The sequence below is a fragment of the Serratia sp. MMO-28 genome, from assembly GCF_037199905.1.
Taxonomy (GTDB): Bacteria; Pseudomonadota; Gammaproteobacteria; order Enterobacterales; family Enterobacteriaceae; genus Chania; species Chania oryzae.
This window is the reverse complement of the sequence record NZ_JBBCVB010000011.1, coordinates 57,672-155,842: the sequence shown is the minus strand read 5'-3', so window position 1 is coordinate 155,842 and position 98,171 is coordinate 57,672. Positions and strand designations below refer to the sequence as shown.

Sequence of the window (98,171 nt, the reverse complement as noted above, 5' to 3'; positions counted from 1 at the left end):
CTGACATTACGTTTCTCCGGGCGTAAAAAAACCCGCATTAAGCGGGCCTGATTGAGGGGGATTAGGTTACTGCTGATCTTCGGCGTAGATCCCTGCGGAAATAATCGCCCCACCAATCCGGCGCTTACCGTAAAGAATTGGCACTGGGTTGCCCTGGGCGATAGTATTCACCGGGCCGCCGAAGGCATAAGACGGTTTATTGTCTGGGCTTTCTCGCATTGCCAGCCCGCCCTGCATGGGTGACAGCATCTGTACAACACCACCCAACATCATTGACGCGCCGGACATATATAGATATGGCGATGCTGCTGCAAACGGTGTAAAACTAGCCACAAACCCAGCCACTACAAGCACTGCACCGAGAATTGTTTGAAATACCCCACCCTGTTTGCTGCCGATGATAACCGGTGCGATCCTGATATCGTCACTACCGGAGAACTCCAGTTCATCACGACCAATATTGCGTTTGCCATTAAAAACAGCAAAGGTTAAGCCGCGATCTTTGGCAGTTTGCAGGAATCGTTCAAAGCCGGGAATAGTGACTGACAGAGCCTTAATAGCTTCCTGTGGTGTAGAAACAACCAGCTTATGAACCCGGCCAAATGTCGCGCCGAGTACGCCGTAGAGTCTGACCATTCTATATTCGTGTATTGTGGCTGTCATATCTTCTCCAATAAAAAACCCGCTCAAAAGGCGGGTGTGATTATTTATAAATTCTCAATTACAAGCTTGACGGCTTTATATCCAGCTCAGCATCAGCACCGGTATAAATCCGAAACACCTTTTGCTGTCCTTTTTTTATCACTACCTCTCTCTCCTGTCTGGATTTGCCACTATTGCATAATCCAGCTCCCTCAAATGCTGCACCTAGCATCAGCTCTCCTGGAGATACGTAAAATGCTGCTTTTTCTTTTGATTCAAGATTAGCGACGCGTTGACCATTGATATAAGCCGTTATCAAACAAGCTGAACCAACAACTCCACCATCCCTAATTATGGTAATTTCAGCACTGTCAGTTTTTGGTGATTGAAATAAAAATACTCTATCTGCTGGTGCTGTTTTGGCGTCACTTAAGGGCACTGGCGATGATGCGCACCCAGATAAAATAGCTGTAGCCACAAGGGCAAAAAGTAACTTCCGCATTCTGTTATCCCTCTTATTGTCGAATCAAGATGATAGCAGATCGGCATTATAGCGTAGCGTGATAATCGTTCGATCCTGCCAATATCCACCATATGGCACACGCTGACTGAGTTGGCCGTACATATGGTGAATCATCACCCCATCGCCAACATAAACCCCGGCGTGGTTTGGTTCGTCTGCCCTCACCTGCATAATGATTACGTCACCGATCTGCAGGTCACCGGCCGCTGGCACAAAACCAGCTTCAGCATAGTGCTGCATGTAGAGGTTTTCGCCCCGGTTCCACCACCCATCTGATCGCTCGAAGTTCGGCAGCGTTACGCCCCGCTCGAGCTGGTACCAGTCGCGGATGATCGCGTAGCAATCCCAGAAGCCGTGAACGAACGGCCTGCCAAGCAATGGCTTAATGCCTTCAGTTGGGGTGATCGTCCTGACATCCCCCTCCGGCCAACTCACGATTACCCACGGCAGTTGTGACGCATCACACTGAGCAAGATCAAGCTGGCTCGGCTGGGTGGTTGCGTCCGGGTGGCTGTGAACGATCGCAACGATTGTGCCTATGTCCTCGGCTGCGGCGTAGTCCTCTGGGTGCATGCTGAATTGCTCAGTCGGCGCTGGCGCGGTATTGCGGCAGCGGTGGTACTGCTGGCGTTTGCCGACTTGCACTACCAGACCGCAACACTCTGCCGGATAAGACTCGGCGGCATGCGCCAGCGCGGCGGTAATGATGTGTTTTCGCATAGCTACCTCTTCAACAGTGACGAACCAACAAAACCGCCGTGCGGCAGCGGGTTTCCTTTGCCGAACCGGGGCTCGCAACCGGTGGACACCAGGCCCGAACAGGCATCCTTTGAAGGGTCGTCAACCGGGTTGCCGTCGATATCGAAATACCTGGTGCCGGTGTAGCCACACGATGCACTGCGATACTGTCCGCGGATGCACCATGTGCATAAACCATGAATCTGCCGGGTCGGGATCATGATGCCCTGCAGATCAGCCGGTGAGGACAGCGCAAACTGGATCACGGTGTTGGTACCGGTCAATTTGCGATCGATATACCAGACGTCGATTTTTTCCTGAGTCGGATCAGCGCTGGGATTGCCCTCGGGAAAGTTTCGAGCGTCAAGATAGTGCGCATAGGTATCGCGGATCGTGACCTTGAATAGCGCCAAATTCTGGTATGCCAAACACATAGAGCCGACAGTACCGTCGATGTTGCCGACCGATAGCGTCGGGCTCGGTGCGGTACCGTCGCTGGTTACCTCGAGCCCTTCAATCTGTACCGGCCACGGCTTGTATTCTCGACCGCCCCACCAGATCGATTTCGCTGGTAGCTTTGCCGGAACATCACCGGCCTTTTCCAATTCTTCGGGTGTGTACGGGATAGCATGGCTGTGAAAATACAGCTCAGGCCCGCCGAACTGGCTCCCGTCCACTTCGAACAGGCGCACTTTACTCCCAGGCTCTAAAACCTGGTGATCAGTTTTGATAGACATGATTATTTCCTACGGATGGAATGCGGTTTCGAATGTGGCCGCAAGCTGGAACATGAGTTTACCGCGTGAATTTTTCCCTAATGCGGTGATCTGGTACGTTTTGCAGGTGTACAGCCCTGGCTCAAGGCTTGGACTGGTCCACTTGAAAGCCTTATACCCGGCGTGCCGCTTGAAGAAATCCCTGATCTCGATGGTGATCTGCTCGTTGTTGGTAAATGTTAACTGCCAGCTTTGAGACTCATTATTAAGTCCGTCGCCAACACGTTGCTTATACCCGTCACCGAATTGCACTTCACGAACGCGGAAAGTGTAATCGCCAACAGGGTTAACGCGGGCGCAGTAATTGAATGTTTCCAGTACCAAAATCTCGCCTCCCGGTTAGAATAAAAAACCCACCTAAATGGTGGGCTTGGGTTGGAGCTAAGTTATAAATGACCTTATTCAATAACTTTTCTTAATTTCTCTTTTGCAGTATTAATCATTAATCCTTCGATTTCTCGCAATGGCAAATCCTTATCACAATCGATCTTTACAAAAACCCTAGCATCAATACCAGGTTCATCCTCATCAAGCGTGAAATTGACTGTGCCCAATACACCCTTCCCATTCATATTATCGAACGCTGTTATATCTTCTACTTCTATTCTCATATACTCTCCAATGAATATTAACCTTAACGCCTTCCCTTTATTGCCGTACTTAACATCCTACCCTGACCAGTTTCTTTCTGCAGCAAAGCTTTAAACCGCTGATCAACAAACTGCGCAAGTTCGTTACCAAACTGCTCCATACCTGGCGGGGTAGATACCGTGCTCTGCCCATCGTTGTTGATGGTAATGTTGAATACCGGCGTGGCACTGCCGGTACCCTCACGCATTGCTGGGGGCGGGCTTGCTGATGTTGATCTGATATCCAGAGATCGCTCAAGGGCGCTGGTTGGTGCTGAATAAGCCGTTGCCACATCCCAGATCGTTGAATCTGGCCTACTGTCAGGAATGGATGCACTGAGCCAATTTGCGACAGTAGATAGCGTCTGCATAATGCCGTTAGCTGTCGTTGCCATTGCTGCTAATTGCTCCTGGCCTTGCGGGGTGCCTTGCACTGAGTGATCAACTTGACCAACAGCCCGGACACCCAACGAACCATCAGCGGCGCGGGTCAGTGGCATGATGGCCTCCGGCCCGGCCTCACCCATAATCCCCGCACCTTTAGCAAAGGCAAACATAGTGGGACTACTGACGATCTGGCCGCTGTACTGACTCAAGTCCGGCGATGAATAAACGCCACCCTTCGCGTTAAGTACATACGATGACCAACTGGTGCTTATACCCATCGCACCAGTACTGGCTGAACCGGCAGCACCAGCGACCCCAGATGCAGCACCACCAATCCCTCCCATCAATCCACCAGCAACACCGGTGATGGTCTGCATAACCGTACTGGTAATCAGCGCCTGCGCAGCCATATCGAGCAGATTATTGATGACTGACTGAGTGAGCGATGAGAACAGATTGGACATGGATTCCTTCCAGTCCTGCGTGCCCGTCAACAAGCCGGTGAGCATGTTCTTTGCCCGTTCCGTTGTTGCCTGGAACAGATCAACACTCATCTTCTGCATGTCGCCTTGGCTGGCATACAGTTGCAGTGACGCCTGATAACGCTGCTCCATCGATTCGCGATCAGATGCAGCCAGAAGCTGGTTAGCGCGTTCCTGCGAAACCACGCCAGCGGCGGCATAGCTCTCGATCAGCGCATGCCGCTTCGCCAGTTGGTTCTCAAGGTTTTGGATGGGATCGACATTACCGGCCAGCTCAGCGGCACCGGAGACAGCGTAACGCTGAGCGGCCTCGGCCTTGGCTTGTAAATAGGCGGTGTCAATATCCTGTTTACGGCGGGCGATATCCTCCGCGCCCTTGATCTCGCCGTCAGCAATCTGGCGCTGTAGCTGCTCGTTGGCTTTTCGCTGAGTTTCGGCAGCGGCGCGGTAGGGGTCATTGGCGATCGCTGCGTTGTGATCTTCCCATCGCTGTTTGGCCTCGGCCAGCGCCTTATTCATCTGGATGAGTTCGGCACGTTGAGCGGCAGTCCATTTTGTTCCAGCCTCAAGGGAGGCGGAGAACAATGCCGCCGCTGCGTCGCCATCTTTCAGGCGAACAGCTTCAACCTGAATTTCCTTATTCAGATTGGCTATTTTCTGGTGAAATTCATTAGCGACGGTGCCAGACTTCTTGGTGCCTTCGGTAAATTTCTTGGCGGCTTCTGTATTGTCCTGAATTTGTGATTGAAGCTGCACCCACTCTTTAACCCCTTGCAAGCCTGGGGCAACATCAATCTTCCCGCCTGATGCCACGATTTTTTGTATCTGCGGTGCAAGTTCCTCTGCCCTGTCTCCAACCGCAGCGTAAGCCCCACGTAACAGTTCGGCTTCTTTTGTTGCCCCCTTGGCTGCCAGTTTTGAAACATCGAGCGCAAGCTTGGCGCTAGTTAACTGCTTGGAAAAATCGATATTAAGTGAAGCAGCAAGCCCATTATTTGCAGCGGTGGCCTCATTCGTAACACCAATAATTTCTCGCAGCTTCTCGGTTAACCCCTCAACCTTCACTTTTCCATCAACATAAGCACTGGCGAGTGCCTGAAGCCCCTGCCGCTGCTCCTCTGACATGTTGGTTGCTTTGGCAAACTCATCAAAATTAGCCTGCATGTACCCCTGCAGGTTTTTAATGCCGCCAGCACTCCCCTCGACCTCACGCAGGGAAGCAATAAACCGATCGAGTGATTGCTGATTTTCTGGGGCGATCACTAGCTCCATGCTGCCGAACGCGTTTGGCATTAGCGTTTTTGGAAGTGCGCCAGTGGCATATATTTTAATGGCATCAATGGATTTGCGGATCTCTGCGTCAGCGTTCGCAATATCGTTTTTAAGACTGTCGGTAAATGCCCTGCGCTGCACATCCCCCAGAGCACGAAACTTTTTAGTCAACTCATCGACCGGCAGCCCCATATCAATCAAGCCCTGAGATGCCTCCTTTGAGTTATCGCGCAAGAGCAGGAATCCAGCCGCTGCAGATACGGCCATCATCGCAAGCCCTGGCAGACCGCCGACAGCAGAAAGCAATCCGGCACCCACGCGGCCAGCAATATTTGTGACGGCATTTAATCGGGTTTGGGCAATGGTGACGCCATTGATTGCCGCCTCTTCAGCTTTCCTTGCCTGTACAAGCGCCAGCGCCGCAGTCCTTTGCTTGTCTGTGCCAGTTGCAGCGTCTAGCGCCGCCTGCGCCGCACGGCGTTCAATCGTTGCCTTATATTGTGCTGCCTGGGCTGACTGATATTGCGCGTCAGCAAAGCCTATTTGCTCCCTTTGCGCCTTCAGTAAATCTTGTGCGGCACCGGTCGCACTAACACCAATAGATGCAAGATACTTCGCTGCGCCACCTGCAGCTAACGCTGCACCACCGGCCGCCAGCACATCCATATGATCAGCAGCAAATGAGATCGCCCCCGATAGAGCCTGCGTGGCCCCGCTGGATGCGTTCGTGTCACTGATGTAGGTTTTAAAGTGGTTGTTCAGTTTTGTAATGGCGTCGCCGACAGTCGTCGGCATGGCCTCTGCCAGCTCAGCGTTACGCTGCCGGGCGGCGATCGTCGCTTTGGCGAACGTATCCATAGACAGCTTGCCGTTGGCGGCCATGCTTTTTACTGCGGTTTCCGTAGTACCGAGATAGCGGGCAATGTCGCCGATAACCGTCGGCATAACTTCCATGACCGTGTTCCATTCCTGGCCGGATACTTTGCCGGTAACCATCGATTTAGACAGCGCATCGATCGCGCTCTTACCCTTCTCGGCGCTGGCGGCGTTAATGGTCAACGAGCTGGAAATGGAGTCGATAAAGTCGATGGTACCCTTAGTGCTGTAGCCCAGCTCCTTCATTGCGGTTGAACTGCGAATATACAGCTCGGCCTGCTCATCGATATTTTTATAGGTGCGGTCGCTGATCTCAAGTAGCCGAGACTGAACAGAACGAAATTCCTCCACCGAGCCGGTAGCCATCTTGATGCGGGATTGGTATTGGCCCCACTGGTCAGCGGCATTAATAATATTGCCAACGGCAAACAGACCGACAAATACACTGGCCATGCTGGCGGCAGCGGTTTTAACAGAGGTCAGTTGGCCGTTGAGATCGGCCAGTGCGCGTTGGCTTTGGCGGGTAGCAGCCTCAGCCTTGCGGTTGCCCTGCTCCATCGTTTTATAATACTCGCCCCCCATGCGTGAGGCACGGGCTATCTCAGTCTGATAAGAGCTTGAGTTAGCCGATATTTTAATGATTAGCTCACGCAGCGAAGCCATAATTCACCTATAAAAAAACCCGCGCAGTGGCGGGCTGTTGATTAACACTTGCTTTCTTGCCAGAGTAAATGAGTTCATTTATGGCAAAATTAATCTTAGGAAATTACCACAATGAATATAAAGCATTCACTCACGTCGTTGCTCTGACTTTCTAGTTAAATAATCATCAAGAATTGCAGACATTATTTTCAACTGCTTTTCTTGACTTTCGTTAATGCTCTTTAACTCCATGATTATTTGCTTAGCCATAACTGCATATCTAATTACGAAAAAGGTAATAAACGATAAAATTAAAAAATACAAAATTGCAATCACAAACCCACTTGAATCTCCGTAATACATATAATTCCCTTTCTTTAATTAAGTGTGAGAGTATCGTAGCAGAGAATAACTGCTTGGCAAAACTCTACCAACTTAATGCTTACTCGTAGCGCATTAAATTAATCAGCCAGAGCCCCCAGGAATCCCTCAAGCTCAGAGGTGTCCTCTGTATCTTCTTCCTCTGGCCCACTCCAGCGCAGCAACATGTCGGGAATGCTTATCGGGTCTTTGGTGCGCTGAGAATTGAACGCGGCAGCCGAGATCTGCGCGGCGTGATAGTCGCTGCGCTCATCGCCGATCGGGCTGATCTTGTTGAATTCCATCCAGAGGCGAAGCTCACTGACGCTCATGGTCTGGCGCAACTCGCCCAGGGTTTTACCCAGGCGAAGCGCCAGCTTCATCATGAACTGGGTTTCTGGCTCTCTGACTTTTTTTCAGCATCTTCCTGCGTGGTGCTCAGTGCGATCGCCTGCTTGAGCAGTCGGGCATGCACCGGCCCGTAGAACGCCACTACCTGATCCAGATCACCAGGTTTGAAAACAGGCTGATGATCTTCATCAAGCAGAACATCAATAAAGATTGCCGCATCGGCACGGATGCTGCGTTGCGTCTCTTCGGTGATCGACAGCTTCAGGGGTTCCTTGCCTTCCTCCGGTTCCGGTGGCGTCAGTATTTCACGCCAGCGCCCCCAGCTTTCTTGAGAGGGCTCGCGCAAAATCACTGTAGCCCCCTCCCATTCCTCTACCGTTACCGTTTTGGTACGAAAGCCTGCAAGCGGTGCTGAGACCAACGCCTTAAGGTTCAGTTTTTTTCCTGCCATGGGTTATGTTCCTTACACTGTGACAGTCACGACGCACGTCGCAGTTTTCGCGCCGTCCGTGGTCTTAACGGTGATCGTTGAGGTACCAACGGCCAGCCCGGTGATAACGCCCGCTGCGGTAACCATGGCGTTTGCCGGAGTTGACGATGTCCAGGTCACAGCCTTGTTTGTTGCTGTTGCCGGTGCGATCGTCGGGGTTAGGGTAAGGCTTTCACCCAGTCTCAATGTTGCCGTTGTCTTATCCAGCAGCACGCCGGTTACCGGGATAGTCACCGCAAAGATTCTGATGGGTTTGCCGATGATGCGCAGCGTGAAAGAGGCGGCTACCACGCCAGATGTAGCAACGTTCCAACTGTTCTGGCGTACCTCTGCAAGATAAGCGAACCCATTACCAGACGGGAAAATCACACGAACGGCGCGGCGGGTGTCCGTTTCGTAAGCTGCCATCAACGAATCTTGAGCATCATCGTAGGCGCTCCAGTTTTTGTTGATGGTCATTTCAGCAGGTGCAGCGAGCCCGTTGGTCATCTCCTTTTCAGTGGAGCACAGGGTGGTCACTTCGATATCGTCCTTCTGGCCGCCGGTGTAACTGAGCTCTTTGGCTGAGCACGATGTAGAGAGCCAGGTAATGCCTGCCGGGTTGGCCTCGCTGGCTTCGGTAGCGGAAATGCTCACCACCGTGCCTTGTGTTTTTTCGAACTTGCTTGTCATGAGTATTCTCCAGACATTAAAAAACCCGCACGCGGCGGGTTAGGATCAAGATGGGTTAAAGGTTATTGCCACACTTTGAATTCAAGCGAGGCGCGGAAAAGGCCGGTATCGGGTTCATGGCCACTGAACAGGTGGATTTCTGCCGGAGACAGAACAGCGATCGCCTGCTCAGCTTTGGCTCGGAGTTCTTTGGCCTGGTCAATGCTGCTGGCGTACACGTCGATCTGCGCCAGGTAGGCGGTTTCTGCGGTACCGCAAAACACATCGGCACGGTTTTCATCGGGCACCGTGTAGACGATCCACGGTGGTTTTACCGCTGGCATTCCCTCCGGGGTCAGCTTGACAACATAAGGGTAAGCCTGCCCGCCGACCAACGGTTTTAGCAGCGGGTTGAGATCAGCCTCGGTCATTTTGATAGCACCTTGTCGATCGCTTCGTTGGCTTTCGCGAACGCCGCTGCCGCTGCATCATCCTGCCGAGCGTCGAACGCCGGGCGAATGAATGGGACGGCGGGCATCTGCGATGTACCCAGCTCAACAAAGCGCCAGTAGAAGGAGTTGTTGCGATTTTCTGCCTTGCCCGCACTGCGAACATGGACGCCTGCGACCGCGCCGCCATCACTGGCGCGTTGGTTAATCACAACGATGTTGCGCTTCAGCTTGCCTGTATCCTCTGGCGCAAGCTCCCGAGCCTCGTCGCGAAATACCGTGGCCGCCGCCCGAGTTGCCTGCCGTAGTACATTGCGGCTTTCGGCCTTACTCAATACCTCCAGATCCTTGGAGATGTCGAGTAACCCGGAAAAATCCAGCTTGGTATTGATCATAGTTTTACCCCGCTTTTACAGAGCAGCTCCAGGCGCGTCAGGCGCACATCCGGTAACGCTGCCACAATGTCATAGACCAACCCGCGAAAGAGCATACGTGAAGAGCTGGAAACGTCATCACGAAAGCGCAACCAGACACGCACAGTTGCCTCTGAATGTTCCGCGCCTGACGCCATTAACTCCCGGCCACTGATAGCCTTCACCTCGGCGGGGATCGGCTTTATCGATGCATCCACCCACACCGCCATTTCACCGCCCGAGGGAAGCTCTACCGTTTCGAAGTTCTGGATCATGATGCGATGCCTAAAGCGCCCTGGCTCCATTACGATCCCTCCCCTGTTTCGCTTTCTTCCACCTTCGCGCCGCGCCAATTGCGGCACAACCACATCAGGTTTTCGGCGGCGGAATTGGTGTATAACTGCACTTCGCTTTGCCCGGTGCGATGCTCAAACAGATCAGCAAAAACCAGCAGCATTGCAGAAACTACAGGAGAAGGAATATCACCCGCCTTTACCCAGCGCGGGTCATCACACCAGCGCAAACAGTAATCCAATGCAGCCTGGGCATAACGGGTGATCACCGCGTCGCGATCGTCGCTGTCAAACTCGATGTGTTGGCGTAACTCTTCGACCGGTACAACATCAGTGACTTTAATCGCCATAACATCAGGGCGGGATTACCCGCCCCCTCCGCGTTACTTGGTTGGTGCCGGGAAGGTGCCTTTGATCAGCGCTTGCGGGCGATAGTGCGCCAACGCCAGACGCTCTTCACACAGGATGGTCAGCATGTTTTTCACGAAGTTGTCGCGGTCTTCGCGACTCACTTCGATCGTGGCATCCATGCGATCCCACACCTGAGAGGCCAGATCAAAACCACCCACAGTGAAAGTACTTTGAGCCTGTGCTCTGGTTGGTACTACCGGCAAGCCCCACATGATGTTACTTGTGAAGGCCTGCGGGCCACCGAAGATATACCGGCCTTCGTTATCCTTCAGCAAGGCGATGTTATGCCAGTCACGCGGGTTCAGAATGATGCCAGATGCACTAAATTCTGATTCAGTTACCTGGAAGATGGCATGAGCAATCATGTCTGCCCGCGTATCCCCGGTGGCATTCAGCGTGGTGTCATACGCCGTTGCAACGGCGTTGATGCCAGTAAGGTTGTCGCCAGTACCGTCACCGTTCAGCAGTTGGTTTTCCTCCACCAGCGCCAGACCATAAAGCAGGCGAGTATTGACGTAAGATTGCAACATTGGTGCATCATCCATCACCTGGCGGGATGCCTGGATCCAATGGGCAATGGTTTTCACGTTGGTTGTTTCTTTCGAGAATGTCAGATCAGATTCTGGTTTTTGGGCCTTTTCCTTTACTGGAGCGGCATTATTGGTGAAGACTTTTTCACGCACATATTCAAGCGAATTGGTAGAGATGCGCCCCTGCGCCAACAGGTCACGAATCACAAGCCGACGTAAACCAGGGGCCAGAATACCCGGCAGGCGCATCGGCTCAATCAACGTACCGGCTGAAGCCGCATCACTTCCGAGCGATTTGTTGAAGGTTTTGGCCTCAAACGTCCCCTTGCTACCGTTCCATGACTTGGTAAGTTCTTCGGCTGCACGTTCTGAAAAATCTTTTTTGATGGAGGGATCATCCGCACCATCAGCCCCTTTCTGCTCAAGGTCAAATAAGCGCTGGCCGGATTTTTTCAGCTCTTCCTGAACCTTGACCAGATCGTCCTGTAATGATTTGGAAACGCGGCCCGTTTCTTCGATCTCTTTTTTCTGAGCGTCGAAAAGCTGGGTCATGTTCTTCTGTGATTCTTCGATGGCTTTCTGAATTTGTGCTAATTCGGACATATTATTTACCTAAAGTTTGAGGGAAAGAACTGATGCGCTCGATGAGAGCAGATATTTCTGTTTTGTTCTCGTCACTGTCGGACTCACTCCGAATAGCTGATTTGAACCGGGCAATAAGCCCCACGGCCTGTGACTTGCTTAAACCCACTGAATCCCTCAGCCAGTTCTCAACGTCACGAATCGTTTCGATACCATCGATGCTTTTCATCGCTGATACTCCGGCCAGCTCGTTAGCCGGGAAGGTGCACACGCTGATTTCGCGCAGTGCGGAGATATTCTTGAAAATGCGCCCGCCATTGGTCGCCAGTGAGTAATCGTCTTTGGTTACTGAAAACCCGACCGACATTCCCTCTACCGTGCCGTGCTGCATGGCGGCCTTCAGGTCACTGGCTCCGCTATGTCCGGGTGTCAGTTGTCCACGGACAAACAGCCCTTTGGTGTCCTCCTGCAAGGCGTCCCATTTGCCCACGGGTAATTCCCACGCTCGATGGTTGAAGAACATGGCAACCCTGCGGGTCTGTTTCTCCAGGGTGTTCTTGAACGCACCCGACAGGATCACGTCACCGTCTGAATCGACATTGCCAAAAACAGATGCATAGCCCTCAAAAATCCCTTGCGTACCGTCGCCGGTAAATTTGATTTCTGTCTCTTCGAAAGAGAGGGTTTTCTTAATTTCAGTCATGGATCCCCCATAAAAACTAAACCCCGCTTTCGCGGGGCTGCTTGCCTAACTCAGTGAGAGGAACGTTTTGTGATTGCCGCGTGGCAACATCGCCCCCAGGTAATGGCGGGTAGTTGTCCAACCGGCGCATTTCGTTGATGGTGCGCAGGCCAGAATCCCCCATGGCTTTCATGAAGGCAGCGCGAGAGGTCGAATCACCACGCAGCAAGCCATCCAGGTTGTGTTCGGCATGGTAGATGCCCAGGTCAGCCGGTTTGACTATCCAGCGTTGAATGCATTGCTCCCAGCGGGTGATATACGGCTGTAGGGTGTACTGCAGGAACCCCATATTCTGCTGTTCAATACCCGTTCCCCATGATGTCGATTTCTCAACATCCCCCACCAGGTGAGGGGGTACCCCAAAGAATCGCGCCAACTCACTGACCTGAAACTTGCGTGAGGCCATGGTTTCGGCATCCTGGGGGCTTACGCCGATATCATGCGCTTCGAAATTCGCCTCAAGTATCCACAGGCGCTTTTTAACCGGCCCGCCCGCTATCTCCTTGAAGTTTTCCTCCACCTGGTCGCGCTGCTCTTTTGTCATCACGCGATCGCCAACCGAAAGGATTTTCGGAGACTTGGCACCATTGGCGTAGAAATCACGCTGCTGGTCTTCCATCGCTACGGCAACCCCGCCTGATTTGGCAGCGTGAGCGATCGGCGACAGGCCTACCAGCCCATTAAAGCCGAAGCCTTTCAGGTGGAATATTTCGCTTTTCTTGAATTTGGCATATTCGCTATCGCGCCTGTACTTGTAGATGATCTGCTTACCTTCCAGCCGAACATCCATATTGGCTGACAGTAACGGGATCAAGCTGATCACGTCCCCGCTGCTATTCCGTTCAATCAATGCATACGCATTCCCGTAGAAACACAGCTGCATCGTCATAGCCTCGCGGAATTCCTGCGCGGTCATGTACTGATTGGGGGAAAAGCGCAGCAACCGAGCAAGGGGATTGTCCAGGCCGACCTTCGTCCGGTTGTCACTTTTGTCTGTCTCGAATACGTCCAGCGGCAGGCATGAGGTCAGCGTAGAAATCAGGCTGACACAACGCCAGACAGTAGAGATCTGCAAAATGCGCTCGTCAGTGATAACGGAATCACCTAGCGTACCTCCCGCTGACACCGGGCCTGTTTGCGAACCCTGATCCGGAGTAACCAGGCGTCCACCGACGAACCACGACGCAGCCAGCGCCCACCAACCGTTATTCGTTCGCAGGTCGATACTGTAATTAGTTTTATCTGCCATCACATGCTCAACGGTTTTGATAAGAAATCATCGAAGTCGCCACCAGGTTCTACGGCTTCGCCATTTGCTGCGCCCATTGCCATGGTGAGTGCCACCATTCCATCGATTCGCCCGGTCGCTTTCGACTTATCGAGTTTTCTGTTTGAGGCTGCATCCTTGATTACGACCGCATTACCGGCGCACATAGTCAACACCGGGTGCATACCATGCCTGACACGCCCGTTTAGCATTGCTGCTTCCAGCGTATCCAGAGCCGGGGCCATATCTTTGAAACCCTGCCCGAACGGCACCCACGGCAGCGCCAATCCAATCAGATCAGCCTCTTTTTTCAGTAGGTCAATGCGCCAGCGGTCAAAGGCAATAGCGGCAATATCGAAATCACTGATGATTTCCGCAATGTCACGGATCACCACGGCATAATCGACAAACGATCCCGGTGTGGTTTTCAGAACGCCCTGCTTTGCCCACACGTCATAAGGCACACGGTCGGTTTTCGCCCTGTCACGCATGGTTTTCTCTGGCGTCCAGAAATAGGGGTAAATATTCCACCAGCCATCTGCTGACTGACCCGCAATAACGAATGCGGTTAAATCTTTGCTTGCCGACAAATCTAGCCCGGCATAGCACTGACCGGTAATGGCCTGCGGAGCTTCGCGGCATGACTCCCACACGTTGCGAGACATAAACGGCGATACGGTAGAAACACGCTGGTTCAGGTTCAAATTTCGGAAGGTGTTCTCAAAGCTGGGCATTCGCCCGGCCATTTCCGCCATCCTCTCCATATCGCGAAGAGATCGGAAGGTGCCCAACGCCGGATTTGCAGCGGCCCATGCTTCCCGATCATCTAGTTCGGCATCTTTCGGTGCCTCGTAAACGTGGGAAACAATGTGCGGATCCTTTGAATTCTCCGCGTCATCCAGCCAGATGCTGAACAAGTCAGCATCGTTCGCAGCCTGCGTGCTGATTGCGATAAGGAGCGGAGTTTCATGCGCACCCTGTGCCGTGACAATCGCATCAACAAAAGCCGATTGCGGCCCGACGATTTGCCCTACCTCATCAAGAATGGCAAGCAAAGGAGAAAGGCCGTGTGTCGTCTTTCCCTCTGCGGCCAAAGCTTTGTATTTAACGTTACACGGCAGGCCCAACAGCTTTTTGCCGCTTGGGATGATATGAACAATGTCCTGCAATTCGGGGTTAAGTCCTATCATCTTTACGGCCAGATCGAACACAACCGCCGCCTGTTCCTGGCTCATTGCACCGCTGACGATCTGCGAGTTTTGCACCGCCTCCGGGCCTACCAGGTGCGCTAAAAGGATTCCCGCAATCAATCCGGTTTTACCGTTCTTTCGCGCTATGCTGAGATAGGCTTTATCCGTTCCGTGGGGGTTGTCATAGATGGCCAGCAGAAATATCTTCTGAAATTCGTCAAGCAACATCGGCTGCCCGATCAGTTTGCCCTCTGGCACGATGCAATAGCGCTCAATGAACGCTATCACGCGCTCACCTCGCGTCATGCTTTACTCCTAGCCGTGTTTTGGAAATGCGATCAGATTGCCATCATCTGCCTGGTGCTTACCGGCTGTCCGGCGAGCATCTGCGTCGTTTTTATTACGGTTTTTCTGGTCACGGCTTTCACCGTTGGTGGCGTGGGAATGGATTTGCAGATCACGGCGCTGCGCCAGAATGGTGCGCTGCAACTCGACAATCTGCTTTCGGTAATCTTTGATCAGCGATTCGTTACGTTCCTCACCGCGCTGCCGCTCTTCCTTCTTTAGCGCCTTACGGAGGTCGATCGCGTAAAGCTGATTATTTGCCAGTTCGGCGGCGGCCAGCAGGTCAGCCGGTGTCCAACTGTCGAGGGCTTTCGATCTGATATTGTCATGCCAGAAAGGTTCAGCTTTTTTATCCAGGCCAGCATGTACCGGTGGTGGAATGGTGTCCTCACTGGCATTTTTCATGGCCTGAACCGCCGCCGTCGAGCTGTCGGAGCGAGTTCGTTTTTGCACCATTGGGTTTACCTAAAACTGAAAAAATCGGGTTAGCGTTAAAATAAGGGGATGCGAGCGGTCATTTAGGGAAAAACATTTAAAGTTTTACCCCTCCCCCTCACCTTTATTTATTTCGATTAGCGGGTTTTCTTCGACAAATGCGGTACGTTTACTGTTTCCAATAAAGGTAATATCCAATATGGGAAATTTGCCGCTGCTTTCATCATGCAAAGTAAATGCCCTGATGCTGCCAGGTGATATTTTTTCACCATCTATTACCAATGATTCAAACCGACCATTGCGGTATTTAATATCTAAGTCTTTCATGTTTTATTCCAATGTGAGTTAGGATCGAGCGGCAGCCCGTTAGCATCGCAACCTATCACCGTGCCGCTCTTCTCCATTCGTTGCTTGGTTGCACTGTGATGGGATGTGCATAACACCTGCCAGTTCTTTGGATCCCAGAACAGCTTTTGTGCTTTTGCTATCGCTATACGGTTACCTGACTTCAGCGCTTCTTTGAGGCGGTGCGGGATGATGTGATCAACTACGTTACCGGCAACCGTTCGTCCCTGCTCAGTGCACATCTTGCAGAGGGGATGCTGTTGCAAGAAGACGCGCCGTGCCTTGTCCCATTTGCTGCCATATATGCGTGGCTCTTTCATTGCACGACCTTGGCGCCTCATGGACACTCTATCATTAGCAATAAAAAAACCCGCCGTAGCGGGTTCCATCAGTTTTTACTGCGAGAATCGGGCGGGTTTCCCGATCTTTTCCTCATCTTATACTCAGTTTCAGATAGAAACTCACTGGGAGCATTATTGAAACCACAGTCCTCGCAGATGTAATCACCTGTCCAGCCACCTCTTTGCTTATCCTTGACCACAGAAGAAGAACCACATTCAGGGCAATGCTTCATAAATCCTCCTCATTAATACATGTTAGAGGATTATACAATAGCCTGAGCGGTCGGTGGTGGTGTGGCGGCAACCGCGCTTACGGCATGCGAGTAGGCATAGCCTTAACACTTCATGAAGAGTTGGCCGTTTTCAATTTTGAATGGCTGACTCAGTTCGGCAATGCGTTTTAGCTGGGCCTCGATCTTATCGAGATCAGTACTATCGACGCTGACTGACATACTGATGGCGTAATGCTTTGCTGACTTAACATCAGCAGCAACTGTGCCAGCAAACAACCCGCTTTCTTTTTTGGCTTCAGGCTTTCGCATACCTTCAACTGAAATGCTGGCAGGGAAATATTCAGGGATACCATTCACCATGATGCGGCGGCCGCATGCATCATATCGAGCCGAGCCTGCTGGGTTGCTCACCTCATAACCATCAGCATTGATAGTTACCGATAGGTTTTGCATAACGTCTTTAAGTGATAGATGTTTCACTGGAGTTCTCCAAATGGAAAAGCCCCGGACAATGCCGAGGCTCTTGGTTGTATACATAAAAACGTTACTTAAGAAAAATCGTACTATCCTTTATGTCACAGGAAATTCATCACACGCAATAAAGGTGTAGTTTATGGACTTTCTTTTGTTAGCCGCATGTCCTATTTTGCTAATACTCTCCATATTTTCATTCTTTATGCACTGGAAACAGTGCGCCAGAAGGAAACTGACTTGCACACATAGATAAGAGTGGCGACGCCAAGGGCATTATCGATGGCGCTCATTGAGTGCCATCTGTAATGCCTTCAGTCCAGTTGTAGAACTCCATGATCTTCTGAACCCGAGTAAGCGATCAGGCCGCTATAGCCCGGCACAATCTCCCCGTCATCCGCTTGAAATTCAGGAATATCGCCGTGGCAAATGGTGTATGACGGCTGCCCCTCGTCATTAGCAAAATCAGCCAACTGCTTGATCTGTTCTTTAGTCAGTACAATATTTTTCATTGGTTTCTCTCTTTGGTTAATTTCCACTTAATTAGCCCATCAATACGTGAGGCGCATACATCAAGCTCGTTCTGACTTACCTGTAGCGCCATCACCGCATCACCGAAGGTTTCCCCGGTGAACGGTGTCTGCTCACAATGCTGGAGTAACGCTGCTGGCGGGTACACGTAAATCAGTTGCGGGGCTGGCTGCGGTTTCGGTTTCTCTGCGCAAGATACGGCGAACATCATCAGGCAACCGCTGATTGCTGCAGCCGTTATTCTCCAACGCACGGCGCAACGTTTTGTTTTCAGCATCGGCCTTTACCCTCTTCTGCTGTTCAATTTTGAGCTGTTCCTCAGTGGCGCGGCGGTCAGCACTGGCGGCATCTTTCAATGCACTGATGGTCCCGTCACGGCTTTCTACTGCGGCAGCCAGCGTTTTGTTTTCCTGCCAGGCATTATCCAAATCGTCTGACAGCGAAGACGCATACCAACCGAGACAGATGGCTACCAACAGCAGGCTGATTAATCCGTATTTACTCATGCTGGCATTTCCACGTGAGGCGCATCTAAAAACTTGGCTGGGGTGTCACGCGGGTTATCCGTCCAGGTAATACCGAATCGCAGTGGAACACCCAGCTCTTTGCCAGCCTGGTGCATGGCATCAAGCACCGGTAGCCAGCATTTATAGTCGTTCCAATTCCCACCAACGGGAAAGAGATCCACCGCGTGCCCGGTAAGATGGCGACTGGCCATCGTCTTGCTTGCGCCTGCGGCTACCAACTGCTTTTGCCGTTCCACCGTGCGCTTACCTTCGATCACTGAAAAATCGACGGTCGAGAGCTCAAGCGCCCGGCGTACCACTTTGACCAGGGCGGGGTTTACGCCAACGAGATTGCCCTCGCTGCGCTGGCTGAATCTGAAATTAGGCATCGCTACCTCTCCTTACTTTGAACAACTGCACGACATTGCCCTTAGCCCGCAGCACCATGACGCAGAGCACCGCATTGATGAACAACTCCGCCGGATCGGTGGTGCCTTCGTATGCACCCATGGCGATACGGATCGTCACAGAACCAGTGGCCAGAATTAAGCAGTAGGCTAACCAGGCCGCCCATTGAACATGCGCCCCACCATCGCGGCGGAACGTCAGAAGGCGGATGGCAATCACCGCGCAGACGACAGCGTTGATTAACGTTTCGGGATCATGAGTTACCATCGCTGCCCCCTTTCTTTTTGAGGAATCCGCCACCGCTGTTGATCATCATCAGCAGGCGAATGACACAACCGGCGGCCAGTAATGCGCCAGCGGCATCAGCACCCCGGTCGTAACCGGCTGGAAGGAAATCGACAATCCATGCCGCTGCTGGCTTGTACATCGTCAACCCGGCCGTAAAGCTGCCGATCGCCAGAATCACCCTAGAACGGATGCCGTACTCCGAGGCGGAAACAACAAACAGGATCGCGCCAGCAAAAGCGCCTAACACAACATCTGCAGGCAACCCGGCAAAGAACGTCATGATCGCAACCCCTGTTACTGCTCCGCCTGCTACGGTTGTTGTTGTGGTAACAGGCTCTGCCATTTTTGCTCCTTTGTTCGCCGTCCAGCGAACGCCGGGCGTTAGATATGAAAAAAGCCACGCAATGGCGCAGCCCGGTTTAGCATCTATATAATTTTTTTGTTTTTAGCGTGTGATTTTTTATTCCCTGTCTAAAATAAGAGAGTAACCATATGCTGATACATAGTTATCCATGCTTTTCCCCGGGCCTGACCGGGGATTTTTTTGCGTTTCATTGGGGTTGTGTGGGCAATGTGGAATTGTCCATCAGGGCAAGTCTCCAGCAAGGTTTGTTAGAATCGCCCCCCTTATAACCATGCACGCAGGACGGTGCGGACCAACTTTGTAGCAGCCTTGGTATGGTTTACATGTTTATTTTGGAACAAATATAGAATTGATATATTCCCGGACAGGAATCAAACCAAAAGGAAGAGTGTCGTAATATGTCGGAAAAAGCTCTTAATGAATTACGTAATAACTTGTCTAGACAAGAAGAGGTAATTGAACACCTACTGGTTCGCTCTGAAATTTCACTTCAAGTTCTCTCAGCAGTTTTACACAAGCGTGATATACATCTTGATGCGTTGAAACTGCAAATTGAACAATTTAAATGCAACTCATCACATGTCAGGCCTGATATTCTTGAGATAGAAAAACGAAGATTAATCAAAGTATTATAGAATTGATTCTAATGCGTGATATATCTTCTTCACCCCGCCCCCCCATCAACATGGGGGTTAATGGTAATACTTGCATCTCATGCTGTGAAGTTACTATCTATTTCGTATCTTCTTACTACTTCCTAAGCAACTAACTGCGGCTTAACGATAAGACGTGCCACCGTTTCATGCGTAGCGAACGTGCAACTGCAATTAACGTTGCGGCACTGGTGATAGCGCTCTTTGGTTTCCTTGCTCAGATAGCGACTTGAGCGAGTGTGCGCCGTGTGGCCGCATAGAGGGCAATGCATCATTTTTCATCTCCCTATAAACGCAAAAAGCCCCACCATTGCTGGCAGAGCTTCAATGTTTTATTTATCGTGGTGTGTTTTGGATGCTTCCTTCCACAATCTTAAGGCTACACGCCAGTTACGGACAAATCAAGCTTTAATTCAAACTATCGGGTAACCCTGCTGAATTCCACCACTGCAGCCCCCTCCTCTACTTCACACTTCGAAACCAGCGACTCATAGAACGGCTTCCAGTTACGCCGCCATGTTCTTTCATTGAGATCGGGAATAAGTGCCGCAATTGCCCTATACGCTACCGAGGAAGGCATGCGGCTGAATCCCTTCCCGTTGCACCGTTCGCAATCTTTAATTACCGGTGCGCCGCTGCTTTTGGTTGCCTCACGATCTAGCGCCTTTCCCGTCCCCTTGCAGTTGCGGCAGCGCTTGGCGATTACCCCCTTCCCGTTGCAGTGCTGGCAGTATTCCCGCACCAGTTCCTTTTCGATGCGCGGGGCGATCTTCTTTTCACCATCTGCGCCAACGTATCCAGGGTATTTCACGACATCACGGTAAACCGACAGCAGGCCTTTGCCGTTGCAATGCTGACACTCACGGCCACCAGCAGCAGAATGTGAGTATTCCTCATAGGCCATCGTGGCCAGTATCACCATGCACCGCGCCATCTTTCGCCCCGCTACCTTGCCTACGTGCTTTGGTGCTTTCTGTTTGGCGTATTGCGTCAGCGCATGAATGGCTTGCTCCCGATCGCCGTCACTGATACCGGTTTTACCCAAGAACGCCGCCATGCCGAAACGGGCCTTTGATTGCACAACGCCAAGCGCCGCCATGACATCGGTACCCGTAAGCCGATCGGCGCTTGTGCCGTTTGGTGTATCAGTGATAGTCAACCCTTGGGGGCTGAAATGCTTTAAAGATGCTTCGAGCTTCATCAGCCGCACTCCCCGACCAGGTTGAGAAGGATGGAATTAGTGAAATCACCACGATCCATAAACCGGTCTTCTTCCAGAATCCACTTGCACACCTCAACCGCTTCCTGCCTTGTCGCTGGCTTAATTTTCGAAAGCAGGGTTTCCAGGTAATCTTCACGATCTGTAATGTGGCTCCGTTCACCACCTGCATACTCATAGCCCAGCTCTTTTTCAGCGCTATTTCGCATGGTGTAAAGCCAATTCCAATATTGGAATTCACGAACAACATCAGAAAGCGTTGCTGGTTCGGGGAGCTGTTTTGCAAAGCCTTGAGAAATCGCCTTTTGCTGCTCATGAATTTCATTACAACGTTCACCCCACACGAATTGTTCTGCTATTTCTTTTTCCGTCCACCCCCAGCATGCAGCGTAAACGTCGCCAAGCTCTCCAGTAAGCATCAGGTTTTCAGGGGGCATGTTATCCAGCGCTGATTCATAACTGCCAAATGTTGCCCGTACCTGGCTGGCCTTTTCAATATTCCGCTTTGCGCCATTGATATACCCTTGCGGGTTATCCATCGACATTGTGCCAAAGGCGATCTGGAATGGTTGGGCGCCCGATTTCATCAGGTAAGCGCTGTAGCGTTCCTGCGCCTGCTTCGGGGTGATCTTTAGCTTTTTCAACGCATCTTCCGCCGCCTGCAGGTGTGCCGGCTCATTCAGTTGAATAACCTCCAACACCCATAAATACGCATCCGTCTGCTTATGGCCGGTAATAACGCGCTGTGGCGGGAGTGGTTTGGTTGTCGCCAGTGCGGTGCTGTATTTTGCTGTAGGGATCGTGAATAACGTTTTATGCTCTGGATTGTCTTTGCGCATTATGCGGCCACCTTTTTGTAATAAACCAACTCGCGAACCTGATCACCATTCATCAGGAGATCGTTAAAATCACCAGCGTCACACCATCGAACGCTTACAGATATCAAATCGTTTTTTGCTAATAGGTTGGCATGAGCACACTCAAAGGCCGCTGCCTGGCCGGTTGCTGAATGGAGATCCATATCAGCAAAAATAATCAGGTGTTTTACGCCAGCCGGTACCCTGAATTTTTTCATGAATGTGCTGTTGATAGTCGCCCAGGTGTTCACGCCGTATACCTGATAGCAGGAAAGCGCGGTTTCAATGCCCTCTGCGATGCCCAGAGTTGAGGCTACGGGGAACATGCGTATCGCTACTGAACGGGCGTGATCCAGGTAGTTTTGTTCCTGCAGTGATTTGAGGCGTTTGGCGCTTTCGCCTATATCGGCTTTTCTTTCACCATCCAGTAGCGTCTGGTGCAGGTAACACAGTTCCCCCTTATCATCGGTGGCCAGTGAATACAGCGCCTGATAAACCCGCCCGGCGTGCCGTTGGCGGTCATTAAAACGGATGGCCTCAGCAGGCAATCGGCTAATACCGCGCTGGCGTAAATAGCTGGCCGCTGTCGTACCACGCAACCCCACCAGCTTGGAAAACTTGCTGATCACGCGCTGCCGCTGTTTTGCCGCCGAGCTGTTGACGGGTAAACTCATGTGTCGATAGTTGTTGCCAAGGAGTTGATCTACCTCGGTACATAACTCAGCAAACGATTTGCCTTGAGTGAGGTTAAGCAGCTTCATCCCGTCGCCGCTGTCACAAATGCAAATCCATGATCCCGTTCCTTGGTGATCATCAATGCGGAATTTCCCGCGGGCACCGCATAAAGGGCATTCACCTTTAAAGTGATTTTTTCCGGTGATAGGCGGCAGCCCAAAATGTTCAAAAATTTCAGCCCACCGGCCCTTTGCCGCTTCGGATGTCTTCATACTGCCTTCCTCAGACTTTTGCGCATTTCTTCAAGATGTTTTTTGGCGTTAATCACTTTCATAGTGGTGTTGGCGCTTCCGGCATGAGATTGTTGAACTGCCGCCGCAGCCTTCTCACGCCCTTTCGCAAAGGCGATCCGTTTGTGTTTTATGTAGCTGTTGACCTCAGGGGTGATCTCCATCGGAAAATCACTCAGGTTATTCGGCCACTCGCCGAACTTGTCGTGAAAGGTGTGAGAGCACCAACCGTCACTGACGGGTTTCCCCATCGAGGCACGCTGACGCTGATAAAACTTGATCTGGCTCCACCAGGCTTGTTTCTCGGAATCGGTGGGAACGCGCTTTCCTTTGCCAAGCCTTTTCAGTCCACGCTGGGTATCTGTTTCCACGTCTTGCCCGGCGAGGGGTTTAAATCCACACTTCGGGCAGACATACACACCAGCGGGTTTCATGAAGTGGCACTCGCTGCACTCTTTGGGTAATTTCTCCTGGCGCTCTTCGGCTGCACGGGCGGCAGCCTCCTTCATGCCGTCACTTTTGGATGGCAGAGCGTCATATTCGATGGCGTCAGGAAAACCCAAGCGGTGCACGGTACCTGAGTGGTCGAAGATGAGGCATGACTCTTTACCCGGAGCTGTGCGCAATCCCCTTCCCAAAGCCTGTAACCAGCGGATCTCGCTTTTGGTAGGACGGGCATAGATCACGCACCGAACATCACTGTCGAAGCCAGCTACCAGCACACCGACGCTGACAATGATTTTCGTTGCGCCCGTTTCAAAGCGATGAATGATAAGTTGACGTTCTTCATGGGGCGTTTCGGCCACCATCACTTCGGCATTGATTCCGGCCTTGTTGAACTGAAGCGTAACGAAGTTGGCGTGAGCAACGTTCACGCAGAATGCCACCGTGGGCAGATCCCTACCGTTCTGCAGCCAGTTATCAACAATGTCACCAACAAGATCGGAGCCGCACATAATCTCGGCCAATTGCGCTTCGTTGTAGTCTCGTCCGTACTCATCGGATTTAGTCGTTTTTACCCCTTTGAGATCAGGCTTGGACGGGGCATAAAACTCGTAATTACTCAGGTCGCCGCGCTGGATCAGTTCGCTGATGGTGGTTGGCTTTACCAGCCGCTGATAGTAACGCCCTAAAAATGGCGAAAATGGCGTACCAGACAGGCCAATGACCTTCACACCCGCTTCACGCGTAAGGCGCTCAATCTCAATCAGGATTTGCTTTCTGCGCAGGTGGGCCTCATCAATGATCAGCAGGTCGATGTTGTCTGGAAAATCACGGCGGATCAGCGTGTCGGCACTGGCGATCTGAATTTTTAGCGCTGGATCGTGGCTTGGATGGTCGCGCCAGATGAAGCTGATTTCATCCTCTGGTAGCCCGTATTCAACAAAGCGGCGGGAAGTCTGGTTAACCAGCACAGTGAACGGGGCAACGAAAAGCACACGCATACCACGGCTAACGAAGCCGGCTGTGATAAATGCTGCCAGCCCGGTCTTACCGCTTCCTGTGGGTGCATAGACCATGAAAGAGTTAAAGGACTTCCAATCACGGCGCAGCATGTTCAATGCGCGTTCCTGTGCGAAGTTAGGTGTAATACTCAGCATTGTGATGCCTCCTGTGAATTCAGAGGCAGGCGTTTGAAGTAGAATCCTTTGTGTGTTTTGGCTCTCCCATTAATTACTGAGTAAACTGCGCCATGATCAAAACCTGATTCAATTAGCGCTTTTTTCCCGCAAAAAATTCTACGCACACCAGTGAATGTATTCGTGGACTCGATCAGTCCTTTGAACTGCTTATTATTGGCACCTTGAGATTTATTCAACCCGGTACGAACTGCGTGCTGAATATTTTGTTGGTGTGTAACCCACTCAAGATTTGAGGCGCAATTATTCAGCTTGTTACCGTCTTTGTGGTTAACCTGTGGTAAGTGATTAGGATTAGCGATGAATGCGAGTGCAATAAGGCGATGCGCAAGAAATTTACATTTCTCTTCATCATTAGAAAAACTCACCTCCAGATAACCATAACGATCTTGCCGTCCTGCCAATATCTTGGATTTCAGAAAGCGCCGCTGCTGCCCACGAGCATATCTTGCCAAACTCCTGACCCGACCAAAGCTGCTGACCTGATAATCACTTTCAAATCCAACTATGGTAACCGGACGCCATTCTTCACCAGTGGAGTTAACAACTGTTTCTGTATTTGCTTTCATCGAATACCTCACCAATTAACTTTTCCAAGGAAAACCTTAGGTGGATCTGTGTATCACACTGCTAGTACGTCGCATTTTTAAGGGCTAACCCCCTAGATCGAGATCTACCTAACCTATGGAGTTGTCTGTTGGAAAAGTCCTGTTCCAGTGCTTCGCACTAAAACCCAACTCCCCCCTTACCCCCCTCATTTTTTGAGTTGAGCATCTACACACCCAGACATTTAGCCATCTAGAAATCTAAAAGTCTTTACGTGTAGATCTGGTGACCTACCAACACCCAGCACCTTCAAGCCGGAATGCAACCAAGCGCCTTTAAGCTTGGTTATCCTCAGGAACGATTAACTTTTCCTACCAGGGGTGGTTCGGCTGTGTACCCCTGTAATGCCTTGCCGTGGTTTTCTACAAACTTTCGCAGTCGGGTGTTGGCCTCATGCCTTGCCCTGTTCTCCTGCTTGAATGACACTGGTTCTTCATCCCAGGCAGCCTGATAAACATCCGCATACAGCGCCACGATTTTGTGCCTGGCTGATACCGTAAATTTCTGCAGTTGCTCCTGAATCCACGCTGCATCAGCCTGGCAATACACCCGAGGCATGATGGTTGTGAGATAGTCAGGCTGATTCACAGCAGATCACCTTTACGCTGCTTTCTGGCTGTCTTGCGCTCGACCTTACCGGTCTGCCCCTGCGCCCATACTCTGGCCCTGTACAGGCAATCATCAAACGCTGCGCCTTTCCTGCTTGCCTGTGACATGCGTCGGTAGTGGTCAAGGCCATGGTCAGCCCCCCCCCCTAGCAACACTTTCAGGAAAGCCCTCTGACGCCAGCGTCGCGGTGATGTGCTTGTGAATGAATTCGGCTGGAGTCATGGCTATTCCTTGATTTCCGTGAAATCAGTCAGCCTTACCGTTTCAGGTAATCCATCAAAAACGCCGGGATAGAGATCTGGGCGGATTTGATGAGGTGTCACCTTCCAGCCAACAGCCTCACTTAGCAGAAGAACCTTTCCATTAGGGACTTTGCGGTTTAACCACAGACTTACCGTTTGCTGCTTGCACCCTAAAGATCTAGCGAGATTGCTTTGGCTTGAAATCTTCATGATGAGATACTTAACATCTCTGCTCATGCTCCTCCCCCTCGTTGTATCTACAATTTTATTACAATAATATATTGTATTGGGATTTTCAATGGATGGGATACAATTAAGAAATGAAAAATACACACGAAGCAGTTTTCTCATTACGCCTTAACGAAGCGCTTGCAGAGCTTGGGTTGAGCCAATCCGAGTTAGCTCGGCGCATAGCTGTTACCCCTCAAGCAGTCCAGCGGTGGTGCAATGGAGACAGTACGCCGAGAGCAAAAGCCCTGTCAGCCCTTGCTGAAGCAACAGGAAAGCCAGAGCATTGGTTTTATCTTCCATACGAATCTGAGGCGCCTGCCTTAGCAACTCATTCGTCTACCGGACAATTTTCAGGTGAAAGAACCACATCATTCTTACTGCCGGATGAAGAGGAGTTATTAAGTATTTACAGGGACTTACCTGGCCCTGAGAGGAAAAACATGCTTGCAGTATTTGGAGCTAGACGGGATGAGATAAACAAATTTCTCGCGGAAATATCAAAAAAATAAGCAATAAAATCATTAAATTAAAAATCCAGAGCATCATCTCTGGATTTTTTTTCACTTTAACATTGCAATCTACAATATTTGATTGTAGATTTAATTGTAAACCAGCATTCAATGACAGAACAAACAAGATGACTGTGCCATTAGAGGTACAACCATCAAGCATTCATTATGGGGATAAATAAGAATATTTTTTAGATATGGGTTGAAAAACAATATAAGAATTAGTTGAGGTAAAAATGATGCCTAACCAGTTATCCAGAGTTACAGAGCGTTGCGTTTATTTATGCAATCGGGTTGTAACCTTAAATAAGGCAGCTATTAAAGCGGAAAGCGATGAAGAAGAGGCGACTCTTCAGGTGATTTCACATGAAGTTTCTAATGAGCTATTAGTCGTGATTAATGAATTAAATAAAATAGTGACATCTCGAAGAATTTAACTGCATAAATTAATAAGGTGGCTCTGGAGCCGCGCCAACGAAACCAGAGCCTAATCAACGTCAATGCCTGCGAGGGTACTAACATGATCGAGCAAAAGCATAACACAAAGATTTATTTGTTTGCAGCGGTTTTACGCAGTGACCCAAACGCACTTCCGGTAAAGTGTCGCATCACAGCCACCAGCGAGAAGGAAGCTCGCCGTCAGTTAGTGCGTGACTATGTATTAGTATGCGCTGGGTGTGTTCCGGTGAATGACCGTGAGGTGAGCCATGCTTGATATTTACCATGCTATTAGCAATCACAATTTTGAAAAGGTATCTAATGAAGCGTTAGAGGAATATGAATATTTATATTCAGATGCAAGCACCTCGGCAATTTCTGCGATGTGTGTTATTGGAAATCTTTTATCAGCAACAGAAGAAGATGAAGAATATACAGACCAAGACGCTAAGCGTGATCTGCATCTTATTGGTTCCGTATTAAGGCATCTTCCACGAATGTCACAGGCGCTAGAGCAGAATAGCCGCAATGTTACCTTTGAGCTAAAAAAGCGCAAAGAGGCAGGTGCGTTATGAATAACTCCACCGGAAACTCATTCCAGGCGGTAATGCCAAAGGTAACTATAGAAATACCGACACCACTTGACTTCACAGGCAGGATAATAGTCAACCTAGAAAATGGAAAGCTCAAATGCTGGCATCAACCTCGGCCAGATGAATTCACCGGCACTCTTGAAGTATTCATGGAATTAGCAAAGCAAGCCGGTTGGAGTATAACGCCACACAAGGAGAATGATGATGAATCCTGGAAAAATTGATTATGCCCGCATGGGTGAGGATTACATGGCGGATGCTGGTGGCATTGAAGATGCAATGCGCAAAATTGATATGCCGGTTTACGTTATATACCGCCACGGTATTTATAAACGTTTTTTAAGTCGTAGCGCCGCCATCGACAATTTGGCACGCATTATGGCGACAGAGGTATATAAGCGCTTAGGCTTGCAAATAAGATTTGATGATGCTTATGACACAAAAAATGAAGTCTGGGTTCGTGGTGGGTTAACGTTTAAATACTTATCTTGCCGTGACCGCGCCAAGCGCCGTATTCTCCGCTTACTTGCAAAACGTCGAGAAATCGAAAACTGGAAAAAAGAATATGATTTATGGGCTAGTAAGCACGATGAATTAATGAAACGCCGGCCGTATTAATTAAACAACTCAGAAATAAATTTAATAACAGCCATCAGGCTGACGGATTCGCTCGGCCTAAATTCAGGAAAAGGTAATTAGCTATGTCAGAGAGAATTAACCTAATCGAAAGAAATAGACGCCGGATTATCACCGCCTATTTAGGTTTCTGCCAAGGCCATTATGGCGGTGGGTGGGCTGATATCGTTCTGCCGAAAAACAATGTGGTGCGTGTTTACGTAACGCAGGAAAGCCTTGAGCAATGCATGGTCAGCCTGATTGAGCATCCAGGCTATGAAGAATTTGGCCGACAAGCTGGAAACACCCACATAACCACCCTTTATCACGGAATGCTGACTTGCAAGCACAAATTAACCGCCCTCGGCACCACGGTCATGGAAGAAATGATGAAAGCCGCTGTATCGGATGCATTGGAAAACCCAGGGAAATCGACCCTGCAGGTGGTGCACTGATGAGTAATGAAATCACCCTGGAACAAGCTGCTAAAAAAGCGACGCAAGCAGAAACGGTGCTGACGCTGCTCGAATCCTATCCACACCAACTTGATGATTCAGAAGTTTCGGCAGTAGCAACATTATTGCGTTCACTCATCGGCGTTTCCTGCTGCTGGATGAATGAAGAGCAATCACGACGGAGAAATCAATCATGCAACTAGTTGACGTTTATTGCCGGGTCGAACAAGCGCAAGCAGTTATCAGCCTCTGGCTGGAAGCGGGAACCTCTAGCGATGAGGAGATGAAACTAGTTGGTGCGCTCAGTTCCCTCCTTGATGAGGTGCCTGAATCAATCAGAGATTACATCAATAGCAAGACGGTGGAGGAGACGAAATGAACTTAAGCCCCTACATGCTCAACGCGATCCAAGCGGCCAAATTCGAGAAGGCCGGACAGTTAGACCTTGCGGCCACGTTCTGGTGCCAGGCCAGCGCAGTCGCCGTAAAGCTCGTTAATCGTGAATGGGCCGACCGCAGAGCTGACCGCTGTGATAAGCGCCTCACATTATCTACACGCTATGAGGCATGGCGTCAGAAGGCTGCAGCCGAAAAAGAAGCGAAGAAGGTGGCCGAGGCACTCGGCAACCACATCAACAAGACCACCAGCGGGGAGCGGTGATATGGCAAAGGTCTACAACAGCAAGACGCCCAAGAGCCCGAGTAGCGCATTCCAGCAGTTGCACGTCAAGGCTGGAGCTTTGGCAGAACGCAGCCTTTATCGTCGGGCGGCCGAAGTGTGGCGTGGAGGGCACACCTCAGCAGGACTCACGGAGCAAGAGCGTGATCTGTGTGTTCATAACGCCGATTTGTGTGCAGGGCAGGCGAAATACACTGGCAAACCGGAGAGTTAACCATGCCAAAGAGACGCAACAGCAAAACGCGCCAAGGTTTGTGCGGTGTGACCTTGGCGCAGGGTCACCGGCTGACCAGGGAGCCGGTTCATGAATACGCCAACGTTCAGCAGTCGGTGGCGGAGTACCGCACCAATGACGGCAATGTGCAGATGCCGCTGAATCGCAGCATGCGCCGCTATGCCAAGCACATTGGCATAAAGTTAAACCCGGTGGAGCCAAAGCAATGAAAATCGATTATCAGGATCATGGCGTTACCGCCAGCCTCACGATCACCAGCACGGTGTTTGAATTCCGTAAGCATAACCGGGTGGTCGATACCGCCCTGTTTCTGACCAGCGTTACGGCGGCGCACTCCGGTTTCTTCCTCATGAAAACCGTAATCAGTGGCAAAACGCCGGTAGTGATGCGCGCTTACCGCGTTGTGCGGCAGGAGATGAAACGATGAATAAGCTGGAGGCAGGGTTATCTCGTGGAGGTGTCGGATGTCTCGCACAATAAAGCTCACTGATTGGGCAAAGGAAGAGTTTGACGAGCCGGTGCCCAGTTACCCCACACTGATTAAGTTCGCTAAAAATGGCATGATATCGCCCCAGCCAGTCAAGGCTGGCAGGTGCTGGCGAGTAGATAGAACGGCGCGATTTGTCGGTATGTCTGCCCGTCCAGTGGTTAAAAAAGATGATGATCCACGCTTGAGAAGGATACTTGAAGATGGCGCGGCCACGTAAGTATAACGTCACCATCCCCGGCCTATCGTGCTACACCGACGCCAGAACCAAGAAGGTTTACTGGCGTTACAAGCACCCCGTAACAGGGAAGTTTCATGGTCTGGGTACCGATGAAGAGGCAGCGAGAACGATCGCCGCAGAGGCCAATTCTAGGCTGTCCGAACAGAAGATGAACCAATTACTTTTGGCTCGAGACAAGATCAGTCGAAGCTTGGGCGAAAGTATTTCGGTCAGCGGTTGGCTTGATCGTTACTGGAAAATTCAGGAAGAACGCCTGCAGCTTGGCGAAATCAAACCTTCAACCGTGAACCAGAAAAAGAACCCGGTAAAGGTGATGCGTTCAGAAATTGGTAACAAGCAGCTCGCCGAAGTTAGCGTGCGTGATATCGCTGACATTCTTGAACCATACAAGGAACGCGGGCAGGCTATCATGGCTCAGGTTGTACGCAGGGTGATTATCGATGTGTACAAGGAAGCGCAACACGCTGGGGAGGTTCCTCCAGGTTACAACCCTGCTCAGGCAACAAAGAACCCTAAGGCCAAGGTTCAACGTCAGCGTCTAGATCTGGATGAATGGCAATCCATTCTCGAAACAGCGGCATCATTCCAACCTTATCTGCGTAGGTCTATGCTGCTGGCCATTGTTACCGGTCAACGTCTTTCGGATATCGCCAACATGAAATTCGCTGACGTTTGGGACGATCATTTGCATGTAGAGCAGGAGAAAACAGGGGCACGCCTGGCTATCCCATTAAGCTTGCGGTGCAATGCAATAAACGTGAGCCTACGTGAAGTCATAGCGGAATGCCGGGATCGGATTGTAAGCCCGTACTTACTTCACCACCACCATTCTATATCGACCGCAAAGAGGGGCGGCCAAATTGGCTATCAGAGCATTACGACAGCATTTAGCAAGGCAAGAGATCGGTCAGGCTTGAAATGGAGTAAGGGAACCCCGCCAACATTCCACGAACAGCGGTCACTCTCCGAACGCCTGTACCGCGATCAGGGTATCGATACGATGTCTTTACTGGGACATAAAAACCAGCAAATGACCGATAAATACAATGATGATAGGGGTAAAAATTGGACAGTTATCGCGGTGTGATAACGGTTACTTTTCGTACCGTTTTGCAGAAGAGTTTTGCAGGGGTTTTGCAGAAGAGTTTGTGTGAGTGGCGGAAACAGCGGTTTTCAGTCATATCACTGAAAGAAAACCGCCTTTAAATTTAATTAGTTATAAACAATCTCACCCTTAGGTTCAAACGCCGCCGCATCCAGCGGTGAATGCTTCTCGATATACTGCTTCAGCACTTCTGCATCGATAAAGCCGGTATTCACATAGCTCGGCAGGGTAGAGATCTTCGGATAACCATCACCGCCCAACGCATTGAAACTCAGCGTTGCCAAGCGATAGGTTTTATCCGCCTGCAGCGGTTCACCCTTGATCTTAACCGCGCTGACGCCTTTGCCATCCGCCACCAGGCTGACGTTAGCAAATTGTGCATAAGCCCCGGAATCCACCTTCATATTTGCCACCACCGCCAGATATTGCTCTATTTCACTGCCTTTCATATCGGCATACACCAGCGTATTACCAAACGGCTGTACTTTGAGCACGTTTTTATAGGTGATATCGCCCGCCTCAATAGAATCGCGCACGCCGCCACCGCTCATCACGGCGAAATCGGCGTTAGCCCTTTCGATCTGAGCCGCCAGCAGCACACGGGCCAAGTTGGTCTGCACAAAGCGCACCTTGCTGCGATCCCCTTCCAGTTTGCCGTTCACGCTGCCGATCTTCACCGCCAGCTGCGCCTGGCCCTTCTCCTGGAACGGCGTCAACAGCTTCATCATGCCCGGGTCTTCGGCAATCGCCTGGGTGTAATAAACGCGTTCGCTGCTGCCGTCGGCCTTCTCGACTTTCTTCTTCAGGTTGACCGGGATCAGTTGGTAATGCATCAGCTTCAGCTCACCATTGCGGAACTGGAAATCGGCCCTGCCCACGTATTTGCCCCACTCATGCGCCTGCACGATCCAGGTGCCGTTCTGGCGATCTGGCGCGCACGGCGTTCCCGGCTCGTAATCCACCTGCTTGTGGTTCTCACTGGCCATACAGACCGGATCCTGCGAATGGCCGCCAACGATCATGTCGAGGTAACCCGCAGGCAGGCTGCGCGCCATCTCCACATCCCCCGGGGCGTTAGAGCCATGATTGCCGTCATCGTAGTGGCCCATATGGGTAGCGGCGATAATCACGTCGGGCTTTTCGTCTTTGCGTAGCTGCTCAACTACCTGCCTGGCTTCCTGCGCTGGCACGCGGAATTCGATGTCGGTGAAATACTCCGGGTTACCGATCTTGGCGGTGTCGTCGGTGGTCAGGCCGATCACCGCAATTTTAACCCCTTGTTTGTCGAACAAGGCGTAAGGCTTGAATAAACGCTGTTGGGTGCTTTTCTGATAAATATTGGCCGACAGCAGCGGGAAAGAGGCCCACTTTTCCTGCTGACGCAGCACGCTGAGCGGGTTGTCAAACTCGTGGTTGCCGATCGCCATGGCGTCATAGCCAATCAGTGTCATGCCACGGAAATCAGGCTCGGCATCCTGCAAATCAGACTCCGGCACGCCGGTATTGATATCGCCACCGGACAGCAGCAGCACGCTGCCGCCTTTGGCCGCCACTTCCTGACGGATGCTATCCACCAGCGTTTTCTGTGCACCTAAACCATACTCACCGTGATCGTTTTGCCAGAAATGACCGTGATGATCGTTGGTGTGCAGGACAGTGATATCGTAGGTTTTATCCTTTTCCCAGGCACTGGCCGCTCCTGAAAGCAAAGTCAGGGACACGGCCAACGCACATGCGGTGGTTTTTAGCGAAAAACGCATGGCGGATCTCCATTGCTGATAACGGTTATTGTCGATGTGTGTGGAAGTGTAACGCGAATTGACAACAACCCATTTCAAATTTTTGTGACATGAGTTGGATTATGCCGGATAGGACAAAGACTGTTCAGTGGTGGGATCTCGCCGCTGCGGCATAACATCGCCGCAACAACATTGTCGCATGAAAGGTGAACGGTATAAGATGGCGATTCTGTCATCCACTTACCAGGCTAATAATTATATGACTGACCGTAGCGAAGCCGCCCTGCCACCCGCCAGAGGCAATGCGGTTAAGGGCACCGTCTTTTCGATCCTTGGTGCCATCAGCGTTTCTCACCTGCTCAACGATATGATCCAATCGCTGATCCTGGCGATTTACCCTATCCTGCGCGCCGATTTCAACCTCAGCTTTGTGCAAATCGGCATGATCACCCTCACCTATCAGCTCACGGCATCGCTGCTGCAACCGCTGATTGGTTACTACACTGACAAGCACCCGCAGCCCTATTCGCTGCCCGTCGGCATGGGGTTCACCTTGTCTGGCTTACTGCTGCTTTCGGTTGCCAACACCTTCCCATTAGTGCTGCTGGCGGCAGCGCTGGTGGGCACCGGCTCTTCGTTTTTCCACCCGGAATCCTCGCGAGTGGCGCGGATGGCCTCCGGCGGGCGACACGGCCTGGCGCAATCGCTGTTCCAGGTGGGCGGCAACTTTGGCAGCTCACTCGGCCCGCTGCTGGCAGCTCTGGTGATCGCGCCTTACGGTAAAGGCAATGTGGCCTGGTTCTCGCTCGCTGCACTGCTGGCGATTGTGGTCTTGCTCCAGGTCAGCAAATGGTATCAGCAACAACACCGGGTAGCACAAAGCAAGCCCAAAGCCCCGGCACCGGGGTTACCGCTGCCAAAACGTACCGTAGTGTTCTCGCTCGGTATTCTGCTGATCCTGATTTTCTCCAAATACTTCTATCTCACCAGCATCAGCAGCTATTACACCTTTTATCTGATGCAAAAGTTCGGCGTTTCGATACAGAATGCCCAGCTTCATCTGTTTGCTTTCCTGTTTGCCGTCGCAGCAGGAACCCTGATAGGCGGGCCTTTGGGGGATAAGTTCGGGCGCAAGTATGTGATTTGGGGCTCGATCCTCGGTGTCGCACCCTTTACGCTGGTTTTACCCTATGCATCTCTCTATTGGACCGGGATTTTAACGGTGATCATCGGGCTTATTCTGGCCTCGGCGTTTTCCGCCATTCTGGTATACGCACAGGACCTTATTCCGGGCAAAGTGGGCATGGTTTCCGGCTTATTCTTCGGTTTTGCTTTCGGTATGGGCGGTTTAGGTGCGGCAGTTCTTGGTTATGTGGCCGACTTGACCAGTATCGAGCTGGTTTATCAAATCTGTGCTTTCCTACCGTTAATCGGGATCATCACCGCTTTACTGCCAAATGTGAATCATCAAGCGCATTAACCCTGGTATTATAACGGATGAAAATCATTTTTCATCCGTTATAACCCTGCAGTAAAACCGCATTACTTACCTTATCTGGCATCAAATAAGCCATTTGGTACAAAAAATGTGAAATTCCCTGCCTTTTTGCATAAATGGCAAAATTAACCCAACACGGCTCAAGCAAATGCAATAAACTCTCTGTCTGTTTTATCGAATAACTGTAATGCGCAACTAGAAGGAGTCTGGATGCATAATTCAACACCCCTGATCACCACGATTGTCGGAGGATTAGTCCTCGCCTTCCTCTTTGGCATGCTGGCAAACCGCCTGCGTATCTCCCCTCTGGTGGGGTATCTGGCTGCAGGCGTGCTTGCCGGCCCGTTTACCCCCGGTTTTGTTGCCGATACCTCTCTGGCACCTGAACTGGCAGAAATCGGTGTGATTCTTCTGATGTTCGGTGTTGGCCTCCATTTCTCTCTTAAAGATCTTCTCGCAGTAAAGTCTATCGCCATTCCCGGTGCCATCGCGCAGATTGCCGTCGCCACCTTATTGGGCATGGGGCTCTCGAAGTTAATGGGTTGGGACCTGGTCTCCGGCCTGGTATTCGGCCTGTGTTTGTCCACCGCCAGTACCGTGGTGTTGCTGCGGGCGTTGGAAGAGCGGCAACTGATTGACAGCCAGCGCGGGCAAATCGCCATCGGTTGGCTGATCGTCGAAGATTTGGCCATGGTGCTGACGCTGGTGCTGCTGCCCGCTTTCGCCAATATGATCGGCAGCGACAATACCAGCACCACCCATCTGCTGACCGAACTGGCGATCACCATCGGTAAAGTGATCGCCTTTATCGCACTGATGATCGTGGTTGGCCGCCGTCTGGTGCCGTGGATCCTGGCCAAAACCGCCAGTACCGGCTCGCGTGAGCTGTTTACGCTGGCGGTGCTGGCGCTGGCATTGGGGATTGCTTACGGTGCCGTCGGCCTGTTTGATGTCTCATTTGCGCTGGGGGCCTTCTTTGCAGGCATGGTGCTGAACGAATCGGAACTGAGCCACCGGGCAGCGCACGATACGCTGCCACTGCGCGATGCCTTTGCGGTGCTGTTCTTTGTCTCCGTCGGGATGCTGTTTGATCCGATGATTCTGCTGCACGAACCGTTGGCGGTGCTGGCCACGCTGGCGATTATCGTGTTTGGCAAATCACTGGCGGCATTCCTGCTGGTAAAAATGTTCGGCCACTCCAAGCGTACCGCGCTGACGATTTCCGCCAGCCTGGCGCAGATCGGTGAATTTGCCTTTATTCTCGCCGGGCTGGGGATCACCCTCGGCATGCTGGATCAGCACAGCCGTAATCTGGTGCTGGCCGGGGCGATTCTGTCGATTATGCTCAATCCGCTGCTGTTTACCTTGCTGGAACGCTATCTGGCGAAAACCGAAACCATGGAAGATCAAACCCTGGAAGAGGCGGTAGAAGAAGAGAAACAGATCCCGGTGGATATGTGTAACCATGCGCTGATCGTCGGTTCTGGTAACGTTGGCAGCCTGCTGGGCACCAAACTCGCCAGGGCCGGTATTCCGCTGGTGGTGGTTGAAAACTCACGCCCACGGGTTGAGGCGCTGCGTGAACAGGGCGTTAAAGTGGTGCTGGGCAATGCGGCCAATGCAGAAGTCATGGATCTGGCGCGCCTTGAGTGTGCACGCTGGCTGCTGCTGACCATTCCAAACAGTTACGAAGCCGGTGAGATCGTGGCCTCTGCGCGCGCCAAACGGCCGGATCTCGAGATCATTGTCCGCGCCCACTATGATGAGGAAATCCCATACCTCTCTGAGCAGGGTGCCGATCAGGTAGTGATGGGCGAGCGCGAAATTGCCAACAGCATGCTGAATGGCATCAGGCTGGAAACGCTGTCGGAAGAAGAAAAAATGGGCGCGTGCCCGATCTAACCCTGCCACTGCCCATGTCGCATCTGTAGATACTCCCCTGCAAAGTGCAGGGGATAAGTTGTCTTACGCGCAAGCCGCACTCAAACGCGAACTATTTACTGATAGGTAAAGTTCACCAAAACGATACTGGCGACATTGCCAGCCTGAGTGTTGCCAAGTGGTGTATAAAGCCGCGCAGCGAGCGGAAAGGTGGCATTCCGAGCACCGTCTACATCCACGGTCATCATACTGTTGTTGGAAAGCACGGCGCTGCGATCGCTGTCTTTCGCTATTTGTACCGCAACATTGGCAGCGGCTGAGGCGAGCGGTTCGGTGTTGGCAAACAGTTCGGCGTTATGGCTGTCTGGCGTTCCGCTAAAGGTGACGGTGCTTTTATTGGTTCCAGGTGGGCAATTGGTCAGCTTTAAGGAGAAGCTGCGCCAATCGCCAGCAGTTCCAGGCGCCTGGAGTTTGGTGCGCCCGAAGACGCCCAGATCAACAGTTTGGCCATTAATCAACCCGCTCTCAACGGTACAGGCTGCTGCGACAACCTTGCCGCTAACGGTGATGGTGGTATCGGCGGCTTGAACGCTTGATGTAACCGTTACCAACATCAGGAAAGCCAGCAGACTTTTATTTTTAAATACGGTCATCTTTTATCCTTAATTAACATTATCGAGTCCGCTTCGGGTTAAATATCAAGGGCTGTGTTCAGCAATACGGCTGATTCAATTGTAAACAATAGAGGCATAAGCCATCGCACTAACGGCGCCTGCGGGCACACCCGGTGTTAAGGCGTAATACCGTGCTGTCAGCGGGACATTAAGAGAGCCGTTAACTGACCCTATATTGACGTAACTGTCCGTGGCCGTGGGCACCGGCGTACCATCCTTAAGGATTTGTATGCCAACATTGGCAGCATTAGCGCTATGGGTGTTTTTAAAAACGCCCTTGCTGCTGTCGGCCATATCCCCGCGGAAGGAAAGAGAAAGGCTGGTGGCCGCAGTGCAACGCAGCGGAATAGTAAAAGAGGTCGCCCCCGACGTACTGCCCGCCGTGTTGAGTGCAGACTGATTGGTATCTGGCAGTGGCACAGTGATAGAAGAACTGGTCACTGTGCAGGCCGGCGTTGTCGGCTTCACCGTCATGGCGGACGACAGGTAGTAAATAACATAGTCACCAGCAACGTTAGCGTTAGACACATACAGTGACCCAAGCTTTCCTGGCCCGAAAGTTCCGCCCTCAGAGGAAATCGGCCCGGTTTTGATAAATTCAATCGTCAGATTTCCTGCCACAAAGTTACCTGTGCCACCATACTGAGCGTCATGTGGCGCCGTCGGCCAGTAAGTCTTTAGTACGGCGGGCCAAAGGGCAACGTCTGCTTTTGCCCGATAACCGATACCCGAAATTGTGGTGGGATAGATGTTTCCATTGGGCGTTCCTACCCCGATGACACGGCCAGTCCCATATATGGTGCACGATGCCGGGGTGGCTGGCCACGATACCCCGGTGGTGCCTATCACGCTGCCAACCGAGACGGATGGGCTGATATTCAGTGACGATGGCGGCATAATATTCACTCTCGCCTGCATGGGAGAGGTACACGTCGGAATAGCTGCCGCAGGTGGTATCTGACAGAGAGATGCGAGGGTAACCAACGCCCACATGAGGCCCCAATGCTTTTTACTTATCGGCAATGGGTTTTTACCCCACGGTTTATTGATTATCATCTTGAGTACTCCATAACTTCCGCTAGCCATATCTTATTTACATATCCCATTGATATTCATCACACCTTTGCTATTGCCAGGTATGCTATAGGTTGCCGTACACTGCTCATCAGCCCCATTGCCCCACTTGGCGCTCAAGCGACCGCTCTGAGCCAGGCCGGTGAGATACACTTGCCCGCTATCACCAACAATTGCGCCCTGGGTTTCTTTGGCCTGCGCATCCGTTACCGTGGCCCCGAAGGGGACCGGTTGCCCGTTCGCTTTGGTCAGCACCATCAGGACGCGGTTCCCGATGCTGGCCTGATAGCGGGCTTTGACCACCGCACCACGGGTTGGAATAACCGTCTGGGTAGCCAAGTTAAGCTCGGTGTCATCGCCCAGCGTTTCCGTGTTGAGAGTAATGTCGTTTTTGCGGTAAGGGCTGGCATAAGGCACCACCGTATAGCCGCGGAAATCGGTTTTGACGCCGGTCTGCCCACTGACGCTAACCCCACTGGCTCCAGGAGCGGCCACCAGAATCAGCGTTTCGCCCAGTGACTGGGAAAGGGTGATCCCATCTTCATGCGCCACGATCCCCCCCTGCAGACCATAGTTAAGCCGTTGACCAAAACCGTCATAGCTGTAACCGCCATTGATTTCGCCGTAAGTCGCGCGCCAGTCGGCATTGAAGCTGCCGCTGTTGCCTTGCCCTTTGGTACCGTAACCTTGCTGAACGCTCCAGTTCAGGTTGCTGTTTTCCAACGCAGAACCGCCGATACTGACGCCGTGGTTGGTATTGCCGTTTTTACTGCTGTTCATGACATAGTTGGCATAGGTTGGGTGGCCAAACAGCGTATTGATCGGAATACTCAGGTTAAATGAAAACAGTTGATCTTCGTTGTAAACCCGTCCGCCGCTGCCATTGCCGTACATAGCGGCAGCCGTGGAGTTACGGTTGTAGGTGTAACTCAGCCCATAGCTGATACCGTTAAAGGAGTTGCTGTAACTTGCGCCGTAAGACGCCATACGGCGGTCACTGTTCCAGTAGTCTTCGCTGACGGCAGTCAATGCCACACTTCCTGCCTCCTTCCACAGAGCCTGTGTCATGGTCAGTTCGGCCCGTTTGCGACGGCGTTCCTGCTGGGAGCCACTGCGATCGTCGCGGTAGGTTTCCAGCACTTCCTGCATATTCCAGTAGCCATCGGTGGCGTAACGGTAACCTGCGATAGCAAAGTTGGTGCCGGTAGCGACAAAGTTCTTGCTATAACGCAAGCGCCAGGACTGGCCCTCTTCCCGCGCCAGGTCTTTCTGACGAGACCAAGCCTGGGTGACGTCAACAGAAAGAGCGCCAAAGCTCCCCAGATTCTTGCCCACGCCAAGCGCCAGCGATTGATAGTTACTGGAGAACTGCCCACCGCCGTAGCCGGTATAGCCGTTGGACAGCCCGTACACGATCGTCCCCTGCGCCAGCGGATTTTTTTCCACGCTGCTGTCATAGGCACGATATACCCCGGAGGTCAGGGTATATTTCAACTGACCTTCACGCTGCAGCACGGGTAAAGAGGCATAGGGAACAACCAACTGTTGTTCGCTGCCATCCGACTCCTTAATGGTGACATTCAGGTCACCGGAACCACCGGTGGGATACATATCAGTAATTTCAAAACTGCCCGGAGATACATGGGTCTGATAAATCACGTAACCGTTCTGACGGACAGTGACCTGGGCATCGGTACGCGCGATCCCACGCACTACCGGGGCATAGCCGTGCAGGCTTTCAGGCAACATCTCGTCATCGGTGGCCATCTGTGCGCCCCGAAAGGGGATGCTGTCAAAGACATGAGATGCACTGGTACTGTCACCGAGCGTCAACTGGCTTTTGAGCGTTTTGATATCACGCTGGGCATAGGTGTAAATGGTGTTCCACTGGCTACTCGCCGGCACCCCGTCACTGCTGCTACGTGACCAGGTCGTGTAATTACGCAAACGCCACGGACCGACATTCAACCCAGGACGCAGATTGGCATACTGGCTATTGCTGTCACGGCCTTGGCCGGCCTTGGCCTGATTGTTGGCACCGCTGAAGCTGTAATTGAGCAGCGCGGCAGAAATACCATCATCCCACTGCTTAGGATCTACCCAGCCTCGCGCAGCGCTGCTGACCGCAGACTGTGGGAAACTCATCAGCAGTTGCAGATTCTCCAAACGAAAATCGGCATTAGCCTGGGGGATCGCCGCAATGTTTGCACAGTGGCTGTTGGCGTCGCCTAACAGCGGGTACTTTTGAGTCAACACGCCCCAAGCCGCCAGATCGTCAACCGATAGGCAGGGCAAAAGGGTCTGCTTGCCCGTAGCATCTTCCATCATCCGGAACTCAACGTCGCGCGTGTCCATTTTTTCGTTATTGAGGTAGACATCAACGCGGTAAGTTCCAGGTATCAACCCTCCCTCTTCGCTAAAAGCAGACAGATCGACAGGAGCCTGCCCCGGAGTGCCCAGCTCCAGCGATGCGGGATTAAAATAGTCGCGGGCGTTCGCATCCATGACCATGCCTACCGGCAGAGCAAGCTGGGCGGCAACAAAGCAGGCCAGCTTACCCAGGCGCAACTTTGCGCAGCGGTATATGTTCTTGTCCATCCTTTCGTGCTCCATAATCTGCGGAAAAACAGGATGACTGGCCATTTTCCCGAGTTCCTGATGTTGCAAAGTCATACGTATTAACGGGTTGAGGAGTGTTCAGCGCCAACGCCGCCGTAATCAGAAATAATTTTCCAGGTAACCTGACCAACAGCCCCCGCAGGGACAGCAAAGGAGGCAGAGCTCATCGGGGCCACGAAGGTCGCCTCTTTCAGCTCACGTCCACCGACCTTCACCTGATTGAAATTCATGTAAAAAGGCGTGGGATTGTTGACGGTGAGGCGGTTACCGTTCTGGGACCAGGTCAGTTTTGCGGCTACCTCTTCTGGAACCCCTTTCACCCCCTGCGGGCGATAAATCAGTTTGATGCTGGTTTTCACGGCAATCTGCAGCGTATTGGCCAGATCATGCTTAGCACCTGCCGGGATCGACTTGATGTTGAGCCAATACAGAGATTCCCTGTCATCCGGGAGATTGCCGCCAGTGCGCACGATACGCAGCAGGTTCTGCTTGTTTCCTTCCAACCGGAACAGCGGGGGCGTAATGATAAAGGGGGCTTTCTCAGCACCATCACCGAGGGTCGAAACCCAAGATTGGATAAGGTAAGGATTGGTATCCGAGTTGGTGATACTCAGAGAAGCCTCCTTCTTGCCACCCTGGTAAACCAGGCGAGTCCCCCCGACGGTAACCCCCCCTGGAGCGGCAGCCTGAGCGAAGGTACTGGTCAGCAGAAAAGCGCAGGTCAGGGTTTTAAACCATGTTTTCATCATGTAGACATACTCCATAAAAACACGGGCCAGCCGGAACGGGCCCGTGGTGATATATCCCCCGGAAGAACAGAGTGGGGGAAGGGATAATCAGTTGTAGATAATGGTGAAGTTGCTGGTAGCGTTAGCCGGGCCAGCCGTAACCGTGTTGTCGGTAGCATAGTAACGGGCAGCGAAGTCGAAGCTGTTAACACCCGCCTGCAGTGGATAGGCAGAAGACGCGGTATACAGAGGGATCACCACATTCTTGTTGTCCACCAGTTGAATCCCCACCCCCGTCGCCACGCCGGCTTCCTGGGTCAGTGCCAGGATGGAGCTGACGTTGGCGTCGGCGATACCATCAAACTTGACCTGAGAAGAGGTAACCGTTGCAGGGCAGTTAGACAGAGCCAGGGTGAATTTGGTCTGTGCTGCCGTTGAGCCTGCACCGTTAAAGGCGCTGCTGGAAATGGTGCCCAGCGTCACGTTAAGCGGGCTGCTCACGTTGTTTACTACGGTACAAGCGTCATCGGTAATGGCGCCAATAAAGTTAATTTTTCCATCTTCAGCTAAAGCAGAAACAGACAAAAAGCCAGTCATCATCGCAGTAGCAAGCAATGTTTTTTTCATGTGTACTCTTCCTTCATTTATAAATCATACGCGTCATTGCGCATGACTTTCTGGGGTGATCTATCAGGTGAAAAATAATAAATTGTGTTAAACTCAAACAACCACATTGGCTTTAACTTATAAATACCTCCATTTTTCCGATGTTGTTAATGAGATGAGCGTTTATTTGGATTATGTTGTAACCGACTCAGTAAAACAGACGGTTTTTTTATTTACATAACAATATTCTTGATAAAGAATTGACTCTTCTTTGCAATATAAGCACATCACCATATCTGCAGGTACGATATAGCCTTTTTTAGGAACGCGTATGATGAGCTTCTCTTGCAGCCCAAGAACCGCCAATTTTTTATCCAGGGCGTTCATCACCTGCCATAACCGTGGCCTGGATGCGCTTAATCCATTGAGTTCCCAAACGTTAAGCATGAGCTCTTGATCGGTAACGATATTATCCACGGCATGTGCCAGCAGATAGTTCAACAAGTTTGCCATGGTGTTACGCAGGAAAATTGTATTTTTTTCCAAGGATTCCGGTCTGACAAGACAATGGTGGGAGATCATATATTGCACTCCCCTATCCTCCCCCAGCCGGTATCCGCAGACATATAATTTCATCTATAACCACCTGCTAATAACCTATATCGTCAATATATTCTTTGCATTATAAAAAGCAGGGGATGACACCCACTATAATAAGGGATATTACTCTCTTTAAATTATGCAATTTATTTGTTTATGAAATCAACACGTCACTATTTAAACAAAGACTAAAAACAACCTATCAATCATCTCTTTTATACTAATAAAAAAAACCACGTACAGGGAAAATGCGCGATAAAATGCTAAAAACCGACAATATCTATAATAAAAAAAGACCACGGCCGCAGCGCTTATAATGAAGCGTTTTATACTATTTTCCGTACCAATATCAGCATATGATTATTATCAAAAACCTGGTTACTGAGTGCTTGCCGTTAAGCCATCGTAGGCTTAATGCAACACCACTGGCCTCACTGCTATGAACACCAGTATGCCTGAGGGCTTTTTTAATAAATATCAGGGATCAATGTGTTTGTTGAGCGGCCTGGATGAAAATTATGTCAGGCAATGACTACAATGAAGGGAGAACACCAAAGCCGCTACACACTGAGAGAATTATCAAGAAGTTGGTTCACCACACTCTGCGGTTTGAGTAACGCTGCACCTAACGGAAGCTAATATGAAAAATGTACTGATTGTGGATGATCACCCGGTTGCCCGCTTGGCAGTCAGCATGCTACTGGAAAAGGATGGCATGACGGTGGCCGGTGAAACCGACGATGGTTTGGAAGCGGTGCAATTGGCAAAAAAGTTGGCACCGGACTTGATGATTGTCGATATTGATATCCCTTCGTTGAATGGTATTGACGTCGTACAGCGCTTGCGCAAGAACGGCTACGGTGGGCGGATCTTAGTGCTGACGGGTAAAGACGACGATCATTACATCAAACGCTGCGCCAGCGCCGGGGCCGATGGTTTTATCAGTAAACGCAATAACCTGACTGAACTGCACGACGCCCTGCGCGCACTCAAAGCTGGGTATAGCTATTTCCCCTCCAGTTGGGCACGTATGGCGATAATGGGCACCTCCGCGGGAGATGACAAGAGCAAAATAGCGGGGTTATCCGTGAAAGAACTGCAAGTGTTGCAGTATCTGGCCAAGGGGATCAAAGTGGTCGATATTGCTGTCCACCTGCAGATCAGCGATAAGACCGTCAGCACCTATAAACGCCGCCTGATGCAAAAACTTGAGTTGCAAAGCATGCTGGAGTTGTACGACTTCACTCAACGCAACAATCTGGATTGAGAGTATCTATGCAAAAACTGTTGATCCTCTGCTGTCTGCTGTTTTGCTTGCCGAGCAATGTACTCGGAGCAGACGAACCGCAGCTCATGAAGATATTCAGTCGCGAGGTGCTCACGCCACTGCAGGTTGAACTCAGCGACAGCGACTGGCGCTGGTTAGGCATGAAACGGGAAGTCAGGATTGCGATCTACGCGCCGGAAAACCCGCCATTCGACGTGGTGCCCGACTCAGGAACCTTTGAGGGTATCTCTGCTGACTACAGCCAACTGGTTGCCCACTATCTCGGCTTGGGCACCAAGGTGTTGCGTTACGCCAGCCGATCAGCGGCGCTCGAAGGGGTCAGTAAAGGTGAAGCCGATATGCTGGTTGATGATACCGGCGGCCAGGAGATTGAAAACCCCGGTTTTATCAGCAGCATTCCGTTTACCCCCGATCACCCGGTCCTGGTCGCCCGTGAAACCGCCATCTCCCAGCCCCTGCTGACCCAACCCGATTTGCGTATCGCACTGCTGGATAACTTTTTAAGCGATCAATGGCTGGCAACGCATTATCCCAACGCCAGGATCACCCGTTACACCACTCCGCAAACCGCACTGTCGTCTGTCGCGTTTGGTGAGAATGACTACTTTATTGGCAACTTGACCGTGACCAGCTTTCTGATTGAACGCAACTACGCCAATATACTGTCGGTGGCCGATATTTTCCCCAAATGGGAAACCGGCCCACGTTTTCTGTTCCGGGCAGATGAAACCATCCTGCAAAGAGCCGTCGACACCGTACTGAAGACCATCACGCCAGTACAACACAAGATTATTTTCCGCCAATGGAGCCAGGGATCGGACCTATGGCAGTTTCAGTCTCATATTGCCCTGACCGAACCAGAGCAGCGCTGGCTGGAGCAGCATAGCCAACTGCGCGTGGTGATTGACCCACTCTATGCCCCCTTTACCATGTTTGATGACGCTGGGCAGTTCCATGGTATCTCCGCCGATGTGCTGCGTCTGATTCATTTGCGTACCGGGTTGAATTTTAAAGCCGTAGGGGCCGATACGGTTGCCAACATGTTTAACATGCTGAGCCAGGATAAAGCAGACCTTATCGCCGCCATGAGCTCCAGCGCTACGCGCGAAAAACAATTTCTATTTACTCGCCCCTATATCCTCCCCCCTTTTGTCCTGGTGGTGCAAAACAAAAGCACGGCCCCTAAGAGGCTCTCCGATACCATGAGACTGGCCATCACCCCAGACAGCCCTCTTCACGGCTGGCTGCAGGCGCACTATCCCAACATCCAACTGATCGAGGCCGGTAATGACAGCATGGCGATGCAGTTGGTGGTTGAAGGCAAGGCAGAGGGGGCCGTCAATAACTTGATTGGCGCCAGTTACATGATTGACCACTATTTTCACGGCAAGCTGAGGATCAGCTCACGTTTAAGTGAAACATCGTCACGCCTCGCTTTTGCCGTGGGGCGCGATCAGCCCGAGCTTTATAGCATTTTGAACAAGGCGTTAGCGGACATTCCTCCCAGAGATATTTCGATGATTGCCAACAGATGGCAAGGAACGCCGGACGTGAAACTGGATACCTGGGTGGTCTACAGCACCCAGTTCTACTGGTTAGCCGGCATTTTTGCCGCATTGGTGCTCACTTCACTGGTATGGAATTACTATCTGCGCCGGGAAATTCGTATGCGCCAAGACGTACAAACGAAGCTGCAAGAACAGGCAACGTTTCGGGAAACCTTATTTAACGCTACACCGGTACCTGTCTACGTCGTGGTCCCCAATGGCGATATCATCGATCACAACCAGGCATGGGATACCTTCTTCAAACATAAAGAGGATAGCCCAGACCCACTGTCATTGGCCTCTCCTGCGCATCCACTCGCTCAGGTATACCCTACTCTACACCCGATGCTGACCACCCTAGGCCGCCAGCGGTTATCACCACAGCGCTATCGTGTTTATAACGGTGAAGAAGAACGCGTGATTCTGCACCAGGCAGTGTCTTTTACCGATCTTGCCGGCAAAGTGGCGGGGGTGATTTGCAGTTGGCAGGATATCACCGAGCATGAACACCTGATGCAACAATTCTCTCGCGCGTGGGAACGAGCAGAGCAGGCTAACCGCACCAAGAGCACGTTCCTGGCCACCATGAGCCATGAAATCCGCACCCCGCTCAGCGCCATCATTGGCTTGCTTGAGCTGGTAGTGACCAACAAGGCCGGTAAGGATAAAGATAGCGAATCGATTCAGATAGCCTACGAATCGGCAGTATCGTTGATGGGGCTAATTGGCGATATCCTCGATCTGGCCAAGATCGAGTCCGGCAAATTGGAACTGCTGTCTGAATGGGTGCCTTTCAAGGAACTCGCAGCACCGGTAGTCAGAGTCTTTGCAGGACTGGCGCGCCAGAAGAACCTGGCGCTGCATTGCCATGTGGATCTCCTGCACCCGGACGAAATCTGCATCGACCCTATGCGCCTGCGTCAGATATTGTCCAACCTGGTCAGCAATGCCATCAAATTTACCGAGCAAGGCTCTGTCGATGTGCAGATCAAATGCCTGCCAGATGATAACCAGCAGGCCATGCTGGAACTCATCGTGACGGATACAGGTATCGGTATTGCTGAGGAGGATCAGCAACCGATCTTCAATGCCTACGAACAGTCTGATGCAGGCAAAAAACAGACGGGCACTGGCCTGGGGCTGGCAATCTGCACACAACTGGTCACCATGATGGGGGGAACTATCGCTCTCCACAGTAAGCTAGGGCGCGGTACGCGTGTTACCGTGCGTATCCCCGTGGAGCACCGCCAACATGTTTTGCCATCGGTGGAAAGTGCCCGCGCAGAGGCAGACAGTGTTCGCCCTCTGCACATCCTGGCAGTCGACGATCACCCGGCCAACCGGTTGTTACTCAAACGCCAGCTCACTCGCCTGGGGCATGATGTGATTGAGGCAGAAAACGGCGAGCAGGCGCTGCAACTATGGCAAGCAAACAACATTGATCTGGTGATTACCGATTGCAGCATGCCCGTTATGGATGGTCTGACACTTACGCGCTTGCTGCGACAAGCGCAGACCAGGCCTCTGACCATCATGGGATTGACCGCCAATGCTCAGCCAGAAGAGCGCGCACGTTGTCTGGCGGCAGGAATGGATGATTGCCTGTTTAAACCGCTACGGTTGCCCCAATTGGAAGCCCTGTTGCGCAAGGTTCCACGCCCTGCTGAGCAAGAGCAGGAGCCTAAAATCACGCTAGGGGAAATGGTGGATTTAACTGCGTTACGCCAATTGGCGCAGAATGATACCGAACTGCTGCATGGCCTGCTACGCACCACCCAGAATGAGAATTCGCGCGATATGCAGCAGGCCGCCGTTCTAGTGGCAGAGCAAGCCTGGCACGAGTTGGCTCGCTGCCTTCATCGCCTGGCCGGTGCAGCACAAATCATCGGCGCCGTTGAGGTTGAAAAACGCTGTCGCGCACTGGAAAAGTATTGTGAAGGTGAACCGGAAGCCAGCGAGGTTGCAACACGCCTGCAGCAAGCCTTACAGGCGGTAACAGAATTTAACCAGGCGATTGAGAGATTTATATACCCAAAATAATTTGAGTTGCAGGCAGGCGGCGACGCAGTGACAAATCGGTCTTTGACCGATTGGAATAGCGCTTGCGCTGGCCTGTAGGGTGAGCCTCTTTGAGGCTCATAATCCCCAGGAGCTTACTCAAGATCGTTCCTGGGGTGAGCGACAAATCTGCTTGGCAGATTTGAACGCTGCTTGCAGCGGCCCCGAAGGGGCGAGGCCCAGTATGGGCCGAGTAACAAAGCCAACGCACATGCAGCTTGAAGTATGAAGGGTATAGCAGCAGCTTAGGCTGTACTGCACAATAGCAACAGCACGCAACAACGCAACTGTCCCGTAACAGCCTAACTGCTTTTCCGCTTACCTTTCCCAGTAAGACTCTTCCAGACTGTCTTCCCGTTCAGGCAAGCCGCGCGTCAGGCGCGGTGAATGCTGATTCAGCACCTGATAACTGACGCGGTTGGCATATTTACACACCTGCGCCAAAGAGGAATAGGTCAGGTAGCTGCGCACGTGTTTGCTGGAATTCGGCACGTTGTTGCGGTGATAGCCATTGGCCGCAATATCGTGCAGCAAGGCAGAGAGGGCTGCATCGCCCGCACCGTTGGTATTCATGATTTTTTCCGGGCCGCCCATATAAGGCGCAATGTGCGAATAGATGCGCAATGGGTTTTCGCAGTTTACACGGCGCATGCCGCGGCTGAATTCATAACGGTTAAACTCGGCAATCTGGCCCGGCAGCAGCGGATGCTGGGTTTCACGCTTGTTGGCCTCTTCCGTGTAGCCTGCCATATACAGGCCGCTTGGCCCGGCGGTACACAGCACCAGATCCACCCAATCCAACGCCATATCCGCCGCCATCAGCGGATCGCCGAGCCCGGTCAATTCCAGAGCTTCGTCCTCGTTCATTGCCAGAATGGAAACGTGTTCGTTGAGAAAATCACGCCACCACTGCGGGTTGTCGGCAATCACATATTTGGTGCCCAGCGTCAGCACCACCGGCACATCGTACTGTTTGGCGTATTCAATCGCCCGCATGGCGGCGGCAGGCATCGGTTCACCCGGCTTGCAGCGCACCAGATAAGAGGTCAGCACTAACGCCGAAGCCCCGGCAATCACCTCTTCAGGGATACTCTCCGGGCGCAGTTGATTCATCTGACCCGGGCTGATGGCGAAGGTGCGCTCACCGCTTTCAGCGATCAGCGTGAAACAGCGGCCAATCGCACTATCCACCGCTTGCAGGTAGTTGAGATCGGTGCGGCTGGAGGTGTTACACAGATAGCGGTAGGCATAGCTGCCAATCTTGATGTTGCTGCACATCACGCCCAGCAGGATCGAACGATCGTCCGCCAGCACCGAATAGTTGTGCAAAGTATTGCCGATCGTGCCACCGGCAAACTGGTGAGTGATCAGGTTATTGTCTAGCAGTTCCTGGTACAGAGCTTCGGCAATGTCATCTTCAATCACCAGTGAATGGCCAAGGCTCAGGCCGTAGCGCGCCACAAACGCATCATCCACTTTCGCTTCGATATCCACCAGCGTCTGGTCAATGCCGACGATATAAGAGGTGCCGATTTCATTTTCTGGCTGTGCCTGCTGCAACAGCGGATCGCGAGCGTTAACCGGGAAATAGTGTTTGGATTTACGTTTACCAGGAAATTTCATGTGATTGACGAAGTTGGCTGTGAACGGGCAGGAATAGTAGCATATTCCTGCCCGTTTGATTAAAACCGCTGTGCCACCAACTCTTGCATCATATCGATATGCGCCGAGTCATCATTAAGCGCGGAGATGTATTCGAACTTTTCACCGCCAGCCTCAAGGAAGATCTCCCGGTTCTGCTCTTTGATCTCTTCCAATGTTTCCAGGCAATCGGCCGAAAAACCGGGGCAAATCAGTTGCACATGCTTAACGCCCTGGGCTGGCAGGCTTTTCAGGGTTTCATCGGTGTAGGGGGTTAACCAGGGTTCGCGGCCAAAGCGTGACTGGTAAGTCAGCATCACCCTGTCCGCCGCCAACGGCAGCGTGGCCGCCAGCGCCCGGTAGGTATCCTCACAGCGTTGCGGATAGTCATCCCCCAAACGGGCATAGCGCTTGGGAATGCCGTGGAATGACATGATCAAACGATCGGGCTGACCGTGCTCGGCAAAACAGCGCTCAACGCTTTGCCGCAATGCGGAAATATAGGTGGGATGTTCGGCGTAATCGCGGATAAAGCCGATCGATGGCAAACGGCGGTAGCCTTTGAGCACCCGCGCCACGCCATCCCACACCGCCGCGCTGGTCGAGCAGGAGTATTGCGGATAAAGCGGCAGCACCACCAGGTTGGTTACGCCCTGCGCCAGCAGGCTATCGATCGCCTGCGCCAGGCTCGGTGAGCCGTAGCTCATCCCCAGCTCAACCGGCGTGTTCGGCATACGTGCCGCTAGCGCCTGCTGCTGACGACGGCTGTAAACCAGCAACGGCGAACCTTCGTCCATCCATACCGATTGGTACAGCTTGGCCACGCGCGGCGAGCGCAGTGGTAAAATGACCCCGTTCAGAATCGGCCACCAGAGCAGCGGTGACAGATCGACCACGCGGCCATCGCTGAGGAACTCTTTCAGATAGCGTTTTACCGCTCGCGGGGTAGGGGCATCGGGCGTACCCAAGTTCGCCAGCAATACCCCGTGTTTTTCTTGCTTCATTACAGTTCCCTTTTCCGGCCTGGCTAATACGCTGTTATTAGACGTGATTAATGGCGTCATGCTTGTCAGTTAAGGCTAAGCCGTTCCCTCTACCTTAGGAAGAGGATGGGGGAAGATCACCGAATTAAGCCCCTCACCCCGGCCCTCTCCCACAGGGAGAGGGGGACGACACGTTAGCATCTGCTGAAAAATCAGGCGATTCTGCGCTTAACTGACTGACATAAAAGTAATGACAGCTATTGTAGCGGAAAAGTGCTTAGCCGGAACCGATATCAGCAACAGGTATTCCCGCTGTGACTCACTTCTGTGCCAATTGCCATACCGCAGCCACATTGCGCGCCGTCACTTCCAGATTGCGTGCCGCTTCTGTCAGTGCCTCTTCCAACGTCACGATGCGATCCAGCACCGAGAACGCGGCGTCGATACCGTGCTGGTGCACCACCTGATAATCCACAGCCAAACTACCGGCGATGGCGATCACCGGCAGATGATGGCGTTTTGCCACCCGCGCTACGCCGATCGGCGTTTTGCCGTGAATAGATTGGCTGTCGAGCCGCCCTTCACCGGTAATCACCAGATCGGCATCGCGCAGCGCGTCTTCCAGTTGAAGCGTTTCGATCACGATCTCAATGCCTGGCCGCAGCTGAGCGGCAAGAAAACCGATCAACGCCGCCCCCATGCCCCCGGCCGCTCCCGCACCGGCAGCATTCAATACCGCACGGCCAGTAGCCTGCTCCAACAGCGTGCCGTAGTGGTGCAGCGCGTTATCCAACTCCTGCACCATCGCTGGCGTTGCCCCTTTCTGCGGGCCAAAAACCGCCGAAGCGCCTTTTGCTCCGCACAACGGGTTGTCCACATCACAGGCCACGGTGATCTTCACCTGCTGCAAACGCGGATCCAGTTGGCTGAGATCGAGATGAGCCAACTGTGCCAGCGCTGCGCCCCCCGGTTGCAGCGGCTGGTGCTGATCATCCAGCAGCCGAGCCCCTAACGCCTGCATCATGCCCGCGCCGCCATCGTTGGTTGCGCTGCCGCCGATGCCGAGGATGATCGATGTCACCCCGCGATCCAACGCGGCCAGGATCAGTTCGCCTGTGCCATAGCTGGTGGTAATGCGCGGGTTACGCTCGCCGCTGGCAGCCAAGTGCAACCCTGACGCGGCCGCCATCTCGATCACCGCCGTCTCGCCATCCCCCAGCAGGCCATAGAAGGCCTCTACCGGCTTGCCCAGAGGGCCGGTGGCACTGACCATAACAAGCTCTCCGCCCGTGGCGGCCACCATGGAATCCACCGTTCCCTCACCGCCATCCGCCATCGGCAGCAGCACATACTGCACCGCAGGGAATATCTGACGAAAACCACGTTCAATCGCATGCGCCACTTCCAGTGCGCTGAGGCTTTCTTTAAATGAGTCCGGCGCAATGACGACTTTCTTCAGCATGTTCATTTTGAATTCCTTAACCTGCGAGATTGAATACGCCAAACATCAGCGCAGAGAGGGTTGCAATGGTAAAGCCCACCAACGTTTCGTAAGGCAATAACTTCAGCCGTTCATGCACCACCATATTGGTGCTCCCGCCGGTAGCGTGAAAGAAACTGCCGTGCGGCAGGTGATCCAGCACGGTAGCCCCCGCGTGGATCATTGCGGCACCCGCCAGCCCACTGATGCCCAACTCCAGCAATGTGCTGCTGAACACCCCAGAGGCAACGGCGGTTCCTGCCGTGGTAGACGCCGTGGCCATCGACATCAGCGCGCCAGAAAGCGGTGCCAGCAGCCAGGCGGGCATCCCGGTGTGGGTTAAGCCGGCAATCAGGGCGTCTTTTAAGGCTGAATTGGCGATAATCCCGGCCAATGTCCCCGTACCGAGCAGCATAATCGCCACCGGCGCCATACGGCTGAGGCCCGAAATCATGAACCTGTTGCTGTCGCGGATACGCCCCATCAGCAGCGCCCCCAGCAAGCCGCCAACCGGCAAGGCGATTAACGGATCTACGGCAATACCGGCGATCGGGCGCAGTGACAAAAGCAGAATCGCAATCAAAGGCGCGCTGATTGCGGCGGCAAAGCCAGGACGAGCTCCTTCGGTCTGCAGGGTCAGTTCTTCCGCACTGACCATGCTGCCTTTATTGCTCAAGCGCTTAGCCAACACGTAAGCCACCACCAGGCCACAGAGGCCCGGCACGATCCCGGCCATCATCACCGAGGTGAGAGGGACATTAAAATTCTCTGCGGCGGCAATGGTATTAGGATTGGGCGACATCACGTTGCCCGCCTTGCCGCCGCCGACCATTGCCAGCAGAATCGCCACGCGAGAGATCCCGGCTTTCTGCGCGATAGACAAGGCGATCGGTGCCACGGTGATCACCGCCACATCGATAAACACCCCGACGGCGGTCAGGATCAAGGTTGCCACCGCCAGAGCCAGTAAAGCGCGAGTTTCCCCGACCTTACGCACGATGGTTTCTGCAATGGTGTGTGCCGCACCGGATTCGATCAAGACGCCAGCCAGCACCCCGGCGGCCAGAATGCGCATCACCGCATTGGTGATGCCCTGCGCACCGGTAATCATCAGCGTGACGGTTTGTACCAGATCGGCACCGCCGCATAAGCCGCCCGCCAGCGCCCCGGCGATCATGCCATAGGCTGGTGGAACCTTACGTAGAATCAGTACGATAGCGACAGTTAATGCCACCAGCGCGCCTAAAGTGGATACCGTTGTCATTATTATTTTCCCTTGGTTGGTGTGCCAGCCAACTTACCGCCAGCATTGCGTTTTAGCCTGAGAGAAAACAACAAAAACATCCGGCCAAAGGGGCAGGAAAATTGTGGGTTAATACAGTTCAGTCATTAATCAGCATGCCGATATAGAGCTGTAAATTATCACCTAGATTGTTGATTTTTAACCCTGTTATCACCTCTATTTTCTGCAGGCGATACCGCAGCGTATTCACATGAATATGAAGCTGCGCCGCCGTCTGCGTTTGATCACAATTCTGGTAAAAGTATTGACGGAGCGTATTACGCAGCACGCCTTTCTCGTCCTTCTCGCTCAGCACCGCCCAAGGCCGTGACAGTTCTTGCGCCCGCCAGTCCTCTCCCAGATCGCACAGCAGCGCAGGCAACGGGTAATCCTGATAGAACAGCGTTTTATGCCGTAGCTTCAACCTGCGGGCCATTGCCTGAGTCGCCCGCGCCGTGAGGGTCGAACGCCGTAAACCTTCCTGGCCGGTGAAATAACCACCGATAATCAGCCTGACGCTGAAACGGCCCTGTAACTGGCTCAACAGCTGCTGCGCCTGGCGGCGCTCCTGCTTCAGGCTCCATTCCCCTTGCTGCAACATGGCAGGCCGCAGCAGCACCAGCTCATTGAAATGCGTCATGGCGATCAGCGCTTCACGCTGCGTGTTTTCTAATTCGGTCAATAAATCGCGTAATAACTGAGGCTGCCGATCGTATAGCTCGACAATCCAGACCAGGCGTGGCTGCTGTAAATCCAGCCCCAGATAAGCCGCCATGGCGTCCAGCGAGCCCGGCTCCGTTTGCGGCTGCAGCAGTTGGTTCGCCAACTCTTCACGGTAGCGCCGCTCCCACTGATGCTGATCCAGCAACGCCGCCTGTTCCACCATCAGCTCAGCGGCCATTTTCACCAGTTCGGCATAGGCGCGCACTTCCTGCGGATCGCCAGAGATGCCAATCACCCCCACGTGCTGCTGACGAAAGCTGAACGGCAGATTGATGCCGGGCTTAACCCCTTTCAGATGTGCCGCCGTCGCGGCATCGATTTCCACCACACGATTTTCCGTCAACGCCAGTACCGCGCCTTCATGGCGCTGGTACAGCCGCGCCGGATCGCCAGAGGCAATAATCACGCCGTTGCTGTCCATCACGTTGACCGAATGATGAATAATGCCCATCGCACGCTGCACGATCTGCCGCGCGGTAGCTTCTTCCAGCAAACGGGTCTGTTTGAGCATGCGTTTTTTCCTGTCGACTTAAACATGCGAGATAAGAGAGGGCATCATAGTGCGCATTGCTGGCAAAAAAAACGCCAGGCGTCAGGCCCGGCGTTCTATATGGCAATAAAACCGATCAGCCCAGAATGCTTGCCAGCTCAGCGCTCACTTCGGTCACTTTACGCGTACCATCGATTTTGTGATAGGCAGTATTACCCGCATCGGCTTCTTGACGGTAGTAAGACACCAGCGGCGCGGTCATCTGATGATATTCCACCAGACGTTTACGCACGGTTTCTTCCTGATCGTCTTTGCGGGTGGTCAGCTCTTCGCCAGTGGCGTCGTCTTTGCCTTCCACTTTCGGCGGATTGAATTTGATGTGATACACGCGGCCAGAAGGCGCATGCACCCGGCGGCCAACGATGCGATCAACGATCAACTCGTCCGGCACGTCGAATTCCAGCACATAGTCCACCTTAATGCCGGCTTCCTTCATTGCGTCGGCCTGTGGAATAGTGCGCGGGAAACCGTCCAGCAGGAAACCGTTACGGCAGTCTTCCTGAGTGATACGCTCTTTCACCAGCGCAATCACCAGCTCATCGGTAACCAACTTGCCGGCGTCCATGATCTCTTTCGCCTGCTTGCCCAGTTCAGTACCGGCCTTAACGGCTGCGCGCAACATATCACCGGTGGAGATTTGCGGAATACCGTATTTCTCCATGATGAATTGAGCCTGAGTACCTTTACCAGCGCCCGGAGCGCCCAGCAGAATGATACGCATTGCGTAAATCCCCTTGCTATGTATTTCCCTTCATCCCCCAAGCCGCAGCCTGAAGTCATTTGGGTTTGAGTTTTTATAAAATTGCGAAAACGCTCAACCTTACCATTTCTCAGGGGTGAGGCTCAAGGTAGCGAGAGGAGATCGCGGGTGGAAAAACGCGGCTGAAACGAGGCAAGCGGGAGGAAAATTTACCAGTAAAAGAAGAAAATACGCCCCCGACCATTCAGCCTGGGGCGTATTTTTATGCTTTACGCAGACAACAGCTTATTCATCCGGCGAATAAACTGGTTTGGATCTTCCAGCGTGCCGCGCTCAGCCAGCAGTGCCTGATCCAGCAACAGATCGATCCATTCCGCAAATTGCTCGTTATCGCCCACGTCAGAGGCGCGTTTAACCAGCGCATGTTCCGGATTCAGCTCAAAGATATACTTCACTTCCGGTGCCGGTTGGCCCGCTGCGGCAAACAGTTTCGCCATCTGGGTGCTCATCTCATCAGCATCGGTGGTGACGATCGCTGGGGTATCGGTCAGGCGGTGCGTCAGGCGCACGTCTTTCACCCGCTCACCCAGCAGCGTTTTCACCCGATCGATAAACGGCTCCAGCTGCTTCTCGGCTTCTTTCTGCTCTGCGGTTTCGTCCGCCAGCTTGTTCAGGGCCTCATCGGCCTTGCTGACCGACTGGAACACTTTGCCGTCGAACTCAGTCAGGTAGCTCATCATCCACTCGTCAATGCGATCGGAGAGCAGCAGCACTTCGATGCCTTTCTTGCGGAACAGCTCCAGGTGCGGGCTGCTCTTGGCGGCGGCGTAGCTGTCGGCAGTGATGTAGTAAATCTTGTCCTGGCCTTCGCTCATGCGGCCAACATACTCTTCCAGCGCAACGGTCTGTGCCGAGCTGTCGTTATGGGTAGAGGCAAAGCGCAGCAGCTTGGCGATAGCCTCTTTGTTGCCGCCATCTTCCGCCGGGCCCTCTTTCAGCACCAGGCCGAACTGCTGCCAGAACTTCTGGTACTCTTCACTGTTGTCTTTCGCCAGCTTATCCAGCATCTGCAAGACGCGCTTGGTTAACGCACCGCGCAGGTTTTGCGTCACGCGGTTATCCTGCAGAATTTCACGGGAAACGTTCAGCGGCAGATCGTTGGAATCGATCAGGCCGCGCACAAAACGCAGGTAGTTCGGCATGAACTGCTCGGCGTCATCCATGATAAACACGCGCTGCACGTAGAGCTTCAGGCCGTGCTTGTGATCGCGGTTCCACATGTCCCACGGCGCCTGCGCCGGGATGTACAGCAGGCTGGTGTACTCCTGCTTGCCTTCGACACGGTTGTGGCTCCAGCTCAGCGGGTCGGTGAAATCATGGGCGATGTGCTTGTAGAACTCTTTGTACTCTTCGTCGGTAACGTCTGATTTGCTGCGAGTCCACAGGGCCTGCGCCTTGTTGATTTTCTCCCAGGTGACGGTGCCGTCTTCTTCATTCTTGGTTTCGATCTCTACCGGCAACGCGATGTGATCGGAATATTTGCCGATCACCGAACGCAGACGCCAAGCGTCGAGGTATTCGTCTTCGCCTTCGCGCAGGTGCAGCGTAATTTCAGTGCCGCGATCTTCTTTGCTGATGTCGGCGATAGTGTAATCACCTTCACCGGCAGACTCCCAGAACACGCCTTCATCTGCCGCCGCACCGGCCGCACGGGTGCGCACGGTGACCTTATCAGCCACGATGAACGCCGAATAGAAACCGACGCCGAACTGGCCGATCAACTGGCTGTCTTTCGCCTGATCGGAACCTATCGACTCCAGGAATGCCTTGGTGCCAGATTTGGCAATGGTACCCAGGTTTTCAATCACTTCTTCGCGGTTCATACCGATGCCGTTGTCAGCGATCGTCAAAGTGCGTTGGTCTTTGTCGAAGGAAAGACGCACGCGCAGCTCGCCATCACCTTCATACAGCTCAGGGGCGGAAAGCGCGCGGAAACGCAGTTTGTCGGCGGCGTCGGATGCGTTGGAGATCAGCTCTCGCAGGAAAATTTCTTTATTGGAGTACAGCGAATGAATCATCAAATGAAGCAGCTGTTTGACTTCAGACTGGAACCCACGGGTTTCTTGACCTTTCATACTCATTGATTACCTCAATAGCCGATAATTTTATACCCAATGAATTTCAAGTTGTGGCTAGGCGACCCACTCGTGAGTCCCCAGGAGCTTAGAACAACTCAGTGACTGGGGCGAACGAGTGCAGTCAACAACGCCACGGCTTGAAAGGCGAAGGGTATATGACCAAATTAGAACAATGAAGGTAAAGTGGGGTCAACCCTGAGGTTTTTCAAGCGACTGGCGAGGGAATTTTTGCGAAGCGATGATAACGGGGCAGCGGCCTGCCCCGCAGGAAAACGTCAGAACTTGATCGCGTGGCGGCCAGCCAGGGAATGCGACAGCGTGGTGCCATCGACCATCTCCAGTTCACCGCCCACCGGCACGCCGTGGGCAATGCGGCTGGCCAGAACGCCGTACTGGCCGCACATCTCGGCAATGTAGTTCGCCGTGGCATCCCCTTCCACCGTCGGGTTGGTGGCCAGGATCACTTCGGTAATGCTTTCCTTCTCCAGCCGTTGCTCCAGCCGATCCAGGCCGATATCGCCAGGCCCGATACCGTCCAGCGGCGACAGATGGCCCATCAGCACAAAGTAGCGCCCGGCAAACTGCCCGGTCTGCTCAATGGCGTGGATATCCGCCGGGCTTTCCACCACGCAGATCTGGCCGTTTTGCTGCCGACGCGGATTGTTGCAGATGGTGCAGGTATCCTGCTCGGTAAAGGTGCGGCAATCGGCACAGTGGCCGATCTCCGACATCGCACGGGTCAAGGCCTGCGCCAGGCGCATTCCGCCGCTGCGATCGCGCTGCAGCAGTTGAAACGCCATACGCTGCGCCGACTTCGGGCCGACGCCCGGCAAGCAGCGCAACGCTTCCATCAATGATTCAAGCAGCGGACTGGTTTGCATCAGAACGGCATCTTAAAGCCAGGTGGCAGTTGCATACCGCTGGATACCGATGCCATCTTCTCTTTCTGGGTTTCTTCGATGCGGCGCGCCGCGTCGTTGAACGCCGCTGCGATCAGATCTTCCAGCATCTCTTTGTCATCTTCCATCAGGCTTTGGTCGATCTCCACCCGGCGGCAGTTGTGCGCCCCGTTGATGGTCACTTTCACCAGGCCAGCGCCGGATTCTCCCGTCACTTCCAATTTGGCGACTTCTTCCTGCATCTGCTGCATTTTTTCCTGCATTTGCTGGGCTTGCTTCATCAGGTTACCCAGACCGCCTTTACCAAACATAGTCGTCTCTCACATAGCATTGGCCGCGCACGGTGCGCCGCGTTAAATAGGGCGGATACTGTCTTCGTCCAGATCCGCGTCGAAAAACCGGCGCAGCGTCTGGATATTGGTATCCGCAACAATGGACTGGCGAGCCTGTGCCAGTTTTTCTTCATAAATGGCTTGCCGCCACTCCAGCGGAGTCCGCTCCGCCGGATTATCGTCTTCCACCACGATGAGTTCAACCGGGCTGCCGTACAGCTCGCCGAGCGCATCAGCCAGCGTCTTCTGTGCCGATGGCGAATTCAGATGACGCTGCGAAGAGCGCAGGTGGAGACAAATTCTGCCGGGTTCCAGCCGCTCTTTAAAGGCGTTTAACGCCAGTTGCTGGACCAGTTTCGGTATTTTTAAGCGATCGATTTCTGCCGCCCAGGCATCACGCGCAATGGACTCAACCACCAGTTTAGCCGACAACTCGGGCGTTTTTTCATGCTCCAGCGCCGTGCGCAATGCTTTTGGCGTAGCCAGTGGCTCAGGAGCGGCCTCCGGTTCGGTCTGCGCGCGCCAGCGATAGGCTTCCGGCTTGGCGGGTTCCGCCACCACCTTTTCCGCCTGACGCTTCTGGCTGCGCTCAGTCACCGAGGCTAACCGCTCCAGTGCTGAGGTTGCCGGCCGCGCTGTTCCTGGCGCCGCCGGCTCATTCTTTTTTGGTGTGGATGCCCCCTGTTGCCGCAGCAACTGGGTGCGCGCTTTCAGTAATTGCGCGGTAGCATCGGGTAGATTCGTTGGTTGATGATTCTGTGGCGCGGCCGCCTGCCCCAAAGGGGGCGGCGAGTCCTGAGATTGTGGCGCGGCCGCTGCCATATGGCTTTGCGGTTGCCCCATTGGAGCCTGTTGCACCATGGCAACTGGCTCAGGGATCACGGCTTTCGGGTGAAATGCCAGTGCGCGCAGCAATGTCATTTCAACCCCCATACGGCGATCCGGCGCATAGGCCAGCTCTTTGCGCCCCACCAGCAGTATTTGATAATAAAGCTGCAGATCGGCCGGTGGCAGGGTGCGCGCCAATTCACGTAAGCGCTGTTCGATCACGGCATAATGGCTATCCAGCGCGGAGGGCAGCAACTGAATCATCGCAATGCGATGCAGCAAGGCCAGTGTCTCTACCAGCAGGGTTTCCCAATCCACCCCGCGCGACGCCGCCTGAGCCACCTGCGCCATCACTTTTTCGCCATCGGCGCTGACCAGGGCTTCAAGAATGGCCAGCGGTTGTTCATCATCCAAAGTGCCCAGCATCTGGCTGACGGTGAGAGTAGTCACCTGCCCTTGCCCCATGGCGATCGCCTGATCCGTCAGGCTGAGCGCATCACGCATACTGCCGTCGGCCGCGCGCGCCAGCAGCTGCAGCGCCCGGGCGTCGCTGGTGATCTGCTCCGCCTGCAGGATGGTTTCCAACTGAGTGCGGATCTGTTCAACGTCTAATGCTTTGAGATGGAATTGCAGGCAACGCGACAGGATCGTCACCGGCAGCTTCTGCGGATCGGTGGTGGCCAGCAGGAACTTGACGTGCGAAGGCGGTTCTTCCAGCGTTTTCAACAGCGCATTGAAGCTGTGACGCGAGAGCATGTGCACTTCATCGATCAGGTAAACCTTGAAGCGGCCACGCGCCGGGGCATATTGCACGTTATCCAGCAGATCGCGGGTGTCTTCCACCTTGGTTCGCGAAGCGGCGTCGATCTCGATCAGATCGACAAAACGCCCCTGTTCGATCTCGCGGCAGTTGTCGCATTCGCCACAAGGGGTGGCGGTGATACCGGTTTCACAGTTCAGGCCTTTGGCTAGCAGGCGGGCGATAGAGGTTTTGCCCACGCCGCGCGTGCCCGAGAACAGGTAGGCGTGATGGATCCGCCCCAGAGAGAGGCCGTTAGCCAGCGCCGTCAGAACATGTTCCTGTCCGACAACATCTGCAAACGTTTGAGGGCGCCACTTACGGGCTAGAACCTGATAGCTCATTGATACCGGAGAAGTCGAGTGGTCTGGAGGGCCATGCTAACACAGCCCCGCGGCGTTCCGCGAGGCCGTTATGGTAATGCCGAGACGCTGCGGCGAATCAGTGTCCGGCAAAGTTGACCAGGCAATAGCAATCAATGCCAAAGTCATTCAAACGCGTTTCACCACCGAGTTCCGGCAGATTGATAATAAACGCTGCGTCTTTCACTTCACCGCCCAAACGGCGGATCAGCTTAGCGGTGGCTTCAATGGTTCCACCGGTGGCCAGCAAATCGTCCACGACCAGCACTTTGTCACCGGCGGTGATGGCATCGGTATGGATCTCCAACCGATCGGTGCCGTATTCCAGCTCATAGCTTTCACTGAGGGTCGCACGCGGCAACTTGCCTGGCTTGCGCACCGGCACAAAACCAATGCCCAGCGCCAGCGCCACTGGGGCACCAAACAGGAAACCACGCGCTTCAGTCCCCACCACTTTGGTGACACCCGTTTCACGATAGCGCTCAACCAGCAGCTCAATGCTGGCAGCGTAAGCCAGCGGGTTTTCCAACAGGCTGGTCACATCACGGAACAGAATGCCCGGCTTCGGATAGTCGGGGATGGTTTTGATACTGTCTTTAATAAACTGAAGTTGCTGTGCAGTCGCGGTCATAGTTATTGCCTGATAAAACTACCTGAAAATTTCCATACAGGCTCTTCAAACCCCGACCGGGCAATGCCTGGGACAAGAATTCAATGAAGGGAAGAAACCTGCGCACGAAAACGCCCAAATCTATGCAAAATGCGCGATAAATGCAACTGACGCAGCACAATCAGCGCGTTTTTTGTTGCTCCCGATCAATAACCGGCAGCCGTAACATAAAGCTCAGCAAAGCGACCAGAATCACCAGCAGAACGCCCCTGACCCACCAGAGTTTCACCAGCCACAGCGAAACCGCAAACGTCACGACGATCAGCAGCACCGCCTTCCATTTAGCCCCCGCTGGCAATGCGCGGTGTTGCTGCCAGTGGCGCAGGTAGGCACCAAACCAGGAACGGTATAACAACCAATGGTGAAAATGCGGCGATGAACGGGCAAAACACCAGGCCGCCAATAACAGAAAAGGAGTGGTCGGCAGCAGCGGCAGCACCACGCCCAGCGTTGCCAACATCACCGCCAGCCAGCCCACTATGATCAATAACCCACGCGTCATGCATTTCCTTTATTTATTATCATGATGGCCCGCTTACTGTATCACCCGTAACAGGTTTATCCACTCGCGGCTTGTTTCAGATCGCGTTCGCGGGCAAGCTTAAGCATAACCTCTTTTGCCAAAGGACACCCCGTGAGTACCCAGCGCTTACTACAAGCCCTTGAACAGCAGATCGCCACTTTGGCCAGCGAGGTGCAACCCCGTGGCGATGTGCCGATCCCACAGGCGCGTTTTGATACGGCGCTGTTTGCTAACCATGGCACGCGCTTGCGCGATTATCTGGCTGAAGTGCAGAAGAATTTTGCCCAGTTGCAGACTGCGGTGAAAGATAACCGTTCCGCTCACGTCGCTTTTCTGGCGGAAAAACTGGTCACGCAGCTCACCGCCCTGCAGCGCGAAATGGCGACACAGACGTTGAGGCGCAAAAATCAGCCGAAAGAGGTGGTGGCCGTCGATTTGTATCACAAGCTGGCCGAGCATCAGGAGTATGAACGCCGTTTGATCGCCATGATCGAGGATCGGGAAAGCCTGTTGGGGCAACAAACCACTTTTGCCGCACAGAAAAAACTGCAGCAGGAACTGGCGGCGATCGAAGGCCGGTTAGTCCGTTGCCGGCAAGCATTGGCGCGTATTGAACGCAATATTGAACGAAAAGAAAACGGTTTTTGAATATTTATCACATTATTTGAATGATTATTCCCTCCCCTAGGCGATGTTCACTATACTCACCGAAGCGATATCTCACTTACATGTTGGACTTATGTCTCTAGAAAATGCTTCTCCAGAATTACAACTGGCGGTAGATCTGATTTACCTGCTGGAATGTAACGAAATCGATCCGGCAACGGCGCTGGCCGCATTGGATATTGTCAAAAAGGATTACCAGGAAAAAGTCCAGCGTGCGGGCGTAACAACCTCTCTGTATCAGTCTACGGGCCAGCAATGATGGCGGGCAGAGTTTCACTCATACTGCACCGCCTTATCGCTCTGCCAGGTTATACCGCCGGTTGACCGCCATTATTCTGCGTTCGCTTCACTTCCTGCACCTCATTCCCCTGCTGATTATGTAAATACACTTCCAGTTGGTTGAAGGCGATATTGATGTCGTTTTCGCGACACAAACGCTCGATGGAGCGGTTCAGTTCATCGACGGTATAGCTGCGATCGCGCAATTCGCGCACGTAAACACGCAGCTCGTGATCCAAGGTGCTGGCACCAAAATTAAGGAAGAACACCTGCGGTTCAGGATCGGTCATAACGCGCGGGTTTTCATGCGCCGCCTGCAGCAGCACTGATTTCACTTGATCCAGATCGGAACCATATGCAACACCGACTTTAATCAGCACGCGGGTAATGGTGTCGGACAGCGACCAGTTAATCAGCCGTTCGGTAACAAACGCCTTATTGGGAATAATCACCTCTTTACGGTCGAAATCGGTGATCGTCGTGGCGCGAATGCGGATTTTACTGACCGAGCCGGAAAAGGTACCGATAGTGATGGTATCGCCAATCCGCACCGGGCGTTCAAACAGAATAATCAGGCCAGAAACGAAGTTGGCGAAAATCTCCTGTAACCCGAACCCCAGGCCGACAGAGAGCGCCGCCACCAGCCATTGCAGTTTATCCCAGGAAACCCCCAAAGAACTCAGCGCGATTATCGTCCCCACGGCGGTAATCAGATAGGTCAGGATAGTGGTGATCGCATAAGACGTTCCCTGCCGCAGTTGCAGACGCGAGAGCACCAGCACTTCAAGCAGGCCCGGCAGGTTACGCGTCATCACATAGGTGACAATCACCGCTACCATCGCCACCATCATATTGCCCAGCGTCACCGCCTGTGGCACGCTGCTGCCTGCGACCGTAGTGGCGTAATGCCACAGGGAAATACTGTCGAGGTAAGAGAAAACCGTCACCAAGTCGGACCAAATCGCGTAGAACGCGGTGGCAAAAATCAGGAACAGCACCATGGTGGTTAAACGCAACGACTGCTGATTGATTTGATCCAGCGCCAATGGGGGTTCCTCAACCGCCTCACTGCCTTCAGCCCCCTCTTTCTCTTTTGCCAGGTTCTGGCGCCGCGCCAGGGCACGGCGATAGGCCAAACGGCGTGCCGCCACGCTTAAGCCACGGATGGCCGTCTGATAAACCACATTCCACAGGAAAAACAGATACAGGCTGTCAATCCAGCGCCCCGCCAGACGCAGCGTGGTATAGAAATATCCCACAAACATCAGCCCCAGCAGGATCATGGGCATCACGGCAATCATGGTGACCACCACCAGCCTCACCGCGTGGGAACCTTTCTCACGCCAACTGTCACGGCACAGCGGGAACACCAGCACCGACAACAGCGCCAACGTCAAAATCACCACCACTTGGCCAATAACATCTTCCACCAACCGCAGCGGTGCTTTTTCTCCCAGTACCGACCAGAAGATCAGCGGCAGCAAGGTCAGGCCCAGCCTGAAAGTTTGGCGGCGATAATGTTCACAGCGATCGATCGGAATATTGAAATGACGCTCGGAAATACCGCCAGGCGCCAACATACGGAAGGCAAAACCGAACACCAGCCAGAACAGTGCCAACTGCTGCGACAATGCCCAGATAAAATCGCTGGTAGTGAATTCCGCGCGGTAGAACCAGAACCCGCCCCCCAACAGCAACAGCGAACCCGGCAGCACCTTCAGCAAGGTTAACAGGATGGCTTTAGGCGTGTGCAGTTGGCTGTCACGTTTGAGCTGGCCGACATCATTGGCCAGCTTCTGCAAATGGCGATCGATCAGACGATAACGCCAGCGCAGCAAGCCGATAACAATCAGCAGCGGGATCAGGAATACCAACGCCTGCAGCCCACCAAGCAACAGTTGGCGCGGTTCAAACTTGAAATCCAGCCCAGCCAGTTGCTCTTTCAGCGCACCCGGCATCGCCTTCAACCAGGTAAGATCGATCGGCCGATTGCTGTTAACCCAGAAAATCTGCTGAGTTAGCGTATCCTGCACCGACGTATACACGCTGGTCAGTTGCTGCTGGTTGATCTGCAGATTAATGGCCAGTGACAGCTGGTTATTAAGCTGCTTGTTCAGTTGATCGAGCAACTCACGGCGCATATCGATGATTTCATTCAACGCATCGATCACATCAACGCTGGCTTTTTCCTTGTTGGCGGCCACCAGCTTATTGATGAAATCATCACCTTTAAATAGCTCATCGCGCTGCTGATTGATTTCAAACTGCTCCAACCGCAGATCGGCAATCCTAGTGCTCATGTCCGCCGCCAGCGTTCTTGGCGGCAGGTTTTGTTGCTGTTGATAAAGAATGCGCGACAGCACCAGGCTGCCTTTCAACACCTGGATCTGCTCTTTCAGGTTACGTTCAGACTGCAAACCACGATCGAGCCAGTTCTTGACCTGAATATTCTGCTGGAACAGGGTGTTGCTTTCTTCCGTAGCAGCAATCAGCCGCTGGCTGATCTGGCGGTTGATATTCAGCTCTTTGCTCACCAGTTGGTCGTGCTGAATGTCGGTCGTATCTTCAGGATTTTGCGCCTCTTTTGCCGTTTTTTCTGACAGCGTCAGGCGTTTGTTATTCACCACATCCTGCAACACCTGCACCCGATGCCCCAGCGCATCAATATTCATGGTGGTGTAATCACGCTGCTTTTGCAGCAGATCCTGCAGCGTGGTGTTGGCCTCCAGGCTCTTGCGCTGCAGGTCTATCTCGGCGTTAAGTAACACCAGCTCGGTATTGAGCATCTCCTGTTGCGTGCTACGCAATGCCGCCTGCCCTGGCGAGCGAGCGTTCAGCAAATTACGGATTTCCTGCAGGCGCTGCGATGCCGTGTACATGCTGCTCTGCACGCGTTCCGGCTGAGTCTGCAACGAAATAAGCTGGCTGTTATAGGTGGAAAGGCTTTCTTGTGTATTTTGCAGGTCGTCCAAGGTTTGATACAGGCGGCTTTCCAATTGCCGCAGGGAAAGCGGCTGCAGCTCTGCACGGGTCAACGCCTCGCTGGCCGGATTTTTCAGCGCCTCCAGATCCTTGGTGAGCTGCTGTAACTTGGCCGGGGCCTGCTGCAACTGCAGCTTTAGCTCGTTTGCCTCTTGCCGGGTACGCTCAATGGCATCAAGCAGTTCTATGGTGTGGTTTAAATCTTGTTGGGACAGCTTTTCGACCGGCGTCAGGGTTTTCTGTTTGTTCAGCGCATCAAGCTGGCTCTGAATGTCACTGCGTGAGGGGATATCGCTATTCTGTATCGCATTGGCAACGGAAGGCAGAAAAACCAGGGCAAGCAACAGCAGAAAGACGGCGATAATGCGGCTCATATCCACTCCGCGCAACAAAGAAACAGCCAAGAAAGAGGGGGTGATAAACCTGCGACTCATGATTTAACGTCGGTTTGACATTGGAAAACTCAGACTATCACGATCGCAGGTGGGCAATGAATAAGAAAAACGTTGCTGGTGATGTAAGGTTAAGGTTCAGAAGGTCAGCACTTTTTCAGCCGCCAGCGTCCATTGTGCCAGTTCCACCAGCGTGCCGATTTCGACGCCCTCCGCCAGCTTCAATGAACTGACACCGCGCGCGTCGGCACAGGTTTTACACAGTTTTACCGTAACCTGCTGCGCCGTCAGGATCTCCAGCATCTGTTGCAGATGATAACCCTCTCGCGGCTGCTGCCCGGCAATACCGGCAACCACCGCGTCAGACATCAGAAACAGTTTGAGATCAACATCGGGCTGCTGATCTTTCAGGGTAATCGCCAAACGCAGCGCATTGAATAATGATTCCTGGCCGTAAGCCGCACCATTGGCGATCAGTAAAACGGATGACATAAGGCTCTCCTTATAAAGGCTGGCGGTCCGTCAGCTCTTGCGGCTGCACGCGCAGGGTCGGGCTGAGTTGCACCATATCGATGAAGGTATCTACTAATACACTCGCCTCGGCTTTCAGATCAAAGCTTTCCGGCATAAACAGCCAGTTCTCCATCAGGCCGGTAACATAAGCATGTAATATGATCGCGGCACGGTGGGTGTGCAAATCGGCGGGTAACTGACCATGCTCCATACTATTGCGCAGCACGCATTCGATACGATCGTAACCTTCCAGATAAAGTATTTTGCGCGCGTCATGTAACGGCATCATTTCCCCCACAAACTCGCACTTGTGGAACACAATCTCCATCAGGGCACGGCGACGGCCGTCATCGACCGTAGCTGTCAGAATGTAAATCAGAATCTCTCTTAAAATACGCAGTGGATTATCAGGAAACTTTGCCTGATACTCTATCTCCAGGTCGCCTATTTTCGACGCTGATAATTCCCAGACTTCGCTAAACAGGTCTACCTTATTTTTGAAGTGCCAGTAAATTGCACCGCGCGTGACCCCCGCCGCAGTAGCAATATCTGTCAGTGACGTTGCTGAAACGCCACGTTCAGAGAATTCTCTCACTGCAGCGTCAAGAATCTGTTGCCGTGTTTCTAGCGCCTGCTGTTTGGTTTTTCGTGCCATGACGTTGCTTTTTAGGGGAAGTGTGATTTACATACATTCGCGAATGTATGTACCATAGCACGCGAATAAAATTAACGCAGCAATGGGTTTTAAAGCTTGTGATCCATTGATCATTTTGAAATCGGACACTTGAGGTTTTTCTATGAACAAAAACAGAGGGTTAACGCCTCTGGCGGCAGTTCTGATGCTTTCAGGCAGCTTAGTGCTTACAGGATGTAACGATAAAGAAACCCAGCAACAAGGTGCCCAACACCCCGCTCCTACAGTGGGTGTCGTGACATTGAAGGCTGAACCTCTCAACATTACTACCGATCTTCCTGGCCGCACCGCTGCATATCGCATCGCCGAAGTTCGTCCTCAGGTGAGTGGCATTATCCTGAAACGTAACTTCACCGAAGGCAGCGATATCAAGGCGGGTGTCTCACTTTATCAAATCGATCCGGCGACCTATCAGGCGGCTTATGACAGCGCCAAAGGCGAACTGGCCAAGGCACAGGCCGCTGCTGAAATCGCTCGCCTGACGGTTGTACGCTATAAACCTTTACTGGGTACTAACTACGTCAGTAAGCAGGATTACGACACCGCGGTTTCCACCCAGCTGCAGGCCAACGCCGCCGTTGTGGCCGCCAAAGCCGCAGTAGAAGCTGCACGTATCAATCTGGCTTACACCAAGGTCACTTCACCGATCTCCGGCCGTACTGGCATTTCCACCGTCACCGAAGGGGCACTGGTTTCCACCGGGCAGGCCGCAGCCCTGACCACCGTACAGCAGCTTGATCCGATGTATGTCGATGTCACCCAGTCCAGCAACGATTTTCTGCGTTTGAAACAGGAGTTGGCTGACGGCACTCTGCAACAGGAAAACGGCAAAGCCAAGGTGAAACTGCTGCTGGAAAACGGGCAGGAATATGCGCATGAAGGTACGTTGGAGTTCTCTGATGTGACCGTGGATCAAACCACCGGCTCCATCACCATCCGCGCGATTTTCCCTAATCCTAATGATGCGTTGTTGCCAGGCATGTTCGTACGTGCCCGTCTGGATGAAGGGGTGCGCAACGATGCCTTACTGGTTCCGCAACAGGGTGTGACACGCAACCCACGCGGCGAAGCGACCGCTTTGGTTGTTGGCGCTGACGATAAAGTGGAATTGCGTACGCTGAACGCCGCGCAGGCTATTGGTGATAAATGGCTTGTAACCTCCGGCCTGAAAGCGGGCGATCGTGTGATCGTCACCGGCTTGCAGAAGATCAGACCCGGAGCCCAGGTGAAAGCGCAAGAAGCTGATGCCCAGGCTCCCGCTCAGACTCAGCCTGAATCCGCGAAGAAGTCATAAAAAAGGAGCCGGTAATACATGGCTAAGTTCTTTATAGATCGCCCCATTTTCGCATGGGTCATTGCCATCATCATTATGCTGGCAGGCATCTTGTCGATAATGAAGCTGCCTATTGCGCAATATCCGACCATTGCGCCGCCTGCGGTGACCATCGCCGCTAACTATCCAGGTGCAGATGCCAAAACGGTGCAGGATACCGTAACGCAGGTTATCGAACAGAACATGAACGGTATTGATGGCCTGCTGTATATGTCCTCCAGCAGTGATTCATCTGGTAACGTTCAGATTACGCTGACGTTCAACTCAGGTACCGATCCGGATATCGCTCAGGTCCAGGTGCAGAACAAACTGCAACTGGCCATGCCGCTGTTGCCGCAGGAAGTGCAGCAACAAGGCGTGAGCGTGGAGAAATCGAGCAGCAGCTTCCTGATGGTTGCCGGTTTTATCTCTGAAGACGGCAGCATGACGCAGGAAGACATCGCGGACTATGTGGGTTCCAACATCAAGGATCCGATCAGCCGTACTTCTGGCGTTGGTACCGTTCAACTGTTTGGCTCCCAATATGCGATGCGCATCTGGCTGGATCCGAACAAGCTGAACAATTTCCAACTGACGCCTGGCGATGTCATTACAGCCATCAAAGTGCAGAACAACCAGATTGCCGCAGGCCAGCTTGGAGGGACGCCACCGGTTAAGGGCCAACAGCTCAACGCCTCGATCATCGCGCAAACTCGCCTGACTTCGCCGGAAGAATTCAGCAAAATCATGCTGAAGGTCAATAATGACGGTTCACAGGTGCGCCTGCGCGACGTTGCCAGAGTTGAGCTGGGTGGTGAAAGTTACAACGTGATCGCCCGCTTTAATGGCAAACCGGCTTCCGGTATCGGTATCAAACTGGCGACCGGTGCCAACGCGCTGAATACGGCGGCGGCGGTCAAGGCTGAACTGGCCAAGCTGGAACCGTTCTTCCCGTCCAGCCTGAAGGTCGTTTACCCGTATGACACCACGCCATTCGTTAAGATTTCGATTCACGAAGTGGTAAAAACGCTGGTTGAAGCGATCATCCTGGTGTTCATGGTGATGTATCTGTTCCTGCAGAACTTCCGCGCCACCTTGATCCCAACTATCGCCGTGCCGGTAGTGCTATTGGGGACCTTTGCGATTCTGGCCGCCTTTGGTTACTCGATTAACACCCTGACGATGTTCGGCATGGTGTTGGCCATCGGTCTGCTGGTGGATGATGCCATCGTGGTGGTGGAAAACGTTGAACGCGTGATGGCGGAAGAAGGTTTACCGCCGAAAGAAGCCACCAGAAAGTCCATGGATCAAATCCAGGGCGCGCTGGTGGGGATCGCCCTGGTGCTGTCAGCGGTATTTGTCCCAATGGCCTTCTTTGGCGGCTCAACCGGTGCCATCTATCGCCAGTTCTCAATCACCATCGTTTCCGCTATGGTGCTGTCGGTGTTGGTAGCCTTGATTCTGACGCCTGCGCTGTGTGCCACGATGCTGAAACCGATCGCCAAAGGCGATCATGGCGTAACTACCGGGTTCTTCGGCTGGTTTAACCGCCTGTTTGAAAAGAGTACTCACCACTACACCGACAGCGTGGCAAACATTCTGCGCAGCACCGGGCGTTATCTGGTGATCTACCTGCTGATCGTGGTCGGTATGGGCCTGTTATTCCTGCGCCTGCCTTCTTCGTTCCTACCGGAAGAAGACCAGGGTATGCTGTTAACCATGGTGCAGATGCCAGCAGGGGCGACGCAAGAACGTACCCAAAAAGTACTGGACGAGGTCAATAATTACTTCCTGACGCAAGAAAAAGACAACGTTAACTCGGTATTTACCGTTAACGGTTTCGGCTTCAGCGGCCAGGGGCAGAATACCGGTCTGGCCTTCGTCAGTTTGAAAGACTGGTCTGAACGTAGCGGCGAGCAAAACAAGGTGCCAGCTATCGTAGGCCGCGCTATGGGGGCGTTTTCACAGATCAAGGATGGTTTGGTCTTCGCCTTTAACCTACCCGCGATCGTTGAACTGGGTACCGCAACCGGCTTTGACTTCCAACTGATCGATCAGGGCAACCTGGGCCATGATAAATTAACCCAGGCACGTAACCAACTGTTAGGCATGGTGGCACAACACCCTGACTTACTGGTCGGTGTGCGCCCTAACGGCCTGGAGGATACGCCACAGTTCAAACTGGAAATCGACCAAGAGAAAGCCTTGGCGCTGGGCGTTGCTCTGAGCGATATTAATGCCACATTAAGCTCTGCGTTGGGGGGTTCTTACGTCAACGATTTCATCGATCGTGGCCGTGTGAAGAAAGTTTACCTGCAGGCTGAAGCCCCGTTCCGTATGTTGCCGGGTGATATTGATAAGTGGTACGTCCGTGGCAGTTCAGGCCAGATGGTGCCGTTTTCTGCATTCTCCAGCGCGAAGTGGGAGTTTGGCTCACCACGTTTGGAACGCTACAACGGTCTGCCATCAATGGAAATCCTCGGTCAGGCTGCTCCTGGCAGGAGTACCGGTGAAGCGATGAACATGATGGAAGAACTGGCGTCTAAGTTGCCGAGCGGTGTGGGCTATGACTGGACAGGGATGTCCTATCAGGAACGTCTGTCCGGTAACCAGGCTCCGTCGCTGTATGCTATCTCACTGATCGTGGTGTTCTTGTGCCTGGCAGCATTATACGAAAGCTGGTCTATTCCCTTCTCCGTCATGCTGGTTGTGCCATTGGGGGTGGTCGGTGCTCTGGTTGCGGCAACCCTGCGTGGGCTCGAGAACGACGTTTACTTCCAGGTAGGCCTGCTGACCACCATTGGGCTATCGGCGAAGAACGCGATACTGATCGTGGAATTCGCCAAAGATCTGATGGAAAAAGAAGGCAAAGGCTTGGTCGAAGGCACCTTAGAAGCGGTGCGTATGCGTCTGCGCCCTATCCTGATGACCTCACTGGCGTTTATCCTCGGGGTTATGCCGCTGGTTATCAGTAGCGGTGCAGGTTCTGGCGCACAGAATGCCGTAGGTACAGGGGTTATGGGTGGGATGATTGCCGCGACCGTATTGGCCATCTTCTTCGTACCGGTGTTCTTCGTGGTGGTTCGCCGCCGCTTCAGTAAGAGGTCTGAAGACCTGGAACACAGCAACCCGGTTAAACATCACTGATACCGTTTCTGCTCAATACCAAGGCCGCACTCTGATGCGGCCTTTTCTTTGCCTGCCATGCTGCTAATGCAAGCTCCTCTGATTAAAAAGCCTGCCAACGCATTTTCTCCTTGCTCCTCTTCTCGCTGCGATTTATATTTATTGTTATATTATAACATAACAATTGAGGCCAATCATGAAAGCAGGCATTCACCCCGACTACCGCATCGTGGTGTTCCACGATCTCAGTGCCGATACCTATTTTAAAGTAGGTTCGACGATTAAAACCGAGCGCACTATCGATCTTGACGGCCAAAACTGGCCTTACGTGACAATCGACGTCTCTTCTGCTTCACATCCGTACTATACCGGCAAACAGAAAGAGTTCTCGAAAGAAGGCAGCACTGCCCGCTTCCAGCAACGCTTTGGCCATTTCTTCAGCAGCAAAAAATAACCAGGAGTCATCATGCAGGTTCTGAGTTCACTGCGTTCAGCAAAACATCGCCATCCAGATTGCAAAGTCGTGCGCCGCCATGGCCGCATCTATGTGATCTGTAAATCCAACCCAAGATTCAAAGCGGTACAAGGGCGTAAGAAAAAGCGCTAACATCGAAAGTGCCACCTAAAATCCAAGCCCCGCTGCTGTTCAACGGGGCTTTATTTCTCTCAAAACCAATTTTATCCCCGCGGCATGCCCCGCCATTTCACTGCCGTAAGCGGTCATTTATTTGTTATGCTGTAACAGTAAAAGCACAGATCGCCGCCAACAACGCAGCCAGCATCCTTCGACACCCTTTGTCACGTCGGTGGTAAATCAGGTTATTGAAGGCGGCATAGAGGTGAACAAAAAATAAAAATTTTCATGCCGTGAAAAGTTTGCCCACTAATGCGCAAAAAAGGAGTACAATAGGAGGGCGAATAGCGATATCGTCAGTTACCCCGTAGTTATGACATTGATCCGTTGTGGCATAGTAGACATACTTTCGTCGAAACAATTAAGAAAAGTGATTAATAGCGGGTTCTCAGCAGGGAAATCTAGGTTGATCGGTTACGGATTTTTATTCAGACAATGTGAACCACTCTGAAAACCCATGAGTAACGCTTGAGACAAAAGCACTAACAACATTGATTATTCAATAAGTTACCTTTAGAGTGTTCGTCTTTAACACCAGTCTGATCAGCCGCGGTAGTGAATACATCAGTGACACTACCGAATTTATCCTGATAAGAAAAAGGCGACTATTTGATGTAAGTGATGACTTGCCTTACGCCAACTGCTGATGAATTGTAAGTTTAAGTAATAGTAACAGGCCAGATGGCAAAAAATGATTTATATTCATTGTGAGGAAAGTTTATTTCGCCGTTGTTAAGCTACCTCCGTCTATGATGTAAATCAGTGTACTCACAGAGTGTTATCAACACCGAAATTAAGAGTTACGGGGGATGATATGGATGAGTATTCGCCTAAAGGGCATGATATTGCACAACTCAAATTCTTGTGTGAAAATTTGTATGACGAAGGTATGGCCACTTTGGGTGACAGCAACCATGGGTGGGTAAACGATCCGACGTCTGCCGTCAACCTGCAGCTTAACGAGTTGATTGAACATATTGCTTCGTTTGTAATGAGTTTTAGAATTAAATACATGGACGAAAGTGATTTGTCGGAACTGGTCGAGGAGTATCTCGATGATACCTATACGCTGTTCAGCAGTTATGGTATCAATGATTCCGATTTGCGTCGTTGGCAAAAGACCAAGGCGCGGTTATTCAGAATGTTCTCGGGAGAGGGCATCTGTACGACAATGAAGACTTAGAGGATAATTATCCTCATATAATTTCACGGTTAATAAGATTAAAGGTTACCATGACGAAAATTGACTATCTGATGCGTTTGCGTAAATGCACCACGATTGACACTCTTGAGCGTGTTATAGAGAAAAATAAGTACGAACTCTCTAACGATGAGTTGGAACTGTTCTACTCTGCTGCGGACCATCGCCTGGCCGAACTGACCATGAACAAACTGTACGATAAAATCCCAACTGCTGTTTGGAAATACGTAAGATAATCAAAGTAGCATAGTGTTGAGCCGATAACATTATCGGCTTCAATGGCTGTTCTGCCTAGGTATTTATCTTAAAAGTAGGGTAACCACGTTACGCTGCTGGGAATTTTATTGAAATAGTTAGAAACAATTTCCAGGTAAGAATAGGCAGTTTTTTGCGCTGTGCGTTAATGCTTCAGTGCAGTTAAGTAACGTCTGTTATAAATAAACAGCGATTAATTCTTAAACATTTAAATATATCTTATATATTTTCGCTAAATAGCTCTCACTTTCAGATAAATCGGTTTGACAACATACCGTTAAATTCAACTAACAATATACTTCCAATACTCTATAATCCGTTGATATTTCTTTTCAAAAATGCAGCAATATCTTACTGCATCATTATCGCCATGTGTTTCCATCAAGGGTATATCCTCCAGTAAAGCCTCTTCTACAACAAAATTTTCCGTGTTTTTAATACAGGGTTTTCTAGCACGTTGAAGACAAATCTATTCATTCGGTGAGTATTCATAAGGAATGTACGAGAACGAATAGGCAATAACCCATACAATGTGGTTGCCTCTCATACCAGCGGCGGCTAAGGGTGTGAAAATATGCGCTGGCCGCTATCGCAACTAGATATAAGGGTAGCGAAAGAAAGCGTCGGCATTAACCGGGGATTTTTTTGGGGGGAAATTGGTGGGGACCCTGCCAGCTACATCCCGGCACACACGTCACCTGCTACGGCTGCTTCCTTCCGGATCTGACCGAGTTCACAAGTTAGTGTTGCGGGAGAACCAACAGGGCCCCCATTGACGGCTTCATTGACTGCGAAGCGACGGGCATTATCGGTGATGGCCACCCAAATAGCAAGCCAACCCAGGCCAACCGCTGTTTTCTTACCCACCCAGGCTATGGCACACTTCCGTTACTCGGTTTATGCAGCAGGAAATAGAGACATGGCACCAGAAGAGGCCACCTTTCGTCAGCGCGTGTTCCACGTAATTGCCGCCATTCCCTATGGGAAAGTGACAACCTACGGCGAAGTCGCCCGGTTAGCAGGCTCATCACGCGCTGCACGTCAGGTAGGGGGAGTTCTGAAAAAGTTACCGGCAGGCAGCACCCTCCCCTGGCACCGTGTCATCAATCGTCACGGCCAGATTTCATTACGTGGCGAGGATCACGCCCGGCAAAAACAGGCGCTGCTCGCCGAAGGTATCGTGTTTAGCGCGCAGGGCGGTATCGACCTGCAGGTTTATCGTTGGCGTTGGTAAAAAAAAGCCTTTGGCCGTCAGGCTCAAAGGCTGGTTGATTCAGGCGCTCATAGCTAAGGCGTGAGAGCCGAGGCTACCTGAAGAGGCACATTCTGCACAGGAACCAGCAGCAGCTCGGCCTGAGTCCCGTTGCGGTTGATCACTTCCTGAATGGTATCAGTGATAAAAATCAACTGGCCGTTCAGCGTAATCGCCGCGCTCAAAATGATACGCGCATTAGGCTGAATGTCCGCCGGGTGGTATGGCAACACGAAACTGAACGGCGTTTGTTGGCCTTCGGTACGCGTCACCGATTGTGCAATAACCTTTGACGGAGCATCAGCCAGTGAGGCATCGGACAGCGTGACCGTCAATACGGCATCCGGTGGCAAGGCAATACGCTGGCGAATATTGACTGAGCCTCTCACCGCTGGGTCTTGCATTTGCGCTTGTGATACCGCAGAGGCATTATGAGCCGGCATCGGCATATTCGCACTCTGATGGGTACACCCCGCCAGGGTAACGGCCAACACGGCCACACCGCCTACTTTGTGCCAGAGTTTCATGGAGCGTCTCCTCTACTTTCAGCAACACCTTGGTGGCTTAAACCACCACAACAATAAAATATAGCATAAAACACCAACAAATACCGTCACCTTCGCATATCAGTAACTCACATGATGCTATTTAACTGGAATTAACAACTGGTTATCAACCCTAAGCACCCAATAAACTACGGACGAATACCGCCAGAAAGGCACAAGGGATCATGCAATATATTGACGTCTTGCCGTAATATTCCGCACACTGCGCAACAAGATGATGAAAAGGGTTACCACTTTATGAGCCAGGCACTGCAAAACCTCCTCGACCTGCTGAATTTGGAGAAAATTGAAGAAGGCTTGTACCGCGGCCAAAGCGAAGATCTGGGGCTACGCCAGGTATTTGGCGGCCAGGTCGTTGGTCAGGCACTGTATGCCGCTAAGCAGACGGCTCCTGAAGAGCGCAGTGTGCACTCATTTCACAGCTATTTCCTGCGCCCCGGTGACAGCAGCCAACCAATTATTTATGACGTAGAAACCCTGCGCGACGGCAACAGTTTCAGCGCCCGTCGTGTCAGCGCTATCCAGCATGGCAAACCGATCTTCTACATGACCGCCTCATTCCAAACCCCGGAACAAGGGTTTGAACACCAGAACACCATGCCAGATGTGCCACCGCCGGAAGGATTGCTGTCAGAATCGGAGATCGCCCAAAAGCTGTCGCATATGTTGCCGGAAAAGGTACGGGAAAAATTTATTGGCCAGAAGCCGATCGAAATGCGCCCGGTAAAATTCCATAACCCGATGAAAGGTAGCGTGGAAGAACCTTACCGTCATGTCTGGTTCCGTGCCAATGGCACCATGCCGGATAATCCGCGGATCCATCAATATTTGCTGGGCTACGCTTCCGACTTCAACTTCCTGCCAACGGCGTTGCAGCCGCACGGCGTCGGGTTCCTGGAGCCTGGCATGCAAGTAGCAACCATCGATCACTCGATGTGGTTCCATCGTCCGTTCCGCCTGGACGAGTGGCTACTGTATGTCGTGGAAAGCCCCTCCGCCTCCGGTGCTCGTGGATTTGTACGCGGCCAGTTCTATACCCGTGAGGGGGTATTGGTGGCCACCACGGTGCAGGAAGGCGTTATCCGCCAGCGCGACGCATAATAAGAGAAAGGGCGATGTCACCATCGCCCTTTCTGCACCACCATCGTGACTCGGTCAGCAAATTACTGGTTGTAGGCATTCTCGCCGTGGCTGTTGACGTCCAGCCCTTCGCGCTCTTGTTCTTCGGGTACACGCAGCCCGACAATCGCCCCGGCCACTTTGAAGGCGATAAACGCCGCCACGCTTGACCATACCAGAGTAATCACCACGCTCAGCAACTGGATCCACATCTGATGTGCCATCGTCACGCCTGCAGCATAGCCAGTACCACCGAGTGAAGAGGCGGTGAACACGCCGGTCAGCAGGCAACCCACAATCCCACACACACCGTGCACACCAAACACGTCACAGGTATCGTCCACCTTCAGCCATTTCTTCAGCGTCACCACGCCCCACAGGCCAGCAACCCCGCCCACCAGGCCAATAATCAGCGCCCCACCCACACCGACGGTACCCGCAGCCGGCGTAATCGCTACCAGACCCGCGATACACCCGGAACAGGCCCCCAGCAAAGAAGGTTTACCGCGCAGGATCCACTCAGCGAAGGTCCAGGAGAGGATCGCCCCCGCAGTCGCTATCACCGTGTTCAGGAATGCCAGGGCAGCAATGCCGTTGGCCGCGCTGGCAGAACCGGCGTTGAAGCCAAACCAACCGATATACAGGATAGAAGCTCCGGTAAACACCATCGGCAGGTTGTGGGGTTTAAACGCTTCTTTACCAAAACCGGCGCGTTTACCCAGCAAGTAAGCACCCACTAACCCTGCGCTGGCGGCGTTGATATGCACTACGGTACCACCGGCAAAATCCAGCGCCCCATCGGTAGCCAGTAAGCCACCGCCCCAGACCATGTGCGCAATCGGCAGGTAGGAAAGGGTGAACCAGATGGCCGCAAAAATCACTACGGCGGAGAAGCGAATACGCTCGGCAAAGCCCCCCACCACCAGCGCCACGGTAATACAGGCGAAAGAAGCCTGGAACGCCACGTGGATCATCTGGCTAAAGGTGCCGGTTACGCTGTCAATGCCGATCCCTTTCAGCATTACCGTCTGAAAACCACCAAAGAAGGCATTCCCCTCGCTGAAGGCGAAGCTGTAGCCATACACGACCCACAGCACGCACACCAAGGCGAACGTGACGGTAACCTGTGTCAGCATTGAAAGCACGTTTTTGGCTCGCAGCAGACCACCGTAAAATAGAGCGACACCGGGCAAGGTCATAAACAACACCAGCGCGGTACAAATCATCATAAAGGCATTGTCAGCTTTATCAGCCACTGCCGGAGCGGCCAGAGCCAAAGAAGGAACCAGGGTTACCGTACTCAGGCCCAACATGGATAAAAGTTTTTTCATTATCAACCATCCCCATTTACTTTACTGAGCCTGTGATTACAGTGCTGCTTCGTCTGTTTCACCGGTACGGATACGAATGACACGTTGCAATTCGGCAACGAAAATTTTGCCATCGCCAATTTTGCCGGTGTAGGCCGCTTTGCTGATCACATCAATCACTTCATCTAACTGGTCGTCGGCGATAGCAATATCGATTTTGACTTTAGGCAAGAAGTTGACGCTGTATTCGGCTCCGCGATAAAGCTCGGCATGCCCCTTCTGGCGACCAAACCCTTTGACCTCAGTTACGGTCAAACCCTGAATACCTACAGAGGATAACGCTTCACGCACGTCCTCTAACTTGAATGGTTTAATCACCACGGTAACCAGCTTCATATTGCCTCTCCACGAATTAAGCCCAAAAACTTACCCCCGGTACGATTCTTATAAAGCAAAGGCTATGCCATAAATTATTTCGTTTTAAAATTCAGCCAATTATGCGGATGAGTGGCGACACAAAGATTGAAGATGGAGAAGGGCGCATAGTATTGATGAGCGGCACCGCACCATTATGGTGCAATGCGCGTTGGGAAGGTGCAGTAAATCATAGAGAAGGGAACAATGCCCGCTGGTGGTGCAAAAATCAGAAAATCCCGCCAGCGGCACACACTGGCGGGCTCTCTTATGCTGGCTGAGCTTCCTCACGCGTAGCGGCAGCCAGTTCCTCACCCGCCAGTTGTAACTGGTACATCTGGTAATAGCGGCCCTGCTGCGCCAGTAACTGCTGATGGTTCCCCTGCTCCACCGCCTGGCCACGATGCAGTACCAGAATCGAGTCGGCCTCGACGATGGTGGAAAGACGGTGTGCAATCACCACCAGCGTGGTGTGCTCGCGGATCAGGCGTAATGCACGCTGGATCGCCTGCTCCGTGCCAGAATCGATGTTCGCCGTGGCTTCATCCAGGATCAGGATCTGTGGTGCCTGCACCAATACGCGCGCCATAGCCAGCAACTGTTTCTGGCCGACAGAGAGGTTATTCCCCTGCTCGCCCAAGCACGTGTGAAGCCCTTGCGGAAATGAACGCACCAGTTCAGCCAGTTGTACCGCTTCCAGCGCCTGCCAGACGGCTTCTTCATCAATGTTACGGCCCAGCGTCACATTTGCCAGCACCGACTCGGCGATCACTACCGGATCCTGTTGCACCATGGCAATGCCCTGGCGCAAGGTGCGGTGCGAAAGCGTGGACAATGGGCGCCCGTCAACCCGCACTTCGCCAGATTCTACCGGGTAATACCCCATCAGCAGGTTGGCCAGCGTGCTCTTACCGCTGCCGGTATGCCCCACCAACGCCACAAAGCCGCGCGACGGTACGCTCAGCGAGATATGCTGCAACACCTTTTGCCGATCGCGATAGGCAAAGCTCAGATCGTCAATCTCAATACTGCCGCTTGTCAGCGGGCGATCGTCTGCACCGTAGCTCTGCTGGTGGCGATCCATCAAATCAAAAATACGTTCACCGGCCACCACCGCCTGCTGCAAGATCGACTGCTGCGAAGTCAACTCAATCAGCGGCTCATTCAAACGGCCAAGATAGTTGATAAAGGCGTACAACACCCCCACGCCAATCACGCCTTCACCGCTGAAGCCAAACAGCATCAGCAAGCCGCAGAGTACCAAGGCAGAAAACAGGCTGAGCAGTGGCCGCAGCAGAAAGCCATCCAGGCGCAGCGTCTGCATACGCGCTATGTAGTGTGAGCGGCTGGCGGCGCTCATACGCTCGCCAAACCGCTTCTGCTGGCGAAACTGCTGGATCACCCCCATCCCGCTGATCACTTCGTTAAAGCCATCATTGATATCCGCCAGATAGCTGCGAACCCGGCGCACAATCGGCGTGCTGTAGTATTGATAGATCCACATCACCACCAGCACCGCCGGGAAGATGCAGATCGCCACCAGCGCCATGCGCCAGTCGAGGCTGAACATCGCCACCAGCATCGCGCCGATCAACGCCGCGCTTTTCAGCACCGTGGCCACCACCATCACATACAGGTCTTTAATCACCTCGGTATCGTTGGTGACCCGCGATATCAGCTGCCCGACCGGTTGAGTATCAAAGGCGCTCAGCGGCTGACGCAGCGCCGCATCCATCACGTCGGTACGCAAGCGTTGCACGACCCCCACCGCGGCCCGATTGAACAACAAGGCCTGAAAATATTGCAGCGCAGCAGCCAGCAGTTCGAGCAGAACGTAAGCCACCGCCAGCCCACTGACAATCATCAGCGGCAGTTGCCCCTTGGCAACATAGTTATCGATAAAATAGCCGATCAGGATTGGCCCAGCGACTTCCGCCGCCGCCGCGATCCACAACATCACCACAGCCAGCCCCAGCGGCTTACGGTAAGGTGAACCGTAAGCCAGCAGCCGTTTCAACGTTGGCCAGATCTTTTGCATCTTACTCATCAGCCAGCGCCTCCTCAGGGGTTTCCGGCGTTTCATCCAGCGCCGCTTCCAGTTGCTGGTAACGATACATATCGCGATACCAGCCAGGCTGCGCCGCCAGTGAGGTGTGCTGCCCATGCTGGGTAACCGTTCCCTGCTGCAATACCAGGATTTCACTGGCTTCAGTCAGGGCCGAAAGACGGTGCGCGCTGATAATTAGCGTGCGGCTTTGCCCCCAACTGCGCAGGTTATGCAGGATTTGGTGTTCCGTTCGGCCATCCACCGCAGAAAGCGCATCGTCAAGGATCAGGATCTCCGCCTCCAGCAGCAACGCCCGCGCAATGGAAATCCGCTGTTTCTGACCGCCGGACAACATCACGCCGCGCTCGCCCACTTCGGTTTCATACCCCTGCGGCAGACGCAGAATATCTTCATGCACGCTGGCCAGACGCGCGGCCTGTTCAATCTGCTCCTGCGTGGCCGCAGGGTTTCCGAGGGCAATGTTATTTGCCACACTGTCGGAGAACAGGAACGGGGTCTGGCTGACCACCGACAGGCGTGAACGCCACTGATCAAGTTTGATCTGGGTGAGCGGCAAACCGTGGTAACTGATTTGCCCATCATCAATATCGAACTGACGCTGAATTAAGGCCAGCAGCGTCGATTTCCCCGCACCTGTCGGCCCGCACAGGCCGAGCATTTGCCCTGGCTGCAGTTCCAGCGCAACATGGTGCAATGCTGGCCTGGCGTTTTCCGGATAGTGAAACGCGTTGATCTTCACCGCCAACTGACCGCGAGCGGCAGGTAACTCAAGCTCGCCGTCTTTCACCGCCGGCGCTTCTTCCAGCAGGCTGCGGATGCGGCTATACGCCGCACTGCCACGCTCAACGATATTGAACATCCACGCCAATGCCAGCATCGGCCAGATCATCAGGCCGAGATACATGACAAAACTGGTGAGTTGACCCAGGGTGAGTGCCCCTTCGACCACCATCCAACTGCCGCCGCCGATCGCCAGCAGGTTGGAGGCACCGATGGCAATATAAATGGTGGGATTGAAACGCGCGTCAACGCGCGCCACGTGCATATTCTTCGCACCGGTCTGCGCCGCCACATCGGCAAACTGCCTGGATTGATGATCTTCCAGCCCAAAGGCTTTGATCATACGGATGCTGGTCATACTCTCCTGCGCCTGATCGTTCAAGCTGGAAAACGCTGCCTGCGCCGATTTAAAACGCTCATGCAGCTGATCGCCATAGTGCTTGATGGCGATCGCCATGATCGGCATCGGGATCAGCGAAAGCAGCGTCAGTTGCCAACTGATCTGCGTGCTCATCACCAGCAGCACCACCAGGCCCATCACCAACGAATCCACCAGCGTCAGCACCCCCTCACCGGCGGCAAACACCACGCGATCCACATCGTTGGTGGCCCGTGCCATCAGATCGCCGGTACGATGGCGCAGATAAAAAGCCGGATTCTGGCGGCTGAGCTGGTGATAGAAATTTTCACGCAGTTCCACCGCCAACTGATAGGACGCACCAAACAGCAGCACCCGCCACACATAGCGCAGCAGGTAAACCAGGATCGCGGTGCCGAGCATCAGCCCGAGCCAGGCCAGCAGTACGCGGGTAGACATCTGTTTGCTGGTCACGCCATCGACAATGATCCCCACCAGCTTGGGCGGCAGCAGTTGCAGAATGGCAATAATGATCAGCAGCAGCACCGCGCCAAGATAGCGGCGCCATTCGCGGCGGAAATACCAGCCGATTTGAGCAAATAATCTCACGCAGTTTTATTCCAGACAGGTAACGGTTTTCTCTTTTTTGCCTTAGCGGCAGACAATACTACCGGTAAAGCAGCTGCTCGGTGACGTTTTCACTCCGGCACTGGCAGCGCCGTGGTGTATTTGATTTTTTCCATCGCGAAGCTGGAGGTCACATCGATTAGCCCTGGTACGCCGGTCACCAGGCGCTTGTAGAAGTTGTCATAGCTTTTCATATCGGCCACTTCAACCTGCATCAGGTAATCGTATTCCCCCGCCATGCGGTAAAATGCCAGCACTTCTGGCATCTGCGCCGTCAGTGCAACAAACTTCTGATACCACTCGCTGCTGTGCTGTTGGGTTTTAATCAGAACAAACGCCGTCAGCCCAAGCCCGAGTTTTTCATTATCCAGCAGCGCGACGCGTGCACGAATGTAGCCTTCATCCTCCAGCCTTTTCAGCCGTTTCCAGCACGGGGTCGACGTCAGGTTCACTGCGTCGGCCAAAACCTGCAGCGATTGTGTACAGTCTTGTTGCAGCATGCACAGCAGTTTGCGGTCTGTTTTGTCTAACATAGCTCAATCCGGAGAAAATTTTTCTCCCATTAGGCGATTAAACAGGAAAAATGGCAATCCTTTTTTCCTGGTGAAACGCTATGCTACGCCATCAACCAGCCCCTATTCTGAGACCTGATGATGACAAACGCTTGGGTAAAATATGCTATCGGTGAAATAGAAGCGGATTTTCAACGCTCCGCCGACACGCACCTGATACGCCTGAACCTGCCGGAATTCCCCGGCATCTGCCTGTATCTGAAAGATGAAAGCACCCACCCTACCGGCAGCCTGAAGCATCGCCTGGCACGTTCGCTGTTCCTGTACGGCCTGTGTAACGGCTGGATCCAGCAAGACACCACCATTATTGAAGCCTCTTCAGGCAGCACCGCGGTGTCAGAGGCTTATTTCGCCAGGCTGATCGGCCTGCCGTTCATTGCCGTGATGCCTTCCTGTACCGCCCGCCGCAAAGTGGAACAGATTGCGTTTTACGGTGGCCGCAGCCATTTTGTCGATCATGCGGCGCAGATTTATGCGGTTTCAGAAACGTTGGCAAAAGAGTTGAATGGCCACTATATGGATCAGTTCACCTTCGCGGAGCGGGCCACCGATTGGCGCGGTAATAACAATATTGCCGACAGTATTTTCCGCCAGATGGCGCGTGAACCCTACCCCATTCCCAAACATATCGTGATGAGCGCCGGGACCGGTGGCACCTCAGCAACGCTAGGGCGCTATATTCGCTACCAAGGGCACGATACGCAGCTTACCGTGGTCGATCCGGAAAACTCGGTGTTCTACGACTGTTTCCACCACGGCGATCGCACCATTATCGGCAGCTGTGGCAGCCGTATTGAAGGTATTGGCCGCCCACGCGCTGAGCCCTCGTTTATCCCTTCAGTGATCGACAGCATGCTGCGCGTGCCGGATGCTGCCAGCGTGGCCACCATCCACTGGCTGGAAAGTGTTCTGGGCCGCAAGGTCGGAGCTTCTACCGGAACCAACGTTTGGGGCGCACTGCAGCGGGCAAAACAAATGCGCGAAAAAGGGGAACAGGGGGCGATCGTCACTCTGCTGTGCGACAGCGGGGAACGCTACCTGGATACTTACTACAACCCAGAGTGGGTCAGTAATAATATCGGCGACCTGCGGCCTTATTTGACACAGTTGGCCAATCTGTAAACGACAGGAATAAAAAAGCCGGGTAGTCCTACTCAAGGTACTTGGAGTGGCAGCGTTGTCGGTTGCAACTTCTAGTCATAAGAGTAACCCGGCGGCTGTAAAGGCTCCTTTATACGGGGGTATAGGGGGAGCGTGGTGAACGCAGCCAATGTTGCAAATAGTGAGCCACCGCCTGTTTTTCGCAGTGGCCGATCACCGGAAGATCGGGAAGCAGCGCTTTCAGCTGTGGTAACGCGTTCCCCATCACCACGCCATGCCCCACGCTGGCCAGCATTTCTTTATCATTCATCGCATCGCCAAACGCCATGCAGTCTGCCAACGTCAGGCCTAAATGACCGCTCAGTTTTTCCAATGCGGCACCTTTGTTGCAGCCCAGCGGCAACACCTCAAGACACTCATAAGCCGAGAAACACAAATCAACACGCTGCGCAAAATGGGCGTGCAACTGTGCCTGCAGTTCAACCAAGGCGTCATGAGGGCCACAGAAACAGACTTTGCTGTTGCCCAACGCCGGCAAGCGCTGCAAATCGGTCAGTTGGAAATGAAAACCGCTGAGATGATGAGCCTGCAACATCTCCGGCACCGCCAGATTGGTCAACCAACCTTCATCACGGAAAACGTGCAGGCTGGCAGGAGTCTGCCACTGGGTATGCAGCACCTCTTCGGCCACATCGGCTGGCAAATCCGTGGCATGCAGTTGCTGACCCTGTTTGTCATAGACACGCGTACCGTTGCCGGTGATGAGATACCCTTGCAAGCCCAGTTGCGCCATGATCGGCTGCGCATCCAGGTAATGCCGCCCGGTAGCAAAGGTCACCACCATGTCCCTGTCGATAAGCTGATTCAACGCGGCCAACGTTTCCGGCCCAATCAGATGATCGGGCGTCAGCAAAGTGCCATCCATATCAAAAGCAGCCAAACGATACATATAAACCTCTCAAGACATCTCACAGACAGCGCGCCGTACCGATATGCCTCAGAACGGTAGGCACTATGATAACCGCTACAGTATGTGATGGCATTTGCGGAAGTAATAGTGAACAATTCAGAAAAATGCTTCCGGATTTATATTCAAGCCGTAGCTTGAAAGCTCAAGAGGATCGCTATGCGCCTGGTTCATCGCCTCAGTCAGTATCAACGTTTGTATCAGCAACTCGGTAGCGCCCCCGTAAACATCACCGTCGCAGAACTGGCGACCCTGTTTTATTGCAGCGAACGCCATGCGCGCACGTTGGTGCAACAGTTGCAGGAACAGGGTTGGCTGAGCTGGCGTTCCCATGCCGGGCGCGGTAAACGAGCACAACTGCAATGCCTGAAAACGCCCGATGAATTGCGTGCCGCCCATCTGCAACGTCTGTTGCAGATGGGCGATCATCAGGGTGCATTGCAAATGGCACAGCTTGCCCCCCAGCATCTGCAAGAGCTGCTGAGCCCGCATCTTGGCGGCCAATGGCAGGAGGGCAGCCCTACGCTGCGTATCCCCTATTACCGTATGCTAGAGAAGCTCGATCCGCTCACGCTCAGCGGCCGTGCCGAACAACACCTGGTTACGACTCTGTATGCGGGTCTGACACGCTTCAATACCGGTTGCCCACAACCCCAGCCGGATCTGGCACATCATTGGCAGATCGGCAAAGGCGGCTTGCAGTGGCAGTTCTTTCTGCGCAGCCAGTTGCGCTGGCATAACGGGGAACCTCTGACCGGCCAGCAATTGCTGCAAACGTTAAACCGGTTGCAGCAACACCCGCGCAGCCAGCCGTTATTGAGCAGCGTGCAAACCATCAGTTTGCCGCATGCGCTGTGTGTTCAATTCGATCTGCATACGCCGGATTACTGGCTGGCGCACCGCCTGGCGGAACTCCCCTGCCTGATGACCCATCCAGCACACCCCGAGCTTGGTGCCGGGCCGTTCAAGCTGGCATTGAATGAGCCGCAAATGGTACGGCTGGAACAGCATCCTTACTACCATCTGCAACACCCTTATCTGGAAAGCATCGAATATTGGATCACACCGGATTTGCTCACCAGCGGTAATGACACCAGTTGCCAGCACCCGGTGCGGATCACCATCGGCCAACAGGAAGAATTAGCCCAGGCACGGCCGGTACAGCGCAGCATGAGCCTGGGCTGGTGCTATCTGGCGATCAACCAGCGCCGTGGAGTGCTCAGTGAAGCCCAAGGACAAAAGTTGTTGATGCTGATCCAACGCTCCGGGTTACTGGCTAATTTGCCCATTCCCAATAGCGTGATCACACCAAGCCATGAAATGCTGCCTGGTTGGGCAATCCCCGAGCACCAGATGGATGAGGTTACCCTCCCCACCAGATTAACCCTGCTTTACCACCCACCGGTCGAGCTTGAAACGCTGACACAAGCCTTGCAGCAGTTGCTGGCGCAACAGGGTTGTGAGTTAGAAGTGCATTATTACTCGGGCAAGCGCTGGCAAAGTACCGAGCAACTGGCGCAGGCCGATCTTTTGCTGGCAGATAACCTGATTGGTGAAGCGCCGGAAGCCACGCTGGAAAGCTGGTTACGCCGCGATGTGCTCTGGCAAGGTATTCTGACGGAGGAAAACTGGCAGCACCAACAGCAGGTATTGCAGCATATTCAGCAAGTTCCGGATCAACAACGGCGCTACGACCAATTGAAAACCTACTATCAGCAACTGATGAAGGCGGCAATTCTGACGCCGCTGTTCCATTATCAATATCAGGTCAGTGCACCACCACGCATTCAGGGGGTGACCCTCACGGCTCACGGCTGGTTTGATTTTTGCCAGGCCTGGCTGCCGCCACCATTAGCAGAGAATGAATGATAGCCAGAGCCTAGTCTGCTACCATCACCAATGTTATTCCGCCGCTGTGATGCCAATGGCTCGCAGCGGGATTAAACCAGCCGCCCGAGTGTGCATCGGGAATGGCTCCTCGACAGAAGGTTGATTCTATGAAACGCGCAGTCGTCGTTTTTAGCGGTGGACAAGACTCCACGACCTGCTTAATTCAGGCATTGCAGCAGTACGATGAAGTTCATTGCATCACGTTCGATTACGGCCAGCGCCATCGTGCCGAAATCGATATTGCTCAAAATCTGGCACAGAGGTTGGGTGCCAAGGCGCACAAAGTGTTAGATGCCAGATTACTCAATGAGCTAGCGATCAGCAGCCTGACTCGCGATAACATTCCGGTACCCGCGTTCGACAGCCCGCAGGATGACACGCTGCCCAGCACCTTTGTGCCAGGGCGTAACATTCTGTTCCTGACCCTGGCGGCGATTTATGCCTATCAGGTGGAAGCTGAAGCGGTAATAACCGGCGTGTGTGAGACCGACTTCTCTGGTTATCCAGACTGCCACGATGAATTCGTTAAGGCGCTGAACAATGCTGTTGTGCTGGGTATCGCACGCGATATCCGCTTCGAAACCCCCTTAATGTGGCTCAACAAGGCCGAAATCTGGGCACTGGCCGATTATTACCAGCAGTTAGAGCTTGTCCGCCAGGAGACTTTGAGCTGCTATAACGGTGTGCAAGGTGACGGCTGCGGTTCATGCGCGGCCTGCCACCTGCGCGCCAAGGGTTTGCACCAGTATCTTCAGGATAAAAGCAGCGTCATGACTAGCCTGAAACAGAAAACCGGGCTGATTTAAAAGCGCTGCTCGTCGCCATTTATGTAATACGGTCTATACCCTATGGATTTCAAGTTGCAGCCAACAACGCTGCAGCTTGAAAGACAACAGGTATATCAGGCCTGCATATCTTTCTGCTGTAACGCCATCAAATGCTCACGCAACTCCCCTTCGATCGGCAACGCTTTTTGGGTTTTCAGATCGACACAGACAAACGTCAGTGTTGCATCCGCAACCGGTGAACATTCAGGCTCCAGCGTCACCTGCTGGCTCAACACTCCGCTTTTACCATTCAGTTGCTGCATTTGGCTGTCAATGCGCAGCTTGTCACCCAGCACCGCTGGCCTGCGGTAATTGATATTGATGTTCACCACGATGAACGCAATATTATTCAGCGCCATCCAATGAAACGCATCCAGATTCTCCAGCCATTCCCAACGCGCCTCCTCCAGAAACTCCAGATAGCGGGCATTATTAACATGTTGATAAAAATCAAGATGGTAACCGCGAACTTTAATATAGGTATGCATAGTGAAACGGTCGCTCCTGCCACGGGTGATCATCGGTTAAAACGGGCGCACCGCGCCCTGACAAGTTTGGATTTACCCTCTTCATCAGCGATGAAACTGGTATGACCTGTAGAATGTAGCAGAGGAAAGCGGCTGGCTGGCTACTTTGCCACGCAGCCGCGATCGGGATCACATTTTCAGCCGAGCACGATTCTTTTCCAATAACGTTGGCCCGATTCCTGGTACCTCCTGTAATTGTTCAACCTGAGTAAAGGGCCCATTCTGTTCCCGGTACCGCACGATAGCCTCTGCTTTTTTCATCCCGACACCGTTTAATTTGCTGGCCAGTTCTTCAGCATCCGCATCATTGATACTGACCGTAGCTTCACCTTCGGAAGGTGCTTCAACGGCAGCCTGCCGCTCGGCTTTAGCCGGGCTTTGAGCCACCGGTTGAGGCGCTGGTGGCGCTTTTTCTGCGGCGTTGGCCGATGCCCCCACCAGGCTGAACAGAGCCGCCGCCAACAGGAACTTTACGGAATGAGAAAAACGGGTAATGCCTTTATTTTCGCTATGTTGCATGCTGTATCCTCCCTATGTTTAACAGCGAGGCTACCTTGCCGCAGCGGCAAATATTCAGCAAATGACAGATGTTAAATGTGGAAAAGGCCGCGAAAGCGGCCTTGATGAATTACATTTTGTTGCAGAGAAATGCGGTGCTTATTGAGGTTGTTGCTCAGCGGCACCCATGGTGATTTTGGCTTCTTTACGCAGGTTTGACAGCAACGAATCGAGTGCAATACCCACCGCACTCTCCTGCATTTTGCTGACAAAGGCTTTCATCTCATCTGCCGGTAAAGTGCCAGGACGCACGGTATCCAACGCGATCAGCACCACGTTATCCTGACGATCCTGCGACATACCATAAACGGACTTGCCATCCTGAGGATGAGGCAGTGAGAATATGCTTTCCACCAGTTGGCGATCTTCCGAGTTCCGCGTCATTTTCTGCACGCTGCCAAAGCTCAGGCCAGCCGCTTTCATCGCTTCATCGCCTTTACCCTGCTTGAGTTCAACCAACAGCTTCTCGCCCTGCAGCTTCGCTTCCTGCAGCGCTTTGTTGCGCTTCACCATCTCAGTAACGCGATCTTTCACCTTGTCGAACGGCTCAATGCCTTCTGGCTGGTGATTTGTCACACGGATAACAAACGCGCGATCGCCATCGACGGTGATCACATCGGAGTTACTGCCCGGAGCACCATTCTCACCAATCAGTGAACCGTCGAAGATTGACTGCACAACAGGTTTAAAATTCAGCGCTGCTGGAACATTGTCACGGGTAAACCAGTCGCTTTGCACCGCTTTAACGCCGGCGGCATCTTCCGCCGAGGCCAGGGATTCATTGTCGCTGGTCGCAGCTTCGCTCACCTTCTGCTGCAATGCATAGTAGGCATCAACCGCTTTTTCCTGCTTCACCTGTTTGCTGATGGCATCATGCACTTCACTTAATGGCTTCACCACCGCCGGTTTGATATCGTTCAAACGGACAATCAGATAACCCACCGAAGATTTCACCACGCCGGATATCTGGCCTTTCTCTGTCAGATTGGCCTGTTTCAGTTCATCAGCGGTCGTTTCCGGCTCAAGCCAACCCAGTACACCGCCATCGCGGCGTGAAATGATGTCGGTAGATTTCTCTTTCGCCAGCGTGGCAAAGTCGGCGCCGTTTTTCAGCTCATCCAGAACCGCCTTGGCATCCGCTTCGGTTTTCAACTGGATCACGCTGTAATTTCTGCGTTCCGGCTGGCCATAATTGCTCTGATGCTGGTCGTAATAGGCGCTGATATCCGCTTCGTTAACCGTTACTTTGTCTTGCAGTGCGGCAGCATCCAGCGCAATAAAGCTCACCTTCACCTTTTCTGGTGCGATGAAGCTGTTCTGGTTCTGTTCGTAATACGCTTTCAGCTCATCGTCTGTCGCGGTCTGCTTAGCCAGCAGCGCTTTAAGCTCGATCGTCGCCAAACGCACATCGCGCTCCTGCAACATCAGGGCAGCCATGGCCTGAGACTCGGCTGGCAGTATAAAACCGGAACCCCCAAAGCTCTGGAGCAGTTGCTGATTAATCAGTTGCTGACGCATGGATTGCGCATAATTATCGGCGCTGTAACCCATACGGGTAATCAGATCGAGATATTTGGCGTTATCGAATTGGCCGTCAGTCTGGAAGTAAGGCGCCTTACGGATAGCGTCCTTCACCTGTTCGTCACTCGCGTTCAGGTTTAACTTTTTGGCATACTGGTCAAGCAGCATGTTGTCAATCAACTGCGACAGTACCTGATGGCGCAGTTGCTGCATGTAACCTTCGTTCCCCGCCAGCGCGGAAAACTGGTCACCCAACTGCTGCTGCATGCGACTACGCTCACTCTGGAAAGCCTGCTCCAGTTGAGCACGTTCGATGACCTGGCCATTGACTTTCGCCGCATAATCGCCGGAACCGCCGGTCAGGTAGCTACCCACCCCTGTCAGAACAAATGACAAGATGATCAGGGCCAGGATGATTTTTAGCACGATGTTGTTAGCAGCCGCGCGTAAATTGTCCATCATAGTGTGACAACACTCCGCTGTGATGTGGATTAAAAACCCTTGTGCAGGCGCGTTCCCTGCGACAAAAATAAAAAAAGCGCATCAATCTGATGCGCCTTATATCTTACCTCACCAGCACCGCTGCGTCAGGTGATTGTTTATGTGTTGCTAATCGTTTCGACGCGGTAATCAGTTTACGGCGTCTTTCAACGCTTTTCCTGCACGGAATGCCGGAACCTTGGCTGCCGCAATTTTGATCTCTTTACCGGTTTGTGGGTTACGACCGGTACGAGCTGAACGCTCACGCACGGTGAAAGAACCGAAACCAACCAGAGCTACATCATCCCCTTCTTTCAAGGATTCGGTAACGGATGCAATAATTGCATCTAAAGCACGTCCGGCTGCCGCTTTAGAAATATCAGCGCCTGCGGCAATTTTGTCGATCAGTTGTGACTTATTCACTCTATCATCCCCTCTAGAATTCAAACGTCGCACCGGAAAACCCTACGGCTGCGACAGCGCAGCTGTTATATCAATCCCGTCGTGCCTTGGCAAGCCACCAAACAGCAGCAAAACGCGGCATGACAGCGATCTAACTTAGCGGCACATAAAAATACTGGCAAGTCCGAAATGGCTTGCCAGCATAAGTTTTATCAATGGTTTTTGCGATCCGTCACTATTTTACTGCGACAGGCTGCGCACCGAAGGCCGGGTTCTGCAACGCAATGTTCAAAACTTCATCAATTTTCTGCACCGGATGAATCTCGAGGTCAGCGATGACGTTATCCGGGATCTCTTCCAGATCGCGCTTGTTCTCATATGGGATCAGCACAGTTTTGATACCACCACGGTGAGCCGCCAGCAGCTTCTCTTTCAGGCCACCAATCGGTAATACCTGCCCACGCAGGGTGATCTCACCGGTCATTGCCACATCGGCACGTACCGGGTTGCCGGTCAGGCAGGACACCAAGGCCGTGCACATGGCAATACCCGCACTTGGGCCGTCTTTCGGCGTTGCCCCTTCAGGAACGTGCACGTGGATATCGCGCTTTTCATAGAAATCCGCGTTAATACCCAGTTTTTCAGCACGGGCACGCACCACGGTCAGCGCTGCCTGGATTGACTCTTGCATCACCTCACCCAAAGAACCGGTGTAGGTCAGCTTGCCCTTGCCTGGCACACAGGCGGTTTCGATGGTCAACAGATCGCCGCCCACTTCCGTCCATGCCAGCCCGGTGACCTGACCAACGCGGTTTTCCGTATCGGCACGGCCATAGTCGACACGCTGAACGCCCAGGTAATCTTTCAGGTTGTCGCCATTGATCTCAATGTGCTTGAGCGTTTTATCCATCAACAGCGATTTCACCGCTTTGCGGCACAGCTTGGAGATCTCACGCTCCAGGCTACGCACCCCGGCTTCGCGGGTGTAATAACGGATAATGCCGATAATGGCACTGTCATCAACCGTCAGTTCACCTTTTTTCAGCGCATTACGCTCAAGCTGTTTCGGCAGCAGGTGCTGTTTGGCAATGTTCAGTTTTTCGTCTTCGGTGTAGCCGGAAAGACGGATCACCTCCATACGATCCAGCAACGGTGCCGGAATGTTCATTGAGTTTGAAGTCGCAACAAACATCACGTCCGACAGATCGTAATCCACTTCCAGATAGTGATCGTTGAACGCCACGTTCTGTTCCGGATCCAACACTTCCAGCAGCGCTGAAGCCGGATCGCCACGCATGTCGGATGACATTTTGTCGATTTCATCCAACAGGAACAGCGGGTTTTTCACCCCCACCTTGGCCATCTTCTGGATCAGCTTACCCGGCATGGAGCCGATGTAAGTCCGGCGGTGACCACGGATTTCCGCCTCATCACGCACGCCGCCCAACGCCATACGCACGTACTGGCGACCGGTGGCCCGGGCGATCGACTGCCCCAGCGAGGTTTTACCCACGCCCGGAGGCCCTACCAGACACAGGATCGGGCCTTTGATTTTGCTGACACGGCTCTGAACGGCAAGATACTCAAGGATGCGATCTTTGACCCGCTCCAGGCCGTAGTGATCGGTATCGAGCACTTCCTGCGCCTTGACCAGATCTTTTTTCACCTTACTACGCGCATTCCATGGCACCTGCAGCATCCAATCGATATAACCGCGCACCACGGTAGCTTCCGCTGACATCGGCGACATCATTTTCAGCTTCTGCAGTTCCGCTTCGGTTTTCTCGCGGGCTTCTTTCGGCATTTTTGCCGCTTCAATTTTACGCTTCAGCGCTTCATGTTCGTCCGGCGCATCGTCCATTTCGCCCAGTTCTTTCTGGATGGCCTTCATCTGCTCATTCAGATAGTACTCGCGCTGGCTCTTTTCCATCTGTTTCTTGACGCGGTTACGGATGCGCTTCTCAACCTGCAGCAGATCGATTTCCGACTCCATCATCGCCATCAGGTACTCAAGACGCTCGGTAATATCAAACATCTCCAGCACCGACTGCTTGTCGCTGAGTTTCAGCGGCATGTGTGCTGCGATGGTATCCGCCAGGCGCGCAGCATCGTCGATGCTGTTCAGTGAAGTCAGCACCTCCGGTGGAATTTTTTTATTCAGCTTGATGTAGCCTTCAAACTGATTAATTGCGGTACGCACCAGCACTTCTTGCTCACGCTCGTCGATCGCAGGTGACTCAAGGTATTCGGCCTTGGCAGCAAAGTGCTCACCGCTGTCGGAAAGCGTGGTAATGCGCGCACGCTGCAGGCCTTCCACCAGCACTTTCACCGTGCCATCTGGCAGCTTCAGCATCTGCAAAATCGACGCTACGGTGCCGACAGAGAATAAATCGTTAATGCCAGGTTCATCCGTTGAGGCCTCTTTCTGTGCCACCAGCATGATCTTTTTATCGTGATCCATTGCGGCTTCGAGGCACCGAATCGATTTTTCCCGGCCAACAAATAACGGGATCACCATGTGCGGATAAACCACCACGTCGCGCAATGGCAGAACGGGGATTTCAATGCGTTCGGAACGCTCAGGGTTCATAGAGCTCTCTCTTAGTTTAATTTCCGCCAGGTTGAGGGGGAATCTCATGAGACGCCAGCATCAAACGTTTCACAAAATCTGGATTATGAGTATATGGGGATGAATCTCTTACATTCAACGGCAAGAATGTATGGAAAAAGAAATGGGGGATAAAATCCCCCATTTTGCTAATAACTTTCTGGTTTGACTGGTTAATTATTCACCAGACGCCTGTGCTTCCGGCTTACCGTAGATCAGCAGCGGTTTGGAATGACCGGAGATCACCGACTCGTCGATCACCACTTTGTCCACGCTCTCCAGCGACGGCAGGTCGTACATGGTGTCCAGCAGTGCGCCTTCAACGATAGAACGCAGGCCACGAGCCCCGGTTTTGCGCGTCATGGCTTTCTTGGCGATGGCGTTCAGCGCTTCATCACGGAACTCCAGCTCCACCCCTTCCAGATTGAACAATGCCTGATACTGTTTGGTCAGGGCATTTTTCGGCTCTTTCAGGATCTGGATCAGCGCTTCTTCACTCAGTTCACTCAGCGTAGCTACAACTGGCAGACGGCCGATAAATTCCGGGATAAGACCAAATTTGATCAGATCTTCCGGTTCAGCCTGCAGCAGCAGTTCGCCTTCGGTCGCTTTTTCAGATTCCCCCTTAACGGTGGCACCAAAGCCAATACCGGTACCGGTATTCACTCGCTGACCGATCACTTTATCCAAGCCAGCAAAGGCCCCGCCACAGATAAACAGGATCTTGGAGGTATCAACCTGCAGGAACTCCTGCTGTGGATGCTTACGCCCACCCTGCGGTGGCACCGCAGCAATGGTGCCTTCGATCAGCTTCAGCAGTGCCTGCTGCACGCCCTCGCCCGATACGTCACGGGTGATGGAAGGGTTGTCTGACTTGCGGGAAATCTTATCGATTTCATCAATGTAGACAATGCCGCGCTGCGCTTTCTGCACGTCATAGTCACATTTCTGCAGCAACTTCTGGATAATATTTTCCACGTCCTCACCCACATAACCGGCTTCGGTCAACGTGGTGGCATCGGCCATGGTGAAAGGCACATCCAGCAAACGCGCCAAGGTTTCTGCCAGCAGAGTTTTACCGCTACCGGTCGGGCCAATCAGCAGAATATTGCTTTTGCCCAACTCGACGCCGTTGCTGCTGTCACCATTGCGCAAACGCTTATAGTGGTTGTACACCGCCACTGCCAGAACTTTCTTCGCCTGCTCCTGGCCAATGACATAGTCATCCAGATGGTGGCGGATCTCGTGTGGTGTCGGCAATGAATTGCGCTCGCGATGCGTGGCAACTTCTTTAATCTCTTCGCGAATAATGTCGTTACACAGATCAACACATTCATCGCAGATATACACTGACGGCCCGGCAATCAGCTTACGCACTTCATGCTGGCTTTTGCCGCAGAAAGAGCAGTACAGCAATTTGCCTGAACCGTCTTTGCGCTTATCTGTCATGAGTCAAACCTCTTATTTTGTCTTTGTCCCGCAGGAATTTACGGCGGCGGTGCGCCCAAACGTTATACCGGGAACGCCGATAATACTGTTCAGCGCGAGCGTAGCTCACTCTGAATACTATAGTCTATCGGCTCGCACTTATACTTCGCCAGCCGCGTGGTTCTAGCTGCGGTGCGTCAGAATACCGTCAACCAGACCATATTCTACCGATTCTTCTGCGGTCATAAAGCGATCGCGTTCGGTGTCACGTTCGATCTGTTCCAGCGATTGACCGGTATGCTGCGCCATCAGTTCATTCATGCGTGCTTTCACTTTGAGGATTTCGCGCGCATGGATTTCGATATCTGTCGCCTGCCCTTGATAGCCACCCAGCGGCTGGTGGATCATCACTCTGGAGTTCGGCAGACAGAAACGCTTGCCCTTGGTGCCTGCAGTCAACAGGAATGAGCCCATAGAACAGGCCTGGCCCATACAGATTGTGCTGACGTCTGGCTTGATAAACTGCATAGTGTCATAAATGGACATGCCTGCAGTGATCACACCACCCGGTGAGTTGATGTACAGGAAAATGTCTTTTTCCGGGCTTTCTGCTTCGAGGAACAACATCTGCGCCACGATCAGGTTAGCCATATGGTCTTCTACCTGACCGGTCAGGAAAATAATACGCTCTTTCAGCAGGCGGGAATAGATATCGTAAGAGCGCTCCCCGCGTGAAGTCTGCTCTACCACCATTGGCACCAGTGCCATGTTAGGTGCAAATTGATCTCGTTCGCCACTGTATGACATTACCGTCTCCTAATAGAAATTGCCTTGGCGCCATTATCTGTCGATTCTACTTTAGAACGCTCACCATGACTACGCTCAAGCAAAGACAGACTTCACGCTCATCTGACGGCGTGATCATTAAAACAGCCCATACTGTTGTTGAAGTGGGGGGCCACAGACAGAATTCAAGCCCGGTGAACCCTTTTCACCCGCATCCTTGTGTAGCAAGGTAACCATAACCCGTTTTCCACTGCCGTCTGCAGCCGGTAACACAATAAATATAGTGCATATTGCCACAGTGAACCTGAGATTAATCAGTCACGTGGCAAAAGAAAAGCCCGTAACCGAAGTTACGGGCTTTGCACAACGTAGAATATTTGATGGCACAACGCATTGTGCCGCTACGTTCAACCGATGATTACGCCTGTTGAGGCTGGTTCATCAGTTCGCTGAAAGTCGTCGCTTTTTCAGACACTTTCGCTTTCGCCAGCAGGGCTTCAACCGCTTGTTCTTCCAGAGCCACGTTACGCATGTTGTTCATCAGCTCTTTGTTTTTGCTGTAGAACTCGATAACTTCGCTTGGATCTTCGTAGGCAGAAGCCATTTCTTCGATCAGGGCTTTCACGCGCTCTTCGTCAGCTTTCAGCTCGTTAGTGCTGATCACTTCGCCCAGCAGCAGGCCAACAACAACGCGACGCTTAGCCTGCTCTTCGAACAGTTCACGTGGCAGTTCCAGCGCTTGCTTCTCGTTACCGCCGAAACGCTGTGCAGCCTGACGGCGCAGAACGTCGATTTCGCCGTCGATCAGCGCAGCAGGAACGTCGATTTCGTTAGCACTGACCAGACCGTCGATAGCCTGAGACTTGATGCGGTTACGCACGGCGCCTTTCAGTTCGCGCTCCATGTTTTTACGCACTTCGGCACGCAGGCCTTCGATAGAACCATCAGCCACGCCGAAACGTTTGATGAATTCTTCGGTCAGTTCTGGCAGTTCGCGCTCTTCAACTTTCTTCAGCACGATAGCAAACTTGGCCGCTTTACCCTTCAGGTTTTCTGCGTGGTAATCTTCTGGGAAGTTAACGTCGATGGTGAATTCTTCACCCGCTTTGTGCCCAACCAGGCCTTCTTCGAAACCAGGGATCATACGGCCCTGGCCCATCGCCAGTACGAAGTCAGACGCTTTACCGCCTTCAAACTCTTCGCCATCAATAGAACCAGAGAAATCAACGGTCACACGCTCTTCAACAGTGACTGCACGATCGGTCTCTTTCCAGGTTGCCTGCTGCTTACGCAGAGTGTCCAGCATAGTGTCAACATCAGCGTCGTTAACTTCAACGATCGGTTTCTCAACTTCAATGCTTTCCAAGCCTTTCAGCTCAATTTCTGGATACACTTCGAATTCAACGGCGAAAGCAAAATTTTCGCCTTCTTTGTACTCGCCTGGAACGTAGTTTGGTGCACCAGCCGGGTTAATTTTTTCTTTGATGATGGCGTCAACAAAGTTGCGCTGCATCAGTTCGCCCAGCACGTCCTGACGAACAGAAGCACCATAACGCTGTTCAACGATGTTCATCGGCACTTTGCCTTTACGGAAACCGTCGATACGTACGTTTTTCGCTGCGTTGATCAGCTCTTTCTTCACCGCTTGCTTGATAACATCAGCGGGTACAGTAATAGAGAGACGGCGCCCAAGGCCTTGAGTGGTTTCTACTGAAACTTGCATCTTGTTACCTCAAAAAAATCACAGTGCTCGGTCAACTCCGTTCCAAAAACCAGGATGGCTACATTACAGAACCGAGTTTCCTGATGTCAGAAGCGTCCCGAAACCATTCCGGAAAAATAAGACGCGACATTATAGCGGCGCATGCGTAGCGAGTCGAGGATGGCAAGGCGGCACGGGTGCGTTAAAAATCACATTTTTGCCGGTTTTCCACCCAAATCACCTTTGAGCCTAGGCCATCAGAGCTGCATTCCACATCGGCTTTGTCGTCATCAAAAACAACAACGGCCCGTAGGCCGTTGCAAAATTCGCCAGTAGTAATACCTTAAATCTAGGTGAAAGTTCCACTGATACCGTAAATTTTAGCCATCACGCCACGGTTCCAGCGCCGCGGCAAGGCGGTGAGGCGGGTACCGTATCCTGCAACCCTTCCCACTCTTTGAGGGTATAAGTATGTAACGCCAGCGCATGCACGCCGTCCGCCAGCTCCTGCGCCAATACGGTATAAATGGAGCGATGGCGCGTCAGAAAGCGCTCACCGACAAAGCGATCGCTAACGATCACCACCTTAAAATGACTCTCTGAACCCGCTGGCACGTTATGGCGGTAACTTTCGTCCACCACATCCAGATACGCGGGCTCAAATGCCGCCCTTAATTTTGTTTCTATTTGC

Annotated in this window: 109 protein-coding genes, 1 other RNA gene, 1 pseudogene and 1 other annotated feature (1 of these 112 only partly in view); of the genes and pseudogenes, 34 read left to right on the top strand and 77 right to left on the bottom strand. The window is 52.8% G+C overall.

Features of this window, described 5'->3' with window-relative positions; all coding sequences use genetic code 11:
- Window positions 1–66: 66 nt before the first annotated feature.
- From WG891_RS12205 to WG891_RS12065, 30 genes and pseudogenes are all read right to left on the bottom strand, one after another.
- Window positions 67–663, bottom strand: a complete 597-nt coding sequence (locus tag WG891_RS12205; protein ID WP_337262966.1) for a tail assembly protein — start codon at window positions 661–663, stop codon at window positions 67–69.
- A 58-nt stretch (window positions 664–721) separates the two neighbouring features.
- Window positions 722–1,144 (bottom strand): membrane lipoprotein lipid attachment site-containing protein, encoded by a 423-nt coding sequence (locus tag WG891_RS12200; RefSeq protein WP_337262965.1) that lies wholly within the window; start codon window positions 1,142–1,144, stop codon window positions 722–724.
- 24 nt (window positions 1,145–1,168) lie between these two features.
- Window positions 1,169–1,885, bottom strand: a complete 717-nt coding sequence (locus tag WG891_RS12195; RefSeq protein WP_337262964.1) for a C40 family peptidase — start codon at window positions 1,883–1,885, stop codon at window positions 1,169–1,171.
- A gap of 2 nt (window positions 1,886–1,887) precedes the next feature.
- Window positions 1,888–2,640: a phage minor tail protein L gene (locus WG891_RS12190; protein ID WP_337262963.1), complete on the bottom strand. Its 753-nt coding sequence runs from the start codon at window positions 2,638–2,640 to the stop codon at window positions 1,888–1,890.
- A gap of 9 nt (window positions 2,641–2,649) precedes the next feature.
- Window positions 2,650–3,003, bottom strand: a complete 354-nt coding sequence (locus WG891_RS12185; RefSeq protein ID WP_337262962.1) for a phage tail protein — start codon at window positions 3,001–3,003, stop codon at window positions 2,650–2,652.
- A gap of 74 nt (window positions 3,004–3,077) precedes the next feature.
- The gene (locus WG891_RS12180; RefSeq protein WP_337262961.1) at window positions 3,078–3,290 is read right to left on the bottom strand and encodes a hypothetical protein; all 213 of its coding nucleotides are present in this window, start codon (window positions 3,288–3,290) and stop codon (window positions 3,078–3,080) included.
- A gap of 23 nt (window positions 3,291–3,313) precedes the next feature.
- On the bottom strand, window positions 3,314–6,988 hold the full coding sequence (locus WG891_RS12175; RefSeq protein ID WP_337262960.1) for a tape measure protein: 3,675 nt from the start codon (window positions 6,986–6,988) through the stop codon (window positions 3,314–3,316).
- A gap of 126 nt (window positions 6,989–7,114) precedes the next feature.
- Window positions 7,115–7,330: a hypothetical protein gene (locus WG891_RS12170; protein WP_337262959.1), complete on the bottom strand. Its 216-nt coding sequence runs from the start codon at window positions 7,328–7,330 to the stop codon at window positions 7,115–7,117.
- A 98-nt stretch (window positions 7,331–7,428) separates the two neighbouring features.
- Complete coding sequence (locus WG891_RS12165; protein ID WP_337262972.1) at window positions 7,429–7,710, bottom strand: phage tail assembly protein T; 282 nt, start codon at window positions 7,708–7,710, stop codon at window positions 7,429–7,431.
- The gene (locus WG891_RS12160) at window positions 7,710–8,129 is read right to left on the bottom strand and encodes a phage tail assembly chaperone (RefSeq protein WP_337262958.1); all 420 of its coding nucleotides are present in this window, start codon (window positions 8,127–8,129) and stop codon (window positions 7,710–7,712) included. Before WG891_RS12160 ends, WG891_RS12165 begins: the two co-directional genes overlap by 1 nt.
- A gap of 12 nt (window positions 8,130–8,141) precedes the next feature.
- Entirely contained in the window at window positions 8,142–8,381 is a 240-nt protein-coding gene (locus WG891_RS12155; protein WP_337262971.1) for an Ig-like domain-containing protein, read from the bottom strand.
- Between the two features lie 21 nt (window positions 8,382–8,402).
- Window positions 8,403–8,840: pseudogene (locus WG891_RS12150) on the bottom strand (phage tail tube protein); the annotation flags it as partial.
- Window positions 8,841–8,902: 62 nt separating this feature from the next.
- Complete coding sequence (gene gp17, locus WG891_RS12145; RefSeq protein WP_337262957.1) at window positions 8,903–9,250, bottom strand: tail completion protein gp17; 348 nt, start codon at window positions 9,248–9,250, stop codon at window positions 8,903–8,905.
- The gene (locus WG891_RS12140) at window positions 9,247–9,663 is read right to left on the bottom strand and encodes an HK97-gp10 family putative phage morphogenesis protein (protein ID WP_337262956.1); all 417 of its coding nucleotides are present in this window, start codon (window positions 9,661–9,663) and stop codon (window positions 9,247–9,249) included. The genes gp17 and WG891_RS12140 overlap by 4 nt, the downstream gene beginning before the upstream one ends.
- Window positions 9,660–9,986 (bottom strand): phage head closure protein, encoded by a 327-nt coding sequence (locus WG891_RS12135; protein ID WP_337262955.1) that lies wholly within the window; start codon window positions 9,984–9,986, stop codon window positions 9,660–9,662. The genes WG891_RS12140 and WG891_RS12135 overlap by 4 nt, the downstream gene beginning before the upstream one ends.
- Window positions 9,986–10,324: a head-tail connector protein gene (locus tag WG891_RS12130; RefSeq protein WP_337262954.1), complete on the bottom strand. Its 339-nt coding sequence runs from the start codon at window positions 10,322–10,324 to the stop codon at window positions 9,986–9,988. The genes WG891_RS12135 and WG891_RS12130 overlap by 1 nt, the downstream gene beginning before the upstream one ends.
- Window positions 10,325–10,357: 33 nt before the next feature.
- Complete coding sequence (locus WG891_RS12125) at window positions 10,358–11,518, bottom strand: phage major capsid protein (protein WP_337262953.1); 1,161 nt, start codon at window positions 11,516–11,518, stop codon at window positions 10,358–10,360.
- A 1-nt stretch (window position 11,519) separates the two neighbouring features.
- On the bottom strand, window positions 11,520–12,200 hold the full coding sequence (locus tag WG891_RS12120; RefSeq protein WP_337262952.1) for an HK97 family phage prohead protease: 681 nt from the start codon (window positions 12,198–12,200) through the stop codon (window positions 11,520–11,522).
- A gap of 16 nt (window positions 12,201–12,216) precedes the next feature.
- Window positions 12,217–13,488 carry a phage portal protein gene (locus WG891_RS12115; RefSeq protein WP_337262951.1) on the bottom strand — a complete coding sequence of 424 codons (1,272 nt, stop codon included), beginning with the start codon at window positions 13,486–13,488 and terminating at the stop codon, window positions 12,217–12,219.
- On the bottom strand, window positions 13,488–15,002 hold the full coding sequence (locus WG891_RS12110) for a terminase large subunit (protein WP_337262950.1): 1,515 nt from the start codon (window positions 15,000–15,002) through the stop codon (window positions 13,488–13,490). Before WG891_RS12110 ends, WG891_RS12115 begins: the two co-directional genes overlap by 1 nt.
- 9 nt (window positions 15,003–15,011) lie before the next feature.
- Window positions 15,012–15,497 carry a terminase gene (locus WG891_RS12105; RefSeq protein WP_337262949.1) on the bottom strand — a complete coding sequence of 162 codons (486 nt, stop codon included), beginning with the start codon at window positions 15,495–15,497 and terminating at the stop codon, window positions 15,012–15,014.
- A gap of 84 nt (window positions 15,498–15,581) precedes the next feature.
- Window positions 15,582–15,803 carry a hypothetical protein gene (locus WG891_RS12100; RefSeq protein ID WP_337262948.1) on the bottom strand — a complete coding sequence of 74 codons (222 nt, stop codon included), beginning with the start codon at window positions 15,801–15,803 and terminating at the stop codon, window positions 15,582–15,584.
- A complete protein-coding gene (locus WG891_RS12095) occupies window positions 15,800–16,141 on the bottom strand; it encodes an HNH endonuclease signature motif containing protein (RefSeq protein WP_337262947.1) in 342 nt (113 codons plus the stop codon). Before WG891_RS12095 ends, WG891_RS12100 begins: the two co-directional genes overlap by 4 nt.
- A gap of 356 nt (window positions 16,142–16,497) precedes the next feature.
- Window positions 16,498–16,875, bottom strand: a complete 378-nt coding sequence (locus WG891_RS12090) for a hypothetical protein (RefSeq protein WP_337262946.1) — start codon at window positions 16,873–16,875, stop codon at window positions 16,498–16,500.
- Between the two features lie 305 nt (window positions 16,876–17,180).
- Window positions 17,181–17,378, bottom strand: coding sequence for a hypothetical protein (locus tag WG891_RS12085; RefSeq protein WP_337262945.1), 198 nt, complete (start codon window positions 17,376–17,378; stop codon window positions 17,181–17,183).
- A complete protein-coding gene (gene lysC / locus WG891_RS27040) occupies window positions 17,375–17,605 on the bottom strand; it encodes an Rz1-like lysis system protein LysC (RefSeq protein ID WP_443006494.1) in 231 nt (76 codons plus the stop codon). The genes WG891_RS12085 and lysC overlap by 4 nt, the downstream gene beginning before the upstream one ends.
- Window positions 17,511–17,903: a DUF2570 family protein gene (locus WG891_RS12080; RefSeq protein WP_337262944.1), complete on the bottom strand. Its 393-nt coding sequence runs from the start codon at window positions 17,901–17,903 to the stop codon at window positions 17,511–17,513. Before WG891_RS12080 ends, lysC begins: the two co-directional genes overlap by 95 nt.
- A complete protein-coding gene (locus WG891_RS12075; protein WP_337262943.1) occupies window positions 17,900–18,292 on the bottom strand; it encodes a M15 family metallopeptidase in 393 nt (130 codons plus the stop codon). The genes WG891_RS12080 and WG891_RS12075 overlap by 4 nt, the downstream gene beginning before the upstream one ends.
- Window positions 18,285–18,578, bottom strand: a complete 294-nt coding sequence (locus WG891_RS12070) for a phage holin family protein (protein ID WP_337262942.1) — start codon at window positions 18,576–18,578, stop codon at window positions 18,285–18,287. Before WG891_RS12070 ends, WG891_RS12075 begins: the two co-directional genes overlap by 8 nt.
- Complete coding sequence (locus tag WG891_RS12065; protein ID WP_072010893.1) at window positions 18,565–18,942, bottom strand: putative holin; 378 nt, start codon at window positions 18,940–18,942, stop codon at window positions 18,565–18,567. Before WG891_RS12065 ends, WG891_RS12070 begins: the two co-directional genes overlap by 14 nt.
- A 419-nt stretch (window positions 18,943–19,361) precedes the next feature.
- Between WG891_RS12065 and WG891_RS12060 the strand changes: the two genes are divergently transcribed.
- A complete protein-coding gene (locus tag WG891_RS12060) occupies window positions 19,362–19,598 on the top strand; it encodes a hypothetical protein (RefSeq protein ID WP_337262941.1) in 237 nt (78 codons plus the stop codon).
- 122 nt (window positions 19,599–19,720) lie between these two features.
- On the opposite strand, the gene WG891_RS12055 is transcribed toward WG891_RS12060, so the two are convergent.
- The 8 genes from WG891_RS12055 to WG891_RS12020 all read right to left on the bottom strand — a co-directional run bounded on the left by WG891_RS12055 (window position 19,721) and on the right by WG891_RS12020 (window position 25,991).
- The gene (locus WG891_RS12055) at window positions 19,721–19,891 is read right to left on the bottom strand and encodes an ogr/Delta-like zinc finger family protein (protein WP_337262940.1); all 171 of its coding nucleotides are present in this window, start codon (window positions 19,889–19,891) and stop codon (window positions 19,721–19,723) included.
- Window positions 19,892–20,034: 143 nt separating this feature from the next.
- On the bottom strand, window positions 20,035–20,817 hold the full coding sequence (locus tag WG891_RS12050; RefSeq protein ID WP_337262939.1) for an antitermination protein Q: 783 nt from the start codon (window positions 20,815–20,817) through the stop codon (window positions 20,035–20,037).
- Entirely contained in the window at window positions 20,817–21,674 is an 858-nt protein-coding gene (locus tag WG891_RS12045; RefSeq protein ID WP_337262938.1) for a helix-turn-helix domain-containing protein, read from the bottom strand. Before WG891_RS12045 ends, WG891_RS12050 begins: the two co-directional genes overlap by 1 nt.
- The gene (locus tag WG891_RS12040) at window positions 21,674–22,639 is read right to left on the bottom strand and encodes a DUF7146 domain-containing protein (RefSeq protein WP_156293341.1); all 966 of its coding nucleotides are present in this window, start codon (window positions 22,637–22,639) and stop codon (window positions 21,674–21,676) included. The genes WG891_RS12045 and WG891_RS12040 overlap by 1 nt, the downstream gene beginning before the upstream one ends.
- Window positions 22,636–24,258: a DEAD/DEAH box helicase gene (locus WG891_RS12035; RefSeq protein ID WP_337262937.1), complete on the bottom strand. Its 1,623-nt coding sequence runs from the start codon at window positions 24,256–24,258 to the stop codon at window positions 22,636–22,638. Before WG891_RS12035 ends, WG891_RS12040 begins: the two co-directional genes overlap by 4 nt.
- Window positions 24,252–24,866, bottom strand: a complete 615-nt coding sequence (locus WG891_RS12030; RefSeq protein WP_337262936.1) for an NUMOD4 domain-containing protein — start codon at window positions 24,864–24,866, stop codon at window positions 24,252–24,254. Before WG891_RS12030 ends, WG891_RS12035 begins: the two co-directional genes overlap by 7 nt.
- 328 nt (window positions 24,867–25,194) lie before the next feature.
- Window positions 25,195–25,461, bottom strand: coding sequence for a hypothetical protein (locus tag WG891_RS12025; RefSeq protein WP_337262970.1), 267 nt, complete (start codon window positions 25,459–25,461; stop codon window positions 25,195–25,197).
- A 275-nt stretch (window positions 25,462–25,736) separates the two neighbouring features.
- Window positions 25,737–25,991, bottom strand: coding sequence for a transcriptional regulator (locus WG891_RS12020; protein WP_337262935.1), 255 nt, complete (start codon window positions 25,989–25,991; stop codon window positions 25,737–25,739).
- An 83-nt stretch (window positions 25,992–26,074) separates the two neighbouring features.
- On the opposite strand from WG891_RS12020, the gene WG891_RS12015 reads away from it, so the two are divergent.
- The 15 genes from WG891_RS12015 (at window position 26,075) to WG891_RS11945 (ending at window position 31,323) form a co-directional block, all read left to right on the top strand.
- Complete coding sequence (locus WG891_RS12015; RefSeq protein ID WP_337262934.1) at window positions 26,075–26,494, top strand: helix-turn-helix domain-containing protein; 420 nt, start codon at window positions 26,075–26,077, stop codon at window positions 26,492–26,494.
- Window positions 26,495–26,730: 236 nt separating this feature from the next.
- Complete coding sequence (locus WG891_RS12010) at window positions 26,731–26,931, top strand: hypothetical protein (RefSeq protein WP_337265207.1); 201 nt, start codon at window positions 26,731–26,733, stop codon at window positions 26,929–26,931.
- Between the two features lie 83 nt (window positions 26,932–27,014).
- Entirely contained in the window at window positions 27,015–27,209 is a 195-nt protein-coding gene (locus tag WG891_RS12005) for a host cell division inhibitor Icd-like protein (protein ID WP_337262932.1), read from the top strand.
- Window positions 27,202–27,507: a hypothetical protein gene (locus WG891_RS12000; protein WP_337262931.1), complete on the top strand. Its 306-nt coding sequence runs from the start codon at window positions 27,202–27,204 to the stop codon at window positions 27,505–27,507. Before WG891_RS12005 ends, WG891_RS12000 begins: the two co-directional genes overlap by 8 nt.
- The gene (locus WG891_RS11995; protein ID WP_337262930.1) at window positions 27,504–27,749 is read left to right on the top strand and encodes a hypothetical protein; all 246 of its coding nucleotides are present in this window, start codon (window positions 27,504–27,506) and stop codon (window positions 27,747–27,749) included. The genes WG891_RS12000 and WG891_RS11995 overlap by 4 nt, the downstream gene beginning before the upstream one ends.
- On the top strand, window positions 27,724–28,143 hold the full coding sequence (locus WG891_RS11990; RefSeq protein ID WP_337265208.1) for a hypothetical protein: 420 nt from the start codon (window positions 27,724–27,726) through the stop codon (window positions 28,141–28,143). The genes WG891_RS11995 and WG891_RS11990 overlap by 26 nt, the downstream gene beginning before the upstream one ends.
- An 83-nt stretch (window positions 28,144–28,226) precedes the next feature.
- A complete protein-coding gene (locus WG891_RS11985) occupies window positions 28,227–28,595 on the top strand; it encodes a hypothetical protein (protein ID WP_337262928.1) in 369 nt (122 codons plus the stop codon).
- Window positions 28,595–28,798 (top strand): hypothetical protein, encoded by a 204-nt coding sequence (locus WG891_RS11980; RefSeq protein WP_337262927.1) that lies wholly within the window; start codon window positions 28,595–28,597, stop codon window positions 28,796–28,798. Before WG891_RS11985 ends, WG891_RS11980 begins: the two co-directional genes overlap by 1 nt.
- On the top strand, window positions 28,789–28,974 hold the full coding sequence (locus WG891_RS11975) for a hypothetical protein (RefSeq protein WP_337262926.1): 186 nt from the start codon (window positions 28,789–28,791) through the stop codon (window positions 28,972–28,974). The genes WG891_RS11980 and WG891_RS11975 overlap by 10 nt, the downstream gene beginning before the upstream one ends.
- Window positions 28,971–29,255, top strand: coding sequence for an ANR family transcriptional regulator (locus WG891_RS11970; protein ID WP_337262925.1), 285 nt, complete (start codon window positions 28,971–28,973; stop codon window positions 29,253–29,255). Before WG891_RS11975 ends, WG891_RS11970 begins: the two co-directional genes overlap by 4 nt.
- Window position 29,256: 1 nt before the next feature.
- Window positions 29,257–29,487, top strand: coding sequence for a hypothetical protein (locus WG891_RS11965; RefSeq protein ID WP_337262924.1), 231 nt, complete (start codon window positions 29,257–29,259; stop codon window positions 29,485–29,487).
- 2 nt (window positions 29,488–29,489) lie between these two features.
- The gene (locus tag WG891_RS11960; protein WP_037396616.1) at window positions 29,490–29,717 is read left to right on the top strand and encodes a hypothetical protein; all 228 of its coding nucleotides are present in this window, start codon (window positions 29,490–29,492) and stop codon (window positions 29,715–29,717) included.
- A complete protein-coding gene (locus WG891_RS11955; protein ID WP_337262923.1) occupies window positions 29,714–29,935 on the top strand; it encodes a hypothetical protein in 222 nt (73 codons plus the stop codon). Before WG891_RS11960 ends, WG891_RS11955 begins: the two co-directional genes overlap by 4 nt.
- A 37-nt stretch (window positions 29,936–29,972) precedes the next feature.
- A complete protein-coding gene (locus WG891_RS11950) occupies window positions 29,973–30,215 on the top strand; it encodes an excisionase (RefSeq protein WP_337262922.1) in 243 nt (80 codons plus the stop codon).
- A complete protein-coding gene (locus WG891_RS11945; RefSeq protein WP_337262921.1) occupies window positions 30,199–31,323 on the top strand; it encodes a site-specific integrase in 1,125 nt (374 codons plus the stop codon). Before WG891_RS11950 ends, WG891_RS11945 begins: the two co-directional genes overlap by 17 nt.
- 125 nt (window positions 31,324–31,448) lie before the next feature.
- Here the strand turns inward: WG891_RS11945 and ushA are convergent, their stop codons facing one another.
- The gene (ushA, locus tag WG891_RS11940) at window positions 31,449–33,101 is read right to left on the bottom strand and encodes a bifunctional UDP-sugar hydrolase/5'-nucleotidase UshA (protein WP_337262920.1); all 1,653 of its coding nucleotides are present in this window, start codon (window positions 33,099–33,101) and stop codon (window positions 31,449–31,451) included.
- 238 nt (window positions 33,102–33,339) lie between these two features.
- Here ushA and WG891_RS11935 point away from each other — a divergent pair, with 238 nt between their 5' ends.
- Together WG891_RS11935 and ybaL are read left to right on the top strand one after the other, a co-directional pair.
- Entirely contained in the window at window positions 33,340–34,560 is a 1,221-nt protein-coding gene (locus WG891_RS11935) for an MFS transporter (protein ID WP_337262919.1), read from the top strand.
- 228 nt (window positions 34,561–34,788) lie between these two features.
- Entirely contained in the window at window positions 34,789–36,480 is a 1,692-nt protein-coding gene (gene ybaL, locus WG891_RS11930) for a YbaL family putative K(+) efflux transporter (protein WP_337262918.1), read from the top strand.
- Window positions 36,481–36,575: 95 nt separating this feature from the next.
- On the opposite strand, the gene WG891_RS11925 is transcribed toward ybaL, so the two are convergent.
- Window positions 36,576–37,112: a fimbrial protein gene (locus WG891_RS11925; protein WP_337262917.1), complete on the bottom strand. Its 537-nt coding sequence runs from the start codon at window positions 37,110–37,112 to the stop codon at window positions 36,576–36,578.
- Between the two features lie 75 nt (window positions 37,113–37,187).
- Window positions 37,188–37,754, bottom strand: coding sequence for a fimbrial protein (locus tag WG891_RS11920; protein ID WP_337262916.1), 567 nt, complete (start codon window positions 37,752–37,754; stop codon window positions 37,188–37,190).
- 127 nt (window positions 37,755–37,881) lie between these two features.
- On the opposite strand from WG891_RS11920, the gene WG891_RS11915 reads away from it, so the two are divergent.
- Window positions 37,882–38,094 carry a hypothetical protein gene (locus tag WG891_RS11915; RefSeq protein WP_337262915.1) on the top strand — a complete coding sequence of 71 codons (213 nt, stop codon included), beginning with the start codon at window positions 37,882–37,884 and terminating at the stop codon, window positions 38,092–38,094.
- 128 nt (window positions 38,095–38,222) lie between these two features.
- Here WG891_RS11915 and WG891_RS11910 read toward each other — a convergent pair whose 3' ends face one another.
- The 4 genes from WG891_RS11910 to WG891_RS11895 form a co-directional block, all read right to left on the bottom strand.
- Entirely contained in the window at window positions 38,223–40,805 is a 2,583-nt protein-coding gene (locus WG891_RS11910; RefSeq protein ID WP_337262914.1) for a fimbria/pilus outer membrane usher protein, read from the bottom strand.
- A gap of 80 nt (window positions 40,806–40,885) precedes the next feature.
- On the bottom strand, window positions 40,886–41,572 hold the full coding sequence (locus tag WG891_RS11905) for a fimbrial biogenesis chaperone (RefSeq protein ID WP_337262969.1): 687 nt from the start codon (window positions 41,570–41,572) through the stop codon (window positions 40,886–40,888).
- A gap of 90 nt (window positions 41,573–41,662) precedes the next feature.
- Complete coding sequence (locus WG891_RS11900; RefSeq protein ID WP_337262913.1) at window positions 41,663–42,181, bottom strand: fimbrial protein; 519 nt, start codon at window positions 42,179–42,181, stop codon at window positions 41,663–41,665.
- A gap of 171 nt (window positions 42,182–42,352) precedes the next feature.
- The gene (locus WG891_RS11895) at window positions 42,353–42,796 is read right to left on the bottom strand and encodes a winged helix-turn-helix domain-containing protein (RefSeq protein ID WP_337262912.1); all 444 of its coding nucleotides are present in this window, start codon (window positions 42,794–42,796) and stop codon (window positions 42,353–42,355) included.
- A 604-nt stretch (window positions 42,797–43,400) separates the two neighbouring features.
- Here WG891_RS11895 and WG891_RS11890 point away from each other — a divergent pair.
- On the top strand, window positions 43,401–44,027 hold the full coding sequence (locus WG891_RS11890) for a response regulator (RefSeq protein ID WP_337262911.1): 627 nt from the start codon (window positions 43,401–43,403) through the stop codon (window positions 44,025–44,027).
- A gap of 86 nt (window positions 44,028–44,113) precedes the next feature.
- Window positions 44,114–47,635: a transporter substrate-binding domain-containing protein gene (locus tag WG891_RS11885; protein WP_337262910.1), complete on the top strand. Its 3,522-nt coding sequence runs from the start codon at window positions 44,114–44,116 to the stop codon at window positions 47,633–47,635.
- A 336-nt stretch (window positions 47,636–47,971) separates the two neighbouring features.
- Here the strand turns inward: WG891_RS11885 and WG891_RS11880 are convergent, their stop codons facing one another.
- From WG891_RS11880 to WG891_RS11825, 12 genes are all read right to left on the bottom strand, one after another.
- Window positions 47,972–49,276 (bottom strand): inosine/guanosine kinase, encoded by a 1,305-nt coding sequence (locus tag WG891_RS11880; RefSeq protein WP_337262909.1) that lies wholly within the window; start codon window positions 49,274–49,276, stop codon window positions 47,972–47,974.
- 59 nt (window positions 49,277–49,335) lie between these two features.
- The gene (gene hemH / locus WG891_RS11875; RefSeq protein WP_337262908.1) at window positions 49,336–50,298 is read right to left on the bottom strand and encodes a ferrochelatase; all 963 of its coding nucleotides are present in this window, start codon (window positions 50,296–50,298) and stop codon (window positions 49,336–49,338) included.
- A gap of 298 nt (window positions 50,299–50,596) precedes the next feature.
- A complete protein-coding gene (locus WG891_RS11870; RefSeq protein WP_337262907.1) occupies window positions 50,597–51,745 on the bottom strand; it encodes a glycerate kinase in 1,149 nt (382 codons plus the stop codon).
- A 10-nt stretch (window positions 51,746–51,755) separates the two neighbouring features.
- Window positions 51,756–53,021: a GntP family permease gene (locus WG891_RS11865; RefSeq protein WP_337262906.1), complete on the bottom strand. Its 1,266-nt coding sequence runs from the start codon at window positions 53,019–53,021 to the stop codon at window positions 51,756–51,758.
- Between the two features lie 118 nt (window positions 53,022–53,139).
- Complete coding sequence (locus WG891_RS11860; protein WP_337262905.1) at window positions 53,140–54,273, bottom strand: sugar diacid recognition domain-containing protein; 1,134 nt, start codon at window positions 54,271–54,273, stop codon at window positions 53,140–53,142.
- A 115-nt stretch (window positions 54,274–54,388) separates the two neighbouring features.
- Window positions 54,389–55,033 carry an adenylate kinase gene (gene adk, locus WG891_RS11855; protein WP_076940598.1) on the bottom strand — a complete coding sequence of 215 codons (645 nt, stop codon included), beginning with the start codon at window positions 55,031–55,033 and terminating at the stop codon, window positions 54,389–54,391.
- A gap of 248 nt (window positions 55,034–55,281) precedes the next feature.
- Window positions 55,282–57,147, bottom strand: a complete 1,866-nt coding sequence (gene htpG, locus WG891_RS11850; protein WP_337262968.1) for a molecular chaperone HtpG — start codon at window positions 57,145–57,147, stop codon at window positions 55,282–55,284.
- Between the two features lie 278 nt (window positions 57,148–57,425).
- Window positions 57,426–58,031 (bottom strand): recombination mediator RecR, encoded by a 606-nt coding sequence (gene recR / locus WG891_RS11845; protein ID WP_076940597.1) that lies wholly within the window; start codon window positions 58,029–58,031, stop codon window positions 57,426–57,428.
- Complete coding sequence (locus tag WG891_RS11840) at window positions 58,031–58,360, bottom strand: YbaB/EbfC family nucleoid-associated protein (protein ID WP_076940595.1); 330 nt, start codon at window positions 58,358–58,360, stop codon at window positions 58,031–58,033. The genes recR and WG891_RS11840 overlap by 1 nt, the downstream gene beginning before the upstream one ends.
- Window positions 58,361–58,402: 42 nt before the next feature.
- Window positions 58,403–60,352 (bottom strand): DNA polymerase III subunit gamma/tau, encoded by a 1,950-nt coding sequence (gene dnaX / locus WG891_RS11835; RefSeq protein WP_337262904.1) that lies wholly within the window; start codon window positions 60,350–60,352, stop codon window positions 58,403–58,405.
- Window positions 59,003–59,067: a sequence feature (DnaX frameshifting element), on the bottom strand. It overlaps the preceding gene by 65 nt.
- Before the next feature lie 97 nt (window positions 60,353–60,449).
- Window positions 60,450–61,001, bottom strand: a complete 552-nt coding sequence (gene apt / locus WG891_RS11830) for an adenine phosphoribosyltransferase (protein ID WP_076940591.1) — start codon at window positions 60,999–61,001, stop codon at window positions 60,450–60,452.
- Window positions 61,002–61,161: 160 nt separating this feature from the next.
- A complete protein-coding gene (locus WG891_RS11825) occupies window positions 61,162–61,542 on the bottom strand; it encodes a DUF454 family protein (protein WP_076940589.1) in 381 nt (126 codons plus the stop codon).
- Window positions 61,543–61,674: 132 nt separating this feature from the next.
- Here WG891_RS11825 and priC point away from each other — a divergent pair, with 132 nt between their 5' ends.
- Both priC and rsmS read left to right on the top strand, forming a co-directional pair.
- A complete protein-coding gene (gene priC, locus WG891_RS11820; protein ID WP_076940587.1) occupies window positions 61,675–62,211 on the top strand; it encodes a primosomal replication protein PriC in 537 nt (178 codons plus the stop codon).
- A 91-nt stretch (window positions 62,212–62,302) separates the two neighbouring features.
- Window positions 62,303–62,488 carry a pleiotropic regulatory protein RsmS gene (gene rsmS, locus WG891_RS11815; protein ID WP_076940585.1) on the top strand — a complete coding sequence of 62 codons (186 nt, stop codon included), beginning with the start codon at window positions 62,303–62,305 and terminating at the stop codon, window positions 62,486–62,488.
- Window positions 62,489–62,537: 49 nt separating this feature from the next.
- Here rsmS and mscK read toward each other — a convergent pair whose 3' ends face one another.
- From mscK to acrR, 3 genes are all read right to left on the bottom strand, one after another.
- On the bottom strand, window positions 62,538–65,864 hold the full coding sequence (gene mscK / locus WG891_RS11810) for a mechanosensitive channel MscK (RefSeq protein WP_443006155.1): 3,327 nt from the start codon (window positions 65,862–65,864) through the stop codon (window positions 62,538–62,540).
- 156 nt (window positions 65,865–66,020) lie between these two features.
- The gene (locus WG891_RS11805; RefSeq protein ID WP_337262902.1) at window positions 66,021–66,374 is read right to left on the bottom strand and encodes a DsrE/DsrF/TusD sulfur relay family protein; all 354 of its coding nucleotides are present in this window, start codon (window positions 66,372–66,374) and stop codon (window positions 66,021–66,023) included.
- Between the two features lie 10 nt (window positions 66,375–66,384).
- Window positions 66,385–67,050 carry a multidrug efflux transporter transcriptional repressor AcrR gene (gene acrR, locus WG891_RS11800; RefSeq protein WP_337262901.1) on the bottom strand — a complete coding sequence of 222 codons (666 nt, stop codon included), beginning with the start codon at window positions 67,048–67,050 and terminating at the stop codon, window positions 66,385–66,387.
- 142 nt (window positions 67,051–67,192) lie between these two features.
- On the opposite strand from acrR, the gene sdeX reads away from it, so the two are divergent.
- The 6 genes from sdeX (at window position 67,193) to WG891_RS11770 (ending at window position 73,598) form a co-directional block, all read left to right on the top strand.
- Complete coding sequence (gene sdeX, locus WG891_RS11795) at window positions 67,193–68,383, top strand: multidrug efflux RND transporter periplasmic adaptor subunit SdeX (protein WP_337262900.1); 1,191 nt, start codon at window positions 67,193–67,195, stop codon at window positions 68,381–68,383.
- An 18-nt stretch (window positions 68,384–68,401) separates the two neighbouring features.
- Window positions 68,402–71,548: a multidrug efflux RND transporter permease subunit AcrB gene (acrB, locus tag WG891_RS11790; protein ID WP_337262899.1), complete on the top strand. Its 3,147-nt coding sequence runs from the start codon at window positions 68,402–68,404 to the stop codon at window positions 71,546–71,548.
- A gap of 175 nt (window positions 71,549–71,723) precedes the next feature.
- Entirely contained in the window at window positions 71,724–71,981 is a 258-nt protein-coding gene (locus tag WG891_RS11785; RefSeq protein ID WP_337262898.1) for a type B 50S ribosomal protein L31, read from the top strand.
- 12 nt (window positions 71,982–71,993) lie between these two features.
- The gene (gene ykgO, locus WG891_RS11780) at window positions 71,994–72,134 is read left to right on the top strand and encodes a type B 50S ribosomal protein L36 (RefSeq protein WP_024913901.1); all 141 of its coding nucleotides are present in this window, start codon (window positions 71,994–71,996) and stop codon (window positions 72,132–72,134) included.
- 841 nt (window positions 72,135–72,975) lie between these two features.
- Window positions 72,976–73,344 (top strand): Hha toxicity modulator TomB, encoded by a 369-nt coding sequence (gene tomB / locus WG891_RS11775; protein WP_337262897.1) that lies wholly within the window; start codon window positions 72,976–72,978, stop codon window positions 73,342–73,344.
- Between the two features lie 50 nt (window positions 73,345–73,394).
- Window positions 73,395–73,598 carry an HHA domain-containing protein gene (locus WG891_RS11770; protein WP_024913899.1) on the top strand — a complete coding sequence of 68 codons (204 nt, stop codon included), beginning with the start codon at window positions 73,395–73,397 and terminating at the stop codon, window positions 73,596–73,598.
- A gap of 685 nt (window positions 73,599–74,283) precedes the next feature.
- Here WG891_RS11770 and ffs read toward each other — a convergent pair.
- Window positions 74,284–74,380: signal recognition particle sRNA small type (gene ffs, locus WG891_RS11765), an RNA gene on the bottom strand.
- A gap of 156 nt (window positions 74,381–74,536) precedes the next feature.
- Between ffs and WG891_RS11760 the strand changes: the two genes are divergently transcribed.
- A complete protein-coding gene (locus tag WG891_RS11760) occupies window positions 74,537–74,851 on the top strand; it encodes an MGMT family protein (RefSeq protein ID WP_337262896.1) in 315 nt (104 codons plus the stop codon).
- Window positions 74,852–74,904: 53 nt separating this feature from the next.
- On the opposite strand, the gene WG891_RS11755 is transcribed toward WG891_RS11760, so the two are convergent.
- Window positions 74,905–75,396, bottom strand: coding sequence for a YbaY family lipoprotein (locus tag WG891_RS11755; protein WP_337262895.1), 492 nt, complete (start codon window positions 75,394–75,396; stop codon window positions 74,905–74,907).
- A gap of 276 nt (window positions 75,397–75,672) precedes the next feature.
- On the opposite strand from WG891_RS11755, the gene tesB reads away from it, so the two are divergent.
- Window positions 75,673–76,536: an acyl-CoA thioesterase II gene (gene tesB / locus WG891_RS11750; RefSeq protein WP_076940567.1), complete on the top strand. Its 864-nt coding sequence runs from the start codon at window positions 75,673–75,675 to the stop codon at window positions 76,534–76,536.
- Between the two features lie 62 nt (window positions 76,537–76,598).
- Here tesB and amtB read toward each other — a convergent pair whose 3' ends face one another.
- The 5 genes from amtB to WG891_RS11725 form a co-directional block, all read right to left on the bottom strand.
- Window positions 76,599–77,885 (bottom strand): ammonium transporter AmtB, encoded by a 1,287-nt coding sequence (gene amtB, locus WG891_RS11745; RefSeq protein WP_337262894.1) that lies wholly within the window; start codon window positions 77,883–77,885, stop codon window positions 76,599–76,601.
- Window positions 77,886–77,921: 36 nt separating this feature from the next.
- On the bottom strand, window positions 77,922–78,260 hold the full coding sequence (gene glnK, locus WG891_RS11740) for a P-II family nitrogen regulator (protein ID WP_002208627.1): 339 nt from the start codon (window positions 78,258–78,260) through the stop codon (window positions 77,922–77,924).
- A gap of 286 nt (window positions 78,261–78,546) precedes the next feature.
- The gene (locus tag WG891_RS11735; RefSeq protein ID WP_337262893.1) at window positions 78,547–80,325 is read right to left on the bottom strand and encodes a SmdB family multidrug efflux ABC transporter permease/ATP-binding protein; all 1,779 of its coding nucleotides are present in this window, start codon (window positions 80,323–80,325) and stop codon (window positions 78,547–78,549) included.
- Window positions 80,318–82,093 (bottom strand): SmdA family multidrug ABC transporter permease/ATP-binding protein, encoded by a 1,776-nt coding sequence (locus WG891_RS11730; protein WP_337262892.1) that lies wholly within the window; start codon window positions 82,091–82,093, stop codon window positions 80,318–80,320. Before WG891_RS11730 ends, WG891_RS11735 begins: the two co-directional genes overlap by 8 nt.
- A gap of 89 nt (window positions 82,094–82,182) precedes the next feature.
- Window positions 82,183–82,644, bottom strand: a complete 462-nt coding sequence (locus tag WG891_RS11725; protein ID WP_156292442.1) for an Lrp/AsnC family transcriptional regulator — start codon at window positions 82,642–82,644, stop codon at window positions 82,183–82,185.
- Between the two features lie 120 nt (window positions 82,645–82,764).
- Between WG891_RS11725 and WG891_RS11720 the strand changes: the two genes are divergently transcribed.
- Complete coding sequence (locus WG891_RS11720; protein ID WP_337262967.1) at window positions 82,765–83,805, top strand: PLP-dependent cysteine synthase family protein; 1,041 nt, start codon at window positions 82,765–82,767, stop codon at window positions 83,803–83,805.
- Between the two features lie 109 nt (window positions 83,806–83,914).
- On the opposite strand, the gene cof is transcribed toward WG891_RS11720, so the two are convergent.
- On the bottom strand, window positions 83,915–84,733 hold the full coding sequence (gene cof / locus WG891_RS11715; RefSeq protein ID WP_337262891.1) for an HMP-PP phosphatase: 819 nt from the start codon (window positions 84,731–84,733) through the stop codon (window positions 83,915–83,917).
- A 177-nt stretch (window positions 84,734–84,910) separates the two neighbouring features.
- On the opposite strand from cof, the gene WG891_RS11710 reads away from it, so the two are divergent.
- Together WG891_RS11710 and queC are read left to right on the top strand one after the other, a co-directional pair.
- Window positions 84,911–86,620 (top strand): SgrR family transcriptional regulator, encoded by a 1,710-nt coding sequence (locus tag WG891_RS11710; protein WP_337262890.1) that lies wholly within the window; start codon window positions 84,911–84,913, stop codon window positions 86,618–86,620.
- Window positions 86,621–86,748: 128 nt separating this feature from the next.
- A complete protein-coding gene (queC, locus tag WG891_RS11705; RefSeq protein ID WP_337262889.1) occupies window positions 86,749–87,447 on the top strand; it encodes a 7-cyano-7-deazaguanine synthase QueC in 699 nt (232 codons plus the stop codon).
- A gap of 95 nt (window positions 87,448–87,542) precedes the next feature.
- Here the strand turns inward: queC and WG891_RS11700 are convergent, their stop codons facing one another.
- The 9 genes from WG891_RS11700 to bolA form a co-directional block, all read right to left on the bottom strand.
- The gene (locus WG891_RS11700; RefSeq protein ID WP_337262888.1) at window positions 87,543–87,956 is read right to left on the bottom strand and encodes a YbgC/FadM family acyl-CoA thioesterase; all 414 of its coding nucleotides are present in this window, start codon (window positions 87,954–87,956) and stop codon (window positions 87,543–87,545) included.
- 168 nt (window positions 87,957–88,124) lie between these two features.
- Window positions 88,125–88,514 carry a ComEA family DNA-binding protein gene (locus WG891_RS11695; protein WP_337262887.1) on the bottom strand — a complete coding sequence of 130 codons (390 nt, stop codon included), beginning with the start codon at window positions 88,512–88,514 and terminating at the stop codon, window positions 88,125–88,127.
- A 138-nt stretch (window positions 88,515–88,652) separates the two neighbouring features.
- The gene (gene ppiD, locus WG891_RS11690; protein WP_337262886.1) at window positions 88,653–90,536 is read right to left on the bottom strand and encodes a peptidylprolyl isomerase; all 1,884 of its coding nucleotides are present in this window, start codon (window positions 90,534–90,536) and stop codon (window positions 88,653–88,655) included.
- A gap of 168 nt (window positions 90,537–90,704) precedes the next feature.
- Entirely contained in the window at window positions 90,705–90,977 is a 273-nt protein-coding gene (gene hupB / locus WG891_RS11685; RefSeq protein WP_024913884.1) for a nucleoid-associated protein HU-beta, read from the bottom strand.
- A 214-nt stretch (window positions 90,978–91,191) separates the two neighbouring features.
- Window positions 91,192–93,546, bottom strand: a complete 2,355-nt coding sequence (gene lon, locus WG891_RS11680) for an endopeptidase La (RefSeq protein ID WP_076940544.1) — start codon at window positions 93,544–93,546, stop codon at window positions 91,192–91,194.
- A 195-nt stretch (window positions 93,547–93,741) separates the two neighbouring features.
- A complete protein-coding gene (clpX, locus tag WG891_RS11675; protein ID WP_337262885.1) occupies window positions 93,742–95,013 on the bottom strand; it encodes an ATP-dependent protease ATP-binding subunit ClpX in 1,272 nt (423 codons plus the stop codon).
- Between the two features lie 162 nt (window positions 95,014–95,175).
- Entirely contained in the window at window positions 95,176–95,799 is a 624-nt protein-coding gene (gene clpP / locus WG891_RS11670; RefSeq protein ID WP_037394628.1) for an ATP-dependent Clp endopeptidase proteolytic subunit ClpP, read from the bottom strand.
- A gap of 397 nt (window positions 95,800–96,196) precedes the next feature.
- A complete protein-coding gene (gene tig / locus WG891_RS11665; RefSeq protein WP_337262884.1) occupies window positions 96,197–97,501 on the bottom strand; it encodes a trigger factor in 1,305 nt (434 codons plus the stop codon).
- 366 nt (window positions 97,502–97,867) lie between these two features.
- Window positions 97,868–98,171: the 3' portion of a transcriptional regulator BolA gene (bolA, locus tag WG891_RS11660; RefSeq protein WP_076940538.1), read on the bottom strand. The gene runs 11 nt beyond the window's last position; only the last 304 of its 315 coding nucleotides appear in the window; its start codon lies off the right edge, out of view; it ends in the stop codon at window positions 97,868–97,870.

Bases quoted from the DNA above. Each gene is read 5' to 3' on its own strand.
- WG891_RS12205 (WP_337262966.1), bottom strand. From the start codon at position 663: ATGACAGCCACAATACACGAATATAGAATGGTCAGACTCTACGGCGTA.
- WG891_RS12200 (WP_337262965.1), bottom strand. From the start codon at position 1,144: ATGCGGAAGTTACTTTTTGCCCTTGTGGCTACAGCTATTTTATCTGGG.
- WG891_RS12195 (WP_337262964.1), bottom strand. From the start codon at position 1,885: ATGCGAAAACACATCATTACCGCCGCGCTGGCGCATGCCGCCGAGTCT.
- WG891_RS12190 (WP_337262963.1), bottom strand. From the start codon at position 2,640: ATGTCTATCAAAACTGATCACCAGGTTTTAGAGCCTGGGAGTAAAGTG.
- WG891_RS12180 (WP_337262961.1), bottom strand. From the start codon at position 3,290: ATGAGAATAGAAGTAGAAGATATAACAGCGTTCGATAATATGAATGGG.
- WG891_RS12175 (WP_337262960.1), bottom strand. From the start codon at position 6,988: ATGGCTTCGCTGCGTGAGCTAATCATTAAAATATCGGCTAACTCAAGC.
- WG891_RS12170 (WP_337262959.1), bottom strand. From the start codon at position 7,330: ATGTATTACGGAGATTCAAGTGGGTTTGTGATTGCAATTTTGTATTTT.
- WG891_RS12165 (WP_337262972.1), bottom strand. From the start codon at position 7,710: ATGAAGCTGGCGCTTCGCCTGGGTAAAACCCTGGGCGAGTTGCGCCAG.
- WG891_RS12160 (WP_337262958.1), bottom strand. From the start codon at position 8,129: ATGGCAGGAAAAAAACTGAACCTTAAGGCGTTGGTCTCAGCACCGCTT.
- gp17 (WP_337262957.1), bottom strand. From the start codon at position 9,250: ATGACCGAGGCTGATCTCAACCCGCTGCTAAAACCGTTGGTCGGCGGG.
- WG891_RS12140 (WP_337262956.1), bottom strand. From the start codon at position 9,663: ATGATCAATACCAAGCTGGATTTTTCCGGGTTACTCGACATCTCCAAG.
- WG891_RS12135 (WP_337262955.1), bottom strand. From the start codon at position 9,986: ATGGAGCCAGGGCGCTTTAGGCATCGCATCATGATCCAGAACTTCGAA.
- WG891_RS12130 (WP_337262954.1), bottom strand. From the start codon at position 10,324: ATGGCGATTAAAGTCACTGATGTTGTACCGGTCGAAGAGTTACGCCAA.
- WG891_RS12125 (WP_337262953.1), bottom strand. From the start codon at position 11,518: ATGTCCGAATTAGCACAAATTCAGAAAGCCATCGAAGAATCACAGAAG.
- WG891_RS12120 (WP_337262952.1), bottom strand. From the start codon at position 12,200: ATGACTGAAATTAAGAAAACCCTCTCTTTCGAAGAGACAGAAATCAAA.
- WG891_RS12115 (WP_337262951.1), bottom strand. From the start codon at position 13,488: ATGGCAGATAAAACTAATTACAGTATCGACCTGCGAACGAATAACGGT.
- WG891_RS12110 (WP_337262950.1), bottom strand. From the start codon at position 15,002: ATGACGCGAGGTGAGCGCGTGATAGCGTTCATTGAGCGCTATTGCATC.
- WG891_RS12105 (WP_337262949.1), bottom strand. From the start codon at position 15,497: ATGGTGCAAAAACGAACTCGCTCCGACAGCTCGACGGCGGCGGTTCAG.
- WG891_RS12100 (WP_337262948.1), bottom strand. From the start codon at position 15,803: ATGAAAGACTTAGATATTAAATACCGCAATGGTCGGTTTGAATCATTG.
- WG891_RS12095 (WP_337262947.1), bottom strand. From the start codon at position 16,141: ATGAAAGAGCCACGCATATATGGCAGCAAATGGGACAAGGCACGGCGC.
- WG891_RS12085 (WP_337262945.1), bottom strand. From the start codon at position 17,378: ATGAAAAATATTGTACTGACTAAAGAACAGATCAAGCAGTTGGCTGAT.
- lysC (WP_443006494.1), bottom strand. From the start codon at position 17,605: ATGTTCGCCGTATCTTGCGCAGAGAAACCGAAACCGCAGCCAGCCCCG.
- WG891_RS12080 (WP_337262944.1), bottom strand. From the start codon at position 17,903: ATGAGTAAATACGGATTAATCAGCCTGCTGTTGGTAGCCATCTGTCTC.
- WG891_RS12075 (WP_337262943.1), bottom strand. From the start codon at position 18,292: ATGCCTAATTTCAGATTCAGCCAGCGCAGCGAGGGCAATCTCGTTGGC.
- WG891_RS12070 (WP_337262942.1), bottom strand. From the start codon at position 18,578: ATGGTAACTCATGATCCCGAAACGTTAATCAACGCTGTCGTCTGCGCG.
- WG891_RS12065 (WP_072010893.1), bottom strand. From the start codon at position 18,942: ATGGCAGAGCCTGTTACCACAACAACAACCGTAGCAGGCGGAGCAGTA.
- WG891_RS12060 (WP_337262941.1), top strand. From the start codon at position 19,362: ATGTCGGAAAAAGCTCTTAATGAATTACGTAATAACTTGTCTAGACAA.
- WG891_RS12055 (WP_337262940.1), bottom strand. From the start codon at position 19,891: ATGATGCATTGCCCTCTATGCGGCCACACGGCGCACACTCGCTCAAGT.
- WG891_RS12050 (WP_337262939.1), bottom strand. From the start codon at position 20,817: ATGAAGCTCGAAGCATCTTTAAAGCATTTCAGCCCCCAAGGGTTGACT.
- WG891_RS12045 (WP_337262938.1), bottom strand. From the start codon at position 21,674: ATGCGCAAAGACAATCCAGAGCATAAAACGTTATTCACGATCCCTACA.
- WG891_RS12040 (WP_156293341.1), bottom strand. From the start codon at position 22,639: ATGAAGACATCCGAAGCGGCAAAGGGCCGGTGGGCTGAAATTTTTGAA.
- WG891_RS12035 (WP_337262937.1), bottom strand. From the start codon at position 24,258: ATGCTGAGTATTACACCTAACTTCGCACAGGAACGCGCATTGAACATG.
- WG891_RS12030 (WP_337262936.1), bottom strand. From the start codon at position 24,866: ATGAAAGCAAATACAGAAACAGTTGTTAACTCCACTGGTGAAGAATGG.
- WG891_RS12025 (WP_337262970.1), bottom strand. From the start codon at position 25,461: ATGCCTCGGGTGTATTGCCAGGCTGATGCAGCGTGGATTCAGGAGCAA.
- WG891_RS12020 (WP_337262935.1), bottom strand. From the start codon at position 25,991: ATGAGCAGAGATGTTAAGTATCTCATCATGAAGATTTCAAGCCAAAGC.
- WG891_RS12015 (WP_337262934.1), top strand. From the start codon at position 26,075: ATGAAAAATACACACGAAGCAGTTTTCTCATTACGCCTTAACGAAGCG.
- WG891_RS12010 (WP_337265207.1), top strand. From the start codon at position 26,731: ATGATGCCTAACCAGTTATCCAGAGTTACAGAGCGTTGCGTTTATTTA.
- WG891_RS12005 (WP_337262932.1), top strand. From the start codon at position 27,015: ATGATCGAGCAAAAGCATAACACAAAGATTTATTTGTTTGCAGCGGTT.
- WG891_RS12000 (WP_337262931.1), top strand. From the start codon at position 27,202: ATGCTTGATATTTACCATGCTATTAGCAATCACAATTTTGAAAAGGTA.
- WG891_RS11995 (WP_337262930.1), top strand. From the start codon at position 27,504: ATGAATAACTCCACCGGAAACTCATTCCAGGCGGTAATGCCAAAGGTA.
- WG891_RS11990 (WP_337265208.1), top strand. From the start codon at position 27,724: ATGATGATGAATCCTGGAAAAATTGATTATGCCCGCATGGGTGAGGAT.
- WG891_RS11985 (WP_337262928.1), top strand. From the start codon at position 28,227: ATGTCAGAGAGAATTAACCTAATCGAAAGAAATAGACGCCGGATTATC.
- WG891_RS11980 (WP_337262927.1), top strand. From the start codon at position 28,595: ATGAGTAATGAAATCACCCTGGAACAAGCTGCTAAAAAAGCGACGCAA.
- WG891_RS11975 (WP_337262926.1), top strand. From the start codon at position 28,789: ATGCAACTAGTTGACGTTTATTGCCGGGTCGAACAAGCGCAAGCAGTT.
- WG891_RS11970 (WP_337262925.1), top strand. From the start codon at position 28,971: ATGAACTTAAGCCCCTACATGCTCAACGCGATCCAAGCGGCCAAATTC.
- WG891_RS11965 (WP_337262924.1), top strand. From the start codon at position 29,257: ATGGCAAAGGTCTACAACAGCAAGACGCCCAAGAGCCCGAGTAGCGCA.
- WG891_RS11960 (WP_037396616.1), top strand. From the start codon at position 29,490: ATGCCAAAGAGACGCAACAGCAAAACGCGCCAAGGTTTGTGCGGTGTG.
- WG891_RS11955 (WP_337262923.1), top strand. From the start codon at position 29,714: ATGAAAATCGATTATCAGGATCATGGCGTTACCGCCAGCCTCACGATC.
- WG891_RS11950 (WP_337262922.1), top strand. From the start codon at position 29,973: ATGTCTCGCACAATAAAGCTCACTGATTGGGCAAAGGAAGAGTTTGAC.
- WG891_RS11945 (WP_337262921.1), top strand. From the start codon at position 30,199: ATGGCGCGGCCACGTAAGTATAACGTCACCATCCCCGGCCTATCGTGC.
- ushA (WP_337262920.1), bottom strand. From the start codon at position 33,101: ATGCGTTTTTCGCTAAAAACCACCGCATGTGCGTTGGCCGTGTCCCTG.
- WG891_RS11935 (WP_337262919.1), top strand. From the start codon at position 33,340: ATGACTGACCGTAGCGAAGCCGCCCTGCCACCCGCCAGAGGCAATGCG.
- ybaL (WP_337262918.1), top strand. From the start codon at position 34,789: ATGCATAATTCAACACCCCTGATCACCACGATTGTCGGAGGATTAGTC.
- WG891_RS11925 (WP_337262917.1), bottom strand. From the start codon at position 37,112: ATGACCGTATTTAAAAATAAAAGTCTGCTGGCTTTCCTGATGTTGGTA.
- WG891_RS11915 (WP_337262915.1), top strand. From the start codon at position 37,882: ATGTTTCCATTGGGCGTTCCTACCCCGATGACACGGCCAGTCCCATAT.
- WG891_RS11910 (WP_337262914.1), bottom strand. From the start codon at position 40,805: ATGGACAAGAACATATACCGCTGCGCAAAGTTGCGCCTGGGTAAGCTG.
- WG891_RS11905 (WP_337262969.1), bottom strand. From the start codon at position 41,572: ATGAAAACATGGTTTAAAACCCTGACCTGCGCTTTTCTGCTGACCAGT.
- WG891_RS11900 (WP_337262913.1), bottom strand. From the start codon at position 42,181: ATGAAAAAAACATTGCTTGCTACTGCGATGATGACTGGCTTTTTGTCT.
- WG891_RS11895 (WP_337262912.1), bottom strand. From the start codon at position 42,796: ATGAAATTATATGTCTGCGGATACCGGCTGGGGGAGGATAGGGGAGTG.
- WG891_RS11890 (WP_337262911.1), top strand. From the start codon at position 43,401: ATGAAAAATGTACTGATTGTGGATGATCACCCGGTTGCCCGCTTGGCA.
- WG891_RS11885 (WP_337262910.1), top strand. From the start codon at position 44,114: ATGAAGATATTCAGTCGCGAGGTGCTCACGCCACTGCAGGTTGAACTC.
- WG891_RS11880 (WP_337262909.1), bottom strand. From the start codon at position 49,276: ATGAAATTTCCTGGTAAACGTAAATCCAAACACTATTTCCCGGTTAAC.
- hemH (WP_337262908.1), bottom strand. From the start codon at position 50,298: ATGAAGCAAGAAAAACACGGGGTATTGCTGGCGAACTTGGGTACGCCC.
- WG891_RS11870 (WP_337262907.1), bottom strand. From the start codon at position 51,745: ATGAACATGCTGAAGAAAGTCGTCATTGCGCCGGACTCATTTAAAGAA.
- WG891_RS11865 (WP_337262906.1), bottom strand. From the start codon at position 53,021: ATGACAACGGTATCCACTTTAGGCGCGCTGGTGGCATTAACTGTCGCT.
- WG891_RS11860 (WP_337262905.1), bottom strand. From the start codon at position 54,273: ATGCTCAAACAGACCCGTTTGCTGGAAGAAGCTACCGCGCGGCAGATC.
- adk (WP_076940598.1), bottom strand. From the start codon at position 55,033: ATGCGTATCATTCTGCTGGGCGCTCCGGGCGCTGGTAAAGGTACTCAG.
- htpG (WP_337262968.1), bottom strand. From the start codon at position 57,147: ATGAAAGGTCAAGAAACCCGTGGGTTCCAGTCTGAAGTCAAACAGCTG.
- recR (WP_076940597.1), bottom strand. From the start codon at position 58,031: ATGCAAACCAGTCCGCTGCTTGAATCATTGATGGAAGCGTTGCGCTGC.
- WG891_RS11840 (WP_076940595.1), bottom strand. From the start codon at position 58,360: ATGTTTGGTAAAGGCGGTCTGGGTAACCTGATGAAGCAAGCCCAGCAA.
- dnaX (WP_337262904.1), bottom strand. From the start codon at position 60,352: ATGAGCTATCAGGTTCTAGCCCGTAAGTGGCGCCCTCAAACGTTTGCA.
- apt (WP_076940591.1), bottom strand. From the start codon at position 61,001: ATGACCGCGACTGCACAGCAACTTCAGTTTATTAAAGACAGTATCAAA.
- WG891_RS11825 (WP_076940589.1), bottom strand. From the start codon at position 61,542: ATGACGCGTGGGTTATTGATCATAGTGGGCTGGCTGGCGGTGATGTTG.
- rsmS (WP_076940585.1), top strand. From the start codon at position 62,303: ATGTCTCTAGAAAATGCTTCTCCAGAATTACAACTGGCGGTAGATCTG.
- mscK (WP_443006155.1), bottom strand. From the start codon at position 65,864: ATGAGCCGCATTATCGCCGTCTTTCTGCTGTTGCTTGCCCTGGTTTTT.
- WG891_RS11805 (WP_337262902.1), bottom strand. From the start codon at position 66,374: ATGTCATCCGTTTTACTGATCGCCAATGGTGCGGCTTACGGCCAGGAA.
- acrR (WP_337262901.1), bottom strand. From the start codon at position 67,050: ATGGCACGAAAAACCAAACAGCAGGCGCTAGAAACACGGCAACAGATT.
- sdeX (WP_337262900.1), top strand. From the start codon at position 67,193: ATGAACAAAAACAGAGGGTTAACGCCTCTGGCGGCAGTTCTGATGCTT.
- acrB (WP_337262899.1), top strand. From the start codon at position 68,402: ATGGCTAAGTTCTTTATAGATCGCCCCATTTTCGCATGGGTCATTGCC.
- WG891_RS11785 (WP_337262898.1), top strand. From the start codon at position 71,724: ATGAAAGCAGGCATTCACCCCGACTACCGCATCGTGGTGTTCCACGAT.
- ykgO (WP_024913901.1), top strand. From the start codon at position 71,994: ATGCAGGTTCTGAGTTCACTGCGTTCAGCAAAACATCGCCATCCAGAT.
- tomB (WP_337262897.1), top strand. From the start codon at position 72,976: ATGGATGAGTATTCGCCTAAAGGGCATGATATTGCACAACTCAAATTC.
- WG891_RS11770 (WP_024913899.1), top strand. From the start codon at position 73,395: ATGACGAAAATTGACTATCTGATGCGTTTGCGTAAATGCACCACGATT.
- WG891_RS11760 (WP_337262896.1), top strand. From the start codon at position 74,537: ATGGCACCAGAAGAGGCCACCTTTCGTCAGCGCGTGTTCCACGTAATT.
- WG891_RS11755 (WP_337262895.1), bottom strand. From the start codon at position 75,396: ATGAAACTCTGGCACAAAGTAGGCGGTGTGGCCGTGTTGGCCGTTACC.
- tesB (WP_076940567.1), top strand. From the start codon at position 75,673: ATGAGCCAGGCACTGCAAAACCTCCTCGACCTGCTGAATTTGGAGAAA.
- amtB (WP_337262894.1), bottom strand. From the start codon at position 77,885: ATGAAAAAACTTTTATCCATGTTGGGCCTGAGTACGGTAACCCTGGTT.
- glnK (WP_002208627.1), bottom strand. From the start codon at position 78,260: ATGAAGCTGGTTACCGTGGTGATTAAACCATTCAAGTTAGAGGACGTG.
- WG891_RS11735 (WP_337262893.1), bottom strand. From the start codon at position 80,325: ATGAGTAAGATGCAAAAGATCTGGCCAACGTTGAAACGGCTGCTGGCT.
- WG891_RS11725 (WP_156292442.1), bottom strand. From the start codon at position 82,644: ATGTTAGACAAAACAGACCGCAAACTGCTGTGCATGCTGCAACAAGAC.
- WG891_RS11720 (WP_337262967.1), top strand. From the start codon at position 82,765: ATGACAAACGCTTGGGTAAAATATGCTATCGGTGAAATAGAAGCGGAT.
- cof (WP_337262891.1), bottom strand. From the start codon at position 84,733: ATGTATCGTTTGGCTGCTTTTGATATGGATGGCACTTTGCTGACGCCC.
- WG891_RS11710 (WP_337262890.1), top strand. From the start codon at position 84,911: ATGCGCCTGGTTCATCGCCTCAGTCAGTATCAACGTTTGTATCAGCAA.
- queC (WP_337262889.1), top strand. From the start codon at position 86,749: ATGAAACGCGCAGTCGTCGTTTTTAGCGGTGGACAAGACTCCACGACC.
- WG891_RS11700 (WP_337262888.1), bottom strand. From the start codon at position 87,956: ATGCATACCTATATTAAAGTTCGCGGTTACCATCTTGATTTTTATCAA.
- WG891_RS11695 (WP_337262887.1), bottom strand. From the start codon at position 88,514: ATGCAACATAGCGAAAATAAAGGCATTACCCGTTTTTCTCATTCCGTA.
- ppiD (WP_337262886.1), bottom strand. From the start codon at position 90,536: ATGATGGACAATTTACGCGCGGCTGCTAACAACATCGTGCTAAAAATC.
- lon (WP_076940544.1), bottom strand. From the start codon at position 93,546: ATGAACCCTGAGCGTTCCGAACGCATTGAAATCCCCGTTCTGCCATTG.
- clpX (WP_337262885.1), bottom strand. From the start codon at position 95,013: ATGACAGATAAGCGCAAAGACGGTTCAGGCAAATTGCTGTACTGCTCT.
- clpP (WP_037394628.1), bottom strand. From the start codon at position 95,799: ATGTCATACAGTGGCGAACGAGATCAATTTGCACCTAACATGGCACTG.
- tig (WP_337262884.1), bottom strand. From the start codon at position 97,501: ATGCAAGTTTCAGTAGAAACCACTCAAGGCCTTGGGCGCCGTCTCTCT.